This is a genomic window from Streptomyces venezuelae (assembly GCF_008642355.1).
Taxonomy (GTDB): Bacteria; Actinomycetota; Actinomycetes; order Streptomycetales; family Streptomycetaceae; genus Streptomyces; species Streptomyces venezuelae_B.
The window spans coordinates 1-114077 of record NZ_CP029193.1 but is presented as its reverse complement, the minus strand read 5'-3'; the positions used below and the strand labels follow the sequence as shown (position 1 = coordinate 114077).

The following is a 114077-nucleotide window of genomic DNA, read 5'->3' as shown; positions in this document are numbered from 1 at the left end:
CCCCTGCACCCGGGCCGGGGCCACCCGTACCCCCGCACCACCCCGCCGCGCCCCACCCCCGGCCCCGGCGCTCGACGTCCGCCACAGCCCCCGTCGCGGCCGCCTCGAGGACCGCTGGACCGCCGGTCGCGGTCCATGCCCGGCCCGGTCCGGGTGCGGTGCCGGGCGGCGGGGGCGTGGAGACGGTCCCACCAGGGGATTCGGGGCGCGTCCGGCCGGGCGGGGGCGGCGGCGGGGACGGGGCGGGCGGGGTGATGGCAAGGGCGGTGCGGCGGTGGGGGGTTGGGCAAATCCTGCCGTACGGGCGCGCGCACGCCGCATGATGCAACCACGAACGCACCGGAAGGGCGGCCGAGATGAGTCAGGACGCACGCGGCGTCGACGGGAGCGGGGGCCGCGGCCACGCCGTGGTGATCGGCGCCGGCCTCGCCGGGCTCACCGCCGCGCGGGCCCTGGCCAACTCCATGGACCACGTCACCGTCATCGAGCGCGACCACCTGCCGCGCGGCGCCGCCCGCCGCCGAGGCCTGCCCCAGGCCCGGCACGCCCACAGCCTCACCACCACCGCCCAGCAGGGCCTGGAAGAACTCTTCCCCGGCATCGGCGCCGACTTCGCCCGCGCCGGCGCGGTCCGTATCCGCCTGCCCCAGGACGCCCTGGTCCTGGGCCCGGCCGGCTGGCTGCCCCGCTTCGACGCGGACCTGTCGATGCTCAGCGCCTCCCGCGACCTGATCGACGCGGTGCTGCGCGCACGGCTGCGCGCCGAACCCGCCGTCACCTTCCTGACCGGCCACGAGGTCCAGGCCCTGCAGCCCGGCCCCAACGACACCGTCACCGGCGTCTGGACCCGCCGCCGCGAGCGGCCCGGCCCGGAGGGCCTCGGCCCGCGCCGCCTCATACCCGCCGACTTCGTGGTGGACGCCTGCGGACACGCCTCCCGCGCCCCCCACTGGCTGGCCGGCCTCGGCTACGAGCCGCCCCGCGAAACGGTCGTGCCCGCCCGCACCACGTACGCCTCCACCGTCTTCGCGCCGCCCCTCGGCCACGTCGCCGACTGGCAGAGCCTGCTGCTCACCGCCGCACCCGGCCACCCCCGCCAGGGCACCCTCAACGTCATCGAGGGCGGCCGCCTCGCGCTCACCCTCGCCTTCGCCGACGGCACCCCGCCGCCCACCGACCACGCCGCGCTGCTGCACGCGGCGGGCCTGCTGCGCCACCCGCTGCTGCGTGACGTCATCGAGAGCGCGACTCCGCTGGGGCCCGTGCACACCTGCACCCGCACCGAGAACCGCTGGCGCCACTACGACCAACTGCGCCGCTGGCCCGACCAGTTCCTCGTGGTCGGCGACGCCCTGGCCGTCACCGACCCCGCCCACGGCCAGGGCATGACCCTCGCCGTGCAGAGCGCCCTCGTCCTGGACGCCATGCTCAGCGGCCACGGTACGACCGTCGGCCTGGCCTACCGCCTGCGCCGCGCCCTGGCCCACCGCCTGGCCCCCGCCTGGCAGTCCAGCACCCACCACCTGCGCACCACCGGCCCGGCAGACACACCGCACACCGCCACGGACGCGACAGGCGCCGCCACGGACACGGCAGGCGCCGCAGGACCGGCGGGCGACCCCGGCACAGCAGGTACGGCGACCGCCCCCGGCGTCGCGGGTGACCCCGGCCTTGAAGGCACCACAGGCCTCGGCTCTGCGGGGGCCCTTGGCTCTGCGGGTGTCGCGGGCGTGGCGGATTCGGCGAGTGCCGCGGGCGCCGCGGACATGCCGGGTGGCCCTGGCGCATCAGGTACGGCAGCCGCTCCCGGCACGGCAGGTTTCACCAGCTCTGCGGGCGCCGCAGGCGTAGCGAGCGCGGCCGGCACCGCGGGGACCTCCGATACCGCAGGCGCGGCAGGAGTCCTTGGCGCTGCAGCCGTCCCCGGACCCGAAGGCCCGGTAGGCGCCGCAGGCGCGGCGGGGACGGCGGGCGCGGCGAGCACCGCCGGCGTGCCCGACACCGCAGATGCCGCGGACACGGCGGGCACCCTCGCCCCTGCAACCGCCTCCGGCACCGCAGGCGCGGCGGGCACGCCAGGTGCAGCGGGCAGGGCGGCAACCCCCGGTGCCGCAGGCATCTCCGGTCCCGGAACCGCCGCAGGCAAGGCGGGAGCCCCCGGCGCGGCAGACGTAGCAGGTACGGCAGCCGCCCCCCGTGCCGCAGGCACCCCCGGCCCTGCAGGCTCTCCGGGCAAGACAGGCACCACAGGTACAGCCACCACCCCCAGCCCCGCCACCACCCCGCACCCCGCAGCCGCCGCCCCGCACCCCCCAACCACCCCCACCCCCACTTCCACCCCCGGCCCGCCCCGCCCCCGCGGCCTGCGCGCCTGGTTCGCGGCCGGCCCTCGCGTCGCCGGTCAGGACCGGCCACGTGGTCTGCGGGCCTGGCTGGCCCGGCGGGTCACTGCCCGGATCGCCGCCGAGGCCGTCACCGAGCCGTATGCCGCCGCCCGGCTGCTGGCGCGGCTGCAGGCGGTCGGGCCGCTCGCCGTGGTGCCCCGCCCTCCGGCCCGCCGCGCCCCCGCCCCGCCACCGGTACCGGCGCCGCCCAGCGTCACCCACGGCGAGCACGCCCGGCGCCGCCGCGCCCCGGCCCCGGCGGTGCCCGTCATCGGCGTGGCCACCGGCTCCGCCCGCCTGTATCCGGCCGGCTCCTCGGCGCAGTGGCCCGCCCCGGCCCCGGCCGGCGAGCGCCGACGCCCCTGAGGCCCGGCCTCGCACCCCGTGCTCCGCGCGGACAGCCGAGCGGCAGAACGGCCGAGCGGCCGAGCGGCCGAGACCAGCCCCGGGGCATCGCGGGAGGGGCGAGACCGCCCCCGGACAGCCCTCCGGGCGCCCACCCCCAACCCGCACTCCGCCACTCGCGCCCCGCCCTCCGCACCCCGCCACCCAGCCCCGCCACTCACCACCCCCGGGAGCCACCACCCCCGCCCCCGCACCCCGCCACTCACCACCCACCCCCGCCCCCGGGAGCCAGAACAAAGGGGGAGCCGGGCGCAGGCGTCGAATGCCTCCGACATAGGCTTCGGGCATGACAAGAGCGCAGCAACTAGCCGCTGTTGAGGGCCATTTGGGCAGACCGGGACCGGTGCTCAGGGTCAACTCGGCAGCAATGACCGCCCAGTTGGGCGGGGTCATGACACCTGCGCGGCGAGACGGCTCGAAACTCGCTCAAGAAACGGTGGAGTTGGGGCCGGGTTCCGGCTCGAGCACGGTTGTCCGGCCGCACACCGTGTCGATAGCGTTCGACCCGCTTCACGGCACGGGCCCGTTTGCGCCGCTGCAGGCCGCCCCCACCACCGCGCCCTCACCGGCCGGTCCGGGTGTGCCTGTGACGACTCAGCGGCGAGGGGAGGGCGCGCGGGCATGAGCATCACCGACAAGGCGCCGCAGCGGACCACGGCACCGCAGGGCGAACGCATCGCGGACTGGGCGGACGGCCGGCTCGGCATCTACCAGTGGCGCACCCTGATGCGCAAGGTCTTTCCCGAGCACTGGTCCTTCATGTTCGGCGAGATCGCGCTCTACAGCTTCATCATCCTGATCCTCACCGGCCTGTACCTGACCATGTTCTTCAACCCGAGCATGGCCCACACCGTCTACGAGGGCCCGCACGTCCCGCTGCAGGGCGTGCAGATGTCGGAGGCCTACGCCTCCACCCTGCGCATCAGCTTCGAGGTGCGCGGCGGCCTGTTCATCCGCCAGCTGCACCACTGGGCCGCCCTGACCATGATCGCCGCGACCATGGCGCACACCCTGCGGCACTTTCTGACCGGCTCCTTCCGCAAGCCCCGCGAGCTGAACTGGCTCATCGGCGTGGTCCTGCTGGTGCTGGTCACCCTGGAGGGCTTCTTGGGCTACTCGCTGCCCGACGACCTCCTCTCGGGCACCGGCCTGCGCATCGCCGAGGGCGTCACGCTGGCCATCCCGCTGGTGGGCACCTACCTGACGATGTTCCTCTTCGGCGGCGAGTTCCCCGCGACGGACGTCATCCCGCGCTTCTACAGCTTCCACATCCTGCTGCTGCCCGGCATCATCCTGGCCCTGGTCACCGTCCACCTGATCCTGGTCATCTACCAAAAGCACACCCAGTTCCGCGGCCCGGGCCGCAACCAGCAGAACGTGGTCGGCCAGCCCCTGATGCCGCACTACGCGGCCAAGGCCGGCGGCTTCTTCTTCCTGGTCTCCGGCGTCCTGGCCCTGATGGCGGGCATCGCCCAGATCAACGCCGTGTGGGTGTACGGGCCCTACCGGCCCGACCAGATCTCCCAGGGCTCCCAGCCCGACTGGTACATGGGCTTCCTGGAGGGCGCCCTGCGCGCCTTCCCCGCCTGGGAGTTCGCCGTCGCCGGCTACACCGTCAACATGGGTGTACTCGTCCCGGCCGTGGTGCTGCCCACCCTGCTGATCGCCATCGCCTGCCTGTGGCCCTTCATCGAGGCCTGGATCACCGGGGACAAGCGCGAGCACCACCTGCTGGACCGCCCGCGCGAGCAGCCCACCCGCACCGCCTTCGTCTGCTCGCTGGCCGCCTTCTACCTGGTGCTGTTCTTCGGCGGCTCCAACGACATCCTCGCCGAGCGCTTCCACCTGTCGATGAACTCCATCACCTGGGCGGTGCGCATCGGGGTGTTCGTGGTGCCCGCCCTGACCTACGTCATCACCAAGCGGATCTGCATCGGCCTGCAGCTGCGCGACCGCGACAAGCTGCTGCACGGCCGCGAGACCGGCCGCATCAAGCGGCTGCCGCACGGCGAGTTCATCGAGGTCCACGAGCGCCTGGCCCGCGAGCAGGAGTACACCCTGCTCTCCCGCGAGGTCCACCCCGCACTGCCGGCCCCGGTGCGCGAGGACCGCGACGGCGTGCCCAACCCCAGGTCCCGCAGCGAGGTGCTGCGCCACCGGCTCAGCCGCTGGTTCAGCGACGGGCAGATCGCCAACCCCACCCCGCAGGAGCTGCAGCAGGCCCTGGACCACCTCGGCCACGGCGCGGACGGCCACGCCAACGGCCAGGTCAACGGCCATGCGGGCGGCCAGGACAATGGCCGGCCCGACGCTTTGGAGCAGCGCGGCACGGACCGGCACGTGCACTGACGCGAAGCGGCCCGGCCCCGGCAGCCGGGCCCGGCACGGACAGCGGCGCGGGTGACCAGGGGACGGGTCACCCGCGCCGCGCCGTTGCGCCCCGGCCGGGCCCGCCCCCGCCGCAACGGCCCGCCCCGGACAGGGGCGTTGGACCGGCCGGGCGGCGCGGACACACCCCCGATTCGCGTGACCCACGTCACTTTGAGCGGCTCTTGGTGTAGGGGCCCGCCCGTGTCACTATTTCTGCAAGCCTCCCCTGCCCAAAAGACGTGCCCCCTCCTTCGGAGCGTGGAGCCCTTGGCTGCGGGGGAGTTGCGCCGAAGGACCCGCCGAACACCCGCCTGCGCGCGCACACCTGACGGGCCCTCACCCCCAAGCCCCCCTCGCACCACCACCGGCCGGCGCCGCCGCCGCGGCACGCCCGCTCCCGCGGCCCCGCGCCCCGCTCCCGCGCGCCCGCCCCACCCGGCGCGCCCCGCCCCCGCGCACGACGGGCACCGCCCGCACCACCCCGCCCGGCGCCCGGGCGCAGCCCTGCCGGGCCCCGGCGCGCCGCCTTGCAACGTGCCGCCGCTCACCGGCGCCGTAATCCATCTCTGGAGGAATGATGTCGGGAACCGCCGATCTGGCCGGTGTCTACGCTGCCGTCGAGGAATCCGCCGGGCTGCTGGACGTGGCCTGCGACCGCGACAAGGTGTGGCCCATCCTGGCCGCCTACGAGGACGTCCTGCCGGGCGCCGTGATCGCTTTCCGGGTGGCCACCAACGCCCGCCACGAGGGCGAGTTCGACTGCCGCTTCACCGTGCCGCGCGCCATCGACCCCTACGCCGTGGCCGTGGAGAAGAACCTCACCGTCCAGAGCGGCCACCCCATCGAGTCGCTCCTGGCGGAGGTGCAAAAGCACTGCGCGGTGGACAGCTACGGCGTCGACTTCGGGGTGCTGGGCGGCTTCAAGAAGATCTGGGTGTACTTCCCCGGCGGCCGCCACGAGAGCCTCGCCCACCTGGCCGAGATCGACTCCATGCCGCCCGCGCTGGCCGCCACCGAGGACTTCTTCGCCCGCTACCACCTGGCCGACCAGGTGGACCTGATCGGCATCGACTACGCCAGCCGCACCATGAACGTGTACTTCGCCGCCTCCTCCGAGGTCGTGGCCCCCGAGACCGTCCTGGCGATGCACCGCGAGATCGGCCTGCCCGACCCCAGCGAGCAGATGCTCGACTTCTGCCAGAAGGCCTTCGGCATCTACACCACCCTGAACTGGGACACCCGCAACGTCGAGCGGATCGCCTACAGCGTCAAGACCGAGAACCCGCTGGAGCTCTCCGCCCGCCTGGGCACCAAGGTCGAGCAGTTCCTCAAGAACGTCCCCTACGGCACCGACACCCCCAAGATGGTCTACGCCGCCGTGACCGCGAGCGGCGAGGAGTACTACAAGCTCCAGTCGTACTACCAGTGGCGCACCGACAGCCGGCTGAACCTTTCCTACGTCGGCGGGCGCTCGGCGTAACCCGCCCCGCCTTCCCCCCCCTTGTGCCCGCCCGCCCGCCGGGGCGCTCTTCCGGCACCCGCACCGCCTATCGAAAGGGAACAGCCGCAATGTCTACTGAAGCCACCCTCGCCCGGTTCCGCGAGTACATGGTCGGCCCCTCGCGGTTCATGAGCCTGCTGTCCGTCTTCGAGCTCGGCCTCGTCGACCAGCTGCGCGCCACGCCCGGCGCGAGCGCGGACCAGCTCGGCCAGGCCGTCGGCGCCAAGCCCGACGCCGTGGAGCAGCTGCTGTTCCTGATGGTCAAGGAGGGCTTCGTCGCCCAGGACGAGGACGGCGGCTACCGCCTGGACGCGCTGGCCGAGGTCGCCGAGCACGACCTCAAGCGCGCCCTCACCTACATGAACATGATCAAGGTGGTGGCGCTGCGGCAGCTGTTCTACCTCACCGACAGCGTGCGCACCGGCACCATCGTGGGCCTCAAGGAGCTCTACGGCGCGGGCGAGGGCACCCTGTACGACGCGGTGGCCGACCACAGCGACCTCAACGACGCCTGGCTGACGCTGATGAACAACGTCACCGCCAACATCGACCCCTGGTTCTTCGCCAACATCGACGTGCCCGCCGGCGCCCAGGTCCTGGACGTGGCCGGCAACACCGGCCTGGGGGCGATCCACACCTATGAGCACAAGGCCTCCCCGGGGCTGAAGGTGACCACCTTCGACCTGCCGGAGAAGGAGAGCACCTGCCTGGAGAACTTCCAGAAGCACGGCGTGGCCGAGCACTGCTCCTTCATCGGCGGCAACGTCTTCGACGAGATCCCCCAGGGCTTCGACACCGTCCTGATCAAGCACTTCCTGGACATGTTCGACAAGGACGACGTCTTCACCATCCTCCAGGGCGTCCACCGCTCCCTGGAGCCGGGCGGACAGGTCCACATCATGGTGCCGGTCTACCCCGAGGACATCCGCGACACCGACAACTACAACGTCGACTTCTTCCCCGCCTTCTTCATCGGCTGCACCATGGGCCAGGGCGGCCCGCAGAAGATCTCCACCTACCAGAGCTGGCTGGAGGAGTGCGGATTCAAGGTCACCAAGGCCCTCACCAAGGACCCCGCCGAGGTGCCCCGCGACGTCATCCCCGTCCAGGCCATCCTGAGCGCCACGAAGGTCGGCTGACCCTTCCTCACCACCGCCTGCCCGGGCGCCCCGTGCGCGCCCGGGCCGCGGCCCGCCCGACGCCGGCGCCCCGCCCCGGCCCCGCTTTACGAACACGCGCCAACCGGCCCATGGAGGAGTCATGCCCCAAGCCACCGGGATCAACGAGGTGTGCTCGGCCATCGAGGAGGCCGCCAGGCTGGCGGGCGTGCCCGCCCGGCCCGACGCCGTGCGGCCCATCGTGGCCGCCTTCGCCGACGGCCTGCACGAGGCCGGCGTCGTCTACAGCGTCTCCACCAGCCAAAGCGCCCCGGCCGAACTCGACTTCACCCTCACCGTGCCCACCCGCGCCGGCGACCCGTACGCCACCGCGCTCGCCCACGGCTTCATCACGCCGGCCGGCCACCCCGTGGACACGCTGCTCGCCGACCTCCAGGGCCACTGCACCATCAGCGAGTACCTCGTCGACGGCGGCGTCGCCGGCGGCTTCAACAAGATCTACGCGCACTTCCCGCAGGACGTCCAGGACGTGGCCAAGCTCGCCGAGCTGCCCTCCATGCCGCCCGCCCTGGCCCGCAGCCTGGACCTGCTGGCCCGGCACGGCCTGAGCGACGTCGCGATGATCGGCATCGACTACCCGCGCCGCACCGTCAACCTCTACTTCACCCAGCTCTCCGAGCACAGCAGGGCCCCGAAGACCCTCCTGGCCCTGCACCGCGAACTGGGCTGGCCCGCCCCCGACGAGACGATGCTCGCCTTCGCCCGGCGCTCCTTCCGCATCTACACCACCCTGGGCTGGGACTCCGCCGGCATCGAACGGATCTGCTACGCCCCGCCGCCCGCCCGCGGCTGGGACCGCGCAGCCCTGCCGGTGCCCGTCACCGACCGGGTCGCGCACTTCGTCGACCACGCCCCGCGCGCCTACAGCGGCGAGCCCATCGTCATTGCGGCCGTGAAGTGGGCGCCCGAGGGGGCCTACCTCAACCTGGGGCCCTACTTCCAGCTCTCCCCGCTCATGCGCAAGGTGATCAGCGCCGTCCACAACGGAAAGCTCTGACACAGATCCACTTGTGAAATGCCTGAGCCGGGCTTGTGCCCAGCTCAGGCAATTTCTTTCCCCCGCCCGGAACAAACCTGCTCCAGGGGGCATTCCGCATTGTTTCCACCGGTGCGTGGACCCCCATGCCCATAATAAAGTTGAACATTACACAACGTCATGAGCGTACCGCCGAAACGGTGTTGATTTGCTCTGCGCAATCGGGCAAGATCGCACCGCGGAACGGGGGAATTCTGCGCCCCGAAGCGCCATCCCCCCACCATTCATCAAACGCACCCGCGCACCACGAAGGGGACACCCATGTCCGAATCCGCCCCGGCCCAGGGATTCACCGACGCGGCCGAACTGCGCCGCGCCAACCGGGCCACCGTCGAGCAGTACATGCACACCCGCGGCCAGGACCGGCTCCGCCGCCACGAGCTGTTCACCGAGGACGGCCGCGGCGGCCTGTGGACCACCGACACCGGATCCCCGGTCGAGACCGTGGGCCGCGACCGGCTCGCCGAGCACGCCGTATGGTCCCTCGACTGCTTCCCCGACTGGGAGTGGTACAACATCCAGATATTCGAGACCCAGGACCCCAATCACATCTGGGTGGAATGCGACGGACGCGGAAAGATCCGCTTCGGCGATTACCCCGAGGGCTACTACGAGAACCACTTCCTGCACTCGTTCGAACTGGAAAACGGGAAGATCAAGCGCAACCGCGAGTTCATGAACCCCTTCCAGCAGCTGCGGGCGCTCGGCATTCCGGTACCCGAGATCAAGCGCACCGGAATTCCCACCTGAGTATCCCTTCACCGCTGGATCGGAGTACGTCATGGAAGACGTTATACGGGAGATTCGTATCCGCGGGGCACTGCAGCAACCCGACTGGAGCGACCTTTCACAGCTGAACCGGGTCGGCGAAGCCCTCGCCTCCCGCCCCCCGCTCGTCCAGGGCGACGACCTGGCCACCCTGCGCACCCTACTGGGCAAGGTCGCCCGCGGCGAGGCCATGGTGCTGCAGTCCGGCGACTGCGCCGAGGACCCCCAGGAATGCACCCCCGCCTACGTCGCCCGCAAGGCCGCCCTGCTGGACGTCCTGGCCGGCTCGCTCGGCCTGATCACCGGCAAGCCGGTGCTGCGGGTGGGCCGCATCGCCGGCCAGTTCGCCAAACCCCGCTCCAAGCCCACCGAGATCGTCGACGGGGTCGAACTGCCCGTCTTCCGCGGCCACATGGTCAACGGCCCCGAACCCGACGCCGAGAGCCGCCGCCCCGACCCGCTGCGCATCCTCACCGGCTACATGGCCGCCGGCGACATCCTCGAACACCTGGGCTGGCGCGACCGCGCCGCCGGCCGCGACGTCGTCGAACCGATGGTGTGGACCAGCCACGAAGCGCTGCTCCTGGACTACGAGACACCCATGCTGCGCATGGACGACAAGGGCCGCCTCTTCCTCGGCTCCACCCACTGGCCCTGGATCGGCGAGCGCACCCGCCAGGTCGAAGGCGCCCACGTCGCCCTCCTGGCCCAGGTCAGCAACCCGGTGGCCTGCAAGGTCGGCCCCAGCATGGACGTCCCCGACCTCCTCGCCCTGTGCGAACGCCTGGACCCCTGGCGCGACGAGGGCCGCCTGACCCTCATCGCCCGCATGGGCGCCGACCAGGTCACCGGCAAACTGCCCCGCCTGGTCGAAGCCGTCCGCGAGGCCGGCCACCCCGTCATCTGGCTCAGCGACCCGGTGCACGGCAACACCGTCACCGCCCCCGGCGGCTACAAGACCCGCCTGCTGGACACCGTCGCCCGCGAGATCACCGGCTTCGTCCAGGCCGTCCAGTCCGCCGGCGGCACCGCCGGCGGACTCCACCTGGAGACCACCCCCGACGACGTCACCGAGTGCGCCAGCACCGAGGCCGACCTCGACCGCGTCGGCGAGCGCTACACCTCCTGCTGCGACCCGCGCCTCAACCCCGCCCAGGCCCAGCGCGCCGTCAACGCCTGGCCCGCCTGACCCACCGGCGACCACCCGCACCCCCCCCGCACCGAGGACTTCCACCATGACCGGCATACCCCCCATCAGCCCCTACCCCCTGCCCGCCGAGGGCGACCTGCCCCCGGCCGCCGTGTCCTGGACCGCCGAGGCCGACCGGGCGGTCCTGCTCGTCCACGACATGCAGCGGTACTTCCTCAAGCCCTTCCCCGACCCCCTGCGCCACCAGCTCATCACCCACGCCGCCCAACTGCGCGACCACTGCGCGGCGCTCGGCATCCCCGTCGCCTACACCGCCCAGCCCGGCGGCATGAGCGACGAACAGCGCGGCCTGCTCAAGGACTTCTGGGGCCCGGGCATGCGCCCCGCCCCCGAGGACCGCCAGGTCGTCGACGCACTCGCCCCCACCGCGCAGGACTGGCAGCTCACCAAGTGGCGCTACAGCGCCTTCTTCAAGACCGACCTGCTCGAGCGGATGCGCGCCGCCGGCCGCGACCAGCTCATCGTCTGCGGCGTCTACGCCCACGTCGGCGTCCTGGCCACCGCCATCGACGCCTTCACCCACGACATCCAGCCGTTCCTCGTCGCCGACGCCACCGCCGACTTCTCACAGGACTACCACCGCTCGGCCCTCACCTACGCCGCCGAGCGCTGCGCCCGGGTCACCACCGTCAAGGGGCTCTTCACATGACACCGACACCACCCACCCCCGACCTGCTGGCCCGCGCCCTGGACGGCCAGGCCGGCCCCTTCGCCCTGCTGCACCGGCCCCACACCACCGGCCCGCACACCCTGGAAGTCCTCACCGGCACGATCACCCGGCCCGCCACCCTGGCCGACATCCCCCTGCCCGACCGGCCCGGCCCCGGCGCCGGCCACGAGGTGCTGGTCCTCATGCCCTACCGGCAGCTGGCCGAACGCGGCTTCGCCTGCGCCGACGACGGCACCCAACTGCTCGCCATGACCGTCACCGGCCAGCAGCAACTTCCCCTGGACGAGGCCCTGTCCCGCATCCCGGACGTGCCCACCCCGCTGTCCGGCGGCGACTTCGACGTCGACGACGCCGCCTACGAAGACGTCGTGCGCCGCATCACCAAGGAAATGATCGGCACCGGCGAAGGCGCCAACTTCGTCATCAAGCGCACCTTCCTCGCCGACATCACCGACTACGGCCCGGCCAGCGCCCCCGCCCTCTTCCGCCGCCTGCTCAACGGCGAGAGCGGCGCCCACTGGACCTTCCTCATCCACACCGGCGAGCGCATCCTGGTCGGCGCCTCCCCCGAGCGGCACGTCAGCCTCAAGGACGGCACCGCCGTCATGAACCCCATCAGCGGCACCTACCGCTACCCGCCCTCCGGCTCCACCCTCGAAGGCGTCCTCCACTTCCTCGGCGACCGCAAGGAAACCGACGAGCTCTACATGGTCCTCGACGAGGAACTGAAGATGATGGCCCGCATCTGCGACACCGGCGGCCGCGTCGTGGGCCCCTACCTCAAGGAAATGGCCCGCCTGGCCCACACCGAGTACTTCATCGAGGGCCGCACCGATCGCGACGTGCGCGACATCCTGCGCGAGACGATGTTCGCCCCCACCGTCACCGGCAGCCCCCTGGAAAGCGCCTGCCGCATCATCCACCAGTACGAGCCCGGCGGCCGCGGCTACTACAGCGGCGCCGCCGCCCTCATCGGCCGCGACGAGAGCGGCGAGCGCGTCATGGACTCCGCCATCCTCATCCGCACCGCCGACATCAACGACCAGGGCCGCCTGGCCATCGGCGTCGGCGCCACCATCGTGCGCCACTCCGACCCCGCCTCCGAAGCCGCCGAGACCCGCGCCAAGGCCGCCGGCCTGGTCGCCGCCCTGGGCGGCACCACCCCCCAGCGCTTCGCCGACCACCCCCAGGTGCGCCGCGCCCTCCAAGGCCGCAACGACACCATCGCCGGCTTCTGGCTCTCCGACATCCCCGCCCGCGCCGCCGCCCAGCCCGACCTGGCCGGCCGCCGCGTCCTGGTCGTCGACATGGAGGACACCTTCACCTCCATGATCGACCAGCAGCTGCGCTCCCTGGGCCTGGACGTCACCCTGCGCCGCTACGACGAGGCCTACACCTTCACCGGCCACGACCTGGTGGTCATGGGCCCCGGCCCCGGCGACCCCCAGGAAGTGGCCCACCCCAAGATGGCCCACCTGCACACCGCGGTGGCCACCCTGCTGCGCGAACAGCGCCCCTTCCTCGCCGTCTGCCTCAGCCACCAGGTCCTGGGCCTCCAGCTGGGCCTGCGCCTGCGCCGCCGCGAGGTGCCCAACCAGGGCGTGCAAAAGCAGATCGACCTGTTCGGCGCCCCCGAACACGTCGGCTACTACAACACCTTCGCGCTGCTGAGCGAGCACGAGGAATTCACCCCCACCGGCGTGCCCGGCCTCACCGGCGGCCCCGTCCAGGTCAGCCGGGACCCGCACAGCGGCGAGGTGCACGCCCTGCGCGGCCCCGGCTTCGCCTCCCTGCAGTTCCACCCCGAATCCGTCCTGACCCGCGAGGGCCCGCGCATCGTCGGCACCGCGCTGGCCGGCCTCCTGGCCCCGGCCCGCACCCCCGACCCGGCCTGAACCGCCCCACCCACTGCCGGGCCGGCGCCCACCCCCGAGCGCCGGCCCGGCCCCTCACCCCTGCCAAAGCCGCGCTGTGGCCGCACCGTTGAAGGATTCATCCATGTCTGATGTACGGCGTTCCGAGACGCTGACGGGCTCCCTCGAGGTGGCCTTCCCCGAGTTCCGCACGCCGCCCGCGGAGCCGCTGGGCCTGCTGTCCGCCTGGCTGAAGACGGCCACCGAGCAGGGCGTACGCGAACCGCGCGCCCTGGCCCTGGCCACCGCCGATGCGCGGGGGCGCACCTCCTCGCGCATCCTGGCCGTCAACCAGGTCACCGACCGCGGGATCGTGTTCATCACCCACGCCGGCAGCCAGAAGGGCCGCGAACTGGCCGCCAATCCCTGGGCGTCGGGGGTGCTGTACTGGCGCGAGACCAGCCAGCAGATCACCGTGGCCGGGCCGGTGCGCCAGTTGCCGCGCGCCGCCGCGGAGGAACTGTGGGCGGCGCGCGCGGTGTTCACCCACCCCATGTCGAGCGTGTCGCTGCAGAGCGAGCCGCTGCGCGACCTGGACCACCTTGAAGAGATCCGGGCCAGGGCGCTGCAGCTGGGCGAGCCGCCGCGGGCGCTGCCCTGCCCCGACACGTTCGTGGCCTTTGTCCTGGAGCCGGACGCCGTGGAGTTCTGGGCGAACGGCACCGACCGGCTGCACGAACGGCTGCGCTACGACCGCACCGACAGCGGCTGGGACACCACCCGCCTGCAGCCCTGACCCCCTGCCCCCACCCGTACTTCGGAGATGCGATGACCGCCCCCGCCGCCGCCCCGGTGTTCACCAACCACCTCGAGCTGCGCGCCCGCAACCGGCGGGCCGTGGAGCAGTACATGGAGACCGGGCGCGAGGCCCGGCTGCGCCGCTACACCCTCTACACCGAGGACGGCACCGCCGCCCTGTTCAACACCGACATCGGCCGCCCCATCACCGTCCAGGGCCACGCCAGGCTGCAAAAGCACAACGAACTCTCCCTGCAGGTGCTGCCCGACTGGCAGTGGTCCGACGTGCAGATCTACGAGACCCAGGACCCGGCCGTCATCTGGGTGGAGTGCGAGGGCGAGGGCACCATCCGCTTCCCCGGCTATCCCGAGGGCCACTACCGCAACCACTTCATCCACGGCTTCACCCTGGAGAACGGACGCATCGCCGCCAGCCGCGAATACACCAACCCCATCGAACACATGCGGGCCCTGAACATCGACACCCCACACATCCAACGCGACTGGATCCCCTCCTGAACCACACCGGTGGGGGCCGCCGGCCAACGGCCGGCGGCCCCCACCGGTGTGCGGGAAAAACCCCGCGGCGGCTCAGAGCTCGCCGCGCCCGGCCTTCAGCGCCGCCGCGGTGTCCACCACGCGGCGTGCCTGGTGGCGGGCGGCCTGCAGGGCGACCTCGCCCGGCGCCCCGTCGTTCGCGACGTGCGAGGTGCCGTAGGGGTTGCCGGACTGGAACTGGATGGGGTCGGTGTAGCCGGGGGGCACGATGATGCCGCCCCAGTGGTAGAAGGTGTTCGACAGCGCCAGGATCGTCGACTCCTGCCCGCCGTGGGCGGTGTTGCTGGCGGTGAACGCGGAGAACACCTTGCCTGCGATCTTGCCCGCGAACCACAGCGGGCCGGTGGTGTCGATGAAGGCGCGCAGCTGGCTGGCGGGGTTGCCGAACCGGCTGGGGGTGCCGAACAGGACCGCGTCCGCCCAGGCGAGATCGTCGTGGGTGGCCTCGGCGACATCGGCGGTGGCCGCGCGGTGCTCGACCCAGGCGGGGTTGGCGCTGATCGCCGCGTCGGGGGCGGTCTCGGCGACCTTGCGCAGCCGCACGGTGGCGCCCGCCTTCTCCGCACCCTCGGCCACGGCCTGAGCCAACGTGTGCACGTTGCCGGTCGCGCTGTAATAGATGATTGCAACGTTCACAGGTTCCACAGCTGTTTCCTTTTCTTCGCGTGCTTTAACGGGTGGTGCCAGAAGCCGGCCGCCCCCGTGGGAGACGGCCGTACCCCTGTGGGAAAAACATCCGGCAGCGGGCGGGGGCACAGGCCGGGAAGAACATCCGTGCGCGGACCGCGGTCCGCCCCGCGGGGCGCCGCCGGCGGTGTGGCACTGTCGGCGGCCCCCGTCGACCGGAGCCGTGCGTCCCAGGTCAGAGCCTGTGTCATAACCCCGGCCGGGACGGAACCTGGCGCACCGGGCGGCCGCCGCGCACGGCGGAGCCCGGACCTGCTGGTGATCCGCGGATCGAAGTCAGCTGCACGGCAATTCTCCTCGGCGGTCGGTGCGACCTCGAAGGCCCGAAGTCGCGGGCGGAGAACGGGGATTCCGGCGCCGGGCGACCGGGGGACGGGAGCCCGGCGGGAATTCGATCTCCAGCCATACGACGACGCAGCCCGTTGTAATGTGAGGTGACGCGCGCCACCTTCAGGGCGACGCCGGAACGAACTGGTGAAGTCGGGGCGCAGTCAAGGGAGTTGGCGACACCATGAGCAAGCACGTGGAGCCGGAGGACAGCCGGCTCGACCCCGGCCTGCGCGCCGTACTCAGCGAGCGCCGGCAACTGATCAACCTCGCCTACCGGTTCCTCGGCTCGCTGGCCGACGCCGAGGACGTGGTGCAGGAGACCTACGCCCGCTGGTATGCGATGTCCGAACGCCGGCGCGAGGCGGTCGCCGCCCCCGGCGGCTGGCTGACCACCGTGGCCAGCCGCATCTGCCTGGACCTTTTGGGCTCGGCCCGGGCCCGGCGCGAGCGGTATGTGGGGGAGTGGATCCCCGAGCCGCTGCCCGACCGCATGGAGTGGATCAGCGGGCCGGAGGAGGCCGCCGGCGACCCGGCCGACCGCATCACCCTGGACGAGTCGGTCAACATGGCCTTCCTCGTCGTCCTGGACGCGATGACCCCGGCCGAACGCGTCGCCTTCATCCTCCACGACGTCTTCCACTACTCCTTCGCCGAAGTCGCCGAGATCGTCGGCCGCAGCCCGGCCGCCTGCCGCCAGCTGGCCTCCTCCGCCCGCCGCCGCATCAGCGCCGCCCGCAGCACACCGGCGGCCGCCACCACCCACCGCGCCGACCTGGTGCGCGACTTCAAACAGGCCTGGGCCGCCAAGGACATCGAGGCCCTCGTCGGCCTGCTCGACCCCGACGCCACCACGATCGCCGACGGCGGCGGCCTGGTCAGCGCCCAGCTGCAGCCGGTCACCGGCGGCCAGGCCATCGCCCGCGTCTTCGCCGACGTCGCCGGCCGCGCCCCGGACCTGACGATCCTGGAGCGCACCGTCAACGGCCAGCCCGGCCTGGTGGCCCAGCAGGACGGCGTCACCGTCTCGGTGCTGGCCTTCGACTTCGAGGGCGAGCGCATCAAGCACATCTGGGCGGTGCGCAACCCCGAGAAGCTGCGCCCCTGGACGGCCGGCTGACCCGCCGCGGGACGGCGCGCCCCGGTCCCGGCACCCGGCCGGGCACCGGGACCGGCTGCGGGCGCGGTCAGCCCTGCCGGGGCGGGGCCAGGGGAACCTTGTAGCTCTCCAGGTGACTGATCGCGTCCCCGACGAAGGTGAACACGTCGCAGAAGAGGAACTCCGCGCTCGCGCCGGTGGGCAGCACCAGCGCGGCCCGCCCGGTGGCCACCACCGTGTCGCCCTCCTCGATCAGCCGGTCGACCGTGATCCGCGGACGCTGCACGACGCCCTCGGCCACCACGTCGTCCTTGTTCTGCACCACGCCCCGCAGCGCGTCCTTGCCCTGCACCCGCAGCTGGCCCAGGCTCTCCCACACCACGTCGTCGGTCACCAGGGCCAGGACCTGCTCGTGGTCGCCGCTGAGGACCCCGTCGCGGTACCGCTCCACGATCGCTTTGTGTTTGCTCATGTCATATGACTATTTGATACGGCTAGGAGGGCGCTGGAATCCTGCCAGAAGGTGCCGCCCGGCGGGCCGGGCCGCCTCACATTCCCACCGGCTGTCTCGTCGTATGCCATGACGGCAGATTCCGGCCAAGGGAGCAAGCGAGACGATGACGACGCAGACCGCGCCAGACGACGACCGGCTCGAGACGGACCTGAGCACGGTCCTGAGCGAGCGGCGTCAGCTGATCAACCTCGCCTACCGCTTCCTCGGCTCGCTGGCCGACGCCGAGGACGTGGTGCAGGAGGCCTACGCCCGCTGGTACGCCATGACGCCCGCCCAGCGCGAGGCGGTCGCCTCGCCCGGCGGCTGGCTGACCACCGTGGCCAGCCGCATCTGCCTGGACCTTTTGGGCTCCGCGCGGGCCCGGCGCGAGCGGTATGTGGGGGAGTGGATCCCCGAACCGCTGCCCGACCACTCCGAGTGGATCAGCGGCCGCTCGGCGGGCACCGCCGACCCGGCCGACCGCATCACCCTGGACGAGTCGGTCAACATGGCCTTCCTGGTGGTCCTGGAGTCCATGACCCCGGCCGAACGGGTCGCCTTCATCCTCCACGACGTCTTTCGCTACTCCTTCGCCGAAGTGGCCGAAAGCGTCGGCCGCAGCCCGGCCGCCTGCCGCCAGCTGGCCTCCTCCGCCCGCCGCCGCATCCGCAGCGCCCAGCAGGCCCCCGCCACCGCCACCGCCCGCCGCGCCGACCTGGTGCGCGACTTCAAGCAGGCCTGGGAGGCCAAGGACATCGGCGCCCTGATCAGCCTCCTGGACCCCGACGCCACCGGGCTGGCCGACGGCGGCGGCCTGGTCAACGCCGCACCCCCCACCGGCGGCGGCGAGCAGATCGCCCGCTACCTGGTCACCATCACCGCCAAGGCGCCCGCCATGACGATCCTGGAACGCACCGTCAACGGCGAGCCCGGCCTGGTCGTCCAGCAGAACGGCGTCACCGTCTCGGTGCTGGCCTTCGACTTCGCCGGCGAGCGCATCAAGCACCTGTGGGCGGTGCGCAACCCCGAAAAACTCCGCCCCTGGACCACCGGCTGACCCCCGCCCGCGCCCCGGCGGCGCGGGCGGCTGTCACATCCGGGCGGGCTGCGCGGTCTGAGCTGTGTACACACCAGCACGGCAGAGGAGCCCACCATGGACGCTCGCTTGAACCTTTTCGACAACCCCGTCTCGGCCGCCTTCGTGAAGTACCTGGCCGCGGCGGGCAAGGCGGCAGCGGACTCCACGCTGCCCGCGTCGACGCAGGAACTGGTCAGGCTGCGCGCCAGCCAGATCAACGGCTGCGGCTTCTGCATCGACATGCACACCAAGGAGGCCGCCCACGCCGGGGAGAGCCAGGTGCGCCTCAACCTGGTCGCCGCCTGGCGCGAGGCGACGGTCTTCACCGAGGCCGAACGCGCCGCCCTGGAACTGGCCGAACAGGGCACCCGTGTCGCCGACGCGGCCGGCGGGGTCAGCGAGGCGGCCTGGGCGAACGCCGCCCGCCACTACGACGAGGACCAGCTGGCCGCCCTGCTGGCCACCATCGCCCTGATCAACGCCTTCAACCGGCTCAACATCATGGCCCAGCAGCCCGCCGGCCACTACCGGGTCGGCCAGTTCACCTGAACCGCCCCCCACACCCGGGGGGGAGGGGGCGAACCGCCCGCGGCCCGATGCGGGCCGCGGGCGGCGCCGGCTCAGCTGATCTTCATGGTCGCCATCATGCCCATCGCCGAGTGGTCCAGCATGTGGCAGTGGTAGACGTAGGAACCCCGGTAGGAGTCGAAGGTCGCCTGCAGCTTGACCGTCTCCCCGGCCGCCACGATCACCGTGTCCTTCAGCCCCGCCTCACCCGGCGCCGGCGGCTTGCCGTTGCGCTCCAGGACCCGGAACTGCACCAGGTGCATATGGAAGTTGTGCGGCACCCGCGCATTGGCGTTGGTGACCGTCCACACCTCACTGGCCCCGAACCGGATGCTGGCATCCACCCGCGCCGGGTCGTACACCTTGCCGTCCATGAAGCCCTTGGGGTGCGCCACCCCCTCCTCCATCTTCATCACCACCGTCCGCTCGTTGGTCGGCGTGGGCAGCGCCGGCAGCGAGCGCAGCACCGCGGGCACCGCACTGCTGTCGGCGGCCGTGCGCACCACGTCGAACCGCATCACCTGGCCCACCTGCTCGGCGCTGCCGGCGAAGATGATGGTGTTCTCCAGCACCACCTTCTCGCCCACCTTGTAGCGGGAGAAGTCCACGACGGCGTCGATGCGCTCGCCCGGGGACAGGGTGAGGGTGTCGGTGGTGTGCGGGCGCGGCAGCAGCCCGCCGTCCGAGCCGATCTGGACGATCTCGCTGCCGTCGGCCAGCCGCAGCCCCAGGAAACGCTGGTTGGACATGTTGGCCAGGCGCAGCCGGTACTTGCGGGCGGCGACCTGGAAGTAGGGGTAGGGCGCGCCGTTGACCAGCAGCGTGGAGCGCTGCTGGTCGTCCATGACGTACACGAGCTGCCCCGCCGCGTCGAAGTGCGCGTCGCGGATCGCGATCACCACGTCGTACTCGCCCTTGGGCAGCGGCAGCTTGTCCTCGACGGCGTCGGTCAGCAGGTAACTGCCGTGCAGCCCGCGGTAGACGTTCTCCGACTCCATGTGGTGGGCGTGGTCGTGGTACCACAGCGAGGCGTGCGGCTGCCTGTTGGGATAGGTGTAGGCGCGCACACCGCCCGGCGCCAGGGTGTCCATCGGGTCGCCGTCGTTGGCCTGGGTGACCGAGGCGCCGTGCAGGTGCGAGGAGGTGGCCACGTCCAGCTCGTTGTGCTGGCGCACGACGACGGTGCGCCCCGAGCGCGCCTTGATGGTCGCGCCGGGGAAGTTCCCGTCGTAGGTGAGCAGATCGGTCTGGATGCCCGGCAGGATCTCCTTGCGGACCCGGCGGGTGGTGACGTCGTAGTAATCGGTGGTCGTGGTGCGCAGCGTGGGTCTGAGGACCGGCATCTGCGGCATGGGTACGGTGAACAGCTCGGGTATGGCCGCGGCGGCCGCGGCCGGGCTGGCCTTGGCGCGGTCCACGCCGAGCAGGGGGGTGAACGACGCCCCGGTGAGCCCTACGCCCGCGGCGGCGAGTCCGGTGCCGAGCAGACGGCGTCGGGTGACCATGGTGCCCTCCTAAGTACATGCGTACGTGAGTGAGAAAACGGGCAACCGCGAAGGGGCCGGCCGCACGGGGTGACAAAGAGCGCGGCCGCGTCAAGCCGTGCGGTGCCAGCCGTAGTTCACCAGCCGCACCTCGAGATTCACTCGGATCCGCATGGTCCCGGTCCGCCCCGCTTTCACCCCTCCCGGCATCGCGCGCGGCGCCCGGCCGGCGCACACTGCGCATGACCCGCCCCGGCGTGAAGGAGACACGGCACGATGCCCACGAACCCGCAGCCCGGCCACGCGCCAGGACCGGTCCTGCTCGGCCCGCACGAGACCGGCGCCCCCGGGCGCGGACCGGTCAGCGTGGTGTGGGCGCTGCGCGGCCGGGGCCGCGACCTGGACGCCGCCGTGGTGCGGCTGGCGCCCGGCACGGACCTGGGCGAGGACGCCGGGGCCGGGCACGGCCTCCTGCTCACCGTGCTGGCCGGCGAGGGCGAACTGCGCCTGGCCGGCACCCGCTTCCCGCTCGCCCCCGGCGCCCTGGCCTGGCTGCCCGCCCGCACCCCGCACGCCCTGCGGGCCGGCGCCCGGGGCCTGACCTACACCACCGCCCACCGCCACCGGCCCCCCGCCCCCGCCGACTTGGGCGACCCGGCCTGCCTCCTGGCCCACGTGTGCCCCCACTGCGACCACCTGACCCCCGACGGCGCCCGCTTCTGCCCCCACTGCGGCCACCCCCTCTGGGAAACCACCCCCGGGGCCGGGGCGGGGTGAGGGCGGGGCGGGCCCTTCCCGTCCGGGGGCGGGCGCCTGCACCACCGCCTCGGCGTCCGGGGTGAGGGCGCGGGCTCTCAGCGCCCCGTGCCCCCCGCCGCCGGTGCGGGCTCGAAGACCAGGATGAAGAAGCGGGCGCCGGGCGAGCCCAGCGGCACGGCCGCACACATGGTCACCAGCCCGGCCCGGGAGGGCAGATGCTCGGCGCAGCACCGCTCGGCGCCGGCCGGCGGGCCCGCCGGCCCGGGCCAGGGAAAGCGCACCGGCCGCGTCGCCCCGCTGGGCTGGACGTAGGTCACCGGATCCGAGCGGTAGATGGGCCCGGCCACCGGGTCGGCCTCCACCTCCTGGTCCAGCTCCCGCAGGTCACCGTTGCCCGGGTACTGCGCCACGGCCTTGCGCAGCTGCGCGGCCAGCGGCCGGGCCCACTGCCGCTCCCAGTCCAGCAGGTGGTGCTCGCGCGCGGTGTGCCGCAGCAGCATGTAGCGCATCAAGTTGCGCTCCGGCAGCGCGGGCCGGGCCCCCGGGGCGCGCGGGAACGTGGCGGTGAACGCCTCGTTGCAGGCCAGTACGTTCCAGGCGACGTCGTTGACGTAACAGGGCCTGCTCACACTGGTCACCGCCTCGTGCCAGGCGCCGTGGATGTCCTGCCCGGCCAGCGGGTCCTGGGGCCGGGGCGGCTCGTACCCCAGCGCGTACACGTACAGCGCGGTGCGATCACCCTCCTCCAGACGCAGCACCTCACAGACCCGGTCCAGGAAGCCGGGGGCGGGGGCGGGCATTTCGCCGCGCTCCAGCTGGGCGTAGGTGCGCTCGGAGACGTACAGGAGCTGGGCGACCTGCGCCTGGGAGAGCCCCGGGGCGCGGCGGCCGCGGCCGGTGCGCGGGCGCAGGCCCACCGCGGCGGGCTCCAGCCGGCTCCGCTTGCCGCGCAGCAGCTGCCGCAGGGCGGCCTTATTGTCCACCGCCGGCCCTCCCGCCCATCCCGCCCGCGGCAGCCGCCCCCGGCAGTGACGGCCCGCCTGCCGCCGCACGGCGGCCGAGGCGGCACGTCCGCCGTCCGGCCGCCGCCGGGGGGTGCCTGTGGGGGCGCGGCGCGCGGCGGACGCCCCCGCGGCGCACCCCCACCGCGCCGCCCGCCGGTCTGCCCTGGCCCAGCCCCCGCATGTCGTCTCCGCTTCCCCCCACGGCCCGCCGCGCGGCCCAACGCGCGCACGAGCCACCCCTGTTCGTGCCGGAAGGGCGGCCCGCCGCACGCCGGCCCCGTCCGCCCGGCGCGCAGAGTACCCCGACACCCGCAGAGCGGTCACCTGCGTTGTCAGGGCACCGGCACCGCCCGCGCGGACGCCGCCCCGCTCCGGCGCCCCCTGGTGGCCGGTCCCGACACCGGCACCGGCCACCAGGGGATGAATGCGGACATATGGGTACGGTCAGGGGGTGGCGGGACACCGGACGCGCTCCGCCCGCCGCCCCGACCGCCCAGCAGAGAGCAGCAGCCATGGCCGAGTTCCTGACCGACATCAAGACCATCCGCGAGCGGGCCCGCCGGCAGATCGAGAAGGGCCCGGTCACCGACGCCTACGGCGCGGACCTGGAGCGCGTGCTCCTCGTCCTCAACGAGGCCCTCGCCACCGAGATCGTCTGCACCCTGCGCTACAAGCGGCACTACTACACGGTCTCGGGCCTGTACTCCGAGCCGGTGGCCGCGGAGTTCCTGGAACACGCCCAGGAGGAGCAGGAGCACGCCGACAAACTGGCCCAGCGCATCGTCCAGCTGGGCGGCGAGCCGGACTTCAACCCCGACACGCTCACCTCCCGCTCCCACGCGGAGTACGACGACAGCACCGACCTGATCGAAATGATCAAGGAGGACCTGGTCGCCGAACGCGTCGCCGTCGCCGCCTACACCGAGATCGCCCAGTGGCTGGGGGAGGGCGACCCCACCACCCGCCGCGTCTTCGAGGACCTGATCGCCCGAGGCGGAGCCCTCCTCGGTGACGGTGAAGGCCGCCGAGAGGACCGTGACGACCTGGTCGACCGCCACATAGCCGCCCTGCACCCCGGCGGTCACCGGGCCCTGCAGGGAGGGCGTGCCGCCCGGCCCGCCGCCCGCCGGCCGGGCGGTGTCGAACACACCGCTCCACACGGTCGGCCCGCTCGCGTCCGACGCCGTGGGCCCGCCGTCGCGGTCCGAGGCGTAGACCGCCTTCAGGACGTCGAAGACGCTCCCGGCGTCCTTGGCCGCCCCGCTCAGTTCCACCGTGACCTGCGCCGGCTCTTCTCCCGCACCGCTCACCGTCAATCCCTTTCCCTCGCTGTGCTCATCTGGCCGGGCCCCGCCCTCACCCGGAGGGCTCCTGCGGCACCGGATCCTCGCTCTGGGCGCCCGTCGCCCCGCCGTTGTCGCGCCGGCCGGTGCCGGCCTCGTCGGTCTCGGGCACCTCGTCCTCGCCGCCGCCGCCGTCGGAGGCCTCGGCCGTGTTCTGCGCCGCCTCCCAGGGGTCCTGGCCGTCGTCGGCCAGCTGGTCGGGCAGGTCCCTGGGCACCGGCGGAGTGCCGTCCGCACCGGGGGAGGGCGGTATCTGCTCGCTCACGGTGTCTCCTTTCCTCGGCGTCCCCGCCCCGGGCCGGACCGGCCCGGGGGGAGCTGGGGTGCAGGTACCCGCGCAGGGCGGGACAACTCGTACTGATCACCGTGGACCACCCGCGGCCGATCGGCGACACGGCGGCCGGGCAGGCACGCCGGTGCGGTGTGAGACTGCTCGTGTCACCCGGAACCCAGCACCCAGCACCCGGAAACCAGCACCCAGCACCCAGCCGAGTCGCGCAGCCCCGTGGCGAAGGGAGAGGACGTGCCGACATCGGAGCCGCCCAGCGGACTCGAGGATTTCCTCGCGGACCCCGACAACGCCGTACTGGACCTGGCCACCGCCGTCGCCCGGTGCGCCACCGCCCTGGGCGTGCCCCAGGCCGTGGTCTACCTCGCCGACCTCCAGCAGCGCCGCCTGATCCCGCTCAACGACGACGCGGCCGCCCTCGACGTGGACAGCTCACTGGCCGGCTGGGCCTACCGCACCCTGGCCCTGCGCGTGCAGGAATCCCCCGCCGGCGGCATGACCGCCTGGCTGCCCCTGCTGGACGGCGCCGAACGCCTGGGCGTGGTCGCCGTCCACACCCCCTTCCTGGACCCCGCGCTGCTGCGCCGCAGCCGGGCCCTGGCCTCCCTCCTGGCGATGATGATCACCTCCAAGCGGGCCTACAAGGACAACGTCGTCCAGCGCACCCGCTCCGAGCCCATGCGGCTGCCCGCCGAGATGCTCCGCGCCTTCCTGCCGCCGCGCACCATCGGCAACACCCACGTGGTCTCCACCGCCGTACTGGAACCCGCCTACGAGATCGGCGGCGACGCCTTCGACCACTGCCTCACCCCAACGGCCCTGCACGCCACGATCGTCGACGCGATGGGCCACAACCTGCTCTCCGGCCTGACCACCGCGGTGGCCCTGGCCGCCTGCCGCAACAGCCGGCGCACCGGCGCGGAGCTGCCCGAACTGCTGGAAGAGGTGGACGCGGCCATCAGCCTGTGGCTGCCCGACCAGTTCTGCACCGGCGTCCTGCTGCGCCTGGACCTGGCCGGCGGGGTGCTGCGCTGGTGCAACTGCGGGCACCCCCCGCCGCTGCTCATCCGCGACAACCGGCTCGTCGAGGGCGCCCTGGAACGCGAGGCGGACCCGCCCATGGGCTTCTCCGCCTTCCTGCGCGGCGCCGAGCGCCAGATCCACGAGACGACCCTGGAACCCGGCGACCGCGTGCTGCTCTACACCGACGGCCTGACCGAGGCCCGGCTGGCCGACGGCACCGAATTCGGACTCGAACGGTTCGCCGACTCCGTCATCCGCGCCTCCACCGGCGGCGAGGTCGCCGCCGAGACGCTGCGCCGGCTCATCCACTCCGTCCTGGACGCGCAGACCGACCGGCTCCGCGACGACGCCACCATCTTGATGATCGAATGGCATCCGCCCGGCCGGGAGCCGCGGCCCGCACACCGCTGAACGGCCCCGCTCGGCGCCCGCTGAACGGCCCGCTCAGCCCCGGCTGCTGCCCCCGGGCCCGCCCTTGTCCTCGTGGATGTCCTCCTGGGCGGCGGGGCTGGGCGTGAGGGTGTCGCCGGCCTCGCCGTCCTTGGCGTGCTCGCGCCGCTTGTCGGGTACCGGCCGCTCCTCGGCGTCCTCGACCTCCTCCAGGACCTCCTCGGCCGCGGTCTGCGCGGGATCGTGCTGGTGGTGCCGCATGGTGATGTCCTTTCCGTGTCCGGGCAGGTGCTGTGGCGTGTTCAGGGCAGGGGCGTGCCGCCGGTGGCGTTCATGATCTCGGCGGTGATGAAACTCGCGTGCTCCGAGGCGAGGAAGACATAGGCCGGGGCCATCTCCGCGGGCTGCGCGGGCCGGCCCAGCGGCGCCTGCTTGCCGAACTCCGTGGTGTCCGGCAGCGTCGCGGGGATCAGCGGCGTCCACACCGGGCCCGGCGCCACCGCGTTGACCCGGATCCCGTCCTCGACCAGCATCTGCGCGAGCCCCTGGGTGAACGTCACGATGGCGCCCTTGGTCATGGCGTAGTCCAGCAGGTGCGGGCTGGGCTTGTAGGCCTGCACCGAGGTGGTGTTGATGATGGAGGCGCCGCGCGGCATGTGCGGCACGGCCATCCTGCACAGCCAGAACATGCCGTACAGGTTGGTGCGCACCACCCGGTCGAACTGCTCGGTGGAGATGTCCGTGATGCCCTTGGGCTGCGACATCTGGTACGCGGCGTTGTTGACCAGTACGTCGATCCGCCCGAACTCGGTGACCGCGCGCTCCACGAGCCGCCGGCACTGTTCCTCCTCGCGGATGTCGCAGGGCACCGCAACGGCGCGGCGTCCGGCCTCCTCGATCCAGCGGGCGGTCTCCTGCGCCTCGCCGGCCTCGGCGGGCAGATGGGTGAACACGACGTCGGCCTCCTCGCGGGCCATCGCGATGGCCACCGCCCGCCCGATGCCCGAGTCGCCTCCGGTGATCAGCGCGACGCGGTCGCGCAGCAGTCCGGAGCCGCGGTAGGAGTCCTCCCCGTGGTCGGGCGGCGGGTCCATCGGCCCGGTCCAGCCGGGCACCTCCTGGTCCTGCTGGGGAAAGTCCGGGCGCGGTCCCTTGGAGGTGGGGTCCTGCGGGCCCTGCCGGCCGGGAGTGTCCGTCATGGGTGCTGCCTTTCGTGCGGGGGCGTACGGGCCGGGCGCGGACCGCTCCGGGCCCCGGGGGCGCCTCTCCCACCTTCCGCAAGACGCGAGCACCTCACCACCGGAAAGCGCGGGACGGCACCGCCCGGCTCGGCGCACCGGCGGCGCCGGCGCGGCCGCGGCCACCGGGTGCCCTGGCCCCCGACCGGCAAAACACCCCCCGCCGCCGGCCCGCCACGAGCACGGCAGGCATGTCCCGCCCGATCGGGGACAACCGGGAACCATGAAGATCCTTCTTGTCCTCCTCGTCCTCGCCGTCGCCGCCGCCTGGTATGTGAAGTCGCAAAAGCGCCGCTGACCTACTCCTGCTGCCCGCCCGCCCCGCCCGCTGCGGCGGGACGGCGCAGCGCGTCCAGCACGGCGCGCACCGCCGCCCCCGGCGGCGCGCCGCGGCGGACGGCCGCGGTGATGGTGCGGGTCACCGGCCGGGCCAGTTCGCGGGTGGCCACCCGGTAGCGGGCATCGACGGCCAGGCCGGGCAGCAGCGCGATCGACAGGCCCGCCTCGACGTGCTGCAGCGTCATCAGGTAGTTGCCGAACCGGGCCGCCACCCGCGGCTCGAAACGGGCCTGCCGGCACAGCCGCAGCGCCAGTCCGGCCATGTAGGAGTGCGGCAGGTCCAGCGTCCACGGCTCGTCCGCGAAGGCCGCCAGGTCCACCGGGCCGCGCCCGGCGGCCGGATGGGAGGGCGGCAGCACCAGCAGCACCGGGTCCCGGGCCAGCACCACCAGGTCCAGGTCCTCGCCCAGCGGCAGCTCACCGAAGTCGGTGGTGGTGATGGCCAGGTCCACATCCCCGCCGCGCAGCGCGGGCAGACTCTCGTGCGGTTCCAGCTGCACCACCTCCACCTGCAGGCGGGGATGCGCGGACGCCAGCGCGCGCACCGCCGGCACGGCCAGCGTGTGGATCGCGCTCTGGAAGGTGCCAAGGCGCACCAGCCCGGCCGGCTCCTGGCCCAGCCCGCGCACCTGCGCCTCGAGGCCGTCCATCTGCTCCAGCAGCGCCCGCGAGCGCCGCGCCAGAATCAGGCCCGCCGAGGTCAGCCGCACCCGCCGGCCGGTGCGCTCCAGCAGCCGGGTGCCCGTCTCGCTCTCCAGCACCGCCAGCTGCTGGGACACGCCGGAGGGGCTCATGTGCACGGCCTGGGCGACCGCCCGCACCGTGCCCAGCGTCTCCAGACGGCACAGCAGCCGCAGCCTCCAGGGATTCATCACACCCCCCATTGTCGGGCGGACCGCTGTGCGGCAGAGCCGAACAGCACCGTCACACATGTGCGATGGACGCACCGCTCGGGGGCGGCCTACCGTCGGCGCCATGGCTGCCACGACCCCCGCCGCGCCGTCCGCCCCCGCCGCCTTCTGGGACCGGGCCCAGGCCCATCTCGTGCGCTACGGCGCCGAGTTCACCCACGAGATCATCGAACGGGCCGCCGGGAGCCAGGTGTTCACCGCCGACGGCCGCACGATCCTCGACTTCACCTCCGGCCAGATGAGCGCCGTCCTGGGCCACTGCCACCCGCGCATCGTCGCCACCGTCCAGCAGCAGGTCGCCCGCCTGGACCACCTCTACAGCGGCATGCTCTCGCGCCCCGTGGTCGACCTGGCCGAACGGCTGGCCGGCACGCTGCCCGCGCCGCTGGCCAAGACGCTGCTGCTGACCACCGGCGCCGAGTCCAACGAGGCCGCCCTGCGGATGGCCAGACTCGTCACCGGCAGACACGAGGTCGTCTCCTTCGCCCGCTCCTGGCACGGCATGACCCAGGCCGCCGCCTCGGCCACCTACAGCGCCGGCCGCAAGGGCTACGGGCCCGCCGCGCCCGGCAACTTCGCCATCCCGGTGCCCAACTCCTACCGGCCCGACATCACCACCGCCGACGGCACACTGGACTGGCGCCGCCAACTGGACCTGGCCTTCGACCTGATCGACGCGCAGTCCACCGGCAGCCTGGCCGCCTGCCTCATCGAGCCGATCCTCAGCTCCGGCGGCATCATCGAACCGCCCCCCGGGTACGTGGCGGCGCTGCACGCCAAGTGCCGCGAGCGCGGCATGCTGCTGATCCTGGACGAGGCACAGACCGGACTGTGCCGCACCGGCACGTGGTACGCCTTCGAACGCGACGGCGTGGTCCCCGACATCCTCACGCTGTCCAAGACACTCGGCGCGGGCCTGCCGCTGGCGGCGGTGGTCACCAGCGCGGAGATCGAGCAGGAGGCCTACGAGCGCGGCTTCCTGTTCTTCACCACGCACGTCGCCGACCCGCTGGTGGCCGCGGTCGGCAACACCGTCCTGGACGTCCTGACAGAGGACCGCCTGGACGAACGCGCCCGAGAGCTGGGCCGGTTCCTGCGCGAGGGCCTGGCCGGCCTCGCCGCCCGCCACCACGTCGTCGGCGACATCCGCGGCCGCGGCCTGCTGGCTGGCCTCGAACTCGTCCTGGACCGCGGGACCAAGCAGACCTCGGACGCACTGGGCGCCCAGGTCACCCGGCGCTGCCTGGAACTGGGCCTGCACATGAACATCGTCCAGCTCCCCGGCATGGGCGGCGTCCTGCGCATCGCACCCCCCTTGACCACCACCCACGACGAACTCACCCGGGCCCTGACCATCCTGGACCAGACCCTGACAGAAACCTGCGCCACCCTCTGACACCCGGCACCCCGCGGGCACCTCCCTGGCGCGGGGAGCCGCACCGGGACCGCCGACGGCCCGGCGGGGCCGCCACCCGCCGCACCGGGTACGCGGCCCGGGCACCACCCTGAGCACGGGCCGCCGGCCGGGGCGGGCCGGGGGAGTTGTGTCCGGGCCGTCGGCGCGGGGCGCGTCGGGTGCCCGCACCAGGGGGGAGGGGCGGCCGGGGTGTGGGGCAGGTGGGGGAGGGGCTCAGGGGCGCTCGGGCTCCTTGCCCGCCGCCTTCGTGATGTTGCGGGCCATGCCGCCGAAGACCACCGCGTGGAAAGGCGCCACCGACCACCAGTAGGCGTGGCCGGCCAGGCCGCGGGGGTGGAACAGGGCGCGCTGGCTGTAGCGGGTGCGGCCAGAGGCGTCGCGTTCCACCCGCATCTCCAGCCAGGCCAGACCCGGCAGCCGCATCTCCGCGCGCAGCCGCAGCAGCCGGCCCGGCTCGATCTCCTCCACCCGCCAGAAGTCCAGGGAGTCACCCACCCGCAGCCGGTGCGCGTCACGGCGCCCCCGGCGCAGGCCCACCCCGCCCGCCAGCCGGTCCAGCCAGCCCCGTACCGCCCAGGCCAGCGGGAAGGAGTACCAGCCGTTGTCACCGCCGATGCCCTCGATGACCCGCCACAGCGCCGCAGGCGTAGCGTCCACGAGCAGCGTGCGGTGGTCGGTGTAGAGACTGCCGCCGGCCCAGTCGGGGTCGGTGGGCAGCGGATCGCTGGGCGCACCGGGCACCGCGGCCGAGGACCAGCGGGTGCTCACCTGCGCCTGCTGGATGCGTTGCAGGGCCAGCCGCAGCGCATCGGTGAAGGGCAGCGGCCGGCCGGGCCCGTCGGGCACGTAGGCGGCGATGTCGTGCTCCTGGCAGATCACCTCGTGGCGCAGCGACTCCGCCAGCGGCCGGGCGATGCCGCGCGGCACCGGCGTGATCAGGCCGACCCAGTGGCTGGAGAGGGTGGGGGTCAACAGCGGCACCGGCACGATCAGGCGGTGCCGCAGCCCGGCGACACGGGCGTAGGCGCGCATCATGTCGCGGTAGGTCATCACCTCCGGCCCGCCGATGTCGAAGCTGCGGTCGACCTCGGCGGGCAGTTCGGCGCAGGCCACCAGGTAGCGCAGCACATCGCGGACCGCGACCGGCTGGATGCGGGTGCGCACCCAACTGGGGGTGATCATGACGGGGAGGCGTTCGGTGAGATAGCGCAGCATCTCAAAAGACGCCGAGCCCGACCCGATGATGACCGCCGCGCGCAGCACCGCCGCGGGCACCGGGCAGTCCAGGAAGATCCGGCCCACCTCGGCCCGCGAGCGCAGATGCGGCGACAGCTCCCGCTCGCTGACCCCGGCCGGGGTCAGCCCGCCCAGATACACGATGCGCCCCACCCCGGCCGCCCCGGCCCGTTCGGCGAAGGCGCGCGCCGAGCGCCGGTCGGTGTCCTCGAAGCCGGCCCCGGTGCTCAGCGCGTGCACCAGGTAGTAGGCCACCGCCACCCCCTCGAACGCGCCGGCCAGCGAGTCCGCGTCGGTCACATCGCCGCGCACCACCTCCACCTGACCGGCCCAGGGATGATCGCGCAGCTTCTCCGGGGACCGGGCCAGGCACCGCACCCGGTACCCGGCCGCCAGCAGGCCGGGCACCAGCCGGCCCCCGATGTAGCCGGTGGCCCCGGTCACCAGGACCAGCCGCCGCCCGGCGCGGGAGTCGTTGCCGTCACTCACCCTCACGTGCGCTGCCGCCTCCTCGACGAAAAAGAGCCGGGCGCCGCATCCGCCCGCCCCCGGAAAGTCTCACCCGCCGCGGCCCCGCCCGCGACACGCCGCACCCCGCCACCGCGTGCCCGCACACCTGCCCCGGAGCGCGAAGACGACGCGCGTCCCGCACGATGTTGAAATCGGCGGATCGGGGCACCCGGCGATGACGACGAGTCAGGGGCGAATCAGGGGCGAGCCAGGGAGGCACGGATGGCACGGCGTCATCGACTGATCACGGTGAGCCCGGCGACGGTGTGGAGCGTGCTGGCCGACGGCAGCCGCTACGCCCAATGGGTGGTGGGCACCGCCTCCTCCACGCCGGTGCGCGGCCACTGGCCGCAGGTCGGCGCGGCCCTTCAGTACGAGGTACGGCTGGGCCCGCTGCGGGCCACCAACGAAACCGTCGTACGCCGCTGCGAGGAGGGCACCATCTTGGAACTGGAGGCCAAGGCCGGCCCCCTGGGCACCGCCCGCATCGCCCTGGAGGTGCGGCCCTGGGGCGAGCACAGCCTGGTCACCGTCGACGAACACCCGCTGCGCGGCGCGGCCGGCGCCCTGCACAACACCGCCGTCGAAGCCCTCATCCAAATCCGCCACCGCGCCATGCTGGCCCGCCTGGCCCGGGTCTGCGAAGCCGAGACGGGCCGCGCCACCAGCGGAGCGGACCATGCCTGACGCCGTCGTCATCGGCGCCGGCCCCAACGGTCTGGTCGCCGCCAACCTCCTGGCCGACGCCGGCTGGAGCGTCACCGTCCTGGAGGAACAGAGCGAACCGGGCGGCGCGGTGCGCCACGACCGGGGCGTGCACCCCGACTTCGTCAACGACCTGTGCAGCTCCTTCTACCCCCTGGCGGCCGCCTCCCCGGTCCTGCAGCGACTGCGCCTGCACGAACACGGACTGCGCTGGAGCCACGCCCCGCACGTGGTGGCCCACCCCCTGAGCGACGGCCGCTGCGCCGTCCTGGACCGCAGCCCGCAGCACACCGCCGCCTCCCTGGACGCCTTCGCCCCGGGCGACGGCGCCGCCTGGGAGCGCCTGTACGCCATGTGGGACGACATCCGCCCCGCCCTCCTCGAGGCCCTGTTCACCCCCTTCCCCCCGGTGAAGGCCACCGCCAGGCTCGCCTACCGCCTCAAGACCGCCGGCGCGCTGCGCATGGCCCGCACCCTGCTGCTGCCGGTACGCCGCCTGGGCGAGGAGGAGTTCACCGGCGAGGGCGGCCGGCTCCTGCTGGCCGGCAACGCCCTGCACGCCGACCTGGCCCCCGAGGCGGCCGGCAGCGGCGGTTTCGGCTGGCTCATGGCCATGCTCGGCCAGAGCTACGGCTTCCCCGTCCCGGTGGGCGGCGCCGGCGCCCTGACCGCCGCCCTGACCCGGCGCCTCGCGGCGCGCGGCGCGCAGGTGCACTGCGGCCGCCGCGCCGAACAGATCATCGTCCGCGACGGGCGCGCGGTCGCCGTGCGCACCGCCGACGGCGAGAGCGTGCCCGCCACCCGCGCCGTCCTGGCCGACGTGGCGCTGCCCGCCCTGTACGGCGACCTCATCGCCCCCCAGCACCTGCCCGACCAGCTCCTTGCCGACCTGCGCCGCTTCCAGTGGGACTTCGCCACCTTCAAGGTCGACTGGGCGCTGGAGGGACCGGTGCCCTGGCAGGCCAAGGAGGCCGCCGGCGCGGGCACCGTCCACCTGGCCGACGGCGTCGACGAACTCACCCGCTTCGCCGCCCAGCTGGCCATGCACCAGGTACCCGACCGGCCCTTCCTCCTCTTCGGCCAGATGACCACCTCGGACGCCACCCGCTCCCCGGCCGGCACCGAGTCCGCCTGGGCCTACACCCACATCCCCCAGGACATCCGCGCCGACGCCGGCGAGGACGGCATCACCGGCGCCTGGCGGGCCGCCGAGCAGGAACGGATGGCCGACCGCATGGAGCAGCAGGTCGAACGCTTCGCCCCCGGTTTCCGCACCCTGATCCGGGCCCGCCGCATCCTGGCCCCGCCCACCCTGCAGGCCCTGGACCGCAACCTGCACGCCGGCGCCCTCAACGGCGGCACCACCTCCCTGCACCAGCAGCTGTTCTTCCGCCCCGTGCCGGGCACCGGACGCCCCGAAACCCCCCTGGCGGGCCTCTACCTGGCCTCGGCCGCCGCCCACCCCGGCGGCGGCGTCCACGGCGCCCCCGGCGCCAACGCCGCCCGCGCCGCGCTCCGCCGCCGCCTGCCCTTCCCGCTGACCCGCACCCAACGCCACCTCACCCGCCGCGACCGCACCGGCACCCCACCCCCGCCCCACCCGTGAAAGGCCCCCGCCCGTACCGCCCGCGCCCCGGCCCGCTGCGCGGGCGCACCGTCGTGGTGACCGGTGCCGCCCGCGGCCTGGGCGCCGCCCTCGCCCGCGAACTGGCCGCCCGCGACGCCCGCATCGCCCTGCTGGGCCTGGAGCCGGACGCGCTGCAACAGGTGGCGGCCACCCTGCCCACGCCCGCCCTGGCCCTGCCCGTCGACGTCACCGACCCCGCCGCCCTGCGCGCCGCGGCCCGCACGGTGCGCGCGCGGCTGGGACCGCCCTCCGTCGTCGTCGCCAACGCCGGCATCGCCCAGGCCGGCCCCCTGCAGAGCGCCGACCCGCACTCCTGGCGCCGGGTGATCGAGGTGAACCTGACCGGCAGCGCCCTGACCGCCCAGGCCTTCCTGCCCGACCTGCTGCACACCCGCGGCTACCACCTGCAGATCGCCTCCCTGGCCGCGCTCGGCGCCGTGCCGATGCTCAGCGCCTACTGCGCCTCCAAGGCCGGCGTGGAGGCCTTCACCCACGCGCTGCGCGCCGAGACCGCCCACCGCGGCGTCGCGGTGGGCATCGCCTACCTCAACTGGCTGGAGACCGACATGCTGGCCGAGGTGGACGCGCACGCCGCGCTGCGCGAGCCGCGCGCCCTGCTGCCGCCCCCCGCCCGCCGCATCCGCCCCCTCCCGCCGGTGGCCGCCCGCCTGGCCGACGCCATCGAACACCGCCGCACCGCCGTCTACGTCCCGGCCTGGACCCGCCTGGCCCAGGCCGGCCGCGGCCTGCTGCCGCCCCTGGTCACCCGCCTGGCCCGCACCCGCCTCCACCACCGCCTCCCACCCCAGACGGGCCCCCTGGGCCCCGGCGGCCACGCCGCCCACCCCCCGCCCTGACCCCCGCCCCTGGCCCTCAGCACCCCCCCCGGGGCACGCCGCCCACCGCCAGCACCGCCTCCCCGCAGTCAGCCCCCCAGCGCCCCGCCCGCCGTGCCGTACCCCAGTGCCTGCGCGACGCTGGAAACCGCCCGTCCACCCACCCCTACGTACCGATACGCCATTACGTACCGTCCGGCCGGAGGTGTCATGGAGCCCGTGGAGGCGCTGGAGCGCATCGCCTTCCTCCTGGAGCGGGGGCGCGCCCCCACCTACCGGGTGCGGGCCTTCCGTACCGCCGCCGAGGTGATCGCGAACCTTGCGGGACCGGAGCTGGAACGCCGGGCCGACGACGGTTCCCTGGAGTCGCTCAAGGGGATCGGGCCCAAGACCGCCGCCGTGATCCGCGAGGCGCTGGCCGGCACCATGCCCGGCTATCTGCAGCGCCTGGAGGAGGAGGCCCGCGCGCCGCTGGCCGAGGGCGCCGGCAGCCGGCTGCGGGCCCTGCTGCGCGGCGACTGCCATCTGCACTCCGACTGGTCCGACGGCGGCAGCCCCATCGAGGCGATGGGCCGCGCCGCCCGCGAGATCGGCCACGAGTGGGCCGTGCTCACCGACCACTCGCCCCGCCTGACGATCGCCCGCGGCCTGTCGCCCGAGCGGCTGCGCGAACAGCTGGACGTGGTGGCCGCCCTCAACGAGCAGTGGGCACCCTTCCGCCTGCTGACCGGCATCGAGTGCGACATCCTCGACGACGGCTCCCTGGACCAGGAACCCGACCTGCTGGACCGCCTGGACGTCGTGGTGATCTCGGTCCACTCCAAACTGCGCATGGACGCCGCCGCGATGACCCGCCGGCTGGTCACCGCGGTGAGCAACCCCCGCGCCGACGTCCTCGGCCACTGCACCGGCCGCCTGGTCACCGGCCGCGGCCGCCCCGAGTCCCGGTTCGACGCGGCGGCAGTCTTCGCCGCCTGCGCGGCCGCCCGCACCGCCGTGGAGATCAACAGCCGCCCCGAACGCCTGGACCCGCCCCGCCGTCTGCTGCGCCAGGCGGTGGCGGCCGGCACGCTGTTCGCCGTCGACACCGACGCCCACGCGCCCGGCCAGCTCGACTGGCAGATCATCGGCTGCGCGCGGGCCGAGGAGTGCGCGGTGCCCGCCGAACGCGTGGTGACCACCTGGACCGCGCCCGAAGTCCTGTCCTGGACCCGCGAGAGCCGCGCCCGCACCACCGGCTGAGCGACAGCCGCGCGGGCGGGCGGCTACAGGGCGTGGGCGAGCACCCGGTCCGGGGTCAGCGGCAGTTCCCGCAGCCGTACCCCCGTCGCGTGGTGCACCGCGTTGCCGATCGCCGCGGCCGTCCCCACGATGCCGATCTCACCGATGCCCTTGCTGCCCATCGGGTTGAGGTGCGGATCGTCCTCCTCGATCCAGTGCGCCTCGATGGACGGCACGTCCGCGTGCACCGGCACGTGGTAGGACGCCAGGTCGGTCTCCGCGAAGTCCCCGAAGGCGCCGTCCATCGTGCTGTGCTCCATCAGCGCCATCCCCAGCCCCATCGTCATCGCACCGACGAACTGCGAGCGGGCGGTACGGGAGTTGAGGATGCGCCCGGCGGCGTAGACGCCGAGCAGGCGCCGCACCCGTACCTCACCGGAGACCGTGTCCACCGTGACCTCGGCGAAGTGCGCGCCGAACGCGTGCCGCGCGTAGTCGCTGTCCGCGTCGGCCCGCCCCGCCGTGTCGGCCGTGGCGCTGACCCCCTCCGGCGGCAGCTGCTGCCCGCGCTGCTCGGCCAGGCGCCCGGCCAGCGCCGTGCACGCCTCGTGCACCGCCCACCCCCAGGAGGCCGTGCCCGAGGAGCCGCCGGCCAGCGGCGCCGAGGGCAGGTCACTGCTGCCGATCTCGGTGCGCACCCGCTCCACCGGCACGCCCAGCGCGTCCGCGGCCACCGGCACGAGCACCGTGCGCGCCCCGGTCCCGATGTCGGTGGCGTTGATGCGCACCACGAACGTGCCGTCCGGGCAGGCCTGCACGCTCGCCCGGGACGGCGCGACCACGACCGGATAGGTGGCCGCCGCCACCCCGCTGCCCACCAGCAGCGGCCCCTCCCGGCGGGTGCGGGGCCGCGGATCGCGCCCGGCCCAGCCGAAGCGGCGCGCCCCCTCGCGCAGGCACTCCGCCAGGTGCCGGCTGCTGAAGGGCTTGCCGCTGTCCGGCTCGTGCCGGGTGTCGTTGCGCAGCCGCAGCTCGACGGGGTCGATGTCCAGCGCCTGGGCGAGCTCGTCCATCGCCGACTCCAGCGCGTACATCCCCGGCGCCTCGCCCGGCGCCCGCATCCAGGAGGGGCTGGGCACATCCAGCGGCACCGCCCGGTGCGTGGTCCGCGCGTGCGGCGAGGGATACATGACGCGGGTGGCGGCCGCCCCGGTCTCCATGAACTCCTTGATGCGGGAGGTGTGCGCGCTCACCTCGTGGATCACCGAGGTGAGCGTGCCGTCCGTGCCGGCGCCCAGCCGCACCCGGTGCAGGGTCGGCGCGCGGTGGCCCACCACGGCCGGCAACTGCCGCCTGGGCAGGGCGAGCTTGACCGGGCGGCCGGTGGCACGGGCGGCCATGGCGGCCAGCACCACGTGCGGGCGGGGCGTGCCCTTGGACCCGAAGCCGCCGCCCACGTGCTCGGAGACGACCGTCACCTGCTCCTTGCGCAGCCCGAACAGGCCGGCCAGCGTGTCGCGCACGGTGGTGGCGCCCTGGCTGGAGTCGTACACGCGCAGATGCCCGTCCTGCCAGTGGGCGGTGGCCGCGTGCGGCTCCATGGGGTGGTTGTGCAGCGGCGGCACCCGGTAGCCGGTGTCCACCCGCACCGGCGCGGCCGCGAACGCCGCCTCCGCGTCGCCGCGCACGTGCTCGCCCGAGGTCCCGTCGGAGTCCTCGGGCACATAGGCGTCGGGGTGCTCGGCCCGCAGGGTGACGTCGAAGGGCTCCTCGGCGTAGGTGACCCGGACGGTGGCGGCGCCTTCGCGGGCGGCCTCCAGGGTGTCGGCGACCACCAGCGCCACGTACCAGCCGCGGTGCGGCACACGGGCGTCCTGCAGCACGGCCAGGGTGGCGTCGTCCGGCTCGGCCAGGCGCGGCGCGTTGCGGTGGTGCAGCACGCTCACCACACCGGGCAGCGCCAGCGCCGCCGCGTCGTCGACCGTACGCACCTCGCCGCGCGCCACGGTGGCCGCGACCGGCCACGCGTACGCACAGCCCTCAGGCGTGTGCTCGGCGGCGTAGCGGGCGCTGCCGAGCACCTTGTCGGTGCCCTCCCGGCGCTCGAGGTCCGCTCCCGGCGCGTCGGCGGTCTGCGGCATGGTGTCTCTCCCTGCAGGCGGATACGTACGTACGAAAAAAAGGGGGGGCGGGCGGCGGGCGGGACCGTCCGCTCAGGGTGCGGCGCCGACGTCGGCGTCTGCGTCCGGGCGGGTCAGGCGGCGCAGGACGTCGCAGGCCAGATTGCGGGCCAGGGGCACCTTGAAGGCGTTGTCGCGCAGCGGCTCGGCCGCGGCCAGCTCGGCGTCCAGGGCCCGCTCGAACGCCTCACCGCCGGGCGCGGCGCCGCGCAGCGCCTCCTCGGCGCGCCGGGCCCGCCAGGGCCGGTGGGCCAGCCCGCCGAAGGCGATCCGCACCTCGTGCAGGGTCTCCTCCCGCACGACCGCGACCACGGCCACCGAGGCGAGCGCGAAGGCGTAGGAGGCGCGGTCGCGTGCCTTGCGGTAGGCCGAGACGGTGCCCGGCGCCGACGGCGGCAGCAGCACGGCGGTGATCAGCTCGCCGTGGGCGATCTCGGTGTCCGTCTGCGGCCGGTCGCCCGGCAGCCGGTGGAAGTCGGCGGCCGGCACCGTCCGCGTCCCGCGCACCCCCTGCAGTTCGACCTGCGCGTCCAGCGCGGCCAGCGCGACGGCCATGTCGGAGGGGTGGGTGGCGATGCACTGCGCGGAGTGCCCCAGCACCGCGTGGTCGCGGTGGACACCCTCCCGCGCGCCGCAGCCCGAGCCGGGCTCGCGCTTGTTGCACGGCTTGGCCAGGTCCTGGAAGTAGGGGCAGCGGGTGCGCTGGAGCAGGTTGCCGCCGGTGGTGGCCATGTTGCGCAGCTGGCCCGAGGCGCCGGCGAGCAGCGCCTGGGACAGCACGGGGTGGCGGGCGCGGATCAGCGGGTGGGAGGCCAGGTCACTGTTGCGCACCGTCGCCCCCACGCGCAGGGACCCGTCGGCCAGCTCCCGCACGCCGTCCAGCGGCAGCCGGCTGACGTCGATCAGCGTCTGGGGCCGCTCCACGCCCAGCTTCATCAGGTCGACGAGGTTGGTTCCGCCGCCCAGATAGCGGGAGGTGGGCCGGCCGGCGTGCGCCGCGGTGGCCTCCTCGACGCTGTGGGCGCGCACATACCGGAAGGACTTCACCGCACCCCACCTCCTTCGGCGTCGTCGGCGGCCGCCATGTCCTGGACGGCCTCGACGATGCGCGGGTAGGCGCCGCACCGGCACAGGTTGCCGCTGAGCCGCTCCTGGATCTCCTGCCGGCTCAGCCGCACCGGCTCACCGCCCTCCACCTGCGGATCCGTCACGTGCGAGGCATGGCCCGCCCGGGCCTCGGCCAGGACGCCGAGGGCCGAACACAGCTGCCCCGGCGTGCAGTACCCGCACTGGAAGGCGTCACGCTCCACGAAGGCCCGCTGCAGGGGATGCGGGTGCTCGCCGTCCGGGCCGCGCAGCCCCTCGACGGTGGTGATGTCACATCCCTCGACGGCGACCGCCAGCAGCAGACAGCTGTTGGCCCGGCGCCCGTCCACCAGGACGGTGCAGGCCCCGCACTGGCCGTGGTCGCAGCCCTTCTTGGCGCCGGTCAGGTCCAGTTGCTCGCGCAGGACGTCCAGCAGCGTCGCCCGGTGATCGACGACAGGGCGGTGAGGCCTGCCGTTCACCCGCAGGGGCACTTCCGAATGGAACACATCGGTCCCCATGGCGCTCTGCTCCCTTGTCCCGGGGGTGGGTCCGTGCCGGTATCAGCCCCTCCAGCCTGGGACAGGACACACGTTCCGGCATGCCGAACCACTCCGCGCCGAGGGGAGAGCGGGGGAGGAACCGGGGGAGCGGCGCAGTCAGTCCGCGGAGCCGGAGCCGGAGCCGGAGCCGGAGCCGGAGCCGGAGCCGGAGCCGGGATCGGGATCGGGGCGGGGAGTCCCGGCGTACCGCCACAGCACGTGCACGACCCGCAGCACCCCGAGCACGATGCCGGCCGCGGCGCCCGTGACCACCAGCACTCTCTCGGCGCCGGAGGGGAACTGCCACACGGCGGCAGGACCGGCGATCGCCCCGAACACGACGGCGCCCAGGAAGCAGGCGCTGAGCAGCGCGTAACCGATCTCCACGGTCATCGCGTCCCGCTCGGCCTGACTACGACGGCTGGTCCCCATCCCCGCAGCCTACCCAGCCCCGCACCGCCCCCCTGGCGCAGTGCAAAAACGGCCGACACCATGCGACCGCCCCGCCGCCCCGCCGCCCTGCCGCCCCGCCGCCCTGCCGCCCCGCGTGGTGCCAGGGGCCGCCCTGCCCCGCCGCGAGGATGGCCGGCCCGCCGCCGGGATGACCTGCCGCCCGCGAGAGGGGCCTGCCGTCACCATGGGCCTGACCTGTCGCACCGTGGGGCGCCCGCGCACCGCCGGGATCAGGGACCACCCTGCCCTGTCGCAGGGGGCCCGTCGGCCTCGTGGAACGGTCCTGCCGTCGCCGCGGACTGACCTGCAGCCCTGTGGGATCGGCCCGCCGCACCGCCCCTGCCCCCGCCACGGGGGTGGCTTGCTGCCCTCGTGGGGCGGACCTGCTGTCACCACGGGACTGACCTGCCGTCTTGCCGAACGGGCCCACCGCTCCACAGGCCCGCCGCGCGGATGGCCCGCCGCCCGCGAGACGAGCCCCGCGAGACCGCCCCCGCCCGACTGCCCGTCTCGGCGCCGCGCGTCCACCGCCCCGCCCAGCTACCCGCCCCCGGGCCCCGCGTCCACCGCCCCCCGCTCCCGCACCCGTTCCCGCCCCTGCCCCCGCTCCCGGTGGAGGCCGGTCGCGGCGCGTACGAAGGAGCGGACCACGGCGTCCGCGTTGTTCTTGCTCCACGCCGCCACCAGTGGGCTGGGTGGCATGTCGGTCAGGGGGATCACCACCAGGCCGGGGGAGGACGGGTGGTCCAAAAGGGTCATGCCGACCGTGCCGTTCCACAGCACGGCCTGCCGGCACTCCACCACCGCACGCACCACCGGCCCCTCGCGGGGCACGCCGCCGCCCCAGTAGGACTGCCACAGCGGGTCGGTGCCCGGCGGGAAGCGGAACCAGCGCCGCTGGGCCAGGTCGGCCAGGTGCAGGCGCGCGCGGCGGGCCAGCGGGTCGTCGGCGCGCAGCAGTACCCCCACGGCGTCGGTGCGCAGCGTGCGGACCGAAAGCCCGGTCTCCTGGAAGGGGCCGCGCGTCAGCGCGACATCCACGCGACCGGCGTGCAGCCCGCAGGTGGGATCGCCCAGATCCGCCTCCCGGACACGTACCTCCACGCCCGGATGCCGGCGGCGGAAGGCCGCGGCCAGCCGGCTCAGCCCCGCACCGCCGTCACCGCCCTCGCCGCCGTCACCGCCCAGGACCCCGACGGTGATGGCCCCGGGCCCGGCCGCCGCGGCCACCCGCTCCCGCGCCAGCGCGGCCCGCTCCAGCAGGGCGCGCGCCTCCTCGAGCAGCACAGCGCCGGCCGCGGTGAGCGTGACGCCGGCCGGCGAGCGGTCCAGCAGCACCGCGCCGACTTCCGCCTCCAGCTGTCTGACGGCCCGGCTCAGCGGCGGCTGGCTGATGTGCAGGCGCAGGGCCGCCCGGCCGAAGTGGAGTTCCTCGGCGACCGCCACGAAGTACCGCAACGTCCGCAGCTCCATCACGCCACGATACCCAGCCGGTATCGGGCCCACGGAACAGGTCTTGGACGCCCGCCGCCCCCGCGCGGTCCCATCGGACCATGACCGACGACACACAGTCCGGCGCACAGTCCGCCCCTTTGACCGACGTGCCCGCCGTATCGGTGGTCCGCCCCGGAGAGGGGGAGACGATCGCCCTGGGCACCACCCGCATGCGCGTCCTGGAGGACGGCAGCAACACCGGACACCGCCTGGGCCTGACCGAGTCCGTCCTCGCCCCGCACACCCCCGGCCCCCCGCAGCACCGCCACGCCCGGCACGACGAGGGCTTCTACGTGCTGGCGGGCACGGTGCGGTTCACGGTCGGGCCGGAGGAGCACGACGCCGGCCCCGGCACCTTCGTGATGGTGCCGGCCGGTGCCCCTCACACCTTCGCCAACCCCGGCGCCCGACCGGCCCGCATGCTCAGCGTCTTCACCCCGGACCTGTACGTGCAGTACTTCCGCGACCTGCGCGACACGCTTGCCGGGGGCGGGCCCCCGACCCCCGCCGACAGCCTTGCCACCATGAGCCGCTACGCCACCCGCCCCGCCCCGTGAGGCTCAGGACTGCCCGGCCAGGGCGAGTTGGTGCAGGTCCTCCAGCGCGTCCAGGAGCACGGTCTCCTGGTGCCACCTGATCCACTCGCCCATGGTGCGGCCGGCGGCGTGCAGTTCGCGCAGCTGGGCCTGGGTGAAGCCGGACAGGGGCCGGGCGTGGTGGGAGGAGATGACGCCGTGGACGGTGCGGTGTCCGTCGAAGAGCGGGACGCTGTGGCAGGCGCGGCTGCCGGAGGTGAGGATCACCCGGCGGTCCTCCTCGCCGAACCCGGCCGAGGAGGCCACCTCCTTGACGGTGACCTGGCTGCTGGCCTCGGCGGCCCGGGAGCAGGAGGTGCTTCCGTCGACGAAGGCGAAGTGGTCGGTGAAGTGCCGGGGCAGGCCCGCGTGTCTGGCCATGCGCAGCACGTCGTCCTCGAGCAGCTGCACGTTGCCCATGTCGGTGCCGGTGACGGCCAGCACGCGGTGCAGGGCGGCGCCGAGCACCTCACCCTGGTTGCGCACGTCCAGCGTGCCGGCCCGCAGCGCGTCCAGGCTGGGCAGGGCGGCGTGCCGGGTCCGCTCGGGCAGCCACCGCTCGGCGCCGGGCGCGGGGCCGGGGGTGCGCACCACGGCGGTGGCCAGCTGGTGCAGCTTGATGTTGGCGTGCTGGGAGGCCCGGCGCAGCAGCACGAACGCGTCCTGGGCGTGTGCCAGCCGGTAGCGCTCGACCAGGATGCCCTCGGCCAGCGCGATCCGGGGCCGCGCCCGCGCCCGCACCTCCAGCTCGGCCACCTGCTCCCGCAGCCGCCCGGCGGTGGCACGCAGCTGTTCCATCTCCTGCTGGAGGGAGAAGACCCGCTCGGCCGAGAGGTCCTGCTCCGGCGAGGAGGCCCGCTCGGACGAGGCGGCTCGCTCCGGGAAGTCCCGCTCGGCCGAGGTGGCTCGCTCTGCTGAGGCGCCCCGCTCGGACGAGGAGAGCTGCTCTCGTGCGGAGAGCTGCTCGGGTACGAAGAGCCGTCCGGACGCGGAGGGCCGCTCGGACGCGGAAGGCCGTCCGGACGGGGAGGGCCCTTCGGACGGGGAGGGGCGCTCGGGCGACGGGAGCGGCTCGGGCGAGGACGGCCGGTCCTCCGGTGACGGGGACGCGGTCGGAATGCTGGTCAAACTCTCTCCCCTGGCCGCACCTGCTCCGGCCTCCTTGCCGATCGATCGAGGAGCGGAGGGCCGTGTCACCGGCCCCGGCCCGCCCGGTTCCTCCCGGCACGCCCCGCCCCTCATCCACTTCGGCGACCGTACCCCGCCCGCCCGGCGGGTGTCATGGCCGCCCCGGCGCCGCCGGGGCCCCGGCCTTTGTGGTTCCGCCGGTACGGCCGCCGCCCCGCCCCCGTAGAGACTGCGCGACCTCACCGGCCGACAGGCCGAGACCCGCCCGCAGGTGCGGATCACGGCACTGCTCGACCCGCCGGCCCCCTTCGTCGCCCACCTTGCCGCGCCGCGAGGTGTACGAGCAGTGCCTGCACGCGGCCCGGTTCCGCGAGGAGATCCGGGTGCCGCTGACAGCGGCGCCCGGCCCGCACGTTCGGCGCCGAGCCCCGGGCGGACCTACACGCCAACCCGCCACCGTGGCAGGCAGGCAGGCGGGCACGGGGCACGGGAGACGCGCGGCGGCCCGGCAAAACTCAGGCGGCGGTGGCGCGGACCGGGCGGCGCCGGGCCGCCCAGCGCGTCAGCAGCAGCGAGCACACCGCGGCGAACGCACACCACGTGGAGACGTACTCCTCGCGCCACAGCACGAAGCACACTGCCGCGCCCGCCGCGACCAGCACCCCGAACAGGACAAGGCCCCGCTCGCCGGACAGGAGCAGGGAACCGACGGTGGCCAGCAGGTAGCCGGCCACCACCGGCCCGGTCTGCGGCAGGCCCAGCGCGTAGCCGACGGTGTGCCCGCGGATCTCGGCGCTGACCGGCCGCGTCGCCAGCGCGTACGCGAGGACCGCGGCCGTCGCCCCGCCCGCGGCCAGCGGGATGAGCAGGCGGCGCCGGGCGCCCGGCGCCGCCGCGCACAGCACGGCCGCCGGCACCCACAGCGCGAGCAGCGGCAGCGCGATCACCGCCCAGGCCACGGTGGCGGGGCCGGTGCCGCCGCCCTGCCGCCAGAGGGCGGCCTCGACGATCTGGTGGGCGCCCAGCAGCAGCGGCAGCGCGGCCAGCGGCAGGTCGCGGGGGCGGCGGGCCGCCAGGCTCACCGAGACGACGCCCACCGCCGCGATGCCCGTTCCCGCCGCGAGATCGGCCGTGGCACTCCAGCACATGCCGCCAACGCTACGGCCGCCGCGGCGCGCGAGCGCGCCGGGCGGCGGCTGTCCCGTTCGCGTGCGGCTGCTCCGGCCGCCGGGTCAACTGGCCAGCGCCCGGGCGTTCTTCGTGGCCGCGTGCCGGGCACGGTGCCCGGGACTGGTCGCGGTGGTGGCGAGCCGGTGGCGCGCGGCGGTGAGTGCCGCGTCGATGTCGCGGGTGCCGGTGGACACGCACAGGGTGTAGGAGACGTCCTCCAGGCGCCGCAGGGTCTCCTTGGAGCCCCGTTCGGCGTGCAGGGCGCTCAGCGTCTCGTACTGCTCGAGCAGGTTCTTCAGGACCGGACGGGCCATCAACAGCATCGGGGGCCTCCCTTACAGGCGTTCTTCCACCGGCTTAACCAAATTTCACAGGGCTCACCGGGCTCACCGGGTTCATCCGGTTTACCGGTTTTGTCGTGTGTGCTGCGCCGTGTGCCCCTCGCGGTCGGCCGTCATGCGCGCCCTGCCGTCATTTCTGTGCGGGCGGCGCGGCACCGCCGGTGGTGCTGTCGGGGGCGGGGGCAGGCTTGGCGTGCAGGATGTCGCGGGCCAGTTCGGCGGCGCGTGCGGTGCTTTCGGAGACGAAGTCCAGGAAGCGGGCGATGTTCTCCAGGCGGGTGGCGGCGGGGGTGCCCGGGCGCAGGACGGGGACGCCCTGGCGCGCGGTGGCCACGACCTGGGCGGTGGCGCGGGCGCTGGCCATCATGGACTGGTAGTAGACGTCGTCGTCGACGACGTAGCGCTCGCGTCGGCCCTCGCCGCGCTCCCGGCGCACGAAGCCCTGGCTCTCCAGGTAGGCGATCGCCTTGGAGACGGCGGCCGGGCTGACCTGCAGGTGCTGGGCGAGCTCGGCCGCGGTGAGGCTGCCGGAGTCGGTGAGGACGAGGGCGGCCACCACCCGGGACATCATCGTGGGCATGCCCGAGGTGATCATGACGGTGGCGAACACCTCCTCGTACGCGCGCACTTCGCCCGCGTCACGTCCGTGCGGCTGCGGGGGAGTGTGCGCGGTGCGCGGCGCGCTCTGCTTGCGGCGGTGGGCGCGGTGTTCGGTGGCGCGGTGGGCGACTTCGGCGCGGTAGCCGGCCGGGCCGCCGTTGCGCGTCACCTCGCGGGTGATCGTCGAGGTCGGCCGCTCCAGGCGCCGGGCGATCTCGGCGTAGGAGAGGTTGTCGGCGAGCCCCTGGGCGATCTGCCGGCGTTCCTGCTGGGTGAGCCTGCCTCCCGGCATCGGGAATCTCCTTCGTGGCCGGGGCCCCGGCGGGGCCCGCGGGGCGGGTGTACGCGCCGACCATAGCGTTCACACCCAACTCATTGCAACGACATGTAGAGAGACTTGTTGCATTAAGCGTGAGGTCATTGCTTCAACTTACCCGGATCTACCTGCTGTTATGAGGTTTCAATGCAACAAGTTTGTTGTTGAAACCGTGAATGCAACGTAGCGTTTCTGTCATCGGAAAGGGCGGGCCGCCGGGGCCCGCGCCACCGGATGAAGGAGCACACGATGCAGAAGTTCGACACCCCCGCCGCCGTCCGCACCGTCCTGGACATCCCCGCCGGGCGCATCCAGTTCATCGCCGCCGACCGCGCCGACACCACCGTCGAGGTCCGGCCCGCCGACCCCGCCCGGGACCGCGACGTGAAGGCGGCCGGGCAGACCGAAGTCGCCTACGCCGACGGTGTCCTGCGCATCCAGGCCCCCGAGGCCAGGAACCGTGTCCTGGGCACCACCGGTGCCGTCGAGGTCACCGTCCAGCTGCCCGCCGGATCCCACGTACGGGCCACCTCCTCGGCCGCCGGGTTCCGCGGCGTGGGACGCCTGGGCGAGGTCGTCTTCGACGGCGGCCACGGCTCCGTCAAGCTCGACGAGGCCACCGGCGCCCGCCTGAGCGCCCTCGACGCCGACATCTGGGTCGGCCGCCTGAACGGCGGCGGCGAGATCCGCACCCTGCGCGGCAACGTGCACATCGCCGAGGCCGGGCACGGCGCGCTCACCCTGAGCACCGAGCAGGGCGACATCACCGTCATCGCCGCCCGCGGCGTCAGCGCCACCCTGGACGCCGGCACCGCCTACGGCCGCATCGACAACGCCCTGCACCACACCGGCGCCACCCCCGCCCTGACCATCAAGGCCACCGTCGCCCAGGGCGACATCACCGCCCGCAGCCTCTGACCCCCGCCACGCTGTGCCGGCGCGGCCCCCCCGACCCCCACACCCCCCGGCCCCGCCCCGAGGTCGCCACTCGGAGCGGGGCTTCTCGGTGAGCGCGGCGATCGGAGCGAACAGACCGTGCGCTCCGCCCTCCGCCCCGCCCTCGTGGCCCGCGCCCTCGTGCCTCTCCTGGCCCGCGAAGAGGGCGGCCTCGGGGCCGGCCCCCACCGACAGACCGCCGCCCCGGCAGGCTCCGACCACCGCCGGCCGCCCCCCTCAACTCGCCGGGCCGCGGAGCCGGGTTGACGGCGCCACCCGCCCGGCGCGCGGCACCGCGGCGCGCCCGCAACCGGTGCGCTGGAGCGGGCCCGCAGGACGACGGGCACGGAGCGCTGCGGATGCGAAGTGCTCCCGCGCGCCCGAGCATGAGTCCATGGCCGAAGAACACGGCGGTCCGGACGGACCGGCCGAGCAGGCCCGGCAGGCGCTGCTCGCCGAGGGCTCCTACCTGATGGAGCCGGATGCCCTCTCGCAGTGCCTGGGCACGGACGACAGCGGGTGGCGCGCGTTCGCCGCGCACTGGGAGGACCTGGCCCCGGACACGTACGCGGCCGAACTGGGCACCAGACGGCTGCGGCGCTACGGGCGGTTCTGTCTCTCGCGGGCGGGCGAGCTCGCGGCGCAGGAGCACGCCGGCTTCCTCCAGCCGGAGCACAGCAACCCCTTGTACGTCGACGTGGACCGCCGCTTCGAGCCCCTGACCGCGGCCTTCGCCGGCGAGCCCGTGCTCGCCGCACTGATCCGGATGCTCGGCCGGGTCGCCACCTGCCTGGACGACGCGGACACCTGGGACGTGCAGGTGCACCCCTTCAGGATCGTGGCCGAGGCGGACGGTGAGGGCGAGCCCACCCCCGAGGGGCGTCACCGCGACGGCGTCACCCTGGTGACCTCCCTGCTCATCCACCGCGAGAACGCCACCGGCGGCCAGAGCACGGTGTACGGCCCGGACGGCACCGAGCGGATGACCACGACGCTGACCAGGCCCGGCACCCTGCTCCTGGGCGACGACCGTGCCACGCTGCACGGCGTCTCCCCGATCCGCCCCGCCGACCCCGCCCGCCCCGCCCGCCGCGACGTCCTGGTCACCACCCTGACCCCGCACTGACCGCCGGGACCGGCCGTGCCGGCCCCGGCAGGCCGGGTGGTCCTGCATGAACTCCTGCATGAACTCCTGCATGAACTCCTGCATGAACTCCTGCGTGAACTCCTACGCGAACGCCTCGTCGCGCAGGGTCGCCACCGCCTTCTCGATCCGCCGCAGGCGCGTCTCGGGTTTCTTCGCGCTCTCGATGGCGTGCACGTGTGCCCGCTTGCGGCTCGGCGACAGGCGGTCGTAGACCTTGCGGGCGATCGGGTCGGCGTCCAGCGCCCGGACGAAGTCGTCCGGCTCGACCAGGACGCGGGGCTCGGTGTCCAGGACGAGTTCGACCTCGACCTCCTCGCCGGTCTCCACCCCGGCGGCCTCCCGGTTGGCCTTGCTGAAACCGATCAGATGGCGGCCGCGCATGATGGCGAGCCGGCTGTTCCAGGAGTGCCCGTTGACGGTGATGGTCACGGCCGGCCGCTTGCCCCCGTCGAGCTTCTCCACGACCTCCAAAGGAACTTCCAGGCCCCGCATGGGCTCGGGAGGCTCGACGTAGGTTCGGAACTTCATCATCTGCTCCTGTCGGTGTGGGTGACCGTGCTGGTCACATCCTGACGGGGGCGGGCCTGCCGGGTGCGGGGATCGGCGCCATCCGTGTGGCCGTGTGGCACCACCCGCCCGGGCCGTGCCGTGACACACGCTCTCAGTCGAAGACCGGCTTGCGGTCCCGCGTGCGCTTGAGCTCGAAGAACCCGTCCGTCGCGGTGACCAGCAGCACCCCGTCCCACAGCCGGGCCGCCGCCTCGCCGCGCGGCACCGGCGTCACCACCGGACCGAAGAACGCGTTGCCGTCCACGGCGATCACCGGCGTGCCCACGTCGTAGCCGACCCGGTCCATGCCCTCGCGGTGCGAGGCGCGCAGCGCCGTGTCGTACTGGGTCGAGTCCATCGCCGCGGCCAGCCCCGCATCCAGCCCGGCCGCCTCCAGCGCCGCCTCCAGGGTGGCCCGGTCCTTGGGCGCCTTCTCGTGGTGGTAGCGCACGCCCAGTTCGGTGTAGAGACGGCCCAGCACCTCGGGACCGTACTTCTGCTCGGCGGCGACACACACCCGCACCGGCCCGAACCCCAGCCCCACCCGGTACTTGTGCGGCACGTCGCGCCCCTCGTTCAGGACCGCCAGGCTCATCACGTGCCAGCGGACCCGGACCGGCCGCAGCTGCTGCACCTCGGTGATCCACCGCGAGGCGATCCACGCCCACGGGCACTGCGGGTCGAACCAGAAGTCGACGGCGCTCACGCTCTGCTCGGACACGCCCGCCTCCTCTTTTCTCGGCATCGTGGATGTCCCTGTCACGCGGAGCCGGCCGAGGCGCCGGTGCGCAGCTCGCCGAGCACCTCCTCGGCGGCCTTGAGGGCACTGGCCACGCACTGGCCCACCCCGACCCCGTCGTAGGCGGCGCCGCACACCGCGAGCCCGCGCTGGCCGGCGACCGAGGCCCGGATGCGCGCCACCCGCTCCAGATGCCCCACCGTGTACTGCGGCACCGCCCGCTCCCACCGGCTCACCCGGGAGTCCAGCGGCCCACCGCGCACCCCGGTGACCTCGGCCAGCTCGGCGGCGGCGAGCGCGACCAGGTCCGCGTCGTCGCGGCCCAGCAGATCCTCGGCGCCGCTGCCGCCGCCCTGGCAGCGCACGATGTCCACCTCGCCCGCCAGGTGCGGCCACTTCATCGTGGAGAACGTGACGACCTTCATCGCCCGCCCGTCCACGGCCGGCACCCGGTAGCCGCTGTGCCCCAGGGGGCGCAGCGCATCAAGGGCCGTACGCGGGAAGGCGAGCGTGACGATGACGGACCCGGCGTGGGGGATCTCGGCGAGCGCCGCGGTGGCCTGGCCGGTGCCGGGGACACCGGCGAGCAGCGGGCCTGCCTGCGCCGCGGGCACGGCGACGATGACGGCGTCCGCGTCCAGGTGCTCCTCCCCGGCGGTGCCGTGCACGCTCACCCGCCAGCCCGCGCCGCGGCGTTCCAGGCCGCGCACGCGGGTTCCGGTGCGCACCTGCGCGTCCGGTGAGGCGGCGAGCAGACCGTCCGCGAGGACCTGCGGCAGCGAGCCGAGCCCGCCGGCCAGGGTGGAGATGCCGGTGGTGGGCTCCTGGCCCGGCGGCAGCGGCGCCGGCAGCAGCGCCTCCGCGGCCTGCGCCAGCGAGGCGCGCCGCCGGGACGCGGTGACCAGCGGGGTCAGGGTGGCCTCGAAGGACAGCTCGTCGGCCCGCCCGAAGTAGGCGTCCGACAAGAAGGGATCCACCAGGCGGTCCACGACCTCACGGCCCAGGCGCCCGCCCACCACCTCCGCCACCGACCGGTCGCCCTCCCGCCCCTCGCGCGGCAGCGTCAGGTCCTCGCGGGCCCGCGCCACGCCCTCCTCGGAGAGGATGCCGGACTTGGCGAGCTCGTCCATGTCGCAGGGCACGCCCATGAACTGCCGCTCCAGCGGCGGCCGCAGCTGCCCCCCGCTCCACACCGCCATCGACTTGGTGCCCGCCGCCACCACCCGCTCCTCCAGGCCGGCGGCCTTGAGCAGCCGGGCGGTCTTGGGCCGCCGGGCGTACGTCGACTCCGCGCCCTCGTCGATGACGACACCCGCCAGCTCCGAGACGGCCAGCTGCCCGCCCAGCCGGCCCGCGCCTTCCAGGACGGTCACCCGCACCGGCTCCTCGCGCAGGAAGAACGCCGCCGCCAGCCCCGCGACGCCGCCCCCCACGACGACGACATGCGGAGCCGTGCCCGACCGAGCCATTCCGTTGTCCGCCATACGACCTGCTCCTTCGTGGATACGGTGTCGCATCAGTTTTGAAGGGGCACCGATAGTCTCGGTTGAGCGGGAGTGGACCCCACAGCCCCCCGGCGGCGTCCCGCAACCCGCCCCGTTCCAGGGCGACTTGAGCGCCCCGGGGCGGCGCCCGCGCGCGGGCCCGCAGCGCGTTGCGTACGCCCGATTCATGCTCCACCCGCCGTCGACCGGACCGCTGGACATTACCGCTGCGCACAACACACCCCATGGATCCGAGGAGAGTGGTGGCATGCGGAAGGTCGTTTCCCAGGACGGCACAACGATCGCCTGTCGCAGCACCGGCGACGGCCCGCCGATCGTGCTGATGAACGGCGCGTTCCGCGACCACACCATCTTCGACGCACTGGTCCCGGAACTCGCGCCGCACTGCACCGTCCACGTCTACGACCGCCGGGGCCGGGGCCAGAGCGGCGACGCCCCGCACTACGCCGTCGAGCGGGAGATCGAGGACCTCGCCGCGGTCATCGACGACGCGGGCGGCCAGGCCGTCGTCTTCGCCGGCTCCACCGGCGCGAACCTCGCCCTCGAAGCGGCCCTGGCCGGGGTGCCCATCACCAGACTCGCCCTGCACGAGCCCTACTTCCGCACCGCCCCCCACCCCAAGCCGCCCGCCGACTGCATGGACACCCTCAAGGCGCTGCTCGCCCAGGACCGGCGCGGGCAGGCCGCGGAGTACTGGCTGCGCGAATTCCTCGGCCTGAGCGCCGAGACCATCGCCGACTGGCGCAAGGCACCCCTGTGGGCGACCAACGAGGCCAACGCCCACACCCTGCTGTACGACACGACCATCCTCGGCGACTTCGAGGTGCCCACCGCCCGCCTGGCGACCCTGCGCACCCCGGCGCTGGTCCTCAACAGCGACGCGACCGGCGACTGGCTGCGCGACGCGGCCCGCGCGACCGCCACCGCCCTGCCCGCCGGCTGGGGCATGCAGCTGCCCGGCTCCTGGCACCGCATCGACACCGACATCCTGGGCCGCGTCCTGGCCGGCTTCACCACCACCTGAACCGTCGGCACGCGCCACTGCCCGAGGACGTGATCCTCGGGCAGTGGCGCGTGCCGGCGCGGGTGCGGTCTAGGCCCCGGGAACCGTCCAGTTCTCGCGCAGCCACCCCTCCAGGCCGGTCAAGTCGGGTCGGATACGGCGCAGTTCGGCCATGTCCGCGCTGTAGCCCTCGGTGTCGAGCCAGTCGAACATCGCGGCCAGGTCCGGGCGGGCCGTGCGCAGCGGCTCGAAGGACCGCTGCTCGTAGCGGACCGGGACGCCCGCCACCCGCTCGAACGCCGCGGCGATCTGCGGTCCTGTCAGCTCGGCACTGGCGATCTCCACCCGCCGGCCCAGCCACGCACCCGGATCGCCGAAGGCGTCCGCGGCGAACGCCCCGATGTCACCGGTCGCGATGACCTGCACCGGGACCTCGGGCCGCAGCCACAGGCCGAGCACCAGCTCACCGCCGGCCGGCTTGGGGCCGAGGTCGAGCAGGATGTCGTAGAACATGGTCGGCCGCAGCACCGTCGCCGGCAGGCCGAGCTTGTCGATGTGCTGCTCGATGTTCCACTTGCTGCGGAAGTGCGGGATGACCTCGCAGCGGTCCGCGCCGCCCACCGAGCTGTACACGAAGTGGGCCACGCCCGCCTCGGCCGCGGCGTCCGCCACCGCCTTGCCCTGGCGCTCCTCGGCCTCCACACCGCCCGGCCCCCGGAACGTCTGGACGCTGAACACGCCCTGGACGCCCCGCATCGCCGCGCGCAGCGACGCCGGGTCCTCCAGGTCCCCGCGGACGAGCACCGCACCCGCCTCGGCGAGCGCACGCGCCGCATCGGCCCGCGGATCGCGCACCAGCGCGTGCACGACGCGTCCCCGCTCCAGCAGGGCGCGGGCCGTCGCACCCCCCTGCCGGCCGGTTCCGCCCAGCACCAGGACTGTTCCGTCTACCGTCACCGTATTCCTCCGTCGTGAAAGATGGCCGCGAAAGATGCGCCGCGAAAGGTGCCGTACCAACGAGGGGGCGGCCGCTGCCGGTCCGGCCGGTGCGGCCGCCCCCTTTTACGCCTGTCCCGGTACTCCGGGAATTCCGGGGATCCCGGAGGTTCCGGGGAATCAGGAAGCGGAATCCGCGGTGAGACGCGGCTCGAGAATGCGGGAGAACGCGTTCGCCAGCAGCTGCGCCGGGTTGTCGACGGCGCCCATGCTGCGCCACGCCACGTGGTTGTCCGGGCGCACCAGGACGGCGCCGTCCCCGGCGATCTCACGGACCCGCGCCCAGCCGCCCTCGATGTCGGCGAACTCCGCGCCCGCGCCGATGCACACCGACCGGATCGGCAGCGACAACTTCTCCGCCACCTGCGCGGCCGCCTCCGCCCACGCCCCGCCCCGCTCCCCGGTGATCAGGACGAACCCGGCCGGGGAGCCGGTCAGGTCGTGGGTCGACAGGCGCCGGCCGTCCTGCTCGAGCCAGGCGTGCGGCAGCCGGTGTCCGGGCCGGGTGGTGGGCTGGTACACATCGCGCATCGGCACCCGCGCGGGCGGCTCGCTGCCGTCGGGCACCAGCGCGCCCCGCTCGTAGTGGAAGCCGATCTCGAAGTCGTGCGCCTGGCAGCCGGCCCGGTGGGTGTCCAGGATCTCCGCGGTCCTGGCCCGCACCACCTCACCGATGGGGGACTGCTCGAAGTAGGAGGCGAACATCCGCTGCCGGCGCTGCGCGGGGGCGTGCGGACCCAGACCCACCGTGTCCAGGACCGCCTGGTGGTGCGAGGCCGCCGAGACCGCCCAGTCGACGTTGAGCCGGCACACCGGCTGCCGCTCCGCCTCGTAGGTGTCCAGCAGGCTGTCGTCGGCGCGGCCGTCGAGGACCGCGGCCAGCTTCCACGCCAGGTTGTGGGCGTCCTGGATGCCGGAGTTCAGGCCCAGGCCCACGGTGGGCGGCTGGCGGTGCGCGGAGTCACCGGCCAGCAGCACCCGCCCCTTGCGGTAGCGCTCGGCGACCAGCGCCTGCACCGTCCAGTTCGTCACGTGGTGCAGGGTCAGCTCCAGCTCGGGCAGGCCCAGCAGCTCCCGGACCCGGGCCACCACCGACTCCTCGTCGAGACGGTCGGCGTCCATCGGCGGGAAGTGCAGCACCCACTCCTCGCAGGCCTTGCCCCAGCTGGGCCCCATCTCGATGAGGTTGCTGCACAGGTCCGGGTCCTGGGCGTTGAGGAAGTGGGTCAGCAGCGTGCCCTCCTGCCACCACTGCGACAGGTCCGCGGTGAAGTAGGCGGTGGTCACATCGAGCAGTGCGGGCACGCCGCGCATCTCGATGCCCAGGGCGCTGCCGACCGTGCGGCCGCCGTCGGCACCGATCATGTAGCGGGCGGTGACCGTCGTCGTCTCGCCGGTGGCCCGCTCGCGGACCTCGGCGACCACCCGGTCGCCCTCGTCGGTGAAGCCGGTCATCTCGTGGCCGAACAGGATGCGCCCGGGGCGGCGCTGTTCGGCGGTGGCGCGCAGGATCGGCTCCAGGCGGACCTGGGGCAGCTTGACCGGCAGGACCGGCCCGGCCGCCGCGTACCGCTCGCGCAGCGAACCGCCGCCGAAGGCGTCGATCTCGTGGATGTGCCGGGCGTCCATCGGCCCGTCGCCGGCCAGCGAGGTCAGCCAGCGCAGCTTGCCGAACAGCTCCAGGGGCGCGCCCTGCTCCACCATCGGGGCGTCGAGCCCGTGCTGGCGGAAGATCTCCATCGTGCGCTGGTTGAGGTAGTGCGCCTTGGGCACGTGCGCGGTGTCCGCGTGCCGTTCGACGAGCAGGTGGTCCACACCGTGATCGGAGAGGAAGTTGGAGGCGGCAAGACCGCATCCGCCGCCGCCCACGATAAGAACCGGAACCTCGACTGTTCCCATTTTCGTCCTTCCGGAAGGTGACAGTCCCACGCTCACGGAAACTGCCGAATGTGCCGGGAATGAATGTGGCGTTGAGCTTTTCCGAGATGTTTTCGCGTGTCTCACCCGCGCCGCGCGGCGTCCGCCAGGGCGCGGTGCAGACGGTCGTCCTCGGTCTGTCCTGCCTCCCACTGCACGCCCAGGGCGAAGGGGTGACCCACCGCCTCGACCGCCTCGACGACGCCGTCGGGCGTGCGGGCGGTGGCGGTCAGGTTCTCGCCGACGCGGTCCACGGCCTGGTGGTGGTGGCAGGCGGTCTTGGGGGTGTCGTCGCCGAAGACCCCCGCGATGTGGCTGCCGGCGCGCAGATCCAGGACGTGCCGGCCGAACTCGAAGCCGGGACCCGGCGGGCGGTGCCCGTCGGTGCCGGTGACCTCCGGCAGATGCTGGTGCAAGGTGCCCCCGCAGCGCACGTTGAGCAGCTGCATGCCGCGGCAGATGGCCAGCAGCGGCAGCCCGCCCGCCAACGCGTCCCCGATCAGGGCGAGTTCGGCGCGGTCCAGCTCGGTGCTCGCGACCCGGGTCGAGGGGTGCCGCTCCTGCCCGTACAGCGCCGGGTCGATGTCCGGCCCGCCCGGGACGAGCAGGCCCTGCAGGCCCTGAAGGAGCTGCCCGACACCGGGCCGCACCGGCAGCACCACCGGGACGCAGCCCGCCGCGGCCAGGAAGTCCACGTGCGACTGGAGCGAGAGGCTGACCACCATGTCACTGCCCTGCAGGGTGACCGGGACCGTGCGTGCGGTGATCCCGACCACCGGCTTCGCCGAGTTCATCTCCACCCGCCCCTAGCCCTCGGTGCCCGGCGCGTCCGGCGACACGTAGACGAAGCCGTCCTCGACCTTCACCCGGTAGGTGGCGATCGGCCGGGTCGCGGGCGGGTTGACGGGCTCTCCGGTGCGCAGGTCGAAGCACGAGCCGTGCAGCCAGCACTCGATGGTGGTGCCGTAGACCTCGCCCTCGGCGAGGGAGACCTCGGCGTGCGAGCACAGGTCACTGACCGCGTACACGGTGTCGTCCCTGCGCACCAGTGCGACCGGGGCGTCCTCGACCTCCACCGCGATCGCGCCGCCGGCCGGGATCTTGTCCACCGGACAAACCTTGACGAAGCTCATCGCTCCCGCTCTCCTCCACAGTCAGGGGGCCCGGACCAGGGATCCGGACATCAGGGGCCGGTCCGGTGTCAGCCGGATCTCCACGCGCCGGGCCACACGTTCCGCCGGGGCTCTTGAGGATGACCCGAGCTCAGGACGAGGTTCATCGGAGCCCGCGGCCCCCGCCCCGCCCCGACCCGGCGTGCACGCCCCGCCCGGCCCGGCGTGCCCGCCCGCTACCAGGGCACCGGGCCGTCCTCCGACAGCGACGCCCCCGTGGGCCCGTCCGCGTCCAGCAGCGCGAGCCGCACCGCGATCACGGCACCCTGGGCGGGCGTGCGCTGCCCGCGATGGCCGTTGATGTCGGTGGCCACCACACCGGGGTGGGCCGCGTTCACCTTGATCGGGGTGTCCCGCAGCTCCTTGGCGTAGGCGAGGGTCAGGGCGTTCAGCGCGGTCTTGGAGGACTGGTAGGCGAGCATGTTGACGTGCGCCATGGGGGAGGCCGGGTCGGCGTTGAGGGCCAGCGACCCCAGGTGGCTGGACATGTTGACGATGCGTCCGGCCGGCGAGCGGCGCAGCAGCGGCAGCATCGCGTTGGTCACCGTGACCACGCCGAACACGTTGGTCTCGTACACCTCCCGCAGGTCGCCCGCCGCCGCCTGGCTGGGCGCGCCGGTGAACTGCCCGGCGATCCCGGCGTTGTTGACCAGGATGTCCAGGCGGCCGTAGCGCCGCTCGATGACGGCGGCGGCCTCGGCCACGCAGGCCGCGTCGCGCACGTCGACGCGCAGCGGCACCGCGGTGATGCCGCGGTCCGCGAGCACGGCGCTCGCCTGCTTGCCGCGCACCTCGTCCCTGGCGCCGACCAGGACGACGGCGCCCCGCTCGCCCAACTGCCGTGCGGTCTCCTGCCCGATGCCCTTGTTGGCGCCGGTGACGAGCGCGATCTTCTCAGGCACGTCCGTGGTCCCTTCTGTCCGTCGAAAAGGGGGGAGGGGGGTGGGTCACGCGCTGTGAGCCCACCGAAGCGTCACACAGTTCGCCCGGCCCGCCCGAGGCCGTGGTCGTGAACGCCGGGGATGTTCAACTGCGGCGACCGCGCGGTCGAACACCGCCCGTACGGCGCCCTGTTCGCCCGGCACTCGGGTGCGTGGTCCGTCCGGCACTTGCACCAACGCCCACGGCGGCGGCAGCCTGGTGGGCCGGCACTCGCCGCCGCCCGCCCCCGCCCTGCCCGTTCCGCCCCCGTGCGCCCGCCGCCGGGCGGCGCCGCGGCGGCGCCCGGCGCGGGCCCGACTCACAGGAGACGCCCCGATGCCACCGCGGATGAACAACCCTTCGCTGGTCGTGCCCGACGCCCTGCAGCCCCTGCTGGACCTGACCAAGGTCATCGGCAAGGTCGGCGTCCCGCAGCGCACGCTCGACCTCATCCGGCTGCGGGTGAGCCAGATCAACGGCCGCGTCTACACGATCCCCGACGACCTGGGGCAGGCCGCCGAGGCCGACGCCCGCCTGCCCCAGGTCGCCGAGTGGCGCGAGGCGACCTGCTTCACCCCCGCCGAGCGCGCCGCCCTGGCGCTGGCCGAGGACGCCACCGAGCTCAGCGGCCGCGAGGACGCGGTGCCCGACGAGGTCTGGCAGGACGCGGCCGGCCACTACACCGAGGAGGAACTGGCCTCCCTGGTCATCCACATCGGCCTGGTCAACTGCTGGAACCGCATCAACGTCGCCACCCGCCAGGTGCCCGCGGCCTGGCGCTGACCCGCCCCCGCCCCGGCCTGGCGCTGGCCCGCCCCCGCCCCACCGGGCCCCTCTTCACCCCGTGCGGCGGCGAGCGTCTGTCACATCCGTGCGCCGCCGGGCGTCATAGCAGTGACGACCGGGGCCCCACGCACCACCTGACCACCCAGCCGCAGGGAAGGAACCGCACCGTGTTGAAGCTCATCAACGCCGGTCTCGGCAGGACCGGGACCACGTCACTTCAGGTGGCGCTGGAACAGCTCGGTTACGGCCCCTGCTACCACATGTTCGACATCGTCGGCGACGAGAAGCGCCTGGAGCAGTGGGAACGCATCATCTGCGAGGGGCAGCAGCCCGACTGGGACGCGGTCTTCGAGGGCTACACCTCCGCGGTGGACGGCCCGCCCTCCTTCTACTACGACCAGATCGTCAAGGCCTTCCCCGAGGCCAAGGTCGTCCTGACGGTGCGCGACGCGGACGGCTGGTACGAGAGCACGTACAACACGCTCTACCAGTTCGTCCTGAAGAACAAGGAGACCCCTCCCGAGCCGGGCAGCCGCCAGGCCCGCGTCTTCCGCATGACCAACGTCATGACCTGGGAAGGGCTGTTCGAGGGGCGGTTCTCCGACAAGGACCACGCCATCGCGGTCTACCACCGCCGCAACCAGGAGATCATCGACGCGGTCCCCGCCGACAACCTCCTGGTCTACGACGTCACCCAGGGCTGGGAGCCGCTGTGCGCGTTCCTGGGCACCGAGACGCCCACCACCGCGTTCCCGCACGCCAACACCACCGCGAACATGCGTGAGCGGATGCAGCAGATGGCCGCCGGCGGCCCGCCCGCCCCCGGCGGCGGAACGCGATAACACCACCCGCACACCATCCGCGCACCATCCGCTTCTTTTTCTTTTCCTTTTCCCCGCGGACAGCCCGTGACCGGCTGGCCGCGGGGATTTTTCGTGGGCGGGGAACAAGTCCCGCTGTTCCGGCCCGATACCGCCGTTCCAGCCCCGCTCGACCGCCCGTCATTGTTCAACCACAGTTGTTTTCGCGCCACTTCCCGCAGCCGATAGTCTCGCGCCACCCCCAGGACCCGCCCGAGAAAATCGGCTTCGCCGGCCTGCCCGCATAACGGCCCGGCGGCGTATCTGCCTCAAGAAGGGGATTACGTGAGGAAGTTTCTGGCAATTACGGCGGCGGCCGCCACCGCCCTGGCGGGAACGGTCGCCGCGGCACCGGCGAAAGCCGCACCCGAGCGCCCGGCGTCCACCATCTCCTGGTCACCCTGCCCCGACGACGACCCCGTCGTCGGCGGCCTGCTGAAGGGTCTGGAGTGCGGCACGCTCGCCGTCCCGCTCGACCACACCAAACCGCGGGGCCGCACCATCGACCTGGCCCTCACCCGCGCCCGGCACACCGCACCCGAGGACCGCTACCAGGGCATCGCGCTGCTCAACCGCGGCCAGTGGCCCGGCCAGTTCGGCCGCGACCTGCCCACCCGGTTCGCCAAGGGCACCTCCGGCCTGTCCCCGGCCGTCGGCGCCACCTACGACTGGATCGGCTTCGACCCGCGCGGCACCGGCGCCAGCGAACCGCAGATCACCTGCGCGCCCGACTACGTCTGGCCCGGCAGGGCCCGCGCCGACCTGGTGCCGCAGAGCGCCGCCGAGGAACAGGCCTGGCGCACCCGGGCCCGCGACTTCGCCGAGAGCTGCGGCCGCACCCACGGCGACACCCTGAACTTCCTGAGCACCAAGGACACCGCCCGCGACCTGGACCTGATCCGCAAGGCGCTCGGCGAGGAACAACTGACCTACTTCGGCTGGGACTACGGCACCTACCTCGGCTCGGTCTACGCCTCGATGCACCCCCACCGGGTGCGCCGCATGGTCCTGGACACCGTGATGCTGCCCGGCAAGGGCTGGTACAAGAACGTCCTCGCCCAGAACGCCACCTTCGAAAAGAGCGCCCAGAACTATTTCTCCTGGATCGCCCGCAACGACGCGACCTACCACCTGGGCACCACCCGCGCCGCCGTCGAGGCCAAGTACTACGAAGGCATGGCCAAGCTGCGCGCCGCCCCCGTCGAGGGAAAGATCGGCCCGGCCGAGTACACCGAGGTCTTCCTCATCGACCTCTACCGCCGCTCCGCCTGGACCGGCCACACCAAGGCCCTGGCCGACTGGGTGCTGCGCGACGACGCCACCGGCCTCAAGGCCGCCTTCAACGAGCCCGGCTACCCGACACAGAACAAGCAGGCCATGTACAGCGCGGTGCAGTGCACCGACTCGCCCTGGCCGCTCGACTGGCGGCGCTGGCACCGCGACTTCACCCGCGACCACCGCGCCGGCAACACCTTCCTGACCTGGTACAACGCCTGGTACAACGCGCCGTGCGCGTTCTGGCCCGCGCCCGCGGGCACCCCGCAGAAGGTCGGCGCCAAGGACGTGAACGTCCTGGTCGTGCAGGGCGAGCACGTCGCCGGGTCCCCGCTGGCAGGCGCCCGCGACATGCACCGCAGGTTCCCCGACTCCCGGCTGCTGGTGGAGCAGGGCGGCTACGAACACGAGACGTCCCTGTCCCGCAACGCCAACGCCTGCGTCAACACGGTGGTCGACGCCTACCTGAAGGACGGCAGCCGCCCGGCCGCCGCCCGCGGCGCCGACGCCACCTGCCAGGCGCCCGCGCCGCCGCAGCCCGCCCCGTAACACTCGTAACACCTTGCGGAAGACCCGGAGAAAAGAAGTCCGCCCGCGTGTTCAACCGCGTGAAATCAGCGGTTGAACACGCGGGCGGGCAGGCCCACTTATGAATTCAGTACCTTCATTGCAGCCGAACATGCTGATGTGTAGTTTGACAGCGACGATTCCTCAGCCGCCCGCGTGGAAGGTCAACAATGGAAACTGGCGTAATCATTGTCGGTGCCGGTCCTGTCGGATTGATGCTGGCCTGTGAACTCCACCTGGGCGGTGTGAATGTCACCGTCTTCGACAAGCTTCCCGCCCCCTCCGGGGAATCCCGCGCACTCGGCTTCAACCGGCGCGCGGCGGAAACGCTCGACCAGCGCGGACTGCTCGCCGGGCTCGGTGAATTCCGGTGGGGGCCGATGGGCCACTTCGGCGGCGTCCGTTTCGATCTCGGCATGCTGGAGGAGGACCACAGCGGCGTCCTGGGACTCTCCCAGGCCCGCACCGAGGCGATGCTCGCCGCCCGGCTCGCCGAGCTGGGCGTGCCGGTGCGCCGCGGCGTCGAGGTCACCGGGGTGCGCGAGGAGAGCGACGGCGTCGTCGTCACCTGCCAGGAACCCGCGGGCACCGGCGAGCACCGCGCCCGCTACGTGGTGGGCTGCGACGGCCCGCACAGCACCGTCCGCGCCGCCGCCCGCATCCCCGCCCGCCGGTGGGAGGCCACCCGCGGCATGTACACCGCGGAGCTCACCGGCATCACGCTGCGCCCGCGGCCCATCGGGGAGCGCCTGCCCGGCGGCCACATGGTGGTGTGCACCCCGCTGGGCGAGGGCCGCTGCCGCATCGTCGTCCACGACAAGGACCTGTCCCCCCACCAAGACCCCGATACCCTGACGTTCCCTCAAGTCGCCGACGCCTGGCAGAAGTTGACCGGCGAGCGCATCCACCACGCGAGCGCGCAGTGGATGTGGGCCTGCAACAACGCGGCCGCCCTGGCGGACGAGTACCGGCGCGGCCGGGTGCTGCTGGCGGGCGACGCCGCCCACGCCATGCCGCCGCTGGCCGCCTGGAGTCTGAGCGCCGGGCTGCAGGACGCGGCGAACCTCGGCTGGAAACTGGCCGCCCACCTGGCCGGCTGGGCCCCCGAACACCTCCTGGACACCTACCACACCGAACGCCACCCCGTCGGGGAGCAGTTGATCCGCAACGCGCAGGCGGCGTCGATGCTCTACCTCGGCGACGCCGACATGGATCCGCTGCGCGGCGTGCTGGGCGAGCTGGTGGAGCACGAACAGGCCGCCGGGCAGCTGGCCGGCATCGTGAGCGGCCTGGGCATCGGCTACGACCTGGGGCCGGGGGAGCACCCCCTGCTGGGCCGGCGCATGCCGCCCCAGCGGGAACTGACCCGCCCCGACGGCACCCGCACCCGCGTCGCGGAACTGCTGCACGCCGCGCGCGGCGTCCTGATCGCCACCGACGGCGCGGACGGCAAGGCGGCCCGGCTCGCCCAGGACTGGGCCGACCGCATCGACATCGTCACCGGCACCTGGGCCACCGACCCCACCGACCCCACCGTCCCGGCCGTCCCGGCCCCCGAGGCCGTCCTGGTCCGCCCCGACGGCTACGTCGCCTGGACCGCGCCGGGCAGCGACCGCGACCTCACCGACGCCCTTGGCCACTGGTTCGGCACCCCCGGCGCCACCCACCCCACAGGAGTGTGAGCATGACCAGGGATGTGATCGTCGTCGGCGCGGGCCCGGTCGGGCTGATGATGGCCGGCGAACTGCGCCTGGCCGGCGCCGACGTCGTCGTCTACGAGAAGCTGCCCGCCCCGGCCCGCGAGTCCCGCGGCGCCAGCCTCACCCGCCGCGCGGTGGAGAGCTTCGACCAGCGCGGCCTGCTCGCCCGGCTCGGCGCCACGGAACCGGCCGACGCCCACTTCGGCGGGGTGCCCATCGACCTGGGCCTGCTGGAGGAGGACCACAGCGGCGCCCGCGGCGTCTCGCAGTTCCGCACCGAACGGATGCTGGAGGACTGGGCGGGCGGACTGGGCGTGCCCATCCGCCGCGGATACGAGGTCACCGGCCTCACCCAGGACACCGACGGCGTCGAGGTGACCTTCGACGGACCCGGAGGGCCCGGCCGCGACCACGCCCGCTACCTGATCGGCTGCGACGGCGGCCGCAGCACCGTCCGCAAGCTCACCGGCATCGACTTCCCCGGCCCCGAACCCACCCGCGGCTTCTACACCGCCGACGTGACCGGCATCGAGACCCGCCGCCGGCGCATCGGGGAGAACCTCCCCGACGGCAGCATGATCATGGCGATGGACCTGGAGAACGGCGTCACCCGCGTCGTCGCCTACGAACGGGGCACCCGCCCCAAGGACCGCGAGGCCCTCACGTACGGCGAACTCGCCGACGCCTGGCAGCGCCTGACCGGCGAGTCCATCCACCACGGACAGTGCCGCTGGATCAGCTGCTTCACCGACGCCTCCCGGGTGGCCGCCGACTACCGGCGCGGCCGGATCCTCCTGGCCGGCGACGCCACCCACGTCCAGCCGCCCGCGATGGCCCAGGGGCTGAGCGTGGGCGTGCAGGACGCGGTGAACCTCGGCTGGAAACTGGCCGCGGTCCTGGCCGGCCACGCCCCCGACACGCTCCTGGACACCTACCACGCCGAACGCCACCCGATCGGGGAGCAACTGGCCCGCAACGCCCGCGCCGCGATCGAACTGCGCCTGACCGGCCAGGAGATGGCCCCGCTGCGCGCGGTCCTCGGCGAGGTCCTCACCCACCAGGACGCCGCCACCCACCTGGCCGGAGTCCTCAGCGGCCTGGGCATCCGCTACGACATGGGCCCCGGCACCCACCCCCTGCTGGGCCGGCGCATGCCGCCCCAGCGGGAACTGACCCGCCCCGACGGCACCCGCACCCGCGTCGCGGAACTGCTGCACGCCGCGCGCGGCGTCCTGATCGCCACCGACGGCGCGGACGGCACCGGCTCCAAGGCCGCCCAGCTCGCCCAGGACTGGGCCGACCGCATCGACATCGTCACCGGCACCTGGAGCAGCGGGACATCCGGCCCGCAGGCGCAGGCCGTCCTCATCCGGCCCGACGGCTACGTCGCCTGGACCGCACCCGGCAGCGACAGCGACCTCACCGACGCCCTGACCCGCTGGTTCGGCGCCCCGCACCCGCCCGCCCGGCCGCTCTGAGCTCCCGCGCGCCGCACCGCCGCCACCCCCCGACCCCCAGGAGATGCCCGTGACGACCGGAGTCACCGTCTGGCTCACCGGCCTGCCCAGCGCCGGCAAGACCACCATCGCCTACGAGCTGGCCGCCCGGCTCCGCGCGGACGGCCGCCGCGTGGAGGTCCTGGACGGCGACGAGATCCGCGAGGCGCTCTCGGCCGGCCTCGGCTTCTCCCGCGCCGACCGCGACACCAACGTGCAGCGCATCGGCTTCGTCGCCGAACTCCTGGCCCGCAACGGCATCCTGGCGCTGGCCCCGGTCATCGCGCCGTACACCGACAGCCGCGAAGCGGTCCGCAAACGCCACGACTCCAACCGCACCCCCTACCTCGAAGTGCACGTCGCCACCCCGCTGGAGGTGTGCAGCGCACGCGACGTGAAGGGCCTGTACGCCAAGCAGGCCGCCGGACAGCTGACCGGTCTGACCGGCGTGGACGACCCCTACGAGGAGCCGGCCGCACCGGACCTGCGCCTCCACGCCCAGCACCAGAGCGTGGCTCAGTCCGCCGCCGCGGTGCACGCCCTGCTCACCGAGAGGGGACTGCTGTGACACCCGCCCCGAACGCGGTGACCGCCGACGCCGGGGAGAGCCCCTACGCCCTCTCCCACCCCGACGCGCTGGAGTCGGAGGCGGTGCACATCCTGCGCGAGGTGGCGGGCGAGTTCGACAACCCGGTGATCCTGTTCTCCGGCGGCAAGGACTCCATCGTCATGCTGCACCTGGCACTCAAGGCGTTCACGCCCGCGCCGGTGCCCTTCGCGCTGCTGCACGTGGACACCGGCCACAACTTCCCCGAAGTCCTCGCCTTCCGCGACCGCGTGGTCGCCGAGCACGGGCTGCGCCTGCACATCGCCTCCGTGCAGGACTACATCGACCGCGGCGAGCTCAAGGAACGCCCCGACGGCACCCGCAACCCGCTGCAGACCCGGCCGCTGACCGACACCATCCAACAGCAGCGGTTCGACGCCGTGTTCGGCGGCGGGCGCCGCGACGAGGAGAAGGCCCGCGCCAAGGAGCGCGTGTTCTCCCTGCGCGACGAGTTCTCCCAGTGGGACCCGCGCCGCCAGCGCCCCGAGCTGTGGAACCTGTACAACGGCCGCCACCTGCCCCGCGAGCACGTGCGGGTCTTCCCGCTGTCCAACTGGACCGAGCTGGACGTGTGGCAGTACATCGCCCGCGAACACATCGAGCTGCCCGCCATCTACTTCGCCCACGACCGCGAGGTGTTCCAGCGCCACCACATGTGGCTGACCGCCGGCTCCTGGGGCGGCCCCCGGGCGGGGGAGCGGACCGAGAAGCGCCGGGTGCGCTACCGCACGGTCGGCGACATGTCCTGCACCGGCGCGGTCGACTCCGACGCCGACACCATCGACAAGGTCATCACGGAGATCGCCGCGTCCCGCCTCACCGAGCGCGGCGCCACCCGCGCCGACGACAAGCTCTCCGAGGCCGCGATGGAAGACCGCAAGCGCGAGGGGTACTTCTGATGAACCATCTGAGCGACACCGCCGCCGACACACTGCGCTTCGCCACCGCCGGCTCCGTCGACGACGGCAAGTCCACCCTGGTCGGACGCCTCCTGCACGACTCCAAGTCGGTCCTGGCCGACCAGCTGGAAGCCGTCGCCCACGCCTCCGCGAGCCGCGGGCAGGCCACCCCCGACCTGGCGCTGCTCACCGACGGCCTGCGCGCCGAACGCGAGCAGGGCATCACCATCGACGTCGCCTACCGCTACTTCGCCACCCCCCGGCGCCGCTTCATCCTCGCCGACACCCCCGGCCACGTGCAGTACACCCGCAACATGGTCACCGGCGCCTCCACCGCGGAACTCACCATCATCCTGGTCGACGCCCGCCACGGCGTCGTCGAGCAGACCCGCCGCCACACCGCCATCGCCGCCCTGCTGCGCGTCCCGCAGATCGTCCTCGCGGTCAACAAGATGGACCTCGTCGGGTACGAGGAGTCCGTCTTCGCGAAGATCGCCGAGGAGTACACGGCCTACGTCAAGGAGCTGGGCGGCCCGGAGGTCACCGTCATCCCGATCTCCGCGCTGGCCGGCGACAACGTCGTGGACACCTCCGCGCACATGGACTGGTACGGCGGTCCCACCGTCCTGGAACACCTGGAGAGCGTGCCCGTCAGCCACCACCTGGCACCGTGCGCCGCCCGGCTGCCCGTGCAGTACGTCATCCGCCCGCAGAGCCCTGAACACCCCGACTACCGCGGCTACGCCGGCCGCATCGCCGAGGGAACCTTCCGCACCGGCCAGCAGGTCCGCGTCCTGCCCTCGGGCCGCACCACCACCATCACCGCCATCGAACGCCTGGGCACGACCGTCGAGTCGGCCGGCGCCCTGCAGTCGGTGACCGTGCTGCTCAGCGACGACCTCGACGTCGCCCGCGGCGACCTGATCGTGCCGGCCGGCGACGCACCGCCCACCACCCGCGAGGTGACCGCGACCGTCTGCCACGTCGCCGACCAGCCGCTGACCACCGGACAGCGGGTGCTGCTCAAACACGGCACCCGCACCGTCAAGGCTCTGGTCACCGACATCGCCTCCCGCCTCACCCTGGAGGACCTCTCGCCCTACCCGCACCCGGGCCGCCTGGCCGCCAACGACATCGGGCAGGTGCACCTGCGCACCGCCGAACCGCTGCCCCTGGACACCTACGCCCACTCCCGGCGCACCGGCTCCTTCATCCTCATCGACCCGGCCGACGGCACCACCCTGACCGCGGGCATGGCCGGCGAGTCCTTCGCCCGGCCCGACCCGGCCACCGACCCGGCCAAGGACGAGGAATGGGACTTCTGACCCGGCGCGCCGCCCCCGCCCTGCTGACCGCCCTGCTGCTGGCGCCCGCGGGCTGCGGCTACGGCTCGCAGGCCAAGGACAACGACACCGCGCCGATCGCCGCCGGCGCACAGAAGATCGACGGCCTGGACTCGGTACGGATCGGCTACTTCGCCAACCTCACCCACGCCACCGCCCTGATCGGCAACCGGCAGGGCTTCTTCCAAAAAGCACTGGGCGCCACCAAAGCCCGATACGCCACCTTCAACGCGGGCCCCTCCGCGATCGAGGCCCTGAACGCGGGCTCCCTCGACATCGGCTGGATCGGCCCGTCCCCGGCGATCAACGGCTACACCAAGTCGGGCGGCACGAACCTGCGCATCATCGGCGGCGCCGCCTCCGGCGGCGTGAAACTCGTCGTCAACCCGGAGAAGATCAAGACCCCGGCCGACGTCAAGGGCAAGAAGATCGCCACCCCGCAGCTCGGCAACACCCAGGACGTCGCCTTCCTCCACTGGGCGGCCCGACAGGGCTGGCAGGTCGACGCGGCCAGCGGCAAGGGCGAGGTGACCGTGGTGCGCAGCGACAACAAGGTCACCCCCGACGCCTACAAGTCCCACTCCATCGACGGCGCGTGGGTCCCGGAGCCCACCGCCTCCAAAATCGTCGCCCTGGGCGGCAAAGTCCTGCTGGACGAGAAGACACTGTGGCCCGGCGGCACCTTCGTCATCACCAACATCGTCGTCTCCCAGAAGTTCCTCGCCCGGCACCCCCGGGTCGTCGAGGCGGTGCTCAAGGCGTCGGTGGCCACCAACCAGTGGATCGAGGACCACCCGGCCCGGGCCAGGCAGGCCGCCAACCGCCAGCTGGCCACCGACGCCGGCAAGGCCCTGCCCCGCCACATCCTGGACCCGGCCTGGCAGTCCATCGACTTCACCGACGACCCGCTGGCCGCCACCTTGCGCACCGAGGCCGCCCACGCCGCCCGGGCCGGCCTGCTCCAGCGCCCCGACCTGTCCGGCATCTACGACCTCACCCTGCTCAACAAGGTCCTCAAGGCCGCCGGGCAGCGCCCGGTGGACGACGCCAACCTCGGCGTCCGGCAACCCCCTCGATGAGTTCCCCGGAGGTGACGACCATGACCGCGACCCTCGACAAGGCCGCCGGCGCCGCCGCGACGGCCCGCCACGCCGCCCGCCTCGAGCACGTCTCCAAGTCCTTCCCGGGCCCCGCCGGGCCCCAGTCCGTCCTGGACGACATCAGCCTGGCCGTCGCCCCCGGCGAATTCGTCACCCTCCTGGGGGCCTCCGGCTGCGGCAAGTCCACCCTGCTCAACCTCGTCGCCGGCCTGGACGAGCCCACCACCGGCGAGATCACCACCGACGGCCGGCCCGCCCTGATGTTCCAGGAACACGCCCTGTTCCCCTGGCTGAGTGCGGGCAAGAACATCGAACTCGCCCTGAAACTGCGCGGCATCGCCCCCCGCCGGCGCCGCGAACGCGCCGAGGAACTCCTGGCCCTGGTCCGCCTGGAGGGCGCCCACGGCAAACGGGTGCACGAACTGTCCGGCGGCATGCGCCAGCGGGTCGCCCTGGCCCGCGCCCTGGCCCAGGAGAGCCGCCTGCTGCTCATGGACGAACCCTTCGCCGCCCTGGACGCCATCACCCGCGACGTGCTGCACGACGAACTGACCCGCATCTGGAGCGAGACGAAACTCTCCGTCCTGTTCGTCACCCACAACGTGCGCGAGGCCGCCCGCCTGGCCCAGCGCGTGATCCTGCTGTCCTCCCGCCCCGGGCGCATCGCCCGCGAATGGGCCGTGGACATCCCCCAGCCGCGCCGCATCGAGGACAGCGCCGTCGCCGAACTCTCCATCGAGATCACCGAACAGCTGCGGGGGGAGATCCGCCGACATGGCCAGTACTGACACCAGCGCCCCCAAGGACGGCAACGACCTCGCCGGCCTGGACGCCCTGGAAACCCCCCAGCACATCCGCAAGCCCTTCACCCTCACCCTGAAGGAGAAGGTCCTGCCGCCCGTCACCGCCATCGCGCTGGTCCTCGCGGTGTGGCAGGGCCTGGTCTCCTTCCACATCGTCGACGACCCCGGCAAACTGCCGTCCCCCGGCGCCGTGTGGGACGTGGCCCACCAGGCCTGGCTGGAGGGCGAACTCCTCGGCTACATCTGGACGTCCGTCTCACGCGGCCTGTCCGGCTTCTGCCTGGCCCTGCTCATCGGCACCCCGCTGGGCCTGCTCGTGGCCCGCCTGAAACTCCTGCGCGCGGCCATCGGCCCGATCCTGTCCGGCCTGCAGTCGCTGCCCTCGGTGGCCTGGGTGCCGCCCGCGGTGATCTGGCTGGGCCTGAACAACTCGATGATGTACGCCGTGATCCTGCTCGGCGCCGTCCCCTCCATCGCCAACGGCCTGGTCTCCGGCGTCGACCAGGTGCCGCCGCTGTTCCTGCGGGCCGGCCGCACCATGGGCGCCACCGGCCTCAAGGGCACCTGGCACGTACTGCTGCCGGCCGCCCTGCCCGGTTACATCGCCGGCCTCAAACAGGGCTGGGCCTTCGCCTGGCGCTCCCTGATGGCCGCCGAGATCATCGCGTCCTACCCCGACCTCGGCCTGGGGCTCGGCCAGCTCCTGGAGAACGGCCGCAACGCCAGCGACATGGCCATGGTCTTCGAGGCCATCCTGCTGATCCTGCTCGTCGGCATCGCCATCGACCTGCTCGTCTTCAGCCCCCTGGAACGCTGGGTCCTGCGCAGCCGCGGCCTGCTCGTACGCCACTGAAACCTGCCCCCGGCCACAGTCCGACGACCATCGACCCACCCTCTACTGCGGCTAGAGAAACCGCTGCGACGCTCATCCGGAATGCAGCAGAAAGGGCACACCGGATGGCTTTCAAAGACGGGCGGGCTACGGTGATCGCAGACGGTTTGAGTTCCGCCGCATTACGGTGCGGCAAACCGGGGTCCGGTGAAAAGAACGGCCCGGGAACCAGCCCCGAAACCGGCCCGAAAATCGGCCTCAAGAACATCGAGAACACCCCGGTGCAGGAACTCCCGGTCCATGCGCTGTCGCCCGGACTGCACCTGCGTCAGGGCGGAATCAACGCCGCCTATCTCCACTTGCTCGTCGAAGCCCCGGGCCGCGCACAATTGCCGCCCGTACTCGTCCAGAAAGACGGCTGGCGCATCATCGACGGACTCCACAGACTGGAGGCCGCGAAACTCTGCGGCGACCACAGCATCACCGCACGGCTCGTCGACTGCACCGACGCCGAAGCACTCGTCATCGCCATGAAAGCCAACACCTCCCACGGACTTCCGCTGTCGCGGGCCGACCGCACCGCCGGCGCCGAACGCGTCCTGCTCGCCCACCCCGAATGGTCCGACCGCGCCATCGCCAGCGTCACCCAGCTGAGCGCCAAGACGATCGCGGTGCTGCGCGAACGCTCCGCCTGCCCCACCCCGCCCGGCGGCCAACGCCTGGGCCTGGACGGCAAACTGCGCGCGGTCAGCGCCGGTGAGGGCCGCCGCCGCGCCGCCGCCTACATCCACGCCCACCCCGAGGCCACGCTGCGCGAAGTCGCCCGCGAGACCGAGGTGTCCCTGGGCACCGTCCACGACGTCAGCGCCCGCCTGCGCCGCGGGGTCAGCCCCGAACGCAACGGCCTGCGCGCCACCAAGCCACGCCTGACCCTGCACCCGGCCGAGCGGCCCGCCGACCCCCCGCCGCCCCCGCACCCCCCGAACCCGCACCCGCACGCCGCGCCCCCGGGCGCCGAGGAACCGCCGGCGCGCCGCCCCGCCACCGTCCCGGCCGAAGCACCTCCGGCCTGGGAGACGGTCGCCGCCAAGGTCGCCAACGACCCGTGCATCCGCTACACCGCGGGCGGCAAGGAGTTCCTGCAGTGGATGGCGCAGCACGCCGGAGACCCGGACGGCTGGCGCGAGCTGGTCAACGCCGTCCCCGCGCACTGGGTCGGCGTCATCGCGCCCATCGCGGAGAGCGTCGGCAAGGAGTGGAGCCTGTTCGCCGAGCGACTGCGCAGCCGCCAGGAAGCCGTCTGAGCCGGACAGGCCCCGGCCCGTCAGGAGCCGGTCTCCAGCTGCCGGTTCAGGGCGCGCTCCACCGGGGTCAGGGCGACCTCCGGGCACAGCCGCTCCGGATGGCCCGCCGGCGGCCCGCCGTGCCGCGGCCCGGGGGCCGGCCGCGCGGTCTCCCCGGCCGGCCGCACGGTCTCCTCGGCGGGCTGCGCCGGCGAGACGTAGATGGCGCCGTACGCCTGCAGCGCCGCGTACACCTCGCGCCACACACGCCTGATCAAGCCGGCCATGGGTCTGCCTCCAACGGGGTGGGCCGCGGGCGGCCAGGGCTTGGGGTGCGCCGGGATGCGTCACTGTGCGGGCCGGTGGTCGAGGCGGACTCGAGCCGCCCCTCCGCCCGGCCTCGAGAGCGCCTTGCCAACGTGGGCGGGTGGAGCAAGCCGGCTCCGCAGCCCGGCAGGGCGCACCGTCGCGGAAGGACAGGCCCATGGACGAGGCCGAACGTGAGCGGCAGACACGCGGCGGCGAGGGGGTCGCGCCGGTGCTCCGGCTGGCCGGGGTGGACGAGGAGGAGGACGATCCCGCGGAGTGCAACGTGGTCCGCGGGATCGACTGACCGGGTGCCGGGGCGCAGTGCGCCGGTGAGACCGACAAGGAGTCCAAGACGATGACGCTCTCCCCGCAGCGCGCCGGCGCGACGGCGATGTCCCCGGCGGCACGCCGGTTCCTCACCGCGCCGCACACCGGCGTGCTGAGCACGCTGCGGCCCGACGGCTCGCCCCACCTCACCCCGGTGCGCTTCACCTTCGACGCACCGGCCGGCCTGGCCCGCGTGCTGACCGTGAACACCACCCGCAAGGTGAAGAACGTGCTGGCCAGCCCGCACGCGCGCGTCGCACTGTGCCAGGTGGACGGCTTCGCCTGGGTGTCCCTGGAGGGCACCGCCCGCGTCCTGGACGCCCCCGACCGCGTCGCCGAGGGGGTCCGCCGCTACACCGAGCGCTACTTCTCCGGGCCGCCGAACCCGCCCGGCCGCGTCGTCGTGGAGATCACCGTCGACCGGGTGCTGAGCCTCAACTGCTGACCCGGCACCCGCCGCAGCCGCCGCGCCCGTCAGTCCCGCCGCGCCTGTCTTGCCCGTCGTGCCCGCCATCAGCCGCGGGCGCCGGGCGGCACCCCGTCCACCCAGATCAGCCCGAACGAGAGCCGCGTCAGGCGCCAGCCGTCCGGGGTGCGGCGGGCCGTGCCGGTCACCGAGGTGCCGGTGGTGAACAACTCCGGGCCCGGACCGCCGGGATGGTGCACGTGGGTGGAGACCAGATTGGCGCGCAGGCTCGCCTCATCCCCGGCCGGCTCCACCACCGCGGGGGAATTCAGGTGCTGGGTGCGCGCGAAATTCTCCAGCGCGGCACGGTGCCACCGGGCCAGACCGGCCCGTCCCTCGTGCCGGCTCAACGGGAATGCGACCACCGCGTCCTCGGTGAACAGGGTGCGCGCCCACGCGTCGTCGAGTTCTTCGGTGTCCAGCGCCAGGAGATAACGGTCGAGCAGACCGCTCACCGTAAACGCGTCCACCATGGCCGTGTCCGGAGTGACGGATTCAGCTTCAGTCGAGGTCATGCTTGAGAATGGGCCCACAAACCCGCTGTGACCAACCCCGCCTGTCAAAGATCTGACGTTGTCCGCACGTTTCTGTAGTGGACTGCAAAAGCTGTGTACCGGCGTCCCTTTACCGGCCGCTCGGGCCCTGTCCATACTCGTAAAACATCAACCACACGACGGCGGATGGGCGACGATGGACAATTATGACGCGGACGTGATCATTGTAGGTGCAGGACCCGCCGGCCTTATGTTTGCCGGTGAGTTGGGGCTGCACGGAATTTCCGTTCTCGTGCTCGACAGGCTCGCCGAACCGATGCAGCAGTCACGCGCCCTCGGATTCTCCGCGCGCACCATCGAGGAATTCGCACAGCGCGGACTGCTCGCCCGCCTCGGCGAGGTCGACACCATCCCCGCCGGGCACTTCGGCGGCGTACCGCTGGACTACCGGGTCATCAGCGGCGGTTCCTACGGCGCACGCGGCATCCCCCAGTCCCGCACCGAGGCGATGCTGGCCGCCCACGCCACCGAACAGGGCGCCCGCATCCGCCGCTCGGTCAAGGTCACCGGCCTCACCCAGGACGAGCACGGGGTGACCCTGCACACGAGCGGCACCGGGGGACAGGACACGGGCGGGCAGCTGCGCGCCCGGTACGTGATCGGGTGCGACGGCGCCCGCAGCACGGTCCGCACCGCCGCCGGCATCGACTTCCCCGGCACCGAACCGGCCATCGAGCTGCGCTTCGCCGACATCGCCGGGGTACGGCTGCGGCCCCGCTTCGCCGGGGAGCGGGTACCGGGCGGCATGATCATGGTGCTGCCGCTGGGCCCGGACCGCTGCCGCATCATCTACTACGACCGCAGCGAGCCGCTGCGCGAGAACACCGGGCCGATCACCTTCGAAGAGGTCGCCGACACCTTCCAGAAGCTGTCGGGCGAGGACATCCACGCCGCCACCCCGCTGTGGGTGAGCTCGACCACCGACGTGAGCCGCCAGGCCGACCGGTACCGCAGCGGGCGCGTCTTCGTGGCCGGCGACGCCGCGCACATCCACCTGCCCATCGGCGCCCAGGGCATGAGCGCCGGCGTGCAGGACGCGGTCAACCTCGGCTGGAAACTCGCCCTCGTCCTCAAGGGGGCGGCCCCCGACGCCCTCCTTGACACCTACCACGCCGAGCGCCACCCGGTCGGCGCCCGCATCCTGACCAACACCCTGGCCCAGCGCATCCTCTACCTCGGCGGCGAGGAGATCACCCCGCTGCTCGACGTCTTCACCGAACTCGTCCAGTACGAGTCGGTCCAGCGCCACCTGGTCGGCATGGTCACCGGCCTGGACATCCGCCACGACGTCGGCGCGGGGACCCACCCCCTGCTCGGTCGGCGCCTTCAGGATGCCGCGCTCACCTGCGAGGGCCGGCCCACCAGCGTCCACGCCCTGCTGCACGCCGGCCGCGGCGTGCTGCTCGACCTCGGCGGCGGCGACGCCGGCCCGCTGCCGGCCGCCGCCAAGGCCTGGTCGGACCGTGTCGACGTCGTCACCGCACAGCCCGGCCCCGACCTGCCCGCCGCCGAGGCGATCCTGCTGCGCCCCGACGGATACATCGCCTGGATCGCACCCGACCCGGCCGCGAGCACCCTGCCCGAGACCCTGGAGCGCTGGTTCGGCCCCGCGGCCTGAGCACGCCCCCGCACGACCGCGCCGCCCCCCACGCCCCGCGCCCACGGCCGGAGCACCCACCGCACGACCGCGCCCGCACCCTGACCGCGCCCTGGCCCGGCCGCGCCCCGCACGGCCGCCGCCCGGCCCGGCCCTGCGCCGCGACCCCTGCGCCGCGGCCCGGCCACCCCCGACAGCCCGACAGCCCGACAGGAAGAGACCCGACGCCATGCCCTATATCTCCACCCAGGACAAGCACCTGACCGTCCTCAACCTGTTCACCACCGACAAGCCGGAGAAGCAGGACACGCTGATCCAGGAGATGCGGAAGATCGTCGACACCGCGGCGTTCGACGGCTGGATCTCCTCCACCGTGCACGCCGGCCAGGACAGCCCCGGCACCGCCAACTTCATCCAGTGGCGCAGCGGCGAGGACCTGGAGAAGCGGTACGCGGGCGAGGAGTTCAAGCACCGCACGCTGCCCGTCTTCCAGGACATCACCACCTCCATCCGGCTGCTGCAGAGCGAGATCGTCTACACCCAGCGCCACCCCTCCCAGGGCGAGGCGACCGAGGTCTCGCCCGACCGCGACGACCACACCGTCATCGAGATCTTCAAGGTCTCCGCGGGCGACCAGGACGAGCTGATCGCCGAGCTCGGCGAGGGCCAGTCCTGGCTGGCGGAGGTGGACGGCTACCGCTCCCACAGCGTCTTCAAGGGCCTGCGCGCCCGCTTCCTGGAGGGCCCCTTCGCCGTCGTCTACTCGCAGTGGGCGAGCAAGGAGCAGTACGACGCCCACCGCAACCAGCCCGCCGCGCAGCAGTCCGATGCGCGCCGGAAGTCCCAGGCCCGCATCGACGCCCTGAAGACCGACCGGGACTGGAACTCCTACCGGGTCATCCACAGCCGCGCCGCCGGCGCGTGAGCCCCGGACCGGCCGCGCGGGCCCCTGCCCGCCCGGCCGGTCCCGTCCCCGTCGACCACGGCGCCCGGCGCCCACCGCAAGGAGCGAGGTATGCACAGCACGCTGATCGTGGCCCGGATGGCGATCGACTCCAGCCGCAGCGTCGCCGAACTGTTCACCGACTTCGACGCCACCGACATGCCCCACCGCATGGGCACCCGGCGCCGCCAACTCTTCGCCTACCGCGGCCTGTACTTCCACCTGCAGGACTTCGACTCCGACGACGGAGGCGCCCGCATCGAACACGCCAAGGACGACCCCCGCTTCGTACGGATCAGCGACGACCTCAAGCCGCACATCGAGGCCTACGACCCGGCGACCTGGCGCTCCCCGGCCGACGCGATGGCCCAGCGCTTCTACTCCTGGGAGGCCGGCGCATGACGCAGCGCCGCGTCGCCATCACCGGCCTGGAGGTCCTGGCCCCCGGCGGCCTGGGCCGCAAGGAGTTCTGGCAGCTCATCAGCGAGGGCCGCACCGCGACCAGGGGCATCACCTTCTTCGACCCCGCCCCCTTCCGCTCCAAGGTGGCCGCCGAGGCCGACTTCTGCGGCCTGGAACACGGCTTGAGCCCGCAGGAGGTGCGGCGCATGGACCGCGCCGCCCAGTTCGCCGTGGTCACCGCGCGCAGCGCCGTGGCCGACAGCGGCGCCGAACTGGCCGAGCACGCCCCGCACCGCATCGGGGTGGCCGTGGGCAGCGCGGTGGGCGCCACCATGGGCCTGGACAACGAGTACCGCGTCGTCAGCGACGGCGGCCGCCTGGACCTGGTCGACCACCGCTACGCGGTGCCGCACCTGTACAACTACCTGGTGCCCAGCTCGTTCGCGGCCGAAGTGGCCTGGGCGGTCGGCGCGGAGGGCCCCTCCACGGTCGTCTCCACCGGCTGCACCTCGGGCATCGACGCGGTCGGCTACGCCGTGGAGCTGGTGCGCGAGGGCTCCGTCGACGTCATGGTCGCCGGCGCATCCGACGCGCCGATCTCCCCGATCACCATGGCCTGCTTCGACGCGATCAAGGCGACCACACCGCGCCACGACGCGCCCGAACGGGCCTCGCGGCCCTTCGACGGCACCCGCAACGGCTTCGTGCTCGGCGAGGGAGCCGCCTTCTTCGTCCTGGAGGAACTGGAGGGCGCCAAGCGGCGCGGCGCGCACATCTACGCCGAGATCGCCGGCTACGCCACCCGCTCCAACGCCTACCACATGACCGGCCTGCGCCGGGACGGCGCGGAGATGGCCGAGGCCATCCGCCTGGCCCTGGACGAGGCACGCATCGATCCCAGGCAGGTCGACTACATCAACGCCCACGGCTCGGGCACCAAGCAGAACGACCGGCACGAGACGGCCGCGTTCAAACGGGCGCTGGGCGAGCACGCCTGGCAGACCCCCATCAGCTCCATCAAGTCGATGGTGGGCCACTCGCTGGGCGCCATCGGCTCCATCGAGATCGCCGCCTCCGCACTGGCCATGGAGTACGACGTGGTCCCGCCGACAGCCAACCTGCACACCCCCGATCCCGAATGCGACCTGGACTACGTGCCGTTGACCGCCCGCGACCGGCGCACCGACACGGTCCTGACCGTCGGCAGCGGCTTCGGCGGATTCCAGAGCGCGATGGTGCTCACCTCGGCGCAAAGGAGCACCGTATGACTGCGGTCGCGGTCACCGGCATGGGCATCGCCGCCCCCAACGGCCTGGGCGCGGCCGACTACTGGGCGGCCACTCTCGGTGCGAAGAGCGGCATCGGCCGCATCACCCGCTTCGACCCCTCGAGCTACCCCGCCCAACTGGCCGGCGAGATCCCCGGCTTCGAGGCCGCGGACCACCTGCCGGGCCGGCTGCTGCCGCAGACCGACCGCGTCACCCGCCTCTCGCTGGCCGCGGCCGACTGGGCGCTGGCCGACGCCGGGGTGGACGTGGCCGACTTCGACCCGCTGGACATGGGCGTGGTCACCGCCAGCCACGCCGGCGGCTTCGAGTTCGGCCAGGACGAACTGCAGAAACTGTGGGCCAAGGGCAGCCAGTTCGTCTCCGCCTACCAGTCCTTCGCCTGGTTCTACGCGGTCAACAGCGGCCAGATCTCCATCCGGCACGGCATGAAGGGCCCCAGCGGCGTCGTCGTCAGCGACCAGGCCGGCGGCCTGGACGCCCTCGCCCAGGCCCGCCGCCTCATCCGCAAGGGCACCCCGCTGATCGTGGGCGGTGCCGTGGACGCCTCGGTGTGCCCCTGGGGCTGGGTGGCCCAGCTCGCCGGCGGCCGTATGAGCGACAGCGACGAACCCACCCGCGCCTACCTGCCCTTCGACCGCGACGCCCGCGGCTACGTGCCCGGCGAGGGCGGCGCCCTGCTCACCCTGGAACCCACCGGGGCCGCCCGCGCCCGCGGCGCCACCCTCTACGGCGAACTCGCCGGCTACGGCTCCACCATCGACCCGCCCCCGCACAGCGGCCGCCCCTCCACCCTGCGCACCGCGATCCGCACCGCACTTGAGGACGCCGCCGCCGCGCCCGGCGACATCGACGTGGTCTTCGCCGACGGCGCGGGCGTACCCGAACTGGACCGGGCCGAGGCCGAGGCGATCAGCGAGGTGTTCGGTGCGGGCCGCGTCCCGGTCACCGTGCCCAAGACGATGACCGGCCGCCTGCACTCGGGCGCCGCACCCCTGGACGTGGCCTGCGCGCTCCTTTCGATGCGCGCCGGCCTCATCCCGCCCACCGTCCACATCGACCCCTGTCCCGAGTACGACCTGGACCTGGTCCTGTACCAGGCACGCCCGGCCACGCTGCGCACCGCGCTGGTGCTGGCCCGCGGCCACGGCGGCTTCAACTCCGCGATGGTCGTGCGCGCCGCACCGTGAATGGCCCTGGCGGCGCACCCGGCGCCGGCAGAGCGCCGCGCCGGCCGGGACCCGAGACGAAGGAAGCAGACCGACATGAGCGAGCAGCGATTCACCCTGGACGACCTCACACGCATCCTCGTCGAGGCCGCGGGCGCCGACGAGGCCGCCCCGCCGGACGACGACATCCTGGACACCACCTTCGGCGAGCTGGGCTATGAGTCGCTGGCCCTGCTGGAGACCGGCGGCTGCATCGAGCGTGAATACGGCATCGCGCTGGACGACGACACGCTCAGCGACGCCCTGACCCCGAGGGAACTGATCCACACCGTCAACGAGCGGCTGGCCGCCGCCCGCGCGGCCTGAAAGGACACCCGCCATGACACAGAACGCCCCCCGCCTCACGCTCGTCACCGGCGCCACCAGCGGCATCGGCCTGGCCACCGCCCGCCTCCTGGCCCAGCAGGGCCACCGCGTCTTCATCGGCGCCCGCACCGAGAGCGACGTCGTCGCCACCGTCAAATCCCTGCGCAACGAGGGCCTGGAGGCCGAGGGCCAGGCCCTGGACGTACGCGACACGGCGTCCGTCACCGCGTTCGTGAGCGCCGCCGTGGAGCGCTTCGGGCCCGTGGACGTCCTGGTCAACAACGCCGGCCGGTCCGGCGGCGGCGTCACCGCCGAGATCCCCGACGAACTGTGGGACGACGTCATCGACACCAACCTCAACAGCGTCTTCCGCATGACCCGCGCCGTCCTGACCACCGGCCGCATGCGCGAACAGGGCCGCGGCCGCATCATCAACGTCGCCTCCACCGCCGGCAAGCAGGGCGTCGTGCTCGGCGCCCCCTACTCCGCCTCCAAACACGGCGTCGTCGGCTTCACCAAGGCCCTCGGCAACGAACTCGCCCCGACCGGCATCACCGTCAACGCGGTGTGCCCCGGCTACGTGGAGACCCCCATGGCCCAGCGGGTGCGCCAGGGCTACGCCGCCGCCTACGACACCACCGAAGAGGCCATCCTCACCAAGTTCCAGGCCAAGATCCCCCTGGGCCGCTACAGCACGCCCGAGGAAGTCGCCGGCCTCATCGGCTACCTCACCACCGACACCGCCGCCTCCCTCACCTCCCAGGCCCTCAACGTCTGCGGCGGCCTCGGCAACTTCTGACCACCCCCGCCCCGACCGCCCCGCCCAAGGAGCAGCCCTCATGACGACGCGTCAGGTCGAGCACGAGATCACCATCGGCGCGCCCGCCGCCACGGTCTACCGCCTGCTGGCGGACGTGAGCCACTGGCCGCAGATCTTCCCGCCCACCCTCCACGTCGAGCGCGAGGAGACGGGCGAGAACCAGGAGCGCATCCACATCTGGGCCACCGCCAACGGCGAGCCCAAGAACTGGACCTCGCGCCGCACCCTGGACCCCGGCAGGCTGCGCATCGTCTTCCGCCAGGAGGTCACCACCGCCCCGGTCGCCGCGATGGGCGGCACCTGGATCGTGGAACCGCAGGGCGCGGACACCTCCCGGGTGCGGCTGCTGCACGACTACCGGGCCATCGACGACGACCCGCAGGACCTGCAGTGGATCGACAAGGCCGTGGACACCAACAGCACCGCGGAACTGGCCGCCCTCAAGGACAACGTCGAACAGGCCCACGCCGCCGAACGCGAGGACCTCCTCTTCTCCTTCACCGACACCGTGGAGATCAACGGGCCGGCCAAGGACGCCTTCGACTTCGTCAACGAGGCCGGGCGCTGGCCCGAACGGCTGCCGCACGTGGCCACCGTACGCTTCGAGGAACCCGCCCCCGGCCTGCAGATCCTGGAGATGGACACCCGCGCCAAGGACGGCTCGGTGCACACCACCAAGTCCTACCGGGTCGCCCTGGACACCCACAAGATCGCCTACAAGCAGGTCACCCTGCCCGCCCTGATGACCCTGCACACCGGCTGCTGGACGTTCACCGACACCGGCCGGGGCACCACCGAGGCCGCCTCCCAGCACACCGTGTCGATCAACACCGCCAACATCGCCAGGATCCTCGGCGAGGACGCCACCGTCGCCGACGCCCGCGCCTACGTGCACGGCGCGCTGTCCACCAACAGCCGCGCCACGCTGGGCCATGCCAAGGACTACGCGGAGCGGACGCACTGACATGGCCGCGCACGCCCCCCGCAGCCCCCGCCGCTCCGGCAGGAGCGCTCCGGGCCGCGCCGACGTGCTGGACACCCAGGTCATCGTCGTCGGCGCGGGCCCCGTGGGGCTGCTGCTCACCGCCGAACTGTGCCTGCACGGCATCCAGGTCGCCGTCGTCGAACAGCGCCACCGCCCCACCAAGGAGTCCCGCGCCTCCACCCTGCACGCCCGCACCATGGAGATCTTCGACAGCCGCGGCCTGCTGACCGACTTCGCCAGCCCGCCCACCGAACCGCGCGGCCACTTCGGCGGCCTGCCCCTGGACCTCACCCTGCCCGGCGCCTACCCCGGCCAGCACAAGGTCCCCCAGACCAAGACCGAGTCGGTCCTGGAGGAGTGGGCGCTCTCACTGGGCGCCGACATCCGCTGCGGCCACCGCCTGGAACTGATCGACCTCGTCCAGGACGGCGAGGCGGTCGAAGCACAGGCCATCGGCCGCGACGGCCGCCCGGTGCGGCTGCGCGGCACCTACCTGGTGGCCTGCGACGGCCAGGACTCCACCGTGCGCCGCCTGACCGGCGCCGCCTTCCCCGGCCAGGAAGCAGGCCGCGAACTGCTGCGCGCCGACGTCGAGAACATCCACGTCCGCGACCGGCGCTTCGAGCGCCTGCCCGGCGGCCTGGCCATCGCCGCCCGCCGCCCCGACGGCGTCACCCGCGTGATGGTCCACGAATTCGGCGCCAAGGCCCACCAGCGCACCAAGCCCCCGCGGTACGAGGAGATGGCCGCCGCCTGGCAGCGGGTCACCGGCGAGGACATCAGCGCCGGCACCCCGCTGTGGGTCAACCACTTCGACGACGCCAACCGCCAGCTCACCCACTACCGGCACGGCCGCGTCCTGTACGCGGGCGACGCCGCGCACCGCCAGATGCCCATCGGCGGCCAGGCCCTCAACCTGGGCCTGCAGGACGCCTTCAACCTCGGCTGGAAACTCGCCGCCGTCCTGGCCGGGCACGCCCCCAAGGGCCTGCTGGACACCTACCACACCGAACGGCACCAGGTGGGCCGCGCCGTGCTCGCCAACATCCGCGCCCAGGCACAACTGCTCCTTGGCGGCGCCGAGGTGGAGCCGCTGCGCGCGGTCCTGGCCGAACTGCTGGACCACGAGCAGGTCCGCACCCGCCTCGCCGGCATGATCAGCGGCCTCGACATCCGCTACGCCGACTGCGGCACCGGCCACCCCCTGGCAGGCCTGCGCCTGCCGCACGCCCGGCTGCGGGTGGGCAGCGCCACCTGCACCACGCTGGAACTGCTGCGCTCGGGGCGCGGCCTGCTCCTTGGCCTGGACGGGCGGGTCCCGGCGGTGGGGGAGCGGTGGGCCGACCGCATCGATCTGGTGGTGGCCCGCCCCGAACCGGACAGCGACCCCGGCGAGCTGGACAAGGTGACCGCGGTGGCGGTGCGCCCGGACGGCTACGTGGTGTGGGCGGCCACCAGCCAACAACCCGACGGCACCGAGGAGTTGGCGGCCGTCCTGGAGCGCTGGTTCGGCACCCCGCACTGACGCACACCCACATCCGCGCGCGAGGAGAGGCAGGAACACCATGGCGGGGACAGCGATGAACACCGACAACACCGGCAACACCGAAGACACGGGCAACGCCCACGACACGGATGTCATCGTGGTGGGCGCCGGCCCGGCGGGGCTGATGCTCGCGGGTGAACTGCGCCTGGGCGGGGCGCGCGTCATCGTCCTGGAGCGGCTCGCCGAGCCGACCGGGCAGTCACGGGGCCTGGGCTTCACCGCCCGGGCCATGGAGGTCTTCGACCAGCGCGGGCTGCTGCCCCGCTTCGGACAGGGCCCCACCCTGGAGGTCAGCCCGCTGGGACACTTCGGCGGGGTGCAGTTCGACTACACCGCGCTGGAGGACGCCCACTTCGGGGCCCGCGGCATCCCGCAGAACCAGACCGAGGCGGTCCTGGAGGCCTGGGCGCGCGAACTCGGCGCGGACATCCGCCGCGGCTGGCGGGTCACCGACCTCGCCGAGGGCTTCCTCGACGGCGACCACGTCGAGGTCACCGCCCACACCCCCGACGGGCCCCGCGGGCTGCGCGCCGCCTACCTGGTGGGCTGCGACGGCGGACAGAGCAGCATCCGCAAGGCGGCCGGCTTCGGCTTCCCCGGCCTGCCCGCCACCCGCACCATGTACCTGGCCGACGTCGAGGGCTGCCACCTCAAGCCCCGCTTCCTGGGGGAGCGGCTGCCCAACGGCATGGTGATGGCGGCCCCCCTGGAGGAGGGCGTGGACCGCATCATCGTCTGCCCGCACGGCGTCCCGGCCCAGGACCGCGACGACGACATCACCTTCGCCGAGGTCGCCGCCGCCTGGCAGCACATCACCGGTGAGGACATCAGCGCCGGCAGCGCGCAGTGGGTCTCCTCCTTCAGCGACGCCACCCGCCAGGCCGACACCTACCGGCGCGGGCGGGTCCTGCTGGCGGGCGACGCGGCACACATCCACCTCCCGGCGGGCGGGCAGGGGCTGAGCACCGGTGTGCAGGACGCGGTCAACCTGGGCTGGAAACTGGCCGCCACGGTCCGCGGCACCGCCCCGGCGGGCCTGCTGGACACCTACCACGCCGAGCGGCACCCGGTCGGACAGCGCCTGCTGATGAACACCCGCGCACAGGGCATCGTCTTCCTGGGCGGCGAACAGTCCGACCCGCTGCGCGCCCTGTTCACCGAACTGATCGCGCACGAGGAGGTCAAACGCCACCTGGCGGGCATCGTCAGCCACCTCGACATCCACTACGACATGACTCCGCCCGGCACGGAATCCCTGCCCGCTCCCCACCCCCTGCTCGGCCACCGCCTGCCCAAGCGCCCCCTGACCGGCGCGGACGGCGAGAGCGACACCGCCCGCCTGCTGCACTCCGCCCGCGGCGTCCTGCTCGACCTGGCCGACAACCCCGGCCTGCGCGCCGCGGCCGCCCCCTGGGCGAACCGCGTCCAGGTGGTGACCGCCACCGCCAAACCGGCAGAGGGCACCACCGACGCCCTCACCGGCCTGGACGCCCTCTTGATCCGCCCCGACGGCCACGTGGCCTGGACGAGCCACGGCACTCCTGACGGCCTGACCACGGCCCTGACCCACTGGTTCGGCCCGGAACGAGCGGCGTAATGCCAACGGGCGGCGGAACGGCGAGGGCCGCGGCACCGCCCCCCGCCGGCACCGAGCCCCCCTCGTGCGACGCCCCACCACCGGAGGCCCGGCACGCGGTGCCCCGCCCGGCACCAACGGTCCCTGGCCTCGCCGGGGTTGCCCCGCACGCGCGGCAGCCGGGTGGGGTCCGGCAGGTCGTCCTGGACGCCGACGGGCTCGCCCTGTCCGGCCTGCTGTGCGAACCCGTGGGCCCCCCGCGCGCGCTGGTCGTGGCGGTGCACGGGGGCGGTATGAGGGCCGGCTACTTCCATGGGCAGGCCCGTCCCGGGCTGTCCCTGCTCGAGCTCGGGGCCCGGCTCGGCTGCACCGTGCTGGCCCTCGACCGGCCCGGCTACGGCCGCTCCGCCGCCGCCCTGCCGAACGGCCTGCCCGTGGCGGAGCAGACGCCGCTGCTGCGCGCGGCCCTCGCCGACTTCGCCCGCCGCCATCCGGTGGGCGCGGGCCACTTCGTACTGGCGCACTCCTTCGGCGGCAAGCTGGCCCTCTCGCTGGCCGCGCACGCCCACGACGGCGACGGGCTGCTCGGCGTGGACATCTCGGGCTGTGGGCGGCAGTACGCACCGGGCGCCGAGGACGAGGTGCTCCACCACCGTCCCGCCGCCCGGCGCCGCCACTGGGGGCCGCTGCGGCTGTACCCGCCGGGCACCTTCCGGCACAGCGCGGGCACGGTCGCGCCGATGCCGGAACGGGAGGCGGCCGAACTCGCCGCCTGGCCGGGGATGTTCGACCGGCTCGCGCCGCGCGTGCGGGTACCGGTCCGGTTCACCTTCGCCGAGCACGAGCTGTGGTGGCGCCGCCGGGAGCCCGACCTGGCGGCACTGGCGGACGCCTTCACGACCGCGCCCCGCGTCCTGCTGGAGCACCAGCAGGACGCGGGGCACAACATCAGCCTGGGCTGGGCGGCCCGCGCCTACCACCTGCGGGCCCTGGCGTTCCTGGAGGAGTGCCTGCCCCCGGGCGCCTGAGAGCCTGTCCTTGGACCCCCGCCTGCGCCCCGGGCGCCCGGCACACACCGACCGCGCACCGATCGCCGCTGCGCCCGCGCTCAGTGCGGACGACGGGGGTTCAAAGACAGGCTCTGAGCCCCCAGGGGCAGCGGCGCCGCCGCGCTCAGGCGTCCAGGACCACGATGTCCAGTTCCCGCAGCCGCTCGGGCCCGGCCACCAGGTCGATGGCGGTGATCTTCCCGTCCTCGATGGTGAAGTTGAAGACCACGATCGGGCGGACCTTGGACTGCCACACCGCCCCGACGGACCCGTCGATGAGCGCGATCCGGGCCGCCTCCGCGCCGCCGGAGAAGATGCTCGCCACACCCTCCGCGCCCTCGGTCAGCGGCGCCGCCCCGATGCGCACCGCCGTGTCGTCGGCGTGCATGGAGGCGTCGGGGGCCAGCAGGGTGAGCAGCCGCTCGAACTCCCCGTTGCGGGCGGCGGTCAAGAAGGCGTCCACGACCTTGTGCTGGCGCTGCAGGTCGGGCAGGGGAGAGGCGCCGTGCACCCGCCGCCGGGCCCGGCTGGCCAGCTGCCGGGTGGCCGCCGGGCTGCGCCCGATGATCGCGGCGATGTCGGCGAACGGCACCGCGAAGGTGTCGTGCAGGACGAAGGCGAGGCGCTCGTCGGGGTCGAGGGTGTCCAGGACCACCAGCATCGCCAGGCCCACCGAGTCGGCGAGCACGGCCGCGTGCTCGGGGTCGGAGGTGTCCTCGGTGCGGGGATCGTCGGAGGGTTCGGCGTGCTCGGCCAGGAACTCCTCGCGCCGGTTGCGGGCGCGCAGCATGTCCAGGCAGACCCGGCTCACCACCGTGGTGAGCCAGCCGTCGAGGTTCTCCACACTGTCGGTCTCGCTGCGGTGCAGCCGGATCCAGGCTTCCTGCACGGCGTCCTCGGCCTCGTCGGTCGAGCCGAGCATGCGGTGGGCCACGGCCTGCAGCCGCGGCCGCTTCTCCTCGAACGCGCGTGCCAACCGTTCGTTTTCCTGCATGACCACCGTCGTCCCCTTCGATCCCGGTCCGTGTGTGACAAACGCCTGTCACATCTTCGCGCTGCCGGGCGTCATAGCAGTGACGAACGGGACCACCCGCGTGTGACGGGATGCGGTCGCGCGGGCTGCGACCGCGCGCCGCACCCCCGGTCGCGCTCTCTGCCGAACCTTTCAAGAGCGGAGCTGTCCAAAACAGGCTCCCTGACCCTTTGCGAGCAACCATGACAACGCTACGTCGTCGACCAGACACCCACAGTGACAGTCCAGGCGCCGCAGCCGGATTCCTGGCCCGCTATGCCCGCATGGTCAGCGGACGCCGCTCCAAGTGGGCCGTACTCCTGATCTGGCTGGTGCTCATCTCCGCCGGCGGCTCCCTCGCCGCCAAGCTGGGCGACGTCCAGGACAACGACCCCGAGACCTGGCTGCCCTCCAGCGCCCAGTCCACCCAGGCCGTCGAACTCGCCGAGAAGCACTTCGCCGACAAGGACAGCAGCACCGCCATCATCATCTACGCCCGCGGCGGCGGCCTCACCGACGCCGACCGGGACAAGATCGCAGCCGACCGCACCGCCCTGCAGGACGACATCGCCGTCGGCGACGTCGCCAAACCCGAGGTCTCCGAAGACGGCAAGGCCGCCTTCCTCAGCTACCCGCTGCGCACCAGCCCCAGCGACAACGGAGTGCTCACCGACGCCGTCAGCGACTCCGAGGACATCGTCAAGAAGGACGCACCCGACGGCCTGGACATCCGCATCGCCGGCGAGGCCGGCAGCGTCCGCGACTTCGCCGAGGTCTACAGCGGCATGGACGGCGCCCTGCTCGGCGCGGCCCTCGGCGTCGTCGCCCTGCTGCTCCTGCTCACCTACCGCAGCCCCGTCCTGTGGCTGATCCCGCTGCTCACCGTCTTCCTGGCCAGCCAGGTCGCCAGCGGCGTGGTCTACCTCCTGGCCAAACACGCCGGGCTGCTCGTCAACGGACTCAGCGCGTACATCCTGATGATCCTGTGCGTGGGCGTCGGCACCGACTACGCCCTGCTGCTCATCGCCCGCTACCGCGAGGAACTGCACCGCCACGCCGACCGCCACGAAGCCATGCAGGTCGCGGTGCGCCGCTCCCTGCCCGCCCTCGCCGCCTCCGCGGCCACCGTGGGCGTGGCCACCCTCTGCCTGGTCTTCGGCAGCATGAACTCCACCCAGGGCCTGGGCCCGGTGGTGGCCATCGGCATCGCGGTGGTCTTCCTGGCCATGACCTCCCTGCTGCCCGCCCTGCTGGTCATCCTGGGCCGCTGGACGTTCTGGCCCTTCGTGCCGCGCCACACCCCCGGCTACGACGCCAGCGCGGAGAAGGAGCACGGCACCTGGGCCCGCGTGGCCGCCGCCGTGGGCCGCAGGCCCCGCGTCATCTGGGCCGCCTCCATCGGCGTCCTGGCCGTCCTGGCCCTTGGCACCACCACGGTGGAGACCGGCCAGACCCAGGCCGAGCAGTTCACCAAGTCCGTCGACTCCGTCGAGGGCCAGCACCTGCTGGCCAAGCACTTCCCCGCCGGCTCCTCCGCGCCCGCCGACATCTACGTGCCCGCCGCCGGCGCCGACACCGCCCTGCGGACCGTCCAGGACGTCCCCGGCGTCGAATCCGCCGAAAGCCGGCGCACCGCGGGCGGCTGGACCCACCTGACCGCCGTCTTCGAGGACGCCCCCGACAGCGCCGCGGCCAAGGACACCGTCGAGCGGATGCGCACCGCCCTGGACAAGAGCGAGGGCGAGAGCGCGGAGGCCGTCGTGGGCGGCCAGACCGCGATCGTCCTGGACACCTCCGACGCCCAGAAGGACGAGGAGATGCTCCTCATCCCGCTGATCCTCGCCGTCGTCCTGCTCATGCTGATCCTGGTGCTGCGCGCGGTGGTCGCCCCGCTGGTCCTGCTGGCCTCGGTGGTCGTCTCCTTCGCCTCCGCCGTCGGCGCGGCCTCCCTGCTCTTCCACGCCATCGACTACCCGCGCATCGACCGTGGCCTGCTGCTGATCGGCTTCCTGTTCCTGGTCGCCCTCGGCGTGGACTACACGATCTTCCTGATGGCCCGGGTCCGCGAAGAGGTCAAACTCCGCGGCCACCGCGAGGGCACCCTCACCGGCCTCACCGTCACCGGCGGCGTCATCACCTCCGCGGGCGTCGTCCTGGCCGCCACCTTCTGCGTCCTGGCCGCCATCCCCACCGTGGCCTCCCTGCAGCAGGGCCTGCTCATCGCGATCGGCATCCTCCTGGACACCTTCCTGGTGCGCAGTCTGCTCATCCCCGCCCTCTCCCTCAGCATCGGCCCGCGCATCTGGCGACCGGGCCACCCCGAGGACGAGGCGCCGCTCCCGAGCGAGCGCCCCGCACAGACCGCCCGCGTCGACGTCGGCACCTGACCGGCGCGCCGGACGGAAAGGGGGCGCCGCGTCGAATCCCCCGCGGCGCGGCGCCCGCCCCCGACCGGCCCGACCGCCCCGAGCGACCGCTCGTCAGGCCCCGGCAGCCCCGGTGACCTGCCGCTGTCACACTCACCCGCCCCCAGTCGTCATAGAAGTGACGCTGCCCCCAAGCGGCGTCGATGGTGATCCAAGAGAGGAAAAATCATGGAAGCGCGCCTGCAGAACCCGGCGATGATCCTTGACGCCACCCAGCCTGTGCAGGACATGTACAAGGCGATCTACTCCGGTGGAGTCCCGAAGACGACCCTGGACCTGGTCCACCTGCGCGCGAGCCAGATCAACGGCTGCAGCCCCTGTGTGGACTCCGGGGCCCGCGGCGCCCGCAAGGCCGGCGAGACCGAGGAGCGCCTGTTCGCCGTCTCCGCCTGGCGGGAGACCTCCTACTTCACCGAGGCCGAGCGCGCCGCGCTGGAGCTGGCCGAGTGCGCCACCCGCCTGTCCGACCGCTCCGACCCGGTGCCGGACGACGTGTGGGAGCGCGCCAAGGCCCACTACGACGAGAAGGGCCTGGCGGCGCTGATCCTCATGGTCGCCCTGACCAACTTCTTCAACCGCCTGAACGTGACCACCAAGGCGATCGCCGGCGCCTGGGGCTGACCCGGCCCCGCACCCGCCGACCGGCACCGCGCGCCCGCCGACCGGCACCCGCACACGGCTGAGGCCGGCCCCCCTCCCCGAGGCGGGCCGGCCTCAGCCGTGTGCTGCACGTGCGGCGCGTGCTGCACGTGCTGCCTCTCACCGGGCGCGCGCGCCCCGGGCCGGCACGAGATTGATGCGCCACGACACCCCGAACCGGTCGGTCAGCCACGCGAACCGGGCACTGAACTCGTACCCGCCCGCCGGCATGATGACCTCACCCTTCTCGGAAAGCGCCGTGTAGAAACGATCGAATTCGCTTTCCGATTCGCACTGCACGTATATCGCGGTCGCGGGGGAGAACTCATACGAATCCCAGGGCGCAAGATCGTATCCAACGGCTCCCGGCGGCGGCATGTTCGTGCACATGAACATCTGCCCGTCGAGTGTGAAGAGGGCATGCTGCAACGTCCCTTCCTCCCACCCCGGCTCCCCGGCCCGCGCCCGGATCATCCGGTGCACCTTCGAGTTGTCGAAGAGCGCGGTGTAGAACTCCAGCGCTTCCTCGGCCTGGTTCCTGAAGGTCAAGAACGTCATCAGTTTCGGCGTCGGCGTCGCAGGCATCGTGGCAGCTCCTGTTCGTGGTCCAACCCCGTGGGACCCCTGTGGGGACGGCGTGTGGGCACGACGGTAGAACCGCCCGCCGCCGTTCAACCGAGCAATTCACCGGTTGAACAAAGCAGTCGAGTACGCCACCACCGAAGCTCATGGAGTGGTCGAGACCCCGTCGTAACGATGTGGGCGTCTCGAACCGACCCGAAGGCCCGAAGGGTGAGTGTTCCGTGAGCGAGAACGCATTGCCGGCGGCGAAATCCGCCCGTTCCGAGCGGATCGCCGCGCGAACTCGCGGCGAGAACTGGAAGAAGCCACCGCGTCGCATAGAAACCTCGGAGTGCATCACCTGCGACAGCTGCCTGCGCAGCTGTCCCGAGGAGTTCGGCGCCATATTCGACCGCGGTCTTGACGTCGTCATCATTCCCGAACTGTGCTCGGGCTGCCCCGCCTGCGTCCTGGAGTGCCCCGTCGACTGCATCTACGTCGACGAGGACTGGCAGCCCACCGACGCGAGCCTGTGGAGCCACATCGACCTGTCCGCGGGCACCTCATGACCGGCCCCGCCGCGACGAGCGGCCCCGCCGAGACAAGCGGCCCCACCGGGACGAACGGCCCCGCCGAACGCGAGAGCCGCCGCGCCGCCAACGCCAGAAAGCGCCTCAGCCGCCGCCCCAGCCGGCTCGGCACCGCCGCGGGCACCGCGCCGGGCCCCGACCGCACTCGCGAGCCCGGCGCCGGCTTCCCCGCCCTCCTGGAACGGGTCTGGCAGCGCGCCCGCACCGCCCCCGACCTGCGCGCGAGCCTCGACATCCTCCTCGGCCTCGACGGCCACGTACCGCCCCAGGTACAGCTGCGCGCCCTGTCCACCACCGAGGAAGCCGCCCTCCACGCCCTGTGGGGCCTGACCTGGCGCGAAGACACCACCACCGACACCGCCACCGTCACCGCCACTGCCACCGGCGAGAGCGAGAGTGTCAGCGCCGGCGCCGTGCCGGCCCTCGACCTCAACGAAGCCGCCGCCGAGGAACCCGTCTTCGTCGGCGAACTCGCCCTGGCCACCACCGGCCGCATCGTCCTGCGCGGCCCCGCCCAGGGCCCCCTGGACCGCCGCCACCTGGTCGGCGGCGTCCTGCGCGTGCCCTGGTCGCTGCAGGCCGCCCGCGCCCACCACGCCCACCTGAGCCGCGCCGCCGCCCGCACCGCCCGCACCCTGGCCGACTGCCGCGCCTGGCTGGAGCGCCAGGGCGAGAAGGGCCGCGACGAACTCCTGGAACAGGCCAAGGAAGCGGCCCTGCGCACCGCCCCCTTCGTGCTCTACCAAGAACACCGCCAGTACACCAACTTCCGGGAGCAGAACAGCCTCACCGGCAAGACCCTGTGGCCCGGACACCCCGACTGCGTCCTGAGCAGCCTGCAGCAACTGCCCCTGGAACTGTGGTCGGACCACGACGTGCAGCTGGTCATCGGCCTGACCCTGCTCATCCGCTCCGCCGGCGCCGGCCGGGTGGAGGAGGCCAACGGCACCCAGCTGAGCATCGACCACGTCGCCGCCATGCTGGAACGCATCCGCCACTCCTACAACAGCGTGCCCGGCGAGCCGGTCGCCCCCGCCGCCTCCCACGGCGTGGAGGACCTCAAGACCCTCGCCGAGGCGCTCGGCGCACGCCGCCGCCAGGTGATCCGCCAGGTCCCCCTCTACCGCGAGATCCACGGCACCCTGATGCACAAGGTGGAACGCATCGCCGCCGGCACCGACGGGGTACGCCGCCGCGACGAGGAACTCAGCCGCCGCCTGGCCGCCCGCCTGCCGCTGGCCGGCACCACCCTGGACGAACTCGGGCACAGCGCGGCCGCCGACCCCGCCTGGCTCGCCCGCCCGCACGGCTCGCACGCCACCGGCCTGGAAGCCCTCGTCCACGAGAGCGTCACGGCAATCGCCGACGTGTTCGCCGCCGACTTCGCCATGAGCCGCGGCATGCGCTCCCTGCCCGCCCTCATCAAGGCGCTGCGCGCCGAGAGCTGGGCGGAGATCTGCGGCTGGGACATCACCCACTACTTCTGCTGCGTGGTGCCCCGCCCCCAGGCACGGGCCCACTTCGGCGACTCGGTCGAGGCGATGGCGGACGCCGCCTGGGCGATGTCCTCCCGCATGCAGTACAACTCCTGGCACTTCGTGCCCGGCAACCTGCCCCGCCACCCCGCCGTGGTGGCCCGCGACCACTTCGTGCCGCCCACCATCCCCGACATCGCGTTCTTCTCCGACCAGCACCACCACGGGCACGTCAGCAACCAGGTGCGTTTCTCCATCCGCTCCCCGCAGCCCGTCGAGGTCGCCGGACGCACCTTCAACGGCTTCGTCGACCTGCGCCTGCTGCGCTGCGCCGGTGCCCCCTTCACCGAGCCGGACCTGCTCGCCGCCCACCGCGCCTCCCGCTTCATCGCCCGCGCCACCACCCTGGCCGCCGAACTGACCCTGGCCGGCACCCCCGTCGAGGTCACCGCCTTCGACGCCCCCTGGCACTGGCACACCATCACCGGCACGCCCCCCGGCACGGACGGCCCCACCGCCCCCGCCCCCCAGGGCGTCCCACGATGACCGCCGGGGCGACCGGGGCGATCGGGGAGCTCACCGCGCGGCTGCGGCGGGGGGAGACGACCGTCGTCGCGCACGTGCACTCCGTACTGGACGCCGTACGCGAACACGACACCCTGGGCGCGTTCGTCACCGCCGCCGGCGACGAGGCGCTGCGCGCCGCCGAGCACGCCGACCGCCGCATCCGCCAACGCGGCGCCCACGCCTGGCAGGGCGCCCCGCTTCTTGGCGTCACGGTCTCCGTCAAGGACCTCCTGCAGACCCGCGACCTGCCCACCACCCGCGGCTCGCTGCTGCCCAACCACCGCCCCCAAAAGGACGCCCCGGCCGTCGCCCGGCTGCGCGCCGCCGGCGCCGTCATCATCGGCAAGACCACCACCAGCGAGTACGGCTGGAGCGCCGCCACCCTCAGCCGCACCGCCCCGCCCACCGCCAACCCCTACGCCCCCCACCTGACCGCGGGCGGCTCCAGCGGCGGAGCGGCCGCGGCGGTCGCCACCCAGCTGGGCGAGGGCGCCCTGGCCACCGACGGCGCCGGCTCCATCCGTATCCCCGCCGCGTTCTGCGGCGTGGCCGGCTACAAACCCTCCTACGGGCGCGTCCCCTATGTCCCCAACGGCGTCGACCGCCTCGCCCACCAGGGCACCCTGGCCCGCACCGTCACCGACGCGGCCGCCCTGGCCGCCGTCATCGCAGGCCCCCACCCCGCCGACCCCGACTCCGGCCTCGGCTCCATCGACCTGCCCACCCACCGCCGCCGCCAGCACATCGGATGGATCGAGTACGAGGGCACCACCGACGAGATCCGCAAGGTCACCGAACAGGCGAGGGACGCCCTCAAGGACCAGGGCCACCACGTCGAACCCGTCCAGGTGCGCTGCGACGACCTCTACCCCGCCCTCGTCGACATCCTGGCCGCCGCCGAAGCCGCCGGCACCACCCGCCAGGACGAGGAACACTGCGATCCGGGCCGCCTGGAAATCGTCCGCTACGGCCGCACCCTCAGCGCCGCCGCCCTGATGCGCGCCGAAGCAGTCCGCCAGCAACTGCGCACCCGGCTGCGCGCGGTGATGCGCCGCCACCACCTGCTGGCCATGGCCACCGTCCCCATCGAACCCTTCGACCTGAACGCCATCGCCCCGCCCTGGGCGGCCGACCCCCGCGACCTGCTCTGGCTGTCCTGGTCACCGGCCTCCTACCCCTTCAACATGACCGGCCAGCCCGCGGTGACCCTCCCGGCCGGCCTGACCGGCGCCGGACTGCCCGCCGGCATCCAGCTCGTGGGCCCCGTCGGCGCCGACGACCTGGTCCTGACGGTGGCCCACCGCCTGGAAAGGGAGCTGGGAGCCCTGCCCCCGCCCCGTTCCGGGCCCGCGCTCGTCCCCGCCACCGAAAGGACCCCCTGACCCATGTACACCCGCGCATGGCGCTCCGTCGCCGCCCAGGACGCCGTCGGCGCCCCCTCCTTCGTCGCCGACCACCACCTGTGGAGCCAGGAGCAGTTCGCCGCCGCCGAACAGATCGAGGCCGACCTCGACCACATCGACTTCGTCCGCCTGGCCTTCTGCGACCCCCACGGCCTGGCCCGCTCCAAGACCCTGACCGCGGACACCTTCCGCTCCGTGCTGCGCAACGGCATGAACTTCAGCCCCGGCCCCTTCCTCTTCGACACCGGCCACGCCATCGCCGTCGACTTCCTGGGCGACCCCGGCCTGGGCATCGAAGAACTCGCCGGCGCCGGCAACTTCATCCTCGTACCCGACCCGCTCACCTTCCAGCTCCTGCCCGACACCCAGCCGCGCACCGCCTGGGTCATCGGCGACGAATACCTGCGCGAGGGCACGGCCCACCCGCTGTCCTCCCGCGCCGTGCTGCGCCGCCTGACCGACCAGTACACCGCCCACGGCTACACCCCGGTCACCGGCCTGGAAGTCGAGTGGTACCTCACCCGCCTCCTGGACGAGGCGCCCGGCAACACCGGCAACGGCTTCGGCCTGCAGGGCGAGGCGCCCCGCGTCGCGGCGATGAACGCCGGCTACCAGTTCAACCTGGACGCCCGCTACGACTCCGTCGCCCACATCACCGACCCGCTGGCCCTGCACCTGGCCGCACTCGGCCTGCCACTGCGCTCCATGGAGCACGAATCGGGCCCCGGCCAGGTCGAGTCCACCTTCAGCCCGATGTCCGCCCTGGACACCGCCGACGCCATGCTGCTGTTCCGCACCGCCACCAAACGCTGGTGCGCCCGCCGCGGCCACCACGCCTCCTTCATGTCCCAGCCGCGCCTGGACGCCTTCGACCCCAGCGGCTGGCACCTGCACCAGTCCGTCCTGGACACCGGAAGCGGCCGCAACCTCTTCGCCGCCGACGGCCCAGCGGGCGGCCTGTCCCCGCAGGCCAAGGCGTACGCGGACGGCCTGCTCGCCCACAGCAGGGAGCTGTTCCTGCTCTCGGTGCCCACCGTCAACGGCTACCGCCGCCTCAACTCCCGCCACGCGCTGGCCCCCACCCGCATGGACTGGTCCATGGAGGACCGCAGCGTCATGCTCCGCATGGTCGGCGGCGGCACCGGCGCCCACATCGAAAACCGCAGCGGCGAACCGTGCGCCAACCCCTACCTCGCCATCGCCGCCCAGCTCTTCGCCGGCCTCACCGGCCTGACCGGCACTCCGGACGGCGACCACCCCGCCCCGGCCGCCGCACAGCACGTACCGCAGTCCCTGGCAGAAGCCCTGGCCGCCTTCACCGCAGGCCGCGCCGACCAGCTCCTGGGCCGCCCGCTGGCCGCCTGCCTCACCCGGCTCAAGGAGAGCGAACTGCGCCGCTACGAAACCTGGTGCGCCACCACCGGCACCAGCCCCGACCAGGTCACCGCCTGGGAACAGCGCGAGTACTTCGAGGCGTACTGAGCCCGCCCGCCCCCTGCGTCCCGACCGCCGGCGTACCCACCACCCGCAGAACAGAGGCCGTTGCATGATTGCCCGATACACCCTGCCCGAGATGGCGGAACTCTTCAGCGACCAGCACCGCTACGCCACCTGGGTCCGCGTCGAGATCCTCGCCACCGAGGCACAGGTGCGCCTGGGACACGTCCCCGAGGACGCGGTACGCGACATGCGCCGCGCCCCCGTGCCGCTCGCCCAGCGCATCGCCGAGATCGAGAAGGACCGCGACCACGAAGTCCTCTCCTTCCTCGCCGCCTACTGCGAGAACATCCCCGAAGCCTCCGCCCGCTGGGTCCACCTCGGCATGACCAGCTACGACCTGGTCGACACCGCACTCGGGCACACCCTGGCCCGAGCCACCGACCTGCTGAGCGCGGCCGCCCGCCGCCTGCGCCGCACCCTGGTCACGCGCGCCCTGGAACACTTCGACACCCTCATGGTCGGCCGCACCCACGGCATCCACGCCGAGCCGACCACCTTCGGCCACAAACTCGCCGGCTACGCCTTCGCCATCGACCGCTCCCTGACCCGCCTGGCCGCCGCCCGCGAAGCCGTCGCCGTCGGCACCGTCTCCGGCTCGGTGGGCACCTACGCCCTCATCGACCCCTTCGTCGAACAGTACGTGTGCCAGTCCCTGGGTCTTGGCATCGAGCCCGCGCCCAGCCAGGTCGTCGCCCGCGACCGCCACGCCCAACTGGTGCAGGCGGTGGCCGCGTTGGGGGCCTGCGTCGAACAGATCGCCCTGGAGATGCGGCTGTTGCAGCGCACCGAGGTCGCCGAGGTCGAGGAACAACGCGCCCCCGCCTACCAGGGCTCCAGCGCCATGCCCCACAAACGCAACCCCACCACCAGCGAGCGGCTGTGCGGCCTGGCCCGCCTGCTGCGCGGCTACGCCACCACCGCCCTGGAGGACGTCGCGCTGTGGCACGAGCGCGACCTGGCCCACCAGTCCGTGGAGCGGGTCATCCTGCCCGACAGCCTGGCCGTGGCCCACTTCCAGGCCACCAAGGCCGAAGAACTCCTGGCCCACCTCACCGTACGGCCCGAGGCGATGCGCGCGGCACTGGAGCGCACCCACGGCCTCATCTACAGTTCGGCCGTCCTGGTCGACCTGCTCGGCGACGGCACCGAGCGCGAGCACGCCTACCGCCGCGCGCAGGCCGCCGCCAACCGCACGGCGGCCACCGGCACCCCCTTCAGGGACACCTTGGCCACCGAGGGCGTCGAGCTGCGCGAAGAGCCGCGGCCCGAACGCTTCCTCGTCCACCACGACGTCATACGGCGCCGATTGGAGATGCTCGATGAGCTGGAAGACTGAACGCGTCAACGGCCAGGACCTCGACCTGGACGAGGTCCTGGCCGTCTACCACGCCTCCGGCCTGGGCGAACGCCGCCCGGTGGCGGACCGTGAGCGGATGGCCGCGATGGTGCGCGAGGCCAACCTCGTCGTCGTCGCCCGCGAGGCGGACGGCACCCTGATCGGCATCGCCCGCAGCATCTCCGACTTCTCCTACGTCACCTACCTCTCCGACATCGCCGTGGTCGGCGACCACCAGCGCTCGGGGGTGGGCCTGGCCCTGATGGAGGAGACCCGCCGCCAGGCCCCCGACGCCAAGGTGGTGCTCCTGTCGGCGCCCGCCGCCACCGGCTACTACCCGCGCGTGGGCTTCACCCGGCACGACTCGGCGTGGGTCCTGAACCCCGACCGGCCCCTTGGGGGGCCGCCGTCCCGGCAACCGTAGGCGCACCCGGACCGCGGCGGGCCGCCGCCCGCACCGGCGGCCCGTCCGGGCACCGCACACCCAACGGGGGAGGCATGAGCCACATACCGTCACCGGCACTGCTGGAGCCCTTCGCCGCCGTGCCCGGCAGTGCCCGCCCCGCCGAGCCGGGCACCCCGCAGCCGGCCCGCGCCCCCACCGGCCAGCGCATCCTGGTCGTCGACGGCGACGCGGCGCTGGCCGGCTCCCTCACCGCCCAGCTGCGCCGCCACGGCCACGACCCCGTCGGCGTGCGGCACGGCAGCGCGGCCCTGCAGGCCTACGAGGACGTCGAACTGGTCCTCCTCGACCTCGACCTGCCCGACCTGGACGGCCTTCAGGTGTGCCGCGCGATCCGCGAGGTCAGCCGCGTCCCCATCATCATCGTCACCGCCCGCCGCTCCGAACTGGACTGTGTGCTCGGCCTGCACGCGGGCGCCGACGACTACGTCACCAAGCCCTACGGGCTGCGCGAACTGATCGCCCGTATCGAAGCGGTGATGCGCCGCACCCGCTGGCAGCCCGCCGCCGCCCGCGAACTGGACCTGGGCCGGCTGCGCATCGACGTCGACTCCCGCCAGGTCACCGTCGACGGCCACGCCGTCGCCCTGACCCGCAAGGAGTTCGACCTGCTGTGCCTGCTGGCCGCCCAGCCCGACACGGTCATCCCGCGCAAGCAGCTCCTGCAGCAGGTGTGGGGCGACTCCTGGTCGCGCCGCACCATCGACACCCACGTCAGCAGCCTGCGCGGAAAACTCGGCGGCAACGGCTGGGTCGTCACCGTACGCGGCGTCGGCTTCAAGCTCGGCACGGGCTGACTCCCACCCGCACCCCCGCACGCCCTGCCTCACGCACGCGCACCGCCCGCACCCACACCACGGCGCGCACCGCCCGCACCCGCACCCACTACGCGAGCACGTCGCACGCGCACCCGCCCTTCCCACGCCGGCAGCGGCACCGACCAGCCCTGGAGCAACCATGATCACCCGACGCAGTGCCCTGAGCGTCACCCTGGCCACCGGCGGGGCCGCACTCACCGGCGCCGGCCTCACCCCGCTGCTCGCCGCCCACGTCCGCGCCCAGCCCGCCACCACCACCTCCGCCTCCTCCGCCAACGCCCCGGCGGTGGTCGCGGCGCCGGAGAAGTTCCGGCGCCCCATGCCCCTGCTGCCCGAGAAGAAGCCCGTGGGCCGCGCCGGGAAATCCGACGTGTACGTGATGACGATGAAACCCGCGCGCGCCGAGATCCTGCCCGGCCTCACCACCGACGTCCTCACCTACGACGGACACTTCCCCGGACCCGTCATCCGGGCCCGCTCCCACCGCCCCGTCGTCATCCGCCAGCGCAACCGCCTCACCGTGCCCACCGCCGTCCACCTGCACGGCTCCTCCGTCCCGGCCGACAGCGACGGCGACCCCATGGACGTCATCGAACCCGGCACGGACCGCGTTTACCACTACCCCAACCGCCAGCCGCACGCCCCCTTGTGGTTCCACGACCACGCCCACCACCTCGAGGCGGAGAACGTCTACCGCGGCCTGTCCGGCTCCTACCTGCTCACCGACCCCGCCGAACGCGCCCTGCCCCTGCCCCGGGGACGCTACGAAGTCGTCATCGCCCTGCGCGACGCCCGCTTCGACGCGCAGGGACAGCTCGCCTACGCCATGGGCGACCGGGGCCGCAACACCCTCCTGGCCAACGGCGTGCCCTACCCCTACTTCCAGGTCGCCGCCCGCAAGTACCGGCTGCGCCTGCTGAACGCCTCCAACCAGCGCCGCTTCGAACTGCGCCTGGCCGATGGCAGCCCGCTGATCCAGATCGGCTCGGACGGCGGCCTGCTCACCGCCCCGCACACCACCGACCGCATCGCGCTGTCCGCGGGCGAACGCGCCGACGTCGTCGTCGACTTCTCCCGCTACCCGGTGGGCACCAGCGTCGTTCTGAAGAACACCACCGGCACCGGGCCCGCCGAGGAGATCGGCGAGATACTCCGCTTCGACGTGGTGCGCGCCGCCCCCGACCCCAGCCGCATACCCGGCCGGCTGCGCACCCTGCCGCCCCTGCCGCGCCCCGACACCGAGCGGACGGTGGTGCTGCGCATGGACGAGGGCGGCGAACACCCCGGTGCCTACATCGACGAGAAGGAGTACGACCCCCAACGCGTCGACGCCCGCGTCAAGTTCAACTCCAGCGAGGTCTGGACGGTCACCAACGCCAACGCCCGCGCCGAGCACAACTTCCACCTGCACCTGGTGCAGTTCCGCGTCCTGGAACGCGCGGGGCGCCCCCCTGAGCCGGGGGAGGGCGGCCTGAAGGACACCATCCACCTCGCCCCCGGCGAAACCGTGCGCCTGCAGGCCGTCTTCGACAGCTACCGCGGCCGATACCTCTACCACTGCCACATGTTCGAGCACGGCGTGCGGGGCATGATGGCCACGATGCACATCCAATGAGGCGCACCGGCCCGAAGGAGGACCCCGTGGACGCGCCGACGGACCAGGCGAAGGGGACACGGCGCGACCCCGGGCCGCGCAGCGTACGGCTCGCGCTGATCCCCCTGCTGCTCGCGATGCTGCCCTCCTCGCTGGGCACCACCATCGTGGCCACATCCATGCCGACCATCGCCGGCGAACTGGGCGGCACCGCCTACCTGTCGTGGGCGGTGACCTCCTACACGCTGGCCGCCGCGGCCTCCGTCCCCGTCTGGGGCAAGCTCGGCGACATGTACGGGCGCAAGCGGTGGCTCGTCGTGGCGATGTCGGTGTTCTTGACCGGGTCGCTGCTGTGCGGGCTCGCCCAGGACATGGCCGAGCTGATCGCCGCGCGCACCGTGCAGGGCCTTGGCGGGGGAGGCCTCGCGGTCGGTGTCATGGCGGTCATCGGCGAGCTGATCCCGCCGCGCGAACGCGGCCGCTACCAGGGCATGATCACCAGCGTCATGGTGTTCTCCATGACCGTGGGCCCGCTGATCGGCGGCTCCCTCACCGACTCGGTCGGCTGGCGCTGGGCGTTCTGGGTCAACCTGCCCCTCGGCCTGCTGTCCCTGGCCTTGATCGCCCGCCTGGTGCGGGTGACCGGACAGCGCAGGAAGGCCCACATCGACTATGTGGGCGCGCTGCTGCTCATCGTGTGCATCGTCTCCTTCGTGCTGGTGGTCACCTGGGGCGGTGTCGAACACGCCTGGGGCTCGGCGACGATCGTGTCCCTGTCCCTGCTGTCCGCCGCGGCCCTGGCCGGTTTCGTCCACGCCCAGTCCCGGGCCCTTGAACCGGTCCTGCCCCCGCACCTGTTCGGCGAGCGCAACTTCTGCCTGATGGCCGCCCTCAGCTTCACCAACGGCTTCGTGATGTTCGGCGCCGTCCTGTATCTGCCGCTCTACCAGCAGGCGGTGCACGGCGTCTCGGCGACCGGCTCGGGTCTGCTGCTGCTGCCGATGCTCGGCGCCCTGGTCCTGGCCTCCCAGCTGTCGGGCCGCACCGTCGCCCGCACCGGCCGCTACAAGGTCCTCCAGGTCACCGGCTCGGCCGCGATGCTGAGCGGCACCCTGCTGCTCTCGCACGTGGGCACCGGCACCTCACGCCTGACGGCCGCCCTGTTCATGGCCCTGCTGGGGGCCGGCATGGGCTTTCTGGGCCAGAACGTGATGACCGTCGCCCAGAACAGCGTCGGCGCCCACGAGGTGGGCGTCGCCTCCGCCGCGATGACCCTCTTCCGCACGCTGGGCCAGTCGGTCGGCGTCGCCGTCATGGGCACCTTGTTCAACCACCGCGTCCGCGACGTGATGAGCGCGCACACCCACGGCACGGCCCTGCACCGCACCCGCCTGGACGCCGAGAGCATGCACCGCCTCAGCGCCCCCGTGCGCGCCGTCTACCGCAACGCCGTCGCCCAGGGCGTGCAGGGCGCGTTCGTGCTGGCGTCACTGGCCGCGGGCCTGGCCCTGGCGGCCGCGCTCGGCGTCCGCGAGGTCCCCCTGCGCAGCACCCGCAAGCAGCAACAGCACAGGCAGCGACAGCGCGAGCAGGACACCTGACAGAAAAGATCCGGCGCCGCACCCCCGCCCCCCTGCGGCCGGGGGAGGGGATGCGGCGCCGGACCGGGCACCGGGCGGGCGGGGCCGGACTTCAGTGGGCGCTCGCCTCGACGACGGAGATCGCCGCCGGGGTCTGCACCACCCGCTCCAGCCGGAATCCGGCCTTGCCGAGCAGTTCGGCGTACTGGGCGCGGGTGCGTTCCTTGCCGCCGACCAGCAGCATCAGCCACAGGTCGACCAGCTTGCCCGAGTGCGGTCCGTTGATCTTGTCGGGCACCACCATCTCCATCACCAGCAGCCGCCCGCCGGGGTTCATCGCCTTGCGGACGTTGCGCAGGATCTCCAGGGCCTGCGGCTCGGGCCAGTCGTGCAGGATGTGCTTGAGGATGTACGCGTCCCCGCCGGCCGGCACCGCGTCGAACAGCCCGCCGTCGGCGATCGTGCACCGCTGTGAGAGCCCCTGCTCGGCCAGGAAGCCGGCGGCGCCGTTGGTGCCCACGCGGGGGTCGGAGAGGATCCCGCGCGCGTTCGGCGTCTTCTTCAGCACCCCGGCCAGCAGATCGCCGCGGCCGCCGCAGAAGTCGACCACGGTGGCGTAGGGCGTGAAGTCGTAGGCGGCCAGCAGCGGTTCGGTCTCCGTGCCCGACATCGCCCCCATTCCGGCGGTGAAGACCGCCCCGTACTCGGCGTTGGCCTCCAGGTACTCAAAGGCGCCCATGCCGCGCAGCTTGGGCAGGCTCGGCTCACCGGTGCGCACCGCGTCGACCAGGTGTCCCCAGTCCTCCCAGTGGATGGGATGGCCCATCAGGCGGGCTATCCCGTACATGGACATCGGCGCGTCCTCGATCAGGGCCCGCGCCATCGGGGTCAGCGCGAACCGCCCGTCCTTGCGCTCGGTGAAGATGCCGTAGGTCGCAAGCAGGCGCAGCAGCCGGTGCAGCGCGTCGGGGTCCGCCCCGGCCCGCTTCGCGATCTGTTCGGGGGTGAGCGGCCCGTCCTGCAGGGTCTCGGCGACGCGCAGTTCGGCGGCCACGTAGATCGCCTGGCTGACCATGGCGCCCTGGACGAGTTCGAGCAGCGCGAACGGCGGGGGTGCGAGTTTGCGCGTCAGGCTCTGCAGCGCGGCGCGCACGCTTTCGACGGCGCGGACGACACGGGCGGGCGGCAGTGGCGGCATGGCATTCCTCCGGGTACTGGTCAGTTGCGGACAAAAGCGGCAGTGAGAGGGAAGGGGGGCAGGCAGCAGAGACCTGGAGCGGGAGCGAAGAGAAGAGTGGAGGGGGGCAGAGGCAGGAGAGAAGGAGCGGGGGAAAGGGGTGGGGGAGAGGTGGCCCGGATGGGGGGAAGAGGGAGGGGCGGGCTCACTCCCGCAGCGCGCGGTCCACCAGCGCCCCCGCCGCCCCCGTGTAGCCCCGCGGATCGAGCAGCCGCGCCAGCTCCGCACCGCTCACCACCCCCGCCAGGGCGGGCAGTTCGGCCAGGATCTGCCCCAGCGGCCGCCCGGAGTCCTGTGCCTGCTGCGAGGCGCGGGTCAGCAGCTCCCTGGCCGCGCTCCTGCCGAGCCGGGGCGCCAAGTGTGCCGCCAGCCGCTCCGAGACCACCTGACCGGCCGTCAGGCCGAGGTTGGCGCGCATCCGTTCGGGGCGCACCACCAGTCCGGCGGCGAGTTCGGCGGCCGCCCGGGCGGCGCCGCCGGTCAGCCGCAGGCACTCGCGCAGCGGCTGCCACTCGGCGTGCCACAGCCCCGCCGAGCGCTCGTCCTCGGTGGGCAGACACTGCGCCAGGACCGCGGCGAGCGCGGGCACCTGGACGGCGGCCGAGCGGATCAGGGTGGCCAGGACGGGATTGCGTTTGTGGGGCATCGCCGAGGAGGCGCCGCGCCCTGCGGGGGCGGGCTCGGCGACCTCGCCGATCTCGGTGCGGGCCAGGACCTGCACGTCCGCCGCCATCTTGCCCAGGGCGCCCGCGGTGTGCGCCAGGGCCGCCCCCAGGTCGGTGACCGGGGTGCGCAGGGCGTGCCAGGGCAGCACCGGCCGGGCCAGCCCGGTCTCGGCGGCGAACGCATCGGCCAGGAGCTCCATCGCTTCCCCCGCTTCGGCCGGGGTCTGCCCGGCGTGCTGCGGGGCCTGCTCGGCGTACTGCAGGTAGCCGGCCAGCGTGCCGGCCGCCCCGCCCAGCGAGATGACCAGCGACTCCTTTGCGACCCGCTCCAGGCGTGCGACGGCCTCGAGGACCAGGTGGCGCCAGCCGGCCGCCTTGAGCCCGAACGTGGTGGGCACGGCGTGCAGGGCCAGGGTCCGCCCGGCCATCACCGTGTCGCGGTGGGCGCCGGCCAGCGCGGCCAGGGACGCGGCCGTCTCCCGCAGATCCGCGACGATCAAGTGCAGGGCGCGTGCGGCCACCAGCATCGCGCCGGTGTCGAAGACGTCCTGGCTGGTGGAGCCGCGGTGCACGTACTCGGCCGCCTCCGGCGCCTTCTGGGCGACCACGCGGGTCAGCGCGGCCACCAGGCCGACCACCGGGTTGGCCGTCGAGCGGGCGGCCAGCGCCACCTCGCGCACGTCGAAGTGCTCGGCGCGGGCGGCCGCGGTGATCACCTCGGCGGCCGCGGCGGGCACCGTGCCGGTGCGCGCCTGCGCCCGGGCGAGCGCCGCCTCCGCGTCCAGCAGGGCCTGCAGCCAGGCCCCGTCACCGACCGCGGCCTCGACAGCGGTGCCCACCCGCACCGGCGACAGCAGCCCGGCATCCGGCTGCGCCGGGGCAGCGGCCGCCGCCGCTTCACCGGAAGCCCTCGTCACGGCCGCACCTCCTCGTGCCCAGGGTGCCCGGGGCGCCCGGGGTGTTTCGCCCTGTTCCCGCCGGACCCGGGACCGCCTGCCGCCGTGCGGGCCGGGGCGGGCAGCGCGAGCACCGCCCCCGCGATCGCGTCGGAGTCCTCCAGCGTCACCGACCCGACGCCGGGCCGGATGCCCGCGGCCGTCACCCAGTGCACCGACTCCGTGGGCACCCCGTAGGCGAAACGCCGCCGGTGCGCCGTCCCGCCGGCATCCAGCAGGTGGAAGGAGCGGGTGACGGCAAGCCCGCCCGTCTCATGGTCCTGGATGCGGTAGGGCCGGCACTGTCCCGAGGCGAGGAGGCGGCGCAGCAGCGGATCGTCCGTGCGGCGCAGGTCCATCTCGGGCAGCCGGGCCTCGATCAGCGCACCGGCGCGCACCCGGACCCCGGGCACCAGCGCCGAAGTCCCCACAAAGCCCGCCCCTTCACCCTCACGACCCTCGGCGGCGGTGACGCGGATGCCGGGCAGCGACACCTCCAGCACCCCGGCCTCCATCAGCGCGAGCATCTCCTCCACCCGCCCGGCGGGCGGCCCGATGGACAGATAGGCGTTCAGCGGCGTGTACCAGCCCTCCAGCTCGGTGCGGTGCGAGTGACCGCTCAGCCCGCCGTGGTCCACGGCCAGACGGATCTCGTTGCGCAGGTCGCGCAGCACGTCCAGAGCGGCCTTCAGCGGCCCGCGCACATTGCCCCGCCGCGCCTGCGCCACATCCCGCTCCAGATGACTCCGCAGCCAGGACGCGAACTGCGCCGCGTCCGCGAAGACACGAGAGCCGTAGGGGCGGGCGAGCGCCTCCCAGTCCCAGCGCGACCCCTCACCGATCCCCGCGGCCGCAAGGACCTCCTCCTCGGCCCGCCCCGGCGCCGCGGCCAGGAAGGCGGCCGCGAAACGGGCCACCGCCGCCGGCGCCTCGTCGCGGGCGGCCAGCAGCGCCTCGTAGTACACGCACTGCACCTCCTTGGAGATCAGCGGCCACAGGTCGCGGCCGAAGCACAGCGGGCCGCGGCCCGGCGCGCGCAGCGCCGCGACGTGCCCGGCGGTCAGCAGCCGCGGCCGGTAACGGCCGTGGGCGCCTTTCTCGTTGTCGCCGCGGGAGTGGTACGGGATGCCGCGCCGCGACCCGGCGTGCAGCCGCGGCTCGCGCCCCGAGGGCCGGTAGACCAGGCGCCGGCCGGAGCGCTCGAACCGGCCGCCCCTGCCCTGGGTGAGCAGCGACATGTAGTCGAAGAAGTTCAGGCCAAGACCGCGCAGCAGCACGTCCTGGCCCGGCGCGATGGGGGAGAGGTCCACATCGGCGGGGTTGGCCGGCGCGACGTAGAACAGACCGTGCCGGTCGGCGAACCGGCCCAGCTCGGCCTCCTGTTCGCCCGGCCGCACGGGCACGTGCCCCTGGGCGAGCACCACCGCGGACAGCCCCGAAAGCCGCGTACCGTCCTCCAGCACCACCGTCTGCGCCCCCGCCCCGCGCACCGTCGCCCCCGCGTCCTCGTCCTCGGTGAGGGCCACCGCCCGCACCCGGTGCACGCGGATCACCACATGCTCCGGCGCACCGGCCACGACCTGCGCGAACGCCCAGGCCAGATACCGCCCGTACAGGGCGCGGGTGGGGTAGCTGTCAGGGCCCAGCGCCCGCGCCTCGGCCAGCACCTCCGGCTCGCAGGGGGTGGCGGGGCCGGGCGCCAGCGCGCCCCGGCCAAGAGCCCGCGCCCACTCGTAGAGGCTGGGCCCCTCCTCCAGCGGGCCGCGGATGCAGACGCTGTCGTCGGTGTAGACGGTGACCTGCGAGGCGACGGTGTTCATCAGCAGGTGCGGCGATTGCGCGGGCCGCCACACCCGGCCCGCGCCGGGCGGCCCGGGATCCACGACGTGCACGCTCACCCGGTCCCACAGCGGGGACTTGCGTTCCTGCGCGCAGATCCGCTCCAGCACGGAGAACCCGCGCGGGCCGGCGCCGACCAGGCACACCTCGGTGTGCTGAACCAGGGGTCCTGTGGGCATGGGCGCGGGCTCCTTGTCGCGGAGGGCCTACCGGGAGGGCGACCGCCGCCGGGCGGTGCGCCCCCACACTCCCCACGGGGTCAGGAGGCGTGCTCAACCAGGACTCGCGTCCCGGCGGAGCCCCGAGCCGCCCGCACTTCTCCGCCTCTGGATCATCCGGGAAATGGGAGAGGGGCGCGCATTGCGCGGCCCGGCCCGCTCTCGCCGCTCTCGCGCGTTTATCAGAACCCCGCCGGAAGGTCCACGGCCTGGGGAATGCGTGAATGCGGACATGGCGCCGTGTCGGACATCGGTCCGTCCGGCGCAGCGTGACAGATCACAATCTCGCAGACCTTATTACACGTGCGCGCGGCAGGGGAGACCTCATGTACGGAAGAACGGCGGAGGTATCACCTCCGCTTCATCGGGCACGGGCCGCCCCGGGCGCCGAGGGAAGCACTTGCCGCATCCGGCAATCAGTCGACACAATTCCGCTGGCCCATGAGTTATCGGTGGACAACGGCGAAAGTGACATCAGAGGGATACCTGAAAAGCGATGGAGTATCTGCAGATCCGGGGCCGCTCCGGCGGCCGGCGCACCTGACGGATCGGTCAGCAGAGAGAGGCTGTGGAGTCTGCCATGCGACATGCGCTGCAGATCAGATTCGGTGCCGGCTCGCAAACGCGAAGCCGCCGGATTCTAGGAGGAATCTGTGAGGGTAAAGGTCCTCGGCCCGCTTGGTGCCGATGTTAACGGTGTGAATGTTGTGCCAACCGCAAGCAAGCCCCGGCAGATCCTGGCGCTTTTGGCCCTCTACCCGAGAAGGGTCGTGCCGATCTCGACGCTCATGGAGGAGATCTGGGGGGTCGACCTGCCCGCCAGCGCCATGACGACCCTGCAGACCTACATCCTCCAGCTGCGCCGGCGCCTGGGCACGGCCATGGGGCCGGACGCGGCGGGCAGCGCCAAGGACGTCCTGGTGACCCGGTACGGCGGCTATCTCCTGCAGATCCCGCCCGAACAGGTCGACGTCCACGAGTACGAGCGCCTGGTGGCCGGCGGCCAGCGCGCCTTCGACAGCGGCGACGACCGCGCGGCGGCCACCCTCTTCGGGCGGGCCCTGGACCTGTGGGACGGGTCCGCGCTGGTCGACGTGCGCATGGGCTGCGTACTGGAGATCGAGGCCACCCGCCTGGAGGAGAGCCGCCTGGTCACCCTGGAGCGGCGCATCGACGCCGAGCTGCGCCTGGGCCGGCACTGCGAGTTCCTGGCCGAGCTGAGCGACCTGATCGCCCGCCACCCCCGGCACGAGGGCCTGCACTCGCAGGCGATGGTGGCGCTGTACCGCTCGGGACGCCAGGCCTCGGCCCTGGATGTCTACCAGCGGCTGCGGGCCCGGCTGATCGAGGATCTGGGGGTGGAGCCGTCGCCGCAGTTGCAGCGGCTTCATCAGGCGATTCTCGCGGTCGACCCGCGACTGGACGTGATCGCGGGCCCGCGGCCGTCCTCCACGTTCGACCGCTACGCGAGCTGAGCGGGCCCACACGCGGTGCCGTCGGCGGCATCCGCACCTCTTTGCGCAGCGGACGTTCTTCGCGAAGGGATGCCGCCCACACCACCCGCCCCCGCCCTGGTTCGCGGGGGCCGGCTTTCGCGGGGGCCGACTGCGGAATTTCCTCAGTTGGACCTCCCGGCCGCATACCCGGCCGGGTGCCTCAGTTGGACGCCGTGGAGCAGTCGTCGCACAGCAGCTCCATGCGCGTGGCGATGCAGTTCCACTGCGCCGCGCATGCCCGGGCCAGGGCGGCGATCTTCCTCGCCTGGTGGGCGGGGGCCTGCAGGACCAGGCCGGGGTCGCTCTTGCGGATGATGCGGGCCTCGAGCCAGCGGATCATCTCCCGGCCGTCGTTGCTGTACTTCAGGGCGGGGTCCCGCTTGAGCGACTCGAGCTGGGCGAGGGGGTCCAGGAGCGGGAGCGCCGCCTCGGGGCCGTGCGGCGTCCGGCCGCGGGCCTCCGCGCCGGCGGGCGGCCCCTCCACCGCGCTGCGCAACCGTTTCTGCGCCTCCCGGGCGGCCGGCGCGGGCATCCCGTCGCTCTCGGCGCCCTCCCGCGGGACGATGTCCGCTTCCGCGGGCAGAATGTGGGAACTCTGACGGCGGTCTTTGTGGGAATTCAGCGGCCGTACGCGGCCGTCACGCCCGACTCTCATCGGCGCCTGGGCGATCTGTCCCGCGAATTTGCGGCGCAGCACCCCGACGGTCTTGCCGGAAAGGCCGGTCTTCATGGCCACGGCCCGGTCCGACCACTCGGGGAAACTCTCCAGGATCTTCATCGCCGACTTCTTGCGGTCGGAGAGAGCCAGCGCCAGGCCGTGCTTCAGGTTCAGTTCCACGGCTAAGAGGAACGCTTCCCTGTTCGATCCCTCGAAGTAGCGGACCTCAATGGTTTCCTCGCCGTTCAGCCGCGCCACGTGCAGCCGGTGCATTCCGTCGATGACCTTCATCGTCGAGCGATGCACGATGATCGGCGGAAGTTTATCGGTACAGGCCGCCAGAGTGCGCACATGATCCTGGTCGACACCGGCGAGACGAGGAGAATCCGCGTCCCGGAGCAAGGTGATCGGAATCCTGATGATTGAAGCAGAGACTTCGGTCGAGTGGCCTGGCCCGACGGGCCGGCAGAACTGATCTTTAGGAAGTTCCCCCCCAGGGGCTGCCTCCCCTGGCATTCCGATCATCACGCTGCTTCTCCTCCCCCGGACCGAAGCGCATAACGCGGCGAGAGTATCATGAGATTCCGCCACGAACAGAGAACTCTCCCGGGATTTCATGCAATTGCGTTATGCCCGTTTTTTCCGGAGAAGTTCCCCGGCAACAGAATCCACCAGCGATCACCGGACCGGACCGACACAAGCCACCTCACCCACACCCCCCACCCGCGCCCCCACCACCCCTCGAGCCGCCCGGGACCAGCCCCGACACCCCCGGAACCGCCCCGCCCCCACCGCACACCCCCAGCCACCCGCCCACCGCCCGGCCCCCGCACTCCTCCCGCACCCCCCACCCGCGCCCGCGCCCGCCCCAACACCCCGCTCCCGCCCGGCCGACCTCCACATTCAGCCACGCAGGCACCACCCTCACCCCGCGGTACCGAGCAAATGGGTCCCTGCGTAAGTAGCGGTGTGCAAAGCGGTATTGCGGTGCCGCACGGTGCGCGAGAGACCGGCGGTGCGCAGCACGGTGGCATGCTGGCTCGCGCTCGCCGGCGAGATCCCCGCACGACGGGCGAGTTCACCGGTCGTACAGCCCGGATGCTCGGCAATGGTCCACAGCACCACGGCACGCGTATGCCCCAGCAGCGCCGTCAGGGAATCGGGGACCGAACTCAGTGCCCGGGCGGTCACCACCGGCGCCGGAAATAGGTCCGTGTCACGTACACCGACGGGATAGGTCAGCCACGGCTGAGGCTCAGCCGTTTCATCGAAAGCCGGATACACCGCACCGAACACCGACGGAATCAACAGCAGCCCGCGGCCCGCAAGATGAATGTCCCCGGTGAACCCCGATGCCGTCGTCAGCTCCAGCACCGGCGAATCCCACCGGATACAGCGCGGGTTGAGCCCCGACAGCAGCAAGTCGAGCCCGCCGTACGCCACCTGACGGCCCCGCAGCACCTGATCCGTACGGGCGAGCACGTCCATCTGCGCCTGATAGGGCGCGATCACCTCCCGGTGCGCCAGGGCAACGGCATCGGCGAGCTCGCCGAGCAGCCGCCCGTCACCCCCCAGCGCCCGCGTCCACCCCGGCACCGCCCGCCCCCGCGCGCGCCCCGCCCACCTCTCCATGTCCTCGGTCACCCGGGCGGCGGGCGTGGCACGCACCCGCTGAACCGCCTCCTCGATGCCGGTGGCCCCCACATGGTCCAGGAACCCGACGGTCCAGCCGGTCGGCGGAATCAGATCGAACAGCCGCCGCACCCCGGGCTCCAGCCGCCGCAGCGACTGCCGCCGCCAGGCCCCGAACCTCACCTCGTGGGCGCCGTCCTGCAGCAGCCGCACCGCGATGTCCAGCTCCAGCATCGGCCGGAGCCCCTCGGCCAGCCGGGTACGGGCCAGATCGGCGGCGGTGAAGTGGAGACGCAGCGGCATGCGCGAAGCCTGATCAAGATGTCGTTATTCGGGCTAGCCCAAAACACGTCGACCTCGCTCACCGCAATGCGCCACCCTTACCACCACGGGGCAGCCCGCCCCGGCCCTTCCGGCCGCCCGGCGACCGGCGCTCCCCGGCCCCCCCCTTTCCGGGGGCCGGCCTCAGACCGGTGGGGCGGCCGTGCCACGGGGGAGCACGGCCGCCCCGCCAAGGGCCCCTCAGCCTCCGAAACGGCCGCGCGCACGCTCGATGTGGGAGAGGTGCTGGTGGGTCCAGCCGCAGATGGCGTCGACCGCGCCGCGCAGGTCCCGGCCCGGCCCGGTGAGGGTGTACTCGACCCGCGGCGGAACGGTGGGGTGCACCGTGCGGTCCACCAGACCGTTGCGCTCCAGCATGCGCAGGTTCTGGGTGAGCATCTTGTGACTGACGCCCTCGACCTCGTCGCGCAACTCGCCGAAGCGCAGGGTGCGTTCACCGAGCGCCTCGATGATCAGGAGCGCCCACTTGTTGGCGACGTCGGAGAAGATCTCCCGCGCCAGGGAGTCCGAGCGCCGCAGATCGGCGTCCTCAGGCAGACCCGCGAGGAGCTGCTTGGTCACCATCAGGTTCCCCAGTCACTAAAAAGTGCGTTCTTCCAGGTCAGCCCACACTCTCCTACAGTTCCCAAGTAACCACAAGAGAGCGAACCGGAAGGACGGCCACCATGACCACCACCCCTGACATCTTCAACCACGACGTGCCCGCCGAGAGCGACTTCGGCTACGTACAGGCGATCAGATCCGGCGACCTCGTCCACGTCTCGGGACAGCTCGCGTTCGGCGAGGCGGGCGAGCTCCTCCACCCGGGCGACTTCACCGCCCAGCTCAAGCAGACCCACGCCAACATGGACAAGGTCCTGGCCCACTACGACGCCACCCGCAACCAGATCGTCTCCCAGACCCTGTACCTGGTGAACCTGCACCAGCACACCGCGGCGACGATGGAGGGCAACCTGGGCTACTTCGGCGACCACCGCCCTGCCGCCACGGCCCTGGGCGTCACCGAACTGACCTTCCCCGGCCAGCTCGTCGAGATCAGCTTCATCATCGACACGAAACTGCCCGCCTGAGACGCCGAGGGCCTGCGGGCCCAGGGGGGCGCCGGCGAAGACGCCCCCCGAGGAAGGGCAGGTCAGCTGTTCGCCGGCCGGACCCATCCCTTCTCGACCAACTGGTCACAGTGCCAACGGCTTTGAGCGGGGCTCTCGCCCTTGTCCTTGGTCGCCTTGAGGCAGTCCTGGTAAGGGAACGGCGGGCCCTGCTCAGGCGAAGATGCCGCCTGGGCGGTCGCTGCCGACGCACCGAGCCCGGCAGCAGCCACGGCCAGGGTCAGGGCCATACTCATCCGACGCACAACGTTCTCCTCTTCTCGCACCGGAGCCGAATGCTCCGGAGATCCACGCCGTCCTGCCGCGGCCCAGCCGCTACACAAGATCAGCGATCACTCAACGAGCGAGGCCATCGGCAGGCAATCGCTCATCCGTGTGATCCCCGGCCGCCCATGACAGAACGCGGTGGCCAGGAGGGCTGAGCCCGCCTCACCACCGCGCCTGTGCGGATCCCGAGTGTGTACGTCAGCGCTGGGCGCCGGGCTCGTGGCCCATGCCCTCGTGGCTGTAGCCCGCCGCCTGGGCCCAGACGATGCCGAGCGGGCCGCCGACGCTGTCGTACGTACCGGCGAACCCCTTGTGGTGGTAGCCCAGCCCGTCGTGCGGGGCGTAGCGGTCGTCGTCGGCGACGGCCGAACCCGCCCCGAGGGCCAGAGCGGACACGGTGAGGGCGGCGGCGAGGATGGTCGAACGAACGCGCATAAGAATATTCCTCCTGGAATATGCAGGTGCTGTCGCCATGTCACTTGCCGCGGCAGCACCCCCGGGTAACGGCACAGCACCCCCTCTCCACCCGAACGGTCCCCGGAGTGCTACCGCACGGACCACACCACCCCCCAAACCGACCAGGCCACAGCCCCCGCTTGACCTTGTCACAGTGACAAGGTGTCCACTGCCTCCCAGAGAGAGGCGGACCAATGACCACGACACCCCAGACCCCCGACCCGACCCGATCCCCCCAGCCCCAGCAAACCCAGCAGACACTCCAGGCACTGCAGGACACCAACCCCTCCATACGCCTGCGCGCCGCCCTGGCCACCGGCACCACCCCCGACCCGCGCTACGTCGACCACCTCATCGAACGAAGCGCCACCGAACCCGAGTTCTACGTCCGCGACATGCTCACCTGGGCACTCACCCGCCACCCCGCAGCCCTGACACTGCCCAGACTGCTCCAAGAAGTCCGCTCCGAGCGCACCCAGGCACGCAGCCAGGCCCTGCACACCCTCTCCAAGATCGCAGACCCGCACGCCTGGCCGGCCATCACACCCGACCTGCTGACCGACACCGACGACGAAGTCGCACGCAGCGCCTGGCGCGCCGCGGTCGTCCTCGTACCGCAAGACGAAGAAACCGCCCTGGCCGCCACCCTGGCGACCCAGCTCGGACGCGGCGAACGGGAGACCCAGCTGAGCCTCAGCCAGGCACTGGTCGCACTCGGCACACCCATCGAACCGATCCTCCACGAGGCGACCAACGCCCAAGACCCCCACGTACGGGCCCACGCCCTCGCCACCCGGCAGCTGCTGCACGACCCCGACGCCGGATTCACCCTGGCGATCGAGGAAGCCAAACGCACCGTAGCCCTCACCGGCACCCCGCACGACACCCAAGGCACCCCACACGACGGGCACAGCAACACCCCATACGACGGCCAGGGCACCCCACAGGACGGACAATGGACCCCGTGCTGATCGGTGAGGTGGCAAAACAGTCCGGCGTGAGCGCCCGCATGCTCAGACACTACGAATCCCTCGGCCTGGTCCAGCCGTCCCAGCGAACCGACTCCGGCTACCGCGAATACTCCGCGAAAGACATCCAGCGGATCTTCCACATCGAAAGCCTGCGCTCCCTGGGCCTGTCCCTGCGCGACATCGGACGCGCCCTCGACGACCCCGACTTCACCCCCGCGGCACTCGTCGGCGACCTCATCCGCCAGACCCACGAACGCATCACCACCGAAACCGAACTGCTCACCCGCCTGCGCCGCATCGACGCAGCCGACCCCACCGACTGGCAAGACGTCCTCACAGTCGTCGCCCTCCTCCAGGCCCTGGGATCGCACAACCCCGCCACCCGCCAGCGCGCGGCCCTCTCCACCGCCCATGGAACCCCCCTACCGGTGGAGGCCCTGGTCGAAGCAGCACTGAGCGAAACACAACCGAACGTCGCAGGCACCCTGCGCTGGGCCCTCGCACAAGCACCCGACGACGCCCCGGCCCTCCTGGCCAAAGCCCTCGACTCACCCCTGCCCGCGGTACGCAGACGCGCCGTCCAGGCACTCGCCAAAATGCCCGAGGACGAGACCACCCCACACCTGCGCGACGCCCTCACCGACCCCGACCCCGACGTCCGCGCACAAGCGGCCCTGGCCCTTGGCACACGCGCAGAGAGCACAGCGATCCCCACACTCATCGACATGATCGTCACGGGACGAAACGACACCGACGCAGCCGACACCCTGAGCAAACTGGCGAGCGACGACACCGCGACGGCCGACCGGATCACCACCCACCTCGTCGACCACCTCACCCACCCCACCACCCGACCCCCCGCACGCGGACGCCTCACCCAAGCCCTCGCCGACATCCCGGGAACGACAGCCACCCAAGCCCTCGACCACCTGTCGCACGACGAGGACCCGGCAGTCTCCCTGACCGCCACCTACCTCCTCCAAGCCCGCCACTGACCCGCCCCCGCAGCGAACCCGCACCAGCGACCACCCCCGCCCGCCCTCCCAGGCAGAAACTCCCTCCCAGGCAGAAACTCCCTCCCAGGCAGAGACCCCCTCAGATGCGATGAACGGTATGCAGGGAGTCCGCATAGATCCCAGCCCCATCCAGAACCGACGCACCCGAGACGTCTGCCATGGTCGGCCCGTCGGCACTCTTGCGGCTGGAGAGAAAACGCCGCTTGCCCTCCTGATCGAGGCCGAGGTAAACACCCACGTGATCGACGTCGTACGACTCCGGATCATCCGGATCACCCGCCACGTCATGGACATCGAACAGAACCAGATCACCCGGCTGCAACTGCCCCAGATCCACCCCCGAACCACCACCGCCCACCCGCTGAGCGACACGCACACCGGGCGCGAAATCCACCATCGCACCGGACTTGCGCGGCAGCGCCTTCCTCGCCGGATCCTTCACCGCCACCATGCCTACACCCATGTGAAAGCCATAGACCATCCGCACATACCCCGAACAGTCCAGGTGCCGATGCTGGTTGACCTCCGGCTTCCGGGTCTCATCGGGGAAGGCCCACGGCTGCTGCATGTAGTCGTGGAAATCCGCGCCGACGGGCAGCAGCCCCTGACTGTCGGGCTCCCCATACCCCGCCTCACCCAGCACGTCCGCACCCCCCACCCGCACATCCGCACCCCGAACATGCGGGGCACCGGGCAGAAACATCATCGCGTACGAGAACACATCCGGAGCCATCGAACCGGCCCAGCCACGCACCACGGCCTCCACAGCCGGCGTCCACTCACCGTCGAACGGCGCATCCAAAAGCCGCACCCAGTCGCGATGCGTGACCGAAGGCGGCGCCGCCCAAGTGGCGTCGGCCACCGCGAAACGACGCACGGTCAAGGTGACCGGCAGATTCGTACATCCCGAGGAGGCAAACCCACGAACCCCCACCCGCCCACGACGCCCCACCTCCGCGACCTCGACCTCCGCAGTGGGCTCCCCGGGCTCCACACCAGCCGCAGGCCACGCCGTGATCAGCGCCCTGGCCCCCGTACGCCGCACCCGAATCTTCCACACATCACCGGCCCGCACCCCCGTGGCAAGCGGCCCCGCCTCGGCCAGCACCACCGTCCTGCCGTCCGCCACCTTCTCCACACGCAGATCAACCTCACCCTTCGTGGTGAAGGAGAGCCGAGCCCGACAGTGCGCGCTCCCACTGCGATACCCGAAAAGCAGAGCAACAGAACAGGCATTGCCCACCGGCACCTTGTCGAAGGAGGCCTCACACATGACGTCGACGTCAGATATCCCGTCGTCGGTCAACGTGGCGTAGCGGCCCTCCTCCGTGTCCTTGAGGACCATCGTCGCCGCACCCCTGGAATGAACACCGAAGTCAACATCACCGGCCGTCCCCCCGAACACACTCCACGACCCACCGGCCCGCGAAGAACCCCAACCAGGCTTCAACCGCTTGGCGGGCGGCAACGCCGGATCAGGGACCAGCCGGTCGAACACATCAGCAAAAGACTGCTTGTTCTCCGAGAACGTTCTCTCAGGCCCGGCCACCAAAACGGTACGCGCCCCCTTGGTCAGCACTGCAACCCGCTGCTCCCCGTGCCGCACCTCCGTACGCACCGGCGTGCCCGGCAGCACCGTCGCCTCCAGTTCCCCGAGAAAGGAACGCGCGAAGGCCGCCGTGTCGTACGGCGCCCCCGTGAAGGTCATCGAGGAGCGCGGCCCAGACGTGGAAGCAGCACCGGCAACACCCCCCGACGCAAGCGCAAGCCACGCAGCAGCGGGCGAGGACGCAGCGGCACGCCCTGCAGAAGAGGCGACAGCGGCCGGGGAAACGGCAGCCGAGACAGTAAGCGCCCCAAAGGCGCCAAGGAGACTACGACGGGAAGTATCGCTCACGCGCCACATCATCCCCACGACCCCCCGGAAGCACCGCATCCGGCACCGGAGCATCAAGGTCACTCATCCAGGCCAGGACAGTGCGGTACAGACCCATTCGCGACCCGAGGAAGCAAGGGCAGTGGGGCTGTAGCACGGCAACCGACCAGCACCGAATCCATCGCCACCCCAAACACACAACAATGCGCCCAGGTGGCCCGGTTGAGATATCTAACTCGCGCAGGCTCCGCCCGCTAGGCTGCGTGCGACGCCAGGCCTGAGGGTCACCGACCGCACTTTCTACGCTCAGCTGACAGGTGAATGCCGCCCTTTAAAGGCCAACCTGGCGAAGATCGAGGCTGCTTA

Annotated in this window: 103 protein-coding genes and 1 pseudogene; 66 read left to right on the top strand and 38 right to left on the bottom strand. The window is 72.9% G+C overall.

Annotated features, from left to right (window positions below):
* Positions 1-356 precede the first annotated feature (356 nt).
* The 11 genes from DEJ47_RS37280 (at position 357) to DEJ47_RS00470 (ending at position 14692) form a co-directional block, all read left to right on the top strand.
* Positions 357-2750, top strand: coding sequence for an FAD-dependent oxidoreductase (locus DEJ47_RS37280; RefSeq protein ID WP_150163954.1), 2394 nt, complete (start codon positions 357-359; stop codon positions 2748-2750).
* A gap of 660 nt (positions 2751-3410) precedes the next feature.
* On the top strand, positions 3411-5138 hold the full coding sequence (locus tag DEJ47_RS00515) for a cytochrome b (protein WP_150163953.1): 1728 nt from the start codon (positions 3411-3413) through the stop codon (positions 5136-5138).
* 598 nt (positions 5139-5736) lie between these two features.
* Positions 5737-6639, top strand: coding sequence for an aromatic prenyltransferase (locus tag DEJ47_RS00510; protein WP_150163952.1), 903 nt, complete (start codon positions 5737-5739; stop codon positions 6637-6639).
* An 89-nt stretch (positions 6640-6728) separates the two neighbouring features.
* On the top strand, positions 6729-7799 hold the full coding sequence (locus tag DEJ47_RS00505; RefSeq protein ID WP_223828172.1) for a methyltransferase: 1071 nt from the start codon (positions 6729-6731) through the stop codon (positions 7797-7799).
* Between the two features lie 121 nt (positions 7800-7920).
* Entirely contained in the window at positions 7921-8835 is a 915-nt protein-coding gene (locus DEJ47_RS00500; protein ID WP_150163951.1) for an aromatic prenyltransferase, read from the top strand.
* A 300-nt stretch (positions 8836-9135) separates the two neighbouring features.
* The gene (locus tag DEJ47_RS00495) at positions 9136-9624 is read left to right on the top strand and encodes a PhzA/PhzB family protein (protein ID WP_150163950.1); all 489 of its coding nucleotides are present in this window, start codon (positions 9136-9138) and stop codon (positions 9622-9624) included.
* Between the two features lie 31 nt (positions 9625-9655).
* Positions 9656-10831, top strand: coding sequence for a 3-deoxy-7-phosphoheptulonate synthase (locus DEJ47_RS00490; protein WP_150163949.1), 1176 nt, complete (start codon positions 9656-9658; stop codon positions 10829-10831).
* Positions 10832-10877: 46 nt separating this feature from the next.
* Positions 10878-11501: an isochorismatase family protein gene (locus DEJ47_RS00485; protein WP_150163948.1), complete on the top strand. Its 624-nt coding sequence runs from the start codon at positions 10878-10880 to the stop codon at positions 11499-11501.
* A complete protein-coding gene (locus tag DEJ47_RS00480) occupies positions 11498-13417 on the top strand; it encodes a chorismate-binding protein (RefSeq protein WP_150163947.1) in 1920 nt (639 codons plus the stop codon). The genes DEJ47_RS00485 and DEJ47_RS00480 overlap by 4 nt, the downstream gene beginning before the upstream one ends.
* Positions 13418-13520: 103 nt before the next feature.
* Positions 13521-14171 (top strand): phenazine biosynthesis FMN-dependent oxidase PhzG, encoded by a 651-nt coding sequence (gene phzG / locus DEJ47_RS00475; RefSeq protein WP_150163946.1) that lies wholly within the window; start codon positions 13521-13523, stop codon positions 14169-14171.
* Between the two features lie 32 nt (positions 14172-14203).
* Positions 14204-14692 carry a PhzA/PhzB family protein gene (locus tag DEJ47_RS00470; protein ID WP_150163945.1) on the top strand — a complete coding sequence of 163 codons (489 nt, stop codon included), beginning with the start codon at positions 14204-14206 and terminating at the stop codon, positions 14690-14692.
* A 72-nt stretch (positions 14693-14764) separates the two neighbouring features.
* On the opposite strand, the gene wrbA is transcribed toward DEJ47_RS00470, so the two are convergent.
* Positions 14765-15376: an NAD(P)H:quinone oxidoreductase gene (wrbA, locus tag DEJ47_RS00465; RefSeq protein WP_150163944.1), complete on the bottom strand. Its 612-nt coding sequence runs from the start codon at positions 15374-15376 to the stop codon at positions 14765-14767.
* Positions 15377-15929: 553 nt separating this feature from the next.
* On the opposite strand from wrbA, the gene sigJ (DEJ47_RS00460) reads away from it, so the two are divergent.
* Complete coding sequence (sigJ, locus tag DEJ47_RS00460) at positions 15930-16865, top strand: RNA polymerase sigma factor SigJ (protein WP_150163943.1); 936 nt, start codon at positions 15930-15932, stop codon at positions 16863-16865.
* A 67-nt stretch (positions 16866-16932) separates the two neighbouring features.
* On the opposite strand, the gene DEJ47_RS00455 is transcribed toward sigJ (DEJ47_RS00460), so the two are convergent.
* Positions 16933-17316, bottom strand: coding sequence for a nuclear transport factor 2 family protein (locus DEJ47_RS00455; protein ID WP_150163942.1), 384 nt, complete (start codon positions 17314-17316; stop codon positions 16933-16935).
* A 145-nt stretch (positions 17317-17461) separates the two neighbouring features.
* Between DEJ47_RS00455 and sigJ (DEJ47_RS00450) the strand changes: the two genes are divergently transcribed.
* Together sigJ (DEJ47_RS00450) and DEJ47_RS00445 are read left to right on the top strand one after the other, a co-directional pair.
* On the top strand, positions 17462-18394 hold the full coding sequence (gene sigJ / locus DEJ47_RS00450) for an RNA polymerase sigma factor SigJ (protein WP_150163941.1): 933 nt from the start codon (positions 17462-17464) through the stop codon (positions 18392-18394).
* Positions 18395-18490: 96 nt separating this feature from the next.
* Complete coding sequence (locus DEJ47_RS00445) at positions 18491-18964, top strand: carboxymuconolactone decarboxylase family protein (RefSeq protein WP_150163940.1); 474 nt, start codon at positions 18491-18493, stop codon at positions 18962-18964.
* A 71-nt stretch (positions 18965-19035) separates the two neighbouring features.
* Here DEJ47_RS00445 and DEJ47_RS00440 read toward each other — a convergent pair whose 3' ends face one another.
* On the bottom strand, positions 19036-20487 hold the full coding sequence (locus DEJ47_RS00440; RefSeq protein ID WP_150163939.1) for a multicopper oxidase family protein: 1452 nt from the start codon (positions 20485-20487) through the stop codon (positions 19036-19038).
* Positions 20488-20742: 255 nt separating this feature from the next.
* On the opposite strand from DEJ47_RS00440, the gene DEJ47_RS00435 reads away from it, so the two are divergent.
* On the top strand, positions 20743-21243 hold the full coding sequence (locus tag DEJ47_RS00435; RefSeq protein WP_150163938.1) for a zinc-ribbon domain-containing protein: 501 nt from the start codon (positions 20743-20745) through the stop codon (positions 21241-21243).
* A gap of 77 nt (positions 21244-21320) precedes the next feature.
* Here DEJ47_RS00435 and DEJ47_RS00430 read toward each other — a convergent pair whose 3' ends face one another.
* Complete coding sequence (locus tag DEJ47_RS00430) at positions 21321-22208, bottom strand: helix-turn-helix domain-containing protein (protein WP_150163937.1); 888 nt, start codon at positions 22206-22208, stop codon at positions 21321-21323.
* 200 nt (positions 22209-22408) lie between these two features.
* Here DEJ47_RS00430 and DEJ47_RS37490 point away from each other — a divergent pair.
* Positions 22409-23158, top strand: a pseudogene (locus tag DEJ47_RS37490) (bacterioferritin); the annotation flags it as partial.
* A 427-nt stretch (positions 23159-23585) separates the two neighbouring features.
* Here DEJ47_RS37490 and DEJ47_RS00415 read toward each other — a convergent pair.
* Complete coding sequence (locus DEJ47_RS00415) at positions 23586-23837, bottom strand: hypothetical protein (RefSeq protein ID WP_190415199.1); 252 nt, start codon at positions 23835-23837, stop codon at positions 23586-23588.
* A gap of 240 nt (positions 23838-24077) precedes the next feature.
* Between DEJ47_RS00415 and DEJ47_RS00410 the strand changes: the two genes are divergently transcribed.
* Entirely contained in the window at positions 24078-25295 is a 1218-nt protein-coding gene (locus DEJ47_RS00410) for a PP2C family protein-serine/threonine phosphatase (protein ID WP_398339160.1), read from the top strand.
* Positions 25296-25328: 33 nt separating this feature from the next.
* Here the strand turns inward: DEJ47_RS00410 and DEJ47_RS00405 are convergent, their stop codons facing one another.
* From DEJ47_RS00405 to DEJ47_RS00395, 3 genes are all read right to left on the bottom strand, one after another.
* Positions 25329-25535, bottom strand: coding sequence for a hypothetical protein (locus DEJ47_RS00405; protein ID WP_150163935.1), 207 nt, complete (start codon positions 25533-25535; stop codon positions 25329-25331).
* Positions 25536-25576: 41 nt separating this feature from the next.
* Positions 25577-26473 (bottom strand): SDR family oxidoreductase, encoded by an 897-nt coding sequence (locus DEJ47_RS00400; protein WP_150163934.1) that lies wholly within the window; start codon positions 26471-26473, stop codon positions 25577-25579.
* Positions 26474-26811: 338 nt separating this feature from the next.
* On the bottom strand, positions 26812-27726 hold the full coding sequence (locus DEJ47_RS00395) for a LysR family transcriptional regulator (RefSeq protein WP_150163933.1): 915 nt from the start codon (positions 27724-27726) through the stop codon (positions 26812-26814).
* Positions 27727-27826: 100 nt separating this feature from the next.
* Here DEJ47_RS00395 and DEJ47_RS00390 point away from each other — a divergent pair, with 100 nt between their 5' ends.
* Positions 27827-29158: an aspartate aminotransferase family protein gene (locus tag DEJ47_RS00390; protein WP_150163932.1), complete on the top strand. Its 1332-nt coding sequence runs from the start codon at positions 27827-27829 to the stop codon at positions 29156-29158.
* A 234-nt stretch (positions 29159-29392) separates the two neighbouring features.
* Here DEJ47_RS00390 and DEJ47_RS00385 read toward each other — a convergent pair whose 3' ends face one another.
* Positions 29393-30904, bottom strand: a complete 1512-nt coding sequence (locus DEJ47_RS00385) for an SDR family oxidoreductase (RefSeq protein ID WP_150175334.1) — start codon at positions 30902-30904, stop codon at positions 29393-29395.
* A 243-nt stretch (positions 30905-31147) separates the two neighbouring features.
* Between DEJ47_RS00385 and DEJ47_RS00380 the strand changes: the two genes are divergently transcribed.
* From DEJ47_RS00380 to DEJ47_RS00365, 4 genes are all read left to right on the top strand, one after another.
* A complete protein-coding gene (locus tag DEJ47_RS00380; protein ID WP_150163931.1) occupies positions 31148-31612 on the top strand; it encodes an SRPBCC family protein in 465 nt (154 codons plus the stop codon).
* Positions 31605-33236: a phytoene desaturase family protein gene (locus tag DEJ47_RS00375; protein ID WP_150163930.1), complete on the top strand. Its 1632-nt coding sequence runs from the start codon at positions 31605-31607 to the stop codon at positions 33234-33236. Before DEJ47_RS00380 ends, DEJ47_RS00375 begins: the two co-directional genes overlap by 8 nt.
* Complete coding sequence (locus DEJ47_RS00370; RefSeq protein WP_150163929.1) at positions 33233-34114, top strand: short-chain dehydrogenase/reductase; 882 nt, start codon at positions 33233-33235, stop codon at positions 34112-34114. Before DEJ47_RS00375 ends, DEJ47_RS00370 begins: the two co-directional genes overlap by 4 nt.
* 189 nt (positions 34115-34303) lie before the next feature.
* On the top strand, positions 34304-35335 hold the full coding sequence (locus tag DEJ47_RS00365; RefSeq protein WP_150163928.1) for a PHP domain-containing protein: 1032 nt from the start codon (positions 34304-34306) through the stop codon (positions 35333-35335).
* 23 nt (positions 35336-35358) lie between these two features.
* On the opposite strand, the gene DEJ47_RS00360 is transcribed toward DEJ47_RS00365, so the two are convergent.
* The 5 genes from DEJ47_RS00360 to DEJ47_RS00340 all read right to left on the bottom strand — a co-directional run bounded on the left by DEJ47_RS00360 (position 35359) and on the right by DEJ47_RS00340 (position 41048).
* A complete protein-coding gene (locus tag DEJ47_RS00360; RefSeq protein WP_150163927.1) occupies positions 35359-37455 on the bottom strand; it encodes a xanthine dehydrogenase family protein molybdopterin-binding subunit in 2097 nt (698 codons plus the stop codon).
* A 72-nt stretch (positions 37456-37527) separates the two neighbouring features.
* Positions 37528-38541, bottom strand: coding sequence for an FAD binding domain-containing protein (locus tag DEJ47_RS00355; RefSeq protein WP_150163926.1), 1014 nt, complete (start codon positions 38539-38541; stop codon positions 37528-37530).
* Positions 38538-39101, bottom strand: coding sequence for a 2Fe-2S iron-sulfur cluster-binding protein (locus DEJ47_RS00350; RefSeq protein ID WP_150163925.1), 564 nt, complete (start codon positions 39099-39101; stop codon positions 38538-38540). The genes DEJ47_RS00355 and DEJ47_RS00350 overlap by 4 nt, the downstream gene beginning before the upstream one ends.
* Before the next feature lie 138 nt (positions 39102-39239).
* The gene (locus DEJ47_RS00345) at positions 39240-39554 is read right to left on the bottom strand and encodes a DUF6332 family protein (RefSeq protein ID WP_223828171.1); all 315 of its coding nucleotides are present in this window, start codon (positions 39552-39554) and stop codon (positions 39240-39242) included.
* A gap of 561 nt (positions 39555-40115) precedes the next feature.
* Positions 40116-41048 carry a LysR substrate-binding domain-containing protein gene (locus DEJ47_RS00340; RefSeq protein WP_150163924.1) on the bottom strand — a complete coding sequence of 311 codons (933 nt, stop codon included), beginning with the start codon at positions 41046-41048 and terminating at the stop codon, positions 40116-40118.
* 80 nt (positions 41049-41128) lie between these two features.
* Between DEJ47_RS00340 and DEJ47_RS00335 the strand changes: the two genes are divergently transcribed.
* Positions 41129-41626, top strand: a complete 498-nt coding sequence (locus tag DEJ47_RS00335; RefSeq protein ID WP_150163923.1) for a cupin domain-containing protein — start codon at positions 41129-41131, stop codon at positions 41624-41626.
* Between the two features lie 3 nt (positions 41627-41629).
* Here DEJ47_RS00335 and DEJ47_RS36710 read toward each other — a convergent pair whose 3' ends face one another.
* From DEJ47_RS36710 to DEJ47_RS37560, 4 genes are all read right to left on the bottom strand, one after another.
* Positions 41630-42772: an ANTAR domain-containing protein gene (locus tag DEJ47_RS36710; protein WP_223828170.1), complete on the bottom strand. Its 1143-nt coding sequence runs from the start codon at positions 42770-42772 to the stop codon at positions 41630-41632.
* A gap of 515 nt (positions 42773-43287) precedes the next feature.
* Entirely contained in the window at positions 43288-43920 is a 633-nt protein-coding gene (locus tag DEJ47_RS00325) for a DUF6629 family protein (protein ID WP_150163922.1), read from the bottom strand.
* Between the two features lie 84 nt (positions 43921-44004).
* The gene (locus DEJ47_RS00320) at positions 44005-44262 is read right to left on the bottom strand and encodes a DUF5133 domain-containing protein (protein WP_150175333.1); all 258 of its coding nucleotides are present in this window, start codon (positions 44260-44262) and stop codon (positions 44005-44007) included.
* A 151-nt stretch (positions 44263-44413) separates the two neighbouring features.
* A complete protein-coding gene (locus tag DEJ47_RS37560; protein WP_150163921.1) occupies positions 44414-45175 on the bottom strand; it encodes a GbsR/MarR family transcriptional regulator in 762 nt (253 codons plus the stop codon).
* Between the two features lie 273 nt (positions 45176-45448).
* On the opposite strand from DEJ47_RS37560, the gene DEJ47_RS00310 reads away from it, so the two are divergent.
* Together DEJ47_RS00310 and DEJ47_RS00305 are read left to right on the top strand one after the other, a co-directional pair.
* Entirely contained in the window at positions 45449-46117 is a 669-nt protein-coding gene (locus tag DEJ47_RS00310) for a DUF4097 family beta strand repeat-containing protein (protein WP_150163920.1), read from the top strand.
* A 412-nt stretch (positions 46118-46529) separates the two neighbouring features.
* Positions 46530-47261, top strand: a complete 732-nt coding sequence (locus DEJ47_RS00305) for a 2OG-Fe dioxygenase family protein (RefSeq protein ID WP_150163919.1) — start codon at positions 46530-46532, stop codon at positions 47259-47261.
* 102 nt (positions 47262-47363) lie between these two features.
* Here the strand turns inward: DEJ47_RS00305 and DEJ47_RS00300 are convergent, their stop codons facing one another.
* The 3 genes from DEJ47_RS00300 to hemG all read right to left on the bottom strand — a co-directional run bounded on the left by DEJ47_RS00300 (position 47364) and on the right by hemG (position 50054).
* A complete protein-coding gene (locus DEJ47_RS00300; RefSeq protein WP_150163918.1) occupies positions 47364-47810 on the bottom strand; it encodes a YdeI/OmpD-associated family protein in 447 nt (148 codons plus the stop codon).
* 133 nt (positions 47811-47943) lie between these two features.
* Complete coding sequence (locus tag DEJ47_RS00295; protein WP_150163917.1) at positions 47944-48576, bottom strand: DsbA family protein; 633 nt, start codon at positions 48574-48576, stop codon at positions 47944-47946.
* A gap of 14 nt (positions 48577-48590) precedes the next feature.
* Positions 48591-50054: a protoporphyrinogen oxidase gene (gene hemG / locus DEJ47_RS00290; protein ID WP_150163916.1), complete on the bottom strand. Its 1464-nt coding sequence runs from the start codon at positions 50052-50054 to the stop codon at positions 48591-48593.
* 268 nt (positions 50055-50322) lie between these two features.
* Between hemG and DEJ47_RS00285 the strand changes: the two genes are divergently transcribed.
* Positions 50323-51099, top strand: a complete 777-nt coding sequence (locus DEJ47_RS00285; protein ID WP_150163915.1) for an alpha/beta fold hydrolase — start codon at positions 50323-50325, stop codon at positions 51097-51099.
* A gap of 69 nt (positions 51100-51168) precedes the next feature.
* Here DEJ47_RS00285 and DEJ47_RS00280 read toward each other — a convergent pair whose 3' ends face one another.
* The 5 genes from DEJ47_RS00280 to DEJ47_RS00260 form a co-directional block, all read right to left on the bottom strand.
* A complete protein-coding gene (locus DEJ47_RS00280; RefSeq protein WP_150163914.1) occupies positions 51169-52035 on the bottom strand; it encodes an NmrA/HSCARG family protein in 867 nt (288 codons plus the stop codon).
* 159 nt (positions 52036-52194) lie between these two features.
* Complete coding sequence (locus tag DEJ47_RS00275) at positions 52195-53973, bottom strand: FAD-dependent monooxygenase (RefSeq protein WP_150163913.1); 1779 nt, start codon at positions 53971-53973, stop codon at positions 52195-52197.
* Positions 53974-54074: 101 nt separating this feature from the next.
* Complete coding sequence (locus DEJ47_RS00270) at positions 54075-54785, bottom strand: gamma-glutamyl-gamma-aminobutyrate hydrolase family protein (RefSeq protein WP_150163912.1); 711 nt, start codon at positions 54783-54785, stop codon at positions 54075-54077.
* A 12-nt stretch (positions 54786-54797) separates the two neighbouring features.
* Positions 54798-55124, bottom strand: coding sequence for a Rieske (2Fe-2S) protein (locus tag DEJ47_RS00265; RefSeq protein ID WP_150163911.1), 327 nt, complete (start codon positions 55122-55124; stop codon positions 54798-54800).
* A gap of 215 nt (positions 55125-55339) precedes the next feature.
* Positions 55340-56065, bottom strand: a complete 726-nt coding sequence (locus DEJ47_RS00260) for an SDR family oxidoreductase (protein WP_150163910.1) — start codon at positions 56063-56065, stop codon at positions 55340-55342.
* A gap of 355 nt (positions 56066-56420) precedes the next feature.
* Between DEJ47_RS00260 and DEJ47_RS00255 the strand changes: the two genes are divergently transcribed.
* The 12 genes from DEJ47_RS00255 (at position 56421) to DEJ47_RS00200 (ending at position 69656) form a co-directional block, all read left to right on the top strand.
* Positions 56421-56867 (top strand): carboxymuconolactone decarboxylase family protein, encoded by a 447-nt coding sequence (locus DEJ47_RS00255; protein WP_150163909.1) that lies wholly within the window; start codon positions 56421-56423, stop codon positions 56865-56867.
* Between the two features lie 170 nt (positions 56868-57037).
* Positions 57038-57712, top strand: coding sequence for a sulfotransferase family protein (locus DEJ47_RS00250; protein WP_150163908.1), 675 nt, complete (start codon positions 57038-57040; stop codon positions 57710-57712).
* Between the two features lie 303 nt (positions 57713-58015).
* The gene (locus DEJ47_RS00245; RefSeq protein ID WP_150163907.1) at positions 58016-59554 is read left to right on the top strand and encodes an alpha/beta hydrolase; all 1539 of its coding nucleotides are present in this window, start codon (positions 58016-58018) and stop codon (positions 59552-59554) included.
* A 188-nt stretch (positions 59555-59742) separates the two neighbouring features.
* On the top strand, positions 59743-61254 hold the full coding sequence (locus DEJ47_RS00240; protein WP_150163906.1) for an FAD-dependent monooxygenase: 1512 nt from the start codon (positions 59743-59745) through the stop codon (positions 61252-61254).
* Between the two features lie 2 nt (positions 61255-61256).
* Complete coding sequence (locus tag DEJ47_RS00235) at positions 61257-62750, top strand: FAD-dependent monooxygenase (RefSeq protein ID WP_150163905.1); 1494 nt, start codon at positions 61257-61259, stop codon at positions 62748-62750.
* Positions 62751-62799: 49 nt separating this feature from the next.
* Complete coding sequence (gene cysC, locus DEJ47_RS00230) at positions 62800-63336, top strand: adenylyl-sulfate kinase (protein WP_150163904.1); 537 nt, start codon at positions 62800-62802, stop codon at positions 63334-63336.
* A 17-nt stretch (positions 63337-63353) separates the two neighbouring features.
* Positions 63354-64274: a sulfate adenylyltransferase subunit CysD gene (gene cysD, locus DEJ47_RS00225; RefSeq protein WP_150175332.1), complete on the top strand. Its 921-nt coding sequence runs from the start codon at positions 63354-63356 to the stop codon at positions 64272-64274.
* Positions 64274-65599, top strand: coding sequence for a sulfate adenylyltransferase subunit 1 (locus DEJ47_RS00220; RefSeq protein ID WP_150163903.1), 1326 nt, complete (start codon positions 64274-64276; stop codon positions 65597-65599). Before cysD ends, DEJ47_RS00220 begins: the two co-directional genes overlap by 1 nt.
* Positions 65587-66696, top strand: coding sequence for an aliphatic sulfonate ABC transporter substrate-binding protein (locus tag DEJ47_RS00215; RefSeq protein ID WP_150163902.1), 1110 nt, complete (start codon positions 65587-65589; stop codon positions 66694-66696). The genes DEJ47_RS00220 and DEJ47_RS00215 overlap by 13 nt, the downstream gene beginning before the upstream one ends.
* A gap of 20 nt (positions 66697-66716) precedes the next feature.
* Entirely contained in the window at positions 66717-67505 is a 789-nt protein-coding gene (locus DEJ47_RS00210) for an ABC transporter ATP-binding protein (protein WP_223828169.1), read from the top strand.
* A complete protein-coding gene (locus tag DEJ47_RS00205; protein WP_150163900.1) occupies positions 67492-68373 on the top strand; it encodes an ABC transporter permease in 882 nt (293 codons plus the stop codon). Before DEJ47_RS00210 ends, DEJ47_RS00205 begins: the two co-directional genes overlap by 14 nt.
* 260 nt (positions 68374-68633) lie before the next feature.
* Complete coding sequence (locus tag DEJ47_RS00200) at positions 68634-69656, top strand: ParB/RepB/Spo0J family partition protein (protein WP_223828168.1); 1023 nt, start codon at positions 68634-68636, stop codon at positions 69654-69656.
* Between the two features lie 20 nt (positions 69657-69676).
* Here the strand turns inward: DEJ47_RS00200 and DEJ47_RS00195 are convergent, their stop codons facing one another.
* Entirely contained in the window at positions 69677-69922 is a 246-nt protein-coding gene (locus DEJ47_RS00195; RefSeq protein ID WP_150163898.1) for a DUF6059 family protein, read from the bottom strand.
* Positions 69923-70119: 197 nt separating this feature from the next.
* Here DEJ47_RS00195 and DEJ47_RS37275 point away from each other — a divergent pair, with 197 nt between their 5' ends.
* Together DEJ47_RS37275 and DEJ47_RS00190 are read left to right on the top strand one after the other, a co-directional pair.
* Positions 70120-70248 (top strand): hypothetical protein, encoded by a 129-nt coding sequence (locus tag DEJ47_RS37275; protein WP_263398876.1) that lies wholly within the window; start codon positions 70120-70122, stop codon positions 70246-70248.
* Positions 70249-70299: 51 nt separating this feature from the next.
* Positions 70300-70716, top strand: a complete 417-nt coding sequence (locus tag DEJ47_RS00190) for a pyridoxamine 5'-phosphate oxidase family protein (RefSeq protein WP_398339178.1) — start codon at positions 70300-70302, stop codon at positions 70714-70716.
* Positions 70717-70784: 68 nt separating this feature from the next.
* Here DEJ47_RS00190 and DEJ47_RS00185 read toward each other — a convergent pair whose 3' ends face one another.
* Positions 70785-71252 carry a nuclear transport factor 2 family protein gene (locus DEJ47_RS00185; RefSeq protein ID WP_150163897.1) on the bottom strand — a complete coding sequence of 156 codons (468 nt, stop codon included), beginning with the start codon at positions 71250-71252 and terminating at the stop codon, positions 70785-70787.
* Between the two features lie 175 nt (positions 71253-71427).
* On the opposite strand from DEJ47_RS00185, the gene DEJ47_RS00180 reads away from it, so the two are divergent.
* The 11 genes from DEJ47_RS00180 (at position 71428) to DEJ47_RS00130 (ending at position 83009) form a co-directional block, all read left to right on the top strand.
* Positions 71428-72909: an FAD-dependent monooxygenase gene (locus DEJ47_RS00180; protein WP_150163896.1), complete on the top strand. Its 1482-nt coding sequence runs from the start codon at positions 71428-71430 to the stop codon at positions 72907-72909.
* Between the two features lie 208 nt (positions 72910-73117).
* Entirely contained in the window at positions 73118-73813 is a 696-nt protein-coding gene (locus tag DEJ47_RS00175) for an antibiotic biosynthesis monooxygenase family protein (RefSeq protein WP_150163895.1), read from the top strand.
* Positions 73814-73903: 90 nt separating this feature from the next.
* Positions 73904-74233 carry a TcmI family type II polyketide cyclase gene (locus DEJ47_RS00170; protein WP_150163894.1) on the top strand — a complete coding sequence of 110 codons (330 nt, stop codon included), beginning with the start codon at positions 73904-73906 and terminating at the stop codon, positions 74231-74233.
* Complete coding sequence (locus tag DEJ47_RS00165) at positions 74230-75501, top strand: beta-ketoacyl-[acyl-carrier-protein] synthase family protein (protein ID WP_150163893.1); 1272 nt, start codon at positions 74230-74232, stop codon at positions 75499-75501. The genes DEJ47_RS00170 and DEJ47_RS00165 overlap by 4 nt, the downstream gene beginning before the upstream one ends.
* Positions 75498-76709 carry a ketosynthase chain-length factor gene (locus DEJ47_RS00160; protein WP_150163892.1) on the top strand — a complete coding sequence of 404 codons (1212 nt, stop codon included), beginning with the start codon at positions 75498-75500 and terminating at the stop codon, positions 76707-76709. Before DEJ47_RS00165 ends, DEJ47_RS00160 begins: the two co-directional genes overlap by 4 nt.
* A gap of 75 nt (positions 76710-76784) precedes the next feature.
* Positions 76785-77054 (top strand): acyl carrier protein, encoded by a 270-nt coding sequence (locus DEJ47_RS00155; protein WP_150163891.1) that lies wholly within the window; start codon positions 76785-76787, stop codon positions 77052-77054.
* A gap of 13 nt (positions 77055-77067) precedes the next feature.
* Positions 77068-77853 carry a 3-oxoacyl-ACP reductase FabG gene (gene fabG, locus DEJ47_RS00150; RefSeq protein ID WP_150163890.1) on the top strand — a complete coding sequence of 262 codons (786 nt, stop codon included), beginning with the start codon at positions 77068-77070 and terminating at the stop codon, positions 77851-77853.
* A 40-nt stretch (positions 77854-77893) separates the two neighbouring features.
* Positions 77894-78838, top strand: a complete 945-nt coding sequence (locus DEJ47_RS00145; RefSeq protein WP_150163889.1) for an aromatase/cyclase — start codon at positions 77894-77896, stop codon at positions 78836-78838.
* A gap of 1 nt (position 78839) precedes the next feature.
* Entirely contained in the window at positions 78840-80384 is a 1545-nt protein-coding gene (locus DEJ47_RS00140; RefSeq protein WP_150163888.1) for an FAD-dependent monooxygenase, read from the top strand.
* A 55-nt stretch (positions 80385-80439) separates the two neighbouring features.
* The gene (locus DEJ47_RS00135) at positions 80440-82002 is read left to right on the top strand and encodes an FAD-dependent monooxygenase (RefSeq protein ID WP_150175330.1); all 1563 of its coding nucleotides are present in this window, start codon (positions 80440-80442) and stop codon (positions 82000-82002) included.
* Between the two features lie 98 nt (positions 82003-82100).
* On the top strand, positions 82101-83009 hold the full coding sequence (locus tag DEJ47_RS00130) for an alpha/beta hydrolase (protein WP_398339186.1): 909 nt from the start codon (positions 82101-82103) through the stop codon (positions 83007-83009).
* A 145-nt stretch (positions 83010-83154) separates the two neighbouring features.
* On the opposite strand, the gene DEJ47_RS00125 is transcribed toward DEJ47_RS00130, so the two are convergent.
* The gene (locus tag DEJ47_RS00125; protein WP_150175329.1) at positions 83155-84024 is read right to left on the bottom strand and encodes a sigma-70 family RNA polymerase sigma factor; all 870 of its coding nucleotides are present in this window, start codon (positions 84022-84024) and stop codon (positions 83155-83157) included.
* Positions 84025-84326: 302 nt separating this feature from the next.
* Between DEJ47_RS00125 and DEJ47_RS00120 the strand changes: the two genes are divergently transcribed.
* Together DEJ47_RS00120 and DEJ47_RS00115 are read left to right on the top strand one after the other, a co-directional pair.
* Complete coding sequence (locus DEJ47_RS00120; RefSeq protein WP_223828167.1) at positions 84327-86429, top strand: MMPL family transporter; 2103 nt, start codon at positions 84327-84329, stop codon at positions 86427-86429.
* Between the two features lie 207 nt (positions 86430-86636).
* Positions 86637-87089: a carboxymuconolactone decarboxylase family protein gene (locus DEJ47_RS00115; protein ID WP_150163885.1), complete on the top strand. Its 453-nt coding sequence runs from the start codon at positions 86637-86639 to the stop codon at positions 87087-87089.
* Between the two features lie 138 nt (positions 87090-87227).
* On the opposite strand, the gene DEJ47_RS00110 is transcribed toward DEJ47_RS00115, so the two are convergent.
* Entirely contained in the window at positions 87228-87692 is a 465-nt protein-coding gene (locus tag DEJ47_RS00110) for a VOC family protein (RefSeq protein WP_150163884.1), read from the bottom strand.
* Positions 87693-87910: 218 nt separating this feature from the next.
* Here DEJ47_RS00110 and DEJ47_RS00105 point away from each other — a divergent pair, with 218 nt between their 5' ends.
* The 9 genes from DEJ47_RS00105 to DEJ47_RS00065 all read left to right on the top strand — a co-directional run bounded on the left by DEJ47_RS00105 (position 87911) and on the right by DEJ47_RS00065 (position 99015).
* A complete protein-coding gene (locus DEJ47_RS00105; RefSeq protein ID WP_223828166.1) occupies positions 87911-88237 on the top strand; it encodes a 4Fe-4S dicluster-binding protein in 327 nt (108 codons plus the stop codon).
* Positions 88234-90279 (top strand): hypothetical protein, encoded by a 2046-nt coding sequence (locus DEJ47_RS00100; protein ID WP_150163882.1) that lies wholly within the window; start codon positions 88234-88236, stop codon positions 90277-90279. The genes DEJ47_RS00105 and DEJ47_RS00100 overlap by 4 nt, the downstream gene beginning before the upstream one ends.
* Positions 90276-91682 carry an amidase gene (locus DEJ47_RS00095; RefSeq protein ID WP_150163881.1) on the top strand — a complete coding sequence of 469 codons (1407 nt, stop codon included), beginning with the start codon at positions 90276-90278 and terminating at the stop codon, positions 91680-91682. Before DEJ47_RS00100 ends, DEJ47_RS00095 begins: the two co-directional genes overlap by 4 nt.
* 3 nt (positions 91683-91685) lie before the next feature.
* Positions 91686-93185 carry a glutamine synthetase family protein gene (locus DEJ47_RS00090; protein WP_150163880.1) on the top strand — a complete coding sequence of 500 codons (1500 nt, stop codon included), beginning with the start codon at positions 91686-91688 and terminating at the stop codon, positions 93183-93185.
* 64 nt (positions 93186-93249) lie between these two features.
* Positions 93250-94539: an adenylosuccinate lyase gene (gene purB / locus DEJ47_RS00085; RefSeq protein ID WP_150163879.1), complete on the top strand. Its 1290-nt coding sequence runs from the start codon at positions 93250-93252 to the stop codon at positions 94537-94539.
* Complete coding sequence (locus DEJ47_RS00080) at positions 94523-94963, top strand: GNAT family N-acetyltransferase (RefSeq protein ID WP_150163878.1); 441 nt, start codon at positions 94523-94525, stop codon at positions 94961-94963. Before purB ends, DEJ47_RS00080 begins: the two co-directional genes overlap by 17 nt.
* A 74-nt stretch (positions 94964-95037) precedes the next feature.
* Positions 95038-95799, top strand: a complete 762-nt coding sequence (locus tag DEJ47_RS00075; RefSeq protein WP_150163877.1) for a response regulator transcription factor — start codon at positions 95038-95040, stop codon at positions 95797-95799.
* A 160-nt stretch (positions 95800-95959) separates the two neighbouring features.
* Positions 95960-97435, top strand: a complete 1476-nt coding sequence (locus tag DEJ47_RS00070; RefSeq protein WP_150163876.1) for a multicopper oxidase family protein — start codon at positions 95960-95962, stop codon at positions 97433-97435.
* Between the two features lie 26 nt (positions 97436-97461).
* The gene (locus DEJ47_RS00065; RefSeq protein ID WP_223828165.1) at positions 97462-99015 is read left to right on the top strand and encodes an MDR family MFS transporter; all 1554 of its coding nucleotides are present in this window, start codon (positions 97462-97464) and stop codon (positions 99013-99015) included.
* Between the two features lie 91 nt (positions 99016-99106).
* Here the strand turns inward: DEJ47_RS00065 and DEJ47_RS00060 are convergent, their stop codons facing one another.
* The 3 genes from DEJ47_RS00060 to DEJ47_RS00050 all read right to left on the bottom strand — a co-directional run bounded on the left by DEJ47_RS00060 (position 99107) and on the right by DEJ47_RS00050 (position 103849).
* Positions 99107-100192: a methyltransferase gene (locus DEJ47_RS00060; RefSeq protein ID WP_150163874.1), complete on the bottom strand. Its 1086-nt coding sequence runs from the start codon at positions 100190-100192 to the stop codon at positions 99107-99109.
* Positions 100193-100376: 184 nt separating this feature from the next.
* A complete protein-coding gene (gene pcaB / locus DEJ47_RS00055; protein ID WP_150163873.1) occupies positions 100377-101813 on the bottom strand; it encodes a 3-carboxy-cis,cis-muconate cycloisomerase in 1437 nt (478 codons plus the stop codon).
* Positions 101810-103849 (bottom strand): FAD/NAD(P)-binding protein, encoded by a 2040-nt coding sequence (locus tag DEJ47_RS00050; RefSeq protein WP_150163872.1) that lies wholly within the window; start codon positions 103847-103849, stop codon positions 101810-101812. Before DEJ47_RS00050 ends, pcaB begins: the two co-directional genes overlap by 4 nt.
* A 692-nt stretch (positions 103850-104541) precedes the next feature.
* Between DEJ47_RS00050 and DEJ47_RS00045 the strand changes: the two genes are divergently transcribed.
* A complete protein-coding gene (locus tag DEJ47_RS00045; RefSeq protein ID WP_150163871.1) occupies positions 104542-105363 on the top strand; it encodes an AfsR/SARP family transcriptional regulator in 822 nt (273 codons plus the stop codon).
* Between the two features lie 181 nt (positions 105364-105544).
* Here the strand turns inward: DEJ47_RS00045 and DEJ47_RS00040 are convergent, their stop codons facing one another.
* From DEJ47_RS00040 to DEJ47_RS00030, 3 genes are all read right to left on the bottom strand, one after another.
* Positions 105545-106558, bottom strand: coding sequence for a ParB/RepB/Spo0J family partition protein (locus DEJ47_RS00040; RefSeq protein ID WP_223828656.1), 1014 nt, complete (start codon positions 106556-106558; stop codon positions 105545-105547).
* Between the two features lie 408 nt (positions 106559-106966).
* Positions 106967-107977, bottom strand: coding sequence for a winged helix-turn-helix domain-containing protein (locus tag DEJ47_RS00035; protein ID WP_150163869.1), 1011 nt, complete (start codon positions 107975-107977; stop codon positions 106967-106969).
* A gap of 219 nt (positions 107978-108196) precedes the next feature.
* Entirely contained in the window at positions 108197-108580 is a 384-nt protein-coding gene (locus DEJ47_RS00030; protein ID WP_150163868.1) for a winged helix-turn-helix transcriptional regulator, read from the bottom strand.
* Between the two features lie 101 nt (positions 108581-108681).
* Between DEJ47_RS00030 and DEJ47_RS00025 the strand changes: the two genes are divergently transcribed.
* Entirely contained in the window at positions 108682-109086 is a 405-nt protein-coding gene (locus DEJ47_RS00025; RefSeq protein WP_150163867.1) for a RidA family protein, read from the top strand.
* 504 nt (positions 109087-109590) lie between these two features.
* On the opposite strand, the gene DEJ47_RS00020 is transcribed toward DEJ47_RS00025, so the two are convergent.
* The gene (locus DEJ47_RS00020) at positions 109591-109827 is read right to left on the bottom strand and encodes a hypothetical protein (protein WP_150163866.1); all 237 of its coding nucleotides are present in this window, start codon (positions 109825-109827) and stop codon (positions 109591-109593) included.
* Positions 109828-110042: 215 nt separating this feature from the next.
* Between DEJ47_RS00020 and DEJ47_RS00015 the strand changes: the two genes are divergently transcribed.
* Together DEJ47_RS00015 and DEJ47_RS00010 are read left to right on the top strand one after the other, a co-directional pair.
* On the top strand, positions 110043-110819 hold the full coding sequence (locus tag DEJ47_RS00015) for a HEAT repeat domain-containing protein (RefSeq protein WP_223828164.1): 777 nt from the start codon (positions 110043-110045) through the stop codon (positions 110817-110819).
* Positions 110813-111814 carry a HEAT repeat domain-containing protein gene (locus DEJ47_RS00010; protein ID WP_150175328.1) on the top strand — a complete coding sequence of 334 codons (1002 nt, stop codon included), beginning with the start codon at positions 110813-110815 and terminating at the stop codon, positions 111812-111814. Before DEJ47_RS00015 ends, DEJ47_RS00010 begins: the two co-directional genes overlap by 7 nt.
* 100 nt (positions 111815-111914) lie before the next feature.
* On the opposite strand, the gene DEJ47_RS00005 is transcribed toward DEJ47_RS00010, so the two are convergent.
* Complete coding sequence (locus DEJ47_RS00005) at positions 111915-113543, bottom strand: C40 family peptidase (protein ID WP_223828163.1); 1629 nt, start codon at positions 113541-113543, stop codon at positions 111915-111917.
* Between the last annotated feature and the right edge of the window lie 534 nt (positions 113544-114077).

Excerpts from the sequence above, each read along its gene's own strand:
- DEJ47_RS37280 (WP_150163954.1), top strand. The coding sequence starts at position 357 with ATGAGTCAGGACGCACGCGGCGTCGACGGGAGCGGGGGCCGCGGCCAC.
- DEJ47_RS00515 (WP_150163953.1), top strand. The coding sequence starts at position 3,411 with ATGAGCATCACCGACAAGGCGCCGCAGCGGACCACGGCACCGCAGGGC.
- DEJ47_RS00510 (WP_150163952.1), top strand. The coding sequence starts at position 5,737 with ATGTCGGGAACCGCCGATCTGGCCGGTGTCTACGCTGCCGTCGAGGAA.
- DEJ47_RS00505 (WP_223828172.1), top strand. The coding sequence starts at position 6,729 with ATGTCTACTGAAGCCACCCTCGCCCGGTTCCGCGAGTACATGGTCGGC.
- DEJ47_RS00500 (WP_150163951.1), top strand. The coding sequence starts at position 7,921 with ATGCCCCAAGCCACCGGGATCAACGAGGTGTGCTCGGCCATCGAGGAG.
- DEJ47_RS00495 (WP_150163950.1), top strand. The coding sequence starts at position 9,136 with ATGTCCGAATCCGCCCCGGCCCAGGGATTCACCGACGCGGCCGAACTG.
- DEJ47_RS00490 (WP_150163949.1), top strand. The coding sequence starts at position 9,656 with ATGGAAGACGTTATACGGGAGATTCGTATCCGCGGGGCACTGCAGCAA.
- DEJ47_RS00485 (WP_150163948.1), top strand. The coding sequence starts at position 10,878 with ATGACCGGCATACCCCCCATCAGCCCCTACCCCCTGCCCGCCGAGGGC.
- DEJ47_RS00480 (WP_150163947.1), top strand. The coding sequence starts at position 11,498 with ATGACACCGACACCACCCACCCCCGACCTGCTGGCCCGCGCCCTGGAC.
- phzG (WP_150163946.1), top strand. The coding sequence starts at position 13,521 with ATGTCTGATGTACGGCGTTCCGAGACGCTGACGGGCTCCCTCGAGGTG.
- DEJ47_RS00470 (WP_150163945.1), top strand. The coding sequence starts at position 14,204 with ATGACCGCCCCCGCCGCCGCCCCGGTGTTCACCAACCACCTCGAGCTG.
- sigJ (WP_150163943.1), top strand. The coding sequence starts at position 15,930 with ATGAGCAAGCACGTGGAGCCGGAGGACAGCCGGCTCGACCCCGGCCTG.
- DEJ47_RS00455 (WP_150163942.1), bottom strand. The coding sequence starts at position 17,316 with ATGAGCAAACACAAAGCGATCGTGGAGCGGTACCGCGACGGGGTCCTC.
- sigJ (WP_150163941.1), top strand. The coding sequence starts at position 17,462 with ATGACGACGCAGACCGCGCCAGACGACGACCGGCTCGAGACGGACCTG.
- DEJ47_RS00445 (WP_150163940.1), top strand. The coding sequence starts at position 18,491 with ATGGACGCTCGCTTGAACCTTTTCGACAACCCCGTCTCGGCCGCCTTC.
- DEJ47_RS00440 (WP_150163939.1), bottom strand. The coding sequence starts at position 20,487 with ATGGTCACCCGACGCCGTCTGCTCGGCACCGGACTCGCCGCCGCGGGC.
- DEJ47_RS00435 (WP_150163938.1), top strand. The coding sequence starts at position 20,743 with ATGCCCACGAACCCGCAGCCCGGCCACGCGCCAGGACCGGTCCTGCTC.
- DEJ47_RS00405 (WP_150163935.1), bottom strand. The coding sequence starts at position 25,535 with ATGCGGCACCACCAGCACGATCCCGCGCAGACCGCGGCCGAGGAGGTC.
- DEJ47_RS00400 (WP_150163934.1), bottom strand. The coding sequence starts at position 26,473 with ATGACGGACACTCCCGGCCGGCAGGGCCCGCAGGACCCCACCTCCAAG.
- DEJ47_RS00390 (WP_150163932.1), top strand. The coding sequence starts at position 27,827 with ATGGCTGCCACGACCCCCGCCGCGCCGTCCGCCCCCGCCGCCTTCTGG.
- DEJ47_RS00380 (WP_150163931.1), top strand. The coding sequence starts at position 31,148 with ATGGCACGGCGTCATCGACTGATCACGGTGAGCCCGGCGACGGTGTGG.
- DEJ47_RS00375 (WP_150163930.1), top strand. The coding sequence starts at position 31,605 with ATGCCTGACGCCGTCGTCATCGGCGCCGGCCCCAACGGTCTGGTCGCC.
- DEJ47_RS00365 (WP_150163928.1), top strand. The coding sequence starts at position 34,304 with ATGGAGCCCGTGGAGGCGCTGGAGCGCATCGCCTTCCTCCTGGAGCGG.
- DEJ47_RS00360 (WP_150163927.1), bottom strand. The coding sequence starts at position 37,455 with ATGCCGCAGACCGCCGACGCGCCGGGAGCGGACCTCGAGCGCCGGGAG.
- DEJ47_RS00350 (WP_150163925.1), bottom strand. The coding sequence starts at position 39,101 with ATGGGGACCGATGTGTTCCATTCGGAAGTGCCCCTGCGGGTGAACGGC.
- DEJ47_RS00345 (WP_223828171.1), bottom strand. The coding sequence starts at position 39,554 with ATGGGGACCAGCCGTCGTAGTCAGGCCGAGCGGGACGCGATGACCGTG.
- DEJ47_RS00340 (WP_150163924.1), bottom strand. The coding sequence starts at position 41,048 with ATGGAGCTGCGGACGTTGCGGTACTTCGTGGCGGTCGCCGAGGAACTC.
- DEJ47_RS00335 (WP_150163923.1), top strand. The coding sequence starts at position 41,129 with ATGACCGACGACACACAGTCCGGCGCACAGTCCGCCCCTTTGACCGAC.
- DEJ47_RS00325 (WP_150163922.1), bottom strand. The coding sequence starts at position 43,920 with ATGTGCTGGAGTGCCACGGCCGATCTCGCGGCGGGAACGGGCATCGCG.
- DEJ47_RS37560 (WP_150163921.1), bottom strand. The coding sequence starts at position 45,175 with ATGCCGGGAGGCAGGCTCACCCAGCAGGAACGCCGGCAGATCGCCCAG.
- DEJ47_RS00310 (WP_150163920.1), top strand. The coding sequence starts at position 45,449 with ATGCAGAAGTTCGACACCCCCGCCGCCGTCCGCACCGTCCTGGACATC.
- DEJ47_RS00305 (WP_150163919.1), top strand. The coding sequence starts at position 46,530 with ATGGCCGAAGAACACGGCGGTCCGGACGGACCGGCCGAGCAGGCCCGG.
- DEJ47_RS00300 (WP_150163918.1), bottom strand. The coding sequence starts at position 47,810 with ATGAAGTTCCGAACCTACGTCGAGCCTCCCGAGCCCATGCGGGGCCTG.
- DEJ47_RS00295 (WP_150163917.1), bottom strand. The coding sequence starts at position 48,576 with ATGCCGAGAAAAGAGGAGGCGGGCGTGTCCGAGCAGAGCGTGAGCGCC.
- hemG (WP_150163916.1), bottom strand. The coding sequence starts at position 50,054 with ATGGCGGACAACGGAATGGCTCGGTCGGGCACGGCTCCGCATGTCGTC.
- DEJ47_RS00285 (WP_150163915.1), top strand. The coding sequence starts at position 50,323 with ATGCGGAAGGTCGTTTCCCAGGACGGCACAACGATCGCCTGTCGCAGC.
- DEJ47_RS00275 (WP_150163913.1), bottom strand. The coding sequence starts at position 53,973 with ATGGGAACAGTCGAGGTTCCGGTTCTTATCGTGGGCGGCGGCGGATGC.
- DEJ47_RS00270 (WP_150163912.1), bottom strand. The coding sequence starts at position 54,785 with ATGAACTCGGCGAAGCCGGTGGTCGGGATCACCGCACGCACGGTCCCG.
- DEJ47_RS00265 (WP_150163911.1), bottom strand. The coding sequence starts at position 55,124 with ATGAGCTTCGTCAAGGTTTGTCCGGTGGACAAGATCCCGGCCGGCGGC.
- DEJ47_RS00255 (WP_150163909.1), top strand. The coding sequence starts at position 56,421 with ATGCCACCGCGGATGAACAACCCTTCGCTGGTCGTGCCCGACGCCCTG.
- DEJ47_RS00240 (WP_150163906.1), top strand. The coding sequence starts at position 59,743 with ATGGAAACTGGCGTAATCATTGTCGGTGCCGGTCCTGTCGGATTGATG.
- DEJ47_RS00235 (WP_150163905.1), top strand. The coding sequence starts at position 61,257 with ATGACCAGGGATGTGATCGTCGTCGGCGCGGGCCCGGTCGGGCTGATG.
- DEJ47_RS00220 (WP_150163903.1), top strand. The coding sequence starts at position 64,274 with ATGAACCATCTGAGCGACACCGCCGCCGACACACTGCGCTTCGCCACC.
- DEJ47_RS00215 (WP_150163902.1), top strand. The coding sequence starts at position 65,587 with ATGGGACTTCTGACCCGGCGCGCCGCCCCCGCCCTGCTGACCGCCCTG.
- DEJ47_RS00210 (WP_223828169.1), top strand. The coding sequence starts at position 66,717 with ATGACCGCGACCCTCGACAAGGCCGCCGGCGCCGCCGCGACGGCCCGC.
- DEJ47_RS00205 (WP_150163900.1), top strand. The coding sequence starts at position 67,492 with ATGGCCAGTACTGACACCAGCGCCCCCAAGGACGGCAACGACCTCGCC.
- DEJ47_RS00195 (WP_150163898.1), bottom strand. The coding sequence starts at position 69,922 with ATGGCCGGCTTGATCAGGCGTGTGTGGCGCGAGGTGTACGCGGCGCTG.
- DEJ47_RS37275 (WP_263398876.1), top strand. The coding sequence starts at position 70,120 with ATGGACGAGGCCGAACGTGAGCGGCAGACACGCGGCGGCGAGGGGGTC.
- DEJ47_RS00190 (WP_398339178.1), top strand. The coding sequence starts at position 70,300 with ATGACGCTCTCCCCGCAGCGCGCCGGCGCGACGGCGATGTCCCCGGCG.
- DEJ47_RS00185 (WP_150163897.1), bottom strand. The coding sequence starts at position 71,252 with ATGACCTCGACTGAAGCTGAATCCGTCACTCCGGACACGGCCATGGTG.
- DEJ47_RS00180 (WP_150163896.1), top strand. The coding sequence starts at position 71,428 with ATGGACAATTATGACGCGGACGTGATCATTGTAGGTGCAGGACCCGCC.
- DEJ47_RS00175 (WP_150163895.1), top strand. The coding sequence starts at position 73,118 with ATGCCCTATATCTCCACCCAGGACAAGCACCTGACCGTCCTCAACCTG.
- DEJ47_RS00170 (WP_150163894.1), top strand. The coding sequence starts at position 73,904 with ATGCACAGCACGCTGATCGTGGCCCGGATGGCGATCGACTCCAGCCGC.
- DEJ47_RS00165 (WP_150163893.1), top strand. The coding sequence starts at position 74,230 with ATGACGCAGCGCCGCGTCGCCATCACCGGCCTGGAGGTCCTGGCCCCC.
- DEJ47_RS00160 (WP_150163892.1), top strand. The coding sequence starts at position 75,498 with ATGACTGCGGTCGCGGTCACCGGCATGGGCATCGCCGCCCCCAACGGC.
- DEJ47_RS00155 (WP_150163891.1), top strand. The coding sequence starts at position 76,785 with ATGAGCGAGCAGCGATTCACCCTGGACGACCTCACACGCATCCTCGTC.
- fabG (WP_150163890.1), top strand. The coding sequence starts at position 77,068 with ATGACACAGAACGCCCCCCGCCTCACGCTCGTCACCGGCGCCACCAGC.
- DEJ47_RS00145 (WP_150163889.1), top strand. The coding sequence starts at position 77,894 with ATGACGACGCGTCAGGTCGAGCACGAGATCACCATCGGCGCGCCCGCC.
- DEJ47_RS00140 (WP_150163888.1), top strand. The coding sequence starts at position 78,840 with ATGGCCGCGCACGCCCCCCGCAGCCCCCGCCGCTCCGGCAGGAGCGCT.
- DEJ47_RS00135 (WP_150175330.1), top strand. The coding sequence starts at position 80,440 with ATGAACACCGACAACACCGGCAACACCGAAGACACGGGCAACGCCCAC.
- DEJ47_RS00125 (WP_150175329.1), bottom strand. The coding sequence starts at position 84,024 with ATGCAGGAAAACGAACGGTTGGCACGCGCGTTCGAGGAGAAGCGGCCG.
- DEJ47_RS00120 (WP_223828167.1), top strand. The coding sequence starts at position 84,327 with ATGGTCAGCGGACGCCGCTCCAAGTGGGCCGTACTCCTGATCTGGCTG.
- DEJ47_RS00115 (WP_150163885.1), top strand. The coding sequence starts at position 86,637 with ATGGAAGCGCGCCTGCAGAACCCGGCGATGATCCTTGACGCCACCCAG.
- DEJ47_RS00110 (WP_150163884.1), bottom strand. The coding sequence starts at position 87,692 with ATGCCTGCGACGCCGACGCCGAAACTGATGACGTTCTTGACCTTCAGG.
- DEJ47_RS00100 (WP_150163882.1), top strand. The coding sequence starts at position 88,234 with ATGACCGGCCCCGCCGCGACGAGCGGCCCCGCCGAGACAAGCGGCCCC.
- DEJ47_RS00095 (WP_150163881.1), top strand. The coding sequence starts at position 90,276 with ATGACCGCCGGGGCGACCGGGGCGATCGGGGAGCTCACCGCGCGGCTG.
- DEJ47_RS00090 (WP_150163880.1), top strand. The coding sequence starts at position 91,686 with ATGTACACCCGCGCATGGCGCTCCGTCGCCGCCCAGGACGCCGTCGGC.
- purB (WP_150163879.1), top strand. The coding sequence starts at position 93,250 with ATGATTGCCCGATACACCCTGCCCGAGATGGCGGAACTCTTCAGCGAC.
- DEJ47_RS00080 (WP_150163878.1), top strand. The coding sequence starts at position 94,523 with ATGAGCTGGAAGACTGAACGCGTCAACGGCCAGGACCTCGACCTGGAC.
- DEJ47_RS00075 (WP_150163877.1), top strand. The coding sequence starts at position 95,038 with ATGAGCCACATACCGTCACCGGCACTGCTGGAGCCCTTCGCCGCCGTG.
- DEJ47_RS00070 (WP_150163876.1), top strand. The coding sequence starts at position 95,960 with ATGATCACCCGACGCAGTGCCCTGAGCGTCACCCTGGCCACCGGCGGG.
- DEJ47_RS00060 (WP_150163874.1), bottom strand. The coding sequence starts at position 100,192 with ATGCCGCCACTGCCGCCCGCCCGTGTCGTCCGCGCCGTCGAAAGCGTG.
- DEJ47_RS00050 (WP_150163872.1), bottom strand. The coding sequence starts at position 103,849 with ATGCCCACAGGACCCCTGGTTCAGCACACCGAGGTGTGCCTGGTCGGC.
- DEJ47_RS00040 (WP_223828656.1), bottom strand. The coding sequence starts at position 106,558 with ATGCCAGGGGAGGCAGCCCCTGGGGGGGAACTTCCTAAAGATCAGTTC.
- DEJ47_RS00035 (WP_150163869.1), bottom strand. The coding sequence starts at position 107,977 with ATGCCGCTGCGTCTCCACTTCACCGCCGCCGATCTGGCCCGTACCCGG.
- DEJ47_RS00030 (WP_150163868.1), bottom strand. The coding sequence starts at position 108,580 with ATGGTGACCAAGCAGCTCCTCGCGGGTCTGCCTGAGGACGCCGATCTG.
- DEJ47_RS00025 (WP_150163867.1), top strand. The coding sequence starts at position 108,682 with ATGACCACCACCCCTGACATCTTCAACCACGACGTGCCCGCCGAGAGC.
- DEJ47_RS00020 (WP_150163866.1), bottom strand. The coding sequence starts at position 109,827 with ATGCGCGTTCGTTCGACCATCCTCGCCGCCGCCCTCACCGTGTCCGCT.
- DEJ47_RS00015 (WP_223828164.1), top strand. The coding sequence starts at position 110,043 with ATGACCACGACACCCCAGACCCCCGACCCGACCCGATCCCCCCAGCCC.
- DEJ47_RS00005 (WP_223828163.1), bottom strand. The coding sequence starts at position 113,543 with ATGACCTTCACGGGGGCGCCGTACGACACGGCGGCCTTCGCGCGTTCC.